We start from the raw sequence: 86,354 nt of genomic DNA, 5'->3' as shown, positions 1-86,354 counted from the left end.
TTCTCAAACTGTTTCAGCAACGCCGAAGCAGAAACAGCAAACGAGTGGCTGAGATCGTTCGCATTCGCATGGAATCAGCTTATCTGAACACTACCTGTTTAGACGGTCGAATCCGATCAATCTGAGAGCTGTGTCACTCGGATTGCCGTACTCGTATCTCCGCAGAAGTGCCACATCTTCTAGGAACTGAAGCGAGACGGATTAGGTGTGCAAACCAAGACCGCCCGCTTCGCAGAGACGGTTGTAACGCTTGCTCAAAAAGCCGTCGCTGGTGAGCCAGCTCCCGCATACCGACCCGGAAAAGAGGGGTATGCCGACTGGGTGATTCTCGCCGTTCAGGGGTTCAAAGAGTATCTTGAACACGATTACAGGAAATTAATGGATGTTCTCTGAGAGATGCCGAGAGTAGCAGACTCACTCGATTTGACGGTCGAGACGCTGCCACACTTTTCGACCGTCTGTGCGCGCAAGCAAGCGATCCCGATGAAGCGGTGGCGAGCGATTCTCAACGCGTCGGTCGAACTGTATCAACTCGGAGATGTCCAAGCAATCGACGCAACCGGCGTGGATCGTGTTCAAGCGAGCCAGCACTACGCGAAACGAACAGATTACACGTTTGAGGCGGTCAAGACCACGCTACTCATCGATTGTGAAACGAGCGCGATCATCGATATACACTGCTCGATGAAACAACCGCACGATACCCAAGTTGGTTTACAGGTGTTAGTGCGGAATCTCGACGATCTGACGGCTGTAGCGGCGGATAAGGGATACGACTGGGAAGCTCTCCGGACGAGATTGCGTGCTGAAAGTATCACACCACTGATTACGCAACGTGGCCCCGGCTTCCGAGGATGGGCGAGAAATTTACTCATTCACGATCGGGAGTATAACCAGCGTTCGAACGCCGAATCCGTGTTTTTCGGATTGCGACAGCGATACGGTGAGACGTTGTGGGCGAGAACGTGGTTCGGTCAATTCCGAGAACTTGTCATGAAATCGGCGGTGCGAAACATCGAACGCAGCTTAGAGGGTGCTTCCCGATGATTTCAGCCGTCTAAACAAGGCCAATTAATTAGATACCGTTGACGAGGTCCGAAAGTGACCTCTACTCAGAAACTGTATAATCGCTGCTGGCTTCTCCGTGGATCTGGATACTTCCGGAGAGCGAGTCGAGTGACTCAACATCTAACTCATCAGCGACTATTTTGACACCGACAGCAAGTCGTTGATCGCCAACGCTGGTGTCGAGAGCGTTTTCTTTTCCAAGTATACTCTGACTCGGATCGCTGGCATCACCGGACTTGCTACCGTAGAAGTACACTCCAGGGAGGTTAGACTTGGTCAGCCACCATTGGACGTCCTGACTGCCGCGATTCATAATTTGGAAAACGTTGTCGAACTCGTAGACCGAGCCCTTATTGATCCCGTCTCCACCGAAACCGAAGTACGTTGTATTCCCATCAGTGAAGTCCAGTTCCAGCGTATCCCGGTCCTCATAGCTTTCGCCTTCCGGAGAGAACGTATTTTCGGGTTCAGCGCCAGCGTATATCGCATTCGGACCGTATTCACCGCGTGGACTCTTTTTATACGGCATGATAGCCGTGTATGCGTCTGCATCAGAAGCGACTTCGACAGCCACTCCCCGATCTCCGCTCGACATCTGTGAGAACGCACCGGTTCCTGTTGCAGCTGCCCCGCCGGCAGCGAGCGATCCCATTCCGACCAGTAGTTTGCGTCGTTGCATGGTTGGTCTACCTCTGTTGTCCGCACGCGACCCGCTTCGGGAACACGGGACATCCCATGTCACCCCGGGTCGCTCTACTTCACCCATGGGACGTATCCCATATCGTTATGAGTCAGCAGAAGATGTTCTGGCCGGAACTGAATTGATTCTGGCGGGGTTTGTAACCAATTCTGGACTGGTCTGTAACCGTTCTGGATGGCCCTGAACACGTTCTGGTCGTGGTCACGGACGACGATCATCCCTTTACGATCAGATCCTAGGCGTCGGCATCGCCTACACTGATGACGACTCTTTGACTGTTGTATCCTCCGTGTCACGCAACGAATGTACGGGCTCCTTGCCGAGGATATGCTTTGGCTTTCCGAGATCGGAGATGTATTCCTCGCCCTCGATCTCACATGTCTCGGGCACGTCGCCGTCAACGACCTCGATCGTCACAGTCGTGTCGCGTCTGAGGACCTTCTCGCAGATCGGGTATTCGAACTCGGTGATGACGATGTCCTGATCTTAGAAGATGAAGTGTTCGATCGTCCAACTCTTCACACCTCCGAGCCCGCTCCTAATGAGATCGGTTGTCGCTACCGGATGTCCCGCGTCAGATGTACTATGTGTCGATCCGTTGTGGATCAATTGTTGACAAAACAATTGCCGAAGGCATTATCAAGGCTCGTGGTCTCCGCCGTTTCACCGCCCGAATTCCCGGGATTATCGTTACCACTGCCCGGGTTGTCGCCTCCGCCGGCACTACTGGATCCCGAGTTTCCAACGACGATCTCACATACCGAGTCATCGAACTTTGGATGGACGAACACGCCGTCTATTCCATCGATCGCGATCCCGACGATCGAATTTCCTTCGGAAACATCGAAGTCGTCGTCAAGTTCGAGTTGCGTATCGACTCGGACGTCTTTTGTGTCGGTTTCTTTCACGTCGCCACCGTCGGTGGCGTAGTACGCAGTCGCACTTACTTCTGGGTCTCTCTCACTTGCTCCGCCTCCGTCAGAATCGGTCCGAATCTGTACTTTTCCGCTATTCCCCGGAAATTTCACGGAGGAGATCAGGTCCGCCAGATCGTTCAATTTACTACTAAGCTTGAACCGGCGCGTGTCACCGAATAGCTGCGCCGTAATGCCAGTCCCTTCGATACCCTTGACGGTGATCGTCACCGCTACCTCCACTTCCTCGCCGGGCGGAACGCATGCGTCTGCGACGATTCGTATCCATTCACCCGGTCCGAACGCATCGGCGTCGTCCGCGGCTGGAAAGTCGCCGTTCGTCGACCCACGTTCGATCGCCACGTGGTCGTCGTTGACGCCGATGAAGTCCTCTTCATTGAACTCCTCATCGGGATCTGCCGGACCTTCGTATCGCTCGACGGTGATGTTTTTCAATACGTCATCTTTTACGGTCTCGTCGTCGTACTCGTACTCGATACCGACCAAGGCAAGCTCTTGATCGCCGCCGAACTGATTTCGAACTCGAACGAGCGTGACCTCCTCGCCGTATTCGGTCTCCGTGCCGTCGTTCGGTTTCTCGTACCGGATGAACGCGTCTTTGTCGTCCTCCACGCTCACCGACACCCCCCGCTCGGCCTCCGCACTGCTGAACGCCCCCGTGCCGACGCTCATCGCTCCGGAGCTCGCCCCGCCAAGCAGGAGGATGAGGTTTCGTCGTTTCATGTGAAGTGAGCCCCTCTTGAACCGATCAACGTCTTCTATCCCTATGGTTATGCGTTCCCCGAAGACCGGTACGCGGTGCCTGAAGCCCCGACGAGCCGTCCGATACCGCCCTCACTGGAGTTCCGGCGGCTTCTCCAGCTCCCCGACCTTCATCTCTCTCGTGTAGTACAGGTGCGCGATCGACGAGAACGCGAAGGCGATCACGACCGCCAGCGTCCACGCGAGGTCCGGCAGCAGGAGGAACGGCCACGCGCCCATCCAGACCGCGCCCACGAGCGCGAGCGCGACCCCGGAAAGTCCGACGTAGTAGAGGCTCCAGGGGATCTCCTTCCCCTCGACCACGTCCATGTAGAGGTCGATGTTCTCGAGTGCGACCGTGGGCTCTACCACCCCGCGGTCCTTGTTGAACTCGACGACGCCGGCACGGTCCATCTTCGGCAGGTGCGACTGCTGGAGCGCGGTGTAGACGCGCTTGCGCTCGTTGCCCGTGATCTCCACCGGCTCGACGTCGTTCTCCCAGGCCGCGATCTGCTCGGCCATCTCGCCGATCTCCATCCGTTGCTCCTCCCGTTTCAACAGGTGCACCGCGAACCGTCGTCGCTGGTTCGCGAGCACCTCGTACAGCTCGTCGTCGGTTATCTCGATACCGACGTCAGAGGGCCCCCCGTCGATCTGCTGTGCCGACGCCATTTCTGTCAGACACATATGATCCAATCTACATAAATCCTCGGATCGTGATAGAGAATTGAGAACTTCCCGTGAGTAAAATACGTCTCTTTTCCACCCGCCAAAATCTCGAATTATCGTCTGAAAACGTCTGAAAACGGTGTTCTTCGATCTGAGCCATACGATATCGTGGCTGGAAATCCCCTCTTCGTTTCCGTTCGTTTACACATATTTTGCCGGATCGGACGGTTTCAGACCGATCGTGAACGGTCGGTGAGTGGTCTTCAGACCGAGCCTGAAACGGCTCTCGCGTCGAGCGTGTCCCGGATCGAGGGCGAATTCGGAGCGATTCAGCGATCGTTCCGGTCGGACCCGATCGACCGGCCGAGATGCGAGAAACGGGTCTACCACCCTCGAAATCGCGTCATCTGCGGCGATCCGACGCCTCGATCCGCCCTCGTCTCGGAAGCGAGGACACCCTTCGGCGACTTCAGGCACCCCATTATCAAGTCCCCTGCTGTCTAACCACCATCAACGGCATGCCCACCGCCCGCCGCACCGCGATCCTCGCCGTCCTCCTCGTAGCCGCGGGCTCGCTCGCGTTCGCCACGGGCGCGGCGGTCCTCGACGGCGAGGCGGACACCCTCGCCGACGACCGGATCGCGGTCCAGCCCGCGGACGGACCCAACGGCGACTACGCGTACCTGAACGACGACGACGAGATCGCGATCGACGTCTCCGCCTCGAACCCGAACCTCCGGAACTCCAGCTTCGAGGGCGTGAACGTCGATTCTCGGGGTACCATCGACGACGTCTTCACGATCACCTACACCGCCGACCGGTCCGCCGAGGTCTGGATCGAACAGGACGACGCCGGCGAGCAGGGCGACGGGAACCTGACGTTCGTCCACGAGGACGGCTCGATCGAGAACGAGTCGAACGGCGTCACCCTCGCGCCGAACGAGTCGGTCTCGGTCGGCCTCCGGTTCGACACCCACGGCGCGGAGGCGGGGGGACGCCTCGGCGCGGACGAGTTCTCGATCCACGCGAACGTCACGGATCCGGAGTCGGAGACGATGACGACCGCGGACGACGACTCCGACTCCTCGGGCCCGACCGTCTTCGTCACGGGCTCCGGAGCCGAGCGAAGCCTCAGTGCGAGCGACGTCGACGGAGGCGACACGGTCCGGTTCGGGACCGACGGAATGCCGATCGACCGATCGAACGTCACGCTCGACGGCCTCGAGCTCGAGGGCGTCTCCGTCGAGCGCGTCGAGATGACCGCCGGCGGCAGCCCGGAGGCGTTCCCCGATGCTGGCGACCTCGAGGCTCCACGGGACCCGATCCCGCTCGGCTATCTCGCGCTCGCGTACGACTTCGACCCCGAGAGCGTCGGCTCGATGCACCTCCGGTTCAGCATCGATCGGGACGCCCTCGGCGACGCGGACCCCGAGGACGTGACCGTCTTCCGCCGGAGCGACGACGGCGAGGCCGACGGCGACTGGGAACCCCGCGAGACCGCACCCCTCGACGAGGAGGTCGTCGAGATGCGCGATCTCCCCGCGGACCGAGTCCACTTCGTCGCGACCACCGACGACTTCTCGACGTTCGCGGTGGCGGTCCACACCGACCGGATCGGCGTCGAGGAGGCCGAAATCGCCGACGAGGCCCTCGAGACCGGCGTCGGGACGACCGTGACCGCGACGGTCGAGAACGCTGGCGGCGCGGCCGGCGAGCGGACCCTGGCGTTCACCGCCGACGGCGAGACCCTCGAGTCCGAGACCGCGTCGCTCGCGCCCGGCGAGTCGACGACGGTCACGTTCCCGGTCGGCTTCGACGAGGACGGGGCGTACGACCTCGCGGTCGACGGAACGTCCGCAGGCACCCTCCTCGTCGGCGACGGTACCGACTCGAGCGACCGAGGGGCTCAGGGTGGTGCCGGCGGCGGAGACCGGAGCGACACGGGCGGTGACGGGAGCGGGAACGACGCGGGCGAATCGGACTCCGGATCCGGCGCGTCCGACGACGGCTCGGCGTCACCCGAGGCCGACGCCCCGACCGAGGAGCCGGGAGGGTTCGGGATCCCGGAACTCGCGGGCGTGACGGGAGTACTCGCCGTGCTCCTCGGGTGGTTGGCAGTGATCCGGCGAATGCCGCGTTCCTGACCGCTCGCGGCGACAGGGATTTACTGTCGGCCGCTGACGGTGTAGCCGTGACGAATCGGTCGACCGATTCGAGCGTCCGTGACGTGGATCCATCGCTTCGCGAGGTCCTTCGCTCGCGGGCCCGCCCGATCGACCTCCTCGTCCTCCTCACCGTCCCGGTCGTCCTCCTCGCGGTCTTCACGCTCCCGGAGACGACCCGCCGATCGCTCGCGTTCGCGTACCACGACCCGACCGTGCTCACGGCGTTTTCCGCCCACTACGTCCACCTCGAGGCCGACCACCTGCTCGCGAACGTCGCCGCCTACGGCCTGCTCGCCGGCGTCGGCTACCTGCTGGCGGTCACGAGCCGACGGCGTCGGTTCTTCTTCACCGCGCTCGCGACGTTCTGTCTCGCGTTCCCGTTCGCGCTCTCCGCGTTGAACCTCGCCGTTCCGCGGCGCGCGATCGGCTTCGGCTTCTCCGGGATCAACACGGCGTTCGCGGGGCTCCTCCCGCTTCTGCTCGCCGCGTTCGTCCACGAACACCTCTCGGAGCCCGGATTCGCCTCCGCGAACCCGTCGCCACGGTCCGGAGGCCCGCAGCACGTCCCGCTGTCCGACTCCGCTCCGGTCCGACTGCTCCCGGCGACCTTCCTCGTCGTCGTCGGCTGGATCGGAGTCCTCGCGCTACCGACCTCGGCCGACCTGACGGGGCTCGTCGGCCCCGCCGTCCTCCTCGGCGGATCGCTTCTCGGCGCGCACGAACTCCTGTCGACGTCGCCGGGGGGTCGACCGTCCCTCCGGGACGGCCTCCGTCGGACGGTCGATCGGCACGGGTACGGCGACCTCTTCCTCGTCGGCGCGGCCCTGGCGGTCGCGTACCCGGCCGTCGGGTTCCCCGCGGAGCCGTCGGTCGACGGCGGCGTGATAAACCTCTACGTCCACCTCCTCGGCTTCTGTCTCGCCTTCATCGGCCCGTACACGTTGATCGCGGCCGGCGCGTTCGACGAGCGGTCGTCCGGTTCCGGGACCCGCGCCGACCTCCGAATCGATTGACACGACCCGCGAGTTTATTACGCCCCGACGATTGCGTGCTATCGAACGCGACTGCTTCCTGATTGACACATGTCTCCCAGACGACTCCTCTCGATCGGTTTACAGGTCGCGGCCGTTCTCGTGGTGCTCTCGCTCGTCGTCGGGCAGTTCCTGGGGCAGCCGATCCTCCTGAGCTTCGTCGAGACGGGAAGCATGCAGCCCACCCTCGACCCCGGCGACGGCTTCGTCGCGATCCCCGCGCCGGTCGCCGGCGGGATCGGCGTCGGCGACGTGGTCACCTTCGAGGCCCAGGAGATCCAGGGCGGCGGGCTGACGACCCACCGCGTCGTCGACGAGACGGAACGTGGCTACATCACGCAGGGCGACAACAACCCCTTCACCGACCAGGACGGCGGGGAGCCGGTCGTCCAGGAGGCCGACGTCGTCGCGAAGGCGCTCACCGTCGGCGGGAACGTGGTCGTGATCCCCTACCTCGGGACGGTCGCCATGGCGTTCCAGTCGGCGCTGGAGGGGATCCAGACCTGGCTCGCGGTGACTCTCGGGTTCCGGTCGCTCCAGGGCACCCAGGGACTGGCGTACCTCCTCTTCGGGCTCTCGATCGTCGCGTACGCCGCCGACTGGCTGCTCACGGGCTCGACCCGCGACAGACCGGAGCGGGACCGATCCCGCGACGACGGCACCTCGGTGACGTTCATCCTCGTCGTGCTCGCGCTCGTGCTGATGAGCACCGCGACGGCGGCGATGGTCGTCCCGGGCGGCACCCAGGAGTACGGCGTCGTCAGCGCGGAGTTCGAGTCCGAGAACCCCACCGTGATCGAGCGGGGAACGAGCCAGGAGCTGGAGTACGTCGTCCCCAACGCGGGGCTCGTTCCCGTCCGGACCTATATCGAACCCGCCAGTCCGGGCGTGACCGTCGATCCTCAGCGGGTCGCGGTCGGTCCTCGCGGCGAAGGGTCGACCACGGTGACGCTCACGGCCCCCGACGAGACCGGTTACTACCGCATGTTCGTGGTCGAACACCGATACCTCGCGGTGTTGCCGCCGGCGGTCATCGACGGTCTCCACGAGGTCCACCCGTGGGCACCGATCGTCGCGATCGACGCCCTGCTCGGCGGCGGCATCCTCCTCACCGGGTTCGTCCTGCTCCGCGGGGAGCCGGCGCGGATCCGGGGCCGCGAATCGCGTCGGACGACCCCGCTCCACCGACGACTCCTCCGTAAACTCTACTGATACCCATGAGCACGCCCACAGCCCCCGACGAAAGCGCATCCACGGGCCCGGATGAAACCCGACTCCGGCTCCGCGCGTTCCTCGACGCACAGTTCACGGTTCTCCTGGTCGTCTGTCTCCTGATCGCCGCCGTCGGCGGCGGGATCGTCTACACCACCCACGTCGAGCCCGGCACGGAGACGCAGACGCGGACCGTCTCCTCGTGGACCGTCGAGACCGGGTACACCCACAGCGCCGAGGTGACCGAACCGAGCCCCGTCTTCTCCATCGGCGACGAGCTCACGAACCGGTCGACGTACTTCGCGACGATCGCCCCCGAACTCGACGTCGCGGCCGAGGTCGTCTATGCCGCCGACTCCGCCGAGGACGTCGACGTCGCGGTCGACTCCGAGCTGGTGGTGCGCAACGTCGGCGAGGAGGGCGTCGTCTACTGGCAACAACGCGAGGCGGTCGACTCGACGACCGCCGAGGACGTCGCTCCGGGCGAGACCGTCTCCTCCCCGTTCACGCTGAACAGCACGGCGATCGACGAGCGGGTCTTGACGATCGACGAGCGGCTCGGCGCGTCGCCCGGCGAGACGGAGACGTTCGTCGTCACCGACGTCGAGCTGACGGGCACGCTCAACGGGGAGAACGTCACGTACACGCGCTCGGTCGAGTTCGGCGTCTCCCACGAGGGCGCGACCTACACCGTCTCCGATCCGGGCGTCCAGTCGGACTCGGACGAGCAGCAGGTCACGGAGACCGTCGAGCGGACGTACGGCCCGCTCCGGGGGATCGGCGGTCCGGGGCTTCTGATCGTCGGCCTCCTCGGCGTCGTGGGACTCGGATACGGGCGGTACGAGGGAATACTCGACGTGAGCGAGGCCGAGCGAGCGTACCTCTCGTATCGGGACGACCGCTCGGAGTTCGACGAGTGGATCACGCGAGTTCGGCTTCCGCCCGAGGTATACGACCGACCGGAGGCCCACACGGAGGGACTCCGCGACCTCGTCGACTTCGCCATCGACAACGACGCCGGCGTCGTCGAGGACCCGAACACGGGCGCGTACCACGCCGTCTCCGGCGAGTTCGTCTACACCTACCGACCGCCGCTCGCCCCCGGTCGGGGAGCGGCGGACGCCGAGGACGCCGCGGGTTCGCCCCTCGACGGGGACGACGCTTCCGGGGATCGCGAGCCGGCGGAAACGGACGCGGGGCTGTTCTCCGGGTCACTCCTCGGCGGCGGCTCGGACGGCGGTGACGACGCCTCCGACGCGGCGGCGGACGCCGACGGCTCCGACACAGGAGACGGCCCGGACGAGGAGCGGTGACGCTCGACGCGGCTCAGAACGCCGTCTCGTGGCCCGCTTCCTCGATCGCGGACGTGAGGGCGGCGTCGGCGGCGTCGCCCTCGACGCTCGCGGTGCCCGCCTCGTGGTCCGCGGTCGCCGACTCGACGCCCGGCACGTCGTCGAGCGCGTCCACCACGTTGTCCTCGCACCCGCCACACGCCATGCCGTCGATCTCGATCGTTCGCATGCCCGCCCTTCGGCCGCCACGAACATCGGGTTTCCCTTGACGGCAGATGGTCCGGACGCTTTTGTCCGCCGGGAGAGAAGGACTTCCATGCGCACGCTCGACGAGACGGATCGGGAGATCCTCCGACTGCTGTTGACGGACGCCCGGCGGCCCTATAGCGACATCGCCGACCGGGTGGACCTCTCCGCGCCGGCGGTGTCGGACCGGGTCGACCGGCTCCGCGACGCCGGCGTGATCGAGGGGTTCACCCTGCGGATCGACGCCGACGAACTCTCCGAGGGGCTGGCGGCGCTCGTGACGCTCGGGGTGTCGCCCGCGGACGCCCCGGCAGTCTACGAGGCCCTCGCGGGCCGCGACCGCGTGGAGCACGCCCTCCTGACGGCCGACGGCGACGTGGTCGCGCTCGTCCGGGTCGCCGACGGCGACGTTCGCGCGTTCCTCGACCGAACCGTGGGGTTGGATCGGCTCTCGGACCTCTCGGTGCGGGTCGTCGACCGCCACGAGTGGTCGCCGGGGATCGGCGACGCCGACCTCGCCGTCGACTGCGTCGAGTGCGACAACACCGTCACCGCCGAGGGCGAGTCCGCGCGGATCGACGGGACGCTGTATCACTTCTGTTGTGGCTCCTGCCGGCGGAACTTCGAGGAGCGATACGAGCGATTGGAGGAGGGGGCGTGAGCCCGGGAAAGTAACCTACTTGAGTCCGGCCCGGTTACCGGCATTCGAAGTCCCGTGGTGTAGTGGCCAATCATAATGGCCTTTGGAGCCATTGACGGCGGTTCGAATCCGCCCGGGACTATTCTCCGAACGAAGTGAGGAGACTCGTCGCAACGCGGATCCGGACTCCGGGCGATCCGACACCGGTACGTGGTCCGGGAGCTCGCACGGGAGAGCGAGCTCGACCGGCTCCGAGAGACGAGTCCGAGCGACCTCGGTCGGTGGCGGCCCCCCGCGGGCGCGTCGGTAGCTGAAAAGGACGCCTGACCGCAGGCGATCCGTTCGTTCAGACCAGCCGCTCGGCGATGCGGGCCGCGCCCTCGGCGGCAGCGGTCGCGGGGTCGTCGGGGGCGACGACATCGACGTCGCGGTCGAGTTCGGCCGAGAGCCGCTTCTCGAACTCCTCGACCAGTCCGGGGATACACGCCATGCCGCCGGTGACGGCGATCGGGCGGCCCAGCGCGAGCTGGTAGGGTTTCATGTGGTCGTTCGCGAGCTCGGGGAGGAACTCGTTGGCGACGTCGTCGACCGCGTCGTCGATGTAGCGATCGACCGGGTCTCGGACGCCGCGGTCGACGGTGAACTCGTGGCTCCCGCCGCCGGGCTGTTGAACCACGTCGGTGAACGGCTCGAAGTCGTACACGTCGGCGTGTTCCTCCTTGTACTCCCGGGCGGTCGTCCGGTCGATGTGGACCCGGCCCTGGCTCTCCTCCTCGACGGCGGCGACGATCCAGCGGTCGACCTCGTTGCCCGTGACCGAACCGGTCGAGAAGGGCGAGAGCTGCTCGCCGCGACGATACGCACACGCCTCGAGCGTCGTCGACCCCATGTTGACCGAGACGAACACCTCGTCGATCGCGTCGAGCCCGTCGCCGTAGGCGGGGATCGCCCCACACAGCGACTCGGGGAAGCTCCGCACCGCGGCCTCGCCGATCGACGAGCCCTCGATGACGGACTCGAGGTTCTCGACGCCCGTTTCGTTGTCGATGGTCGGCACCGCGTAGACGACCGCGCTGTCGGCGGGGACGTCGTGGGCGTCCACGACGGCCTCGAAGAAGCGCTCGGCGTCGGCGACGCCGTCGTCGTCCTCGGGCAGCCCCGATCGGAGCATGAACCGGACGGCGTCCGGGTACTCGATGGCGGCGTCGCGGCCGAAGAGCACCTTCTCCGCGCCCGTGATGGCGTCCTCGTAGGTCGCCAGACAGGTGAGCGTCGAGCGTCGCTCGCGGCCGTCCCGGTCGTCGGGAAGGTCGAGCACCGTCCGGGTGCTGCCGAGTTTCACTCCGACCGGGGTCGGGGCGTTCTGGTCGTCGAGGTCCGTCGTATCGGTGGATTCTGCGTCGCTCATTGTTCACTCGCACACGAGACGATCCGGACGACCGAGACGAGGCTGATCCGATGGTCGGCGGGGGAAAAGGGCCGGTCGTGGCGCGGCGCGTCGAAGCCGGCCAGCCGGCGTTCCAACGCGTCCGCGACTCCCGGCGCGATCCACCCGAGTTCGGCGTAGTACGACAGCGCGTCGCGGCTCCGCAGGTGGCCGCCGACGTCGACGAGGTAGCCGAGCCAGTCGGCGACCTCCCGCTCCGCCTCGGGGTCGGCGGGGAGTGCCCGCAGGTAGGGGCGCTCCCCGTCGACGACCCGCCGCAGCCCGCGTTGCCGCTGGAGGACCTCCGTGAACGCGGCCGAGCGAGCCGCCCGCTCGGCGCGATTCCGGTTCGGCTGACGAAGCGGCCGCTCCCGAGGCGCTTCGTCCGCGCCCGCCCGCGTTCCCGCGAGCCAACGCAGTTCCCGTACGTCGTATCTCCGTGGATTCAGGCTCATCGTCCGTCCGTCGTTCGCGTCCGTACCGAAAGCGTCCCTCCCGGCGTATATGAGGGTTCGTGCGCAGTTATCAGCCGTGAAACTCACCGTGGCCCGTCGGATCCCCTTCGAGCCTCCGTCCGGCTACCACGCGTCTCGTCCCCCCGACCGGGTGACGATCCGGTTCGCGACCGCGACGCTGCCGATCGCGAGCGCGGCACCTGCGACGACGTCGATCGCCCAGTGGATCCCGAGGTACATCGTCGCGACGGCGATGCTTCCCGCGAGGAGCGCGGCCACGGGCGTCCACCGCGGGAACTCCTCGTGGGTCGAGACGGCGACGAGGAGGACGGTGGCCGACAGCGCGGTGTGAAGGGAGGGAAACACGTTCGTCTCGACGTTCACCCGCGCCGTGAGCTGGGTCACCTGCCGGAACGAGTCGAGGAGCGGCTCCTCCACCCGCGCCGCGTTCGGGTCCGCCCCGGGCAGCCGGTGGTAGTTTCGCGGGCCGTACGCCAACACCGCCGCGTAACAGCCGATCGCCGCGGCGTAGTTGACCGCGTACGCCGCCACGAGCGTCTTCAACGGACGAGCGTTCCCGGCGAACAGGTACGCCACGAACGGGAACGCGAGCAGGACGACGTACCCGATCACGTACACCGGCGCGAAGTAGTAGAGTCCCCAGTCGGGGATCGCCCCTTGGAGGCTCGCGACGAAGTCGCCCTCGACGGCGTAGAACCACGCGGTCGCGTCCACGCCGTACCGCCGGGAGAACGCCTCGAGGCGGTCGAGGAGCCCCTTGTTGACGAGCAGAACGATCCCCAATCCGCCGACGTAGGGGGCGACCGCTCGGAGCCGCCGCCGGAACCGGTCGCGTTCGGCGGCGACCGTCCGGACTCGATCGAGGCCGACGCAGGCCGGGAGCAGGACGGCGAAACACGCGAGGGTGACCCCCGAGACTAGGGTGGCAAGCGCCGCGAATAGCATCGGTTCACCGGGGTTACGGTCGAGCGGGTATCACTCCTCCGCTCCCGGCGAGGCGGGTCGTCGTCGTCGTCGTCCTTCGTCACTCTCCGTCGTTCCCCTCTACTCCCCGTCGTCGGCCCACGGCAGCGGCTCCGTGCACCAGTGACAGAAGTCGAGGGTCGCGTCGGTCTCCCGCCCGCACTGGGGACACTCGACGTCGGCGTGATCGCGGTCGGGCGTTTCGGCGGCCTCCGGTTCCGCCGGTTCGCGGCCGACGCCCGTACCGTCCTCCTCGGCTCCGTCCGTCGCGTGCCGCCGTATCGCCGCCGCGGTCGCGGCGGCTCGATCGGCCTCCGCGGCCTGCGAGCGCGCCACGAGGTACGCGTCCACCGCCGAGAGCCCGACCAGCACCGAGATCGGCAGGGCGATCTCGGGAGGGATCGCGGCCGCGACGTCGGCGACCGATCCGGTCGGATCGACGGGGCCCGCGTCCGAGAGGCTGTACAGCGCGACGGCCCCCCCGAGGACCGTCACGTGCCACACGATCGCCCGCCCGAATCGCCCCAGGAACGCGTGTCCCAGGCCGGGGACGAACGTCGCCAGGAGGGCGGCGACCGGCGCGCGGAGACGGCGTCGCATGCCGAGCAGTTCTCGCGGCCGCTACTTACCGGCTACGATGGCGGACGATCGCGGATAACAACCGTTAATCGGGGGCTTCGCGTGCGATGATACATGAACGGGAAGCGGGCGACCGCGTTCGTCCCCGGCCACGTCACCGCCTTCTTCAGCGCGCACCCGGCGGAGGACCCGGCCGAGGCGGGCTCCCGCGGTGCCGGGCTCACCCTCTCGGACGGCGTCGACGTGACGGTCGATCCGGTCGACGACGCTTCCGCGGCGGACGACGGCCTCGACGCGCTCACGCTCAACGGCGAGTCGGCGTCGATCGGCGCGGTCGCGGACGTGCTCTCCGCGCTCGGCGTGCGGGCGCGGGTGACGCTCGAGACGGACCTCCCGATCGGGGCCGGATTCGGCGTCTCGGGTGCGGCGGCGCTGGGGACCGCGCTCGCCGCCAACGCGGCCGCCGACCGGGGGTGCTCCGAGAACGAACTCGTCACGATCGCCCACGGGGCCGAGGTCGAACGCGGAACCGGACTCGGCGACGTGGTCGCCCAGGCCCGCGGCGGGCTCCCGGTCCGCGTGGAGCCGGGTGCCCCCGGCCACGGCGAACTCGACGGGATCCCCGCCCACGCCCGCGTGGAGTACGTCACCTTCGGGGAGCTGTCGACGGAGGACGTGCTCGCGGGCGACACCTCGACGCTCTCGGCGGCGGGCGAGCACGCCCTCTCCCGTCTCCGTGCCGACCCACGGCTCCCGACGCTGATGGACGCCTCCCGCGAGTTCGCGGAGCGGGCCGACCTGCTCGTCCCCGAGGTCGCCGAGGCGATGGACGCCGTGGCCGCCGCCGGCGATCCGGGACACGACGACTCCGTCGACCGCGCCGGCGACGGCTCCGGGACCGGGGCGTCGATGGCGATGCTCGGCCGCACCGTCTTCGCGCTCGGAACCGACCTCTCCGACGCCGGCTACGACCCCGCGGTCTGTCACACTCACCCGGCGGGTGCGCGACTGATCGGGGAGGAATAATCCCTCCGGGAGCGGCCCCTCAGTCCGTCCGGACCGCCGCCGGCTCGCCCTCCTCCAGGTGTTCGCGGGCCGCCTCGGCGATCACCTCGGCGGGGCCTCGGACGCACTCGCGGCGAAGGTCGGGATAGCGGCCGTCGACGAGCTCCTCGACGATCGTTTCCGCCTCGAGGGCACGCCCGATCGGCTCGCCGGTCAGCGCCTCCGAGACCATGCTCGCGACCGCGGTGCTCACCGCGCAGCTCTCGCTCTCGAAGCCGATCTCGGCGACGGTCCCGTCCTCGCCGAGTTCCACGTAGAACTCGCCGTCGTCGCCACAGGAGGTCTCCGCCGAGTGCTTCGTGAACGTCGGGTCGGCGATCGCCCCGGCGTTCCGCGGCGAGCGGTAGTGGTCGGCGAATCGGTCGTGGAAGCGGTCGGACGCGACCAGCTCGTCGCGGCGCTCCCGGGCGTTCTCCAGCGCGTCGATCAGGGTATCGACCTCGCGTTCCGTGTTGTAGACGTAGAAGGACGCGCGCACGGAGCCGGGGATGTCGAGCCGGTCGTGAAGCGGCTGGGTACAGTGGTCGCCGGCGCGGACGGCGATGCCGCGGTCGTTCAGTATCGATGAGAGGTCGTGGCCGTGAACGCCGTCGACGTTGAAGGAGACGAGCCCGGATCGCTCCTCGCCCCGCGGGACGCCGTAGACGGTCACGTCGTCGCGCTCGGAGAGCCGGTCCATCGCGTACTGGGCCAGGTCGTTCTCGTGGGCGGCGACCCGTTCCATCCCGATCTCGTCGAGGTAGTCGGCGGCGGCCGCGAGCGCGATCCCCTCGGCTATCGGCGGCGTCCCGGCCTCGAACTTCCAGGGCGGCCGGTTCCACGTCGACCCCTCGAAGGTGACGTGGCGGATCATCTCGCCGCCGTAGAGGAACGGCTCCATCCGCTCTAAGAGGTGGCGTTTCCCGTACAACGCGCCGATGCCGGTCGGCCCGGCCATCTTGTGGCCCGAGAAGGCGAGGAAGTCGGCGTCGAGCGCCTCCACGTCGACCGGGCGGTTCGGCACCGACTGGGCGCCGTCGAGGAAGAGCAACGCGCCGTGGTCGTGTGCGAGGTCGGCGAGGTCGCTCACCGGATTTATCGTCCCGAGGACGTTCGAGACGTGCGCAACCGACAGCATGCGGGTGTCGTCGTCGATCACCTCGGCCGCGTGCTCCATGTCGAGGTGGCCGTCCTCCTCGACGCGGACGTACCGGATCTCCGCGCCGGTCCGCCTCGCGACCTGCTGCCAGGTGACGAGCGAGGCGTGGTGTTCCATCTCGGTCACGACCACGTTGTCGCCGGGCCCGAACTCCTCGATCCCGAAGCCGTAGGCGACGAGGTTCATCGCCTCCGTCGCGTTCTTCGTGAACACGATCTCCTCCAGCCCGCCGCTCGCGCCGACGAACTCGGCGATCCGCTCGTGGGCCTCCTCGTAGGCGACGGAGGCTTCGTGGCTCAGCCCGTGGATCCCGCGGTGGACGTTCGCGTTGTACTCCTCGTAGTACTCGCGGAACACGTCGTACACCCGGGTGGGCGTCTGGGTCGTCGCGGCGTTGTCGAGGTAGACGAGCGGCTCGCCGTCGACCTCCCGGTCCAGTATCGGGAAGTCGTCTCGGATGCGTGCGGGGTCGGCCATACCGGCAACAGATACCGTCGTACAATAAGCTTCAGGGTGGGAACGTCGCCGTCCGACGGCCACGACGACGTGCCGTTCGGCGGTCGCGACGACGCGCCGATCGTTCGTGTCTCACGACGCGCCGATCACGACACCGGGTCGCGCGCCGGTGTGGTCGCCGTCGCGGACGACGAACTCGCCGTTGACCAGGACGTGTTCCACGCCGGCGGGATACACGGCGGGATCGAGGAAGTCGCCGGTCTGCTCGACCGTCTCGGGATCGAACGCCGTCACGTCGGCGCGGGCGTCCCGTTTCAACACGCCCCGGTCGTCGAGGCCCAGCCGTGACGCGGGCATTCCGGTCATCTTGTGGACGGCGCGCTCGAGCGGGATCGCTTCCTCCTCGCGGACGTATCGACCGAGCACGCGGGGGAACGTCCCGTAGCTGCGCGGGTGTGGCACGCCCTCGCCGAGCGAGCCGGACCGGCGGAGGGAGGACCCGTCGCTGCCGACCATCGTGAGGTCGTGACGCAGTACGGTCCGAACGTCCGCCTCGTCCATGCCGAAGCTGACGTGCATGGCCCGGTTCTCGTCCTCGAGAACGACGTCGAGGAGGAGCTCCGCGGGTGGTCGCTCCTCGCCGCTTCGGGCGGCGAGTTCGGCGATCGTTTTCCCCTCGATCCGCTTCAGATCGGGGTTCTGAACCCCGGTCACCAGGACGCCGTCCCAGTCGGCCGTGCGCTCCGTCTTCAGGTCCTCCCGGATCCGGGCTCGAGTTTCGGGATCGCGAAGCCGCTCTACGAGCGCGTCGTCGCCGCCGTCGTGGGCCCAGTCGGGGAGGAAGGCCCCCAGACTCGTCGAGGAGGCGACGTACGGGTACTGGTCACACTGGACGTCGATCCCCTCCCGTTCGCGAACGAGTTCCATTCGTCGGAGCGTCGCCCGCACCTTCCCCCAGTTGTCGGGGCCGATCGCCTTGTGGTGGGACACCTGTACCGGGGCGTCCGCTCGACGGCCGATCTCGATGGCCTCCTCGACGCTCTCGAGGAGGTCGTCGCTCTCGGAGCGCATGTGGGTGGCGTAGAAGCCGCCGTGGTCGGCCGCCACCTCGGCGAGCGCGACGACCTCGTCGACGTCGGCGTAACAGCCCGGCGGATAGAACAGGCCGGTGGAGAGGCCGACCGCCCCGTCCGCCATCGCCTCGGCGACCAGCTCGCGCATCTCGTCGAGCTCGTCGGTCGATGGCGCGCGGTCCTCGTGTCCCACGACGGCCGCGCGGACGTTCCCGTGGCCCACGAGCGACCCGACGTTGAGCGAGAGGCCGTCCGCCTCGAGGTACTCGAGGTAGCCGGCCATCGACTCCCACTCGTCGGCGTCGACCGCGTCCCCGAGTCCACGGCTCTCGAACCAGTCGTCGACGGAACGGGAGGCCGCTCCGTACCGCGGGGCCGCGCTCGTCCCGCAGTTCCCGACGACCTCGAGCGTCACGCCCTGTCTGACCTTGCTGTGGGCGTCCCGGTTCGCCGGGAGCGTGAAGTCGGAGTGCGTGTGGACGTCGATGAACCCCGGCGCGACGACGTCGTCGTCGAGGTCGATCTCGGCGTCCCCCTCGCCCCCGACCGTCCCGACCGCGGCGATCCGACCGTCGTCGACGGCGACGTCCCCGCGGTACCACGGTGACCCGGTTCCGTCGACGATCCGCCCGTTTCGGAGCACGCAGTCGTAGTTCATCGAGCCGATCCACGGGAAGCCACGGGTAAAGGGTGCCGTCGCCGCCCGTCGCTTTCGGCCGCCGCCACGCGCTCGGGCGACGAACAAAGCCTTTACCGCGTGGCCCGCCTACCTCCGGCAAATGGTGCTCGACGACCTCGGAACGTCCCTGCGGAGCAGCCTCGACAAGCTCCAGGGGAAGACGCGTCTCGACGAGGACGACGTCGAGGAGATCGTCAAGGAGATACAGCGATCGCTGCTCTCCGCCGACGTCGACGTCTCCCTCGTCATGGAGCTGTCGGACTCGATCGAGACGCGCGCGCTGGAGGAGGAGCCGCCCGGCGGCACGACCGCCCGCGACCACGTCCTCAAGATCGTCTACGAGGAGATGGTCGCCCTCGTCGGCGACTCCACGGCGCTGCCGCTCGAACCGCAGACGATCCTGCTGGCCGGGCTTCAGGGCTCCGGGAAGACCACCTCCGCCGCCAAGATGGCGTGGTGGTTCTCGACGAAGGGACTCCGCCCGGCGGTGATCCAGACGGACACCTTCCGCCCCGGCGCGTACGACCAGGCGAAACAGATGTGCGAGCGGGCGGAGGTCGACTTCTACGGCGACCCCGACGCCGACGACCCGGTCGAGATCGCCCGCGAGGGGATGGAGGCGACCGCCGACGCCGACGTCCGGATCGTCGACACCGCGGGTCGACACGCCCTCGAGGACGACCTCATCGCCGAGATCGAGGAGATCGAACGGGCGGTCGACCCCGACCGGTCGCTGCTCGTGCTCGACGCGGCGATCGGGCAGGGCGCTAAGGACCAGGCCCGCCAGTTCGAGGCGTCGATCGGCATCGACGGCGTGATGATCACCAAACTCGACGGGACCGCGAAGGGTGGCGGGGCGCTCACCGCCGTCAACGAGACCGGTTCGTCGATCGCCTTCCTCGGCTCCGGCGAGACGGTCCAGGACATCGAGCGGTTCGAGCCCTCCGGGTTCATCTCCCGGCTGCTCGGGATGGGCGACCTCAAGCAGCTCTCCGAGCGCGTCGAGCGCGCGATGCAGGAGGCCCAGGAGGAGGACGACGACTGGGACCCCGAGGACATGCTTCAGGGCGAGTTCACCCTGAAGGACATGAAGAAACAGATGGACGCGATGAACCGGATGGGGCCGCTCGACCAGGTGATGGACATGATCCCCGGGATGGGCGGCGGGATGATGGACCAGCTCCCGGACGACGCGATGGACGTCACCCAGGACCGGATGCGAAAGTTCGAGCGGATCATGGACTCGATGACGGAGGGGGAACTGGAGAACCCCCGCGTCGTCGGGCAGGAGCGCACCCGCCGGATCGCCCGCGGATCGGGTACGGACGAGGAGACCGTCCGCCAGCTCCTCGAACAGCACTCGATGATGGAGCGGACCATCCAGCAGTTCCAGGGAATGGGCGAGGGCGACATGCAGCGCATGATGAAGAAGATGGGCGGCGGCGGTGGCGGCCTCGGCGACATGATGGGCGGCGGGAAGGGGCCGTTCGGGTAGGCCGCTTCCTGCCGAACCGCCCGCGTTCGCGCGACCGTCAGCTCTGCCGACTTCCTCCGTTTTAAGCGTCCGACCGGACAAGGGCGGCCGATGGACCTCCGGCGGATCGCCGAGTACGACGTGCTCCTGTTGACGGCGCTTCTGTGGTTTCTCGGCAAGTTCCTTCGGTACGCGTTCCCGCCGCTGTTCGAGTCGCTTCAGGCGAGCTACGGCGTGAGCAACGCCGCGGTCGGCACGGCGTACACCGGGTTCATGCTGGTGTACGCGCTGATGCAGTTCCCGAGCGGCGCGCTCGCGGATCGCGTCGGCGCGGTGCGGGTCATCGTCGCTGGCGCGGCCGTCGCGGCGGTCGGGGCCGTCGCGCTCGTCGTCGACGCGCCCTTCCTCGTTCTCGCCGCCGTCATGCTCGTCATCGGGGGCGGGACGGGCGCACACAAGACGGTCGCCGTCCGGCTGCTCTCACGCGTCTACCCGGCGCGGACGGGGCGCGCGCTCGGCGCCCACGACACCATCGGGGCGTTGGGTGGCGTCGCCGCGCCCGCGGCGGTCGTGCTCTTCGTCTCCACGCCGGCCGCGCTCGACGCGCTCCTGGACCGGCTGCCGGGTGCGGACTGGCGCGGGCTGTTCGTCGTCTCGGGGGTCGTCGTCCTCGCGGTGGCGGTCGCGTTCGCGGTGCGCGTCCCGAGCCGGCTCCCGGAGAACGCCGACCGCGGCGAGCCGCGGGAGGGTCCCGACCCGACCGCCCGGGACTACCTCGAGTCCTTCCGCGACCGCCGAATGAGCGCGTTCGTGATCGCCACGATCGCCGCCTCGTTCGCGTACAACGGCGCGGTCGCGTTCTTCCCGCTGTACCTCTCACGCGCCGCCGGGCTGTCGACGTCGACGGCGAGCCTGTTGTACTCGGTGCTCTTCGCGGTCACGTTCGTCCAGCTCGTCTCGGGCGACCTGTCGGACCGTCTCGGCCGCTTCCCGGTGATGGCGGTCGCGCTCGGGCTGGCTGCGGCCTCGCTCGTCGGCGTCGTCCTCCTCGTCGACGCCGGACCGATCGTTCTCGGCGTGCTCGTCGCCACGCTCGGGCTCGGATCCCACGGCTACCGCCCCGTCCGGGGGGCGTACCTGGTCGAGGCGCTTCCGGAGCGACTCGCCGGCGGCGGGCTCGGCGTCGTCCGCACCCTGCTCATGGCCGCGGGCGCGCTCGCGCCGGGGATCGTCGGCACGATCGCCGACGTCGCCGGGTTCCGTCCCGCGTTCGCGCTGCTCGCCGGGTCGACCGCGCTCGCCGCGCTCGTGGTGACGGGGCTGTGGGCGACCGAGTGACCGATCACGTACTCGATCCGGTATTTGTTTCGTTTGTTACGACGTTCGATCGACTGAAGTGTCCGATCCGCCCCCCTCTCGACGGTTCACTGTGTGAAGTGACACATTCCACGTCGACATCGGTGGGTTTATGTAGATCTTGTCGCGACACTACATCGGACATGGTAGGGAGTAGCACATGTTACACGTAAACAGCCTAACTACCCGACCGGAAGCGGAGTACGGGCCGAGGGACGCCCCGATCGGTGGGGATCATCCTCTCGAAACGCGCCGCGGCGTGGAGGGTGACGGATGACGGGCGCCGAGACGTACGGGGCGATCTCGATCGTCCCGCCGCTTCTGGCGATCGTCCTCGCGATCGTCACCCGTCGGGCGATCCTCTCGCTGTTCCTCGGTATCTGGTCCGGAGGGATCATCTTCACGGGGAGCCACGGGGTCGTCCAGACGCTCAACTGGACGGTCTCGTCGCTCGGTGAGAGCCTGTTCAACGCCAAGATCCTCACGATCGTGATGTTCCTGGGTGGGGGCGTCGCGCTGATCTGGCGGCTCGGCGGGGCGAAAGCCATCGGGAACGCCGCCACCTCGCGGCTCGACTCACAACGGAAGGTCGGGCTCGCGACGTGGATCTTCGGCATGCTCTGGTTCTTCGGGGACTACTCCAACACGGCCATCGTCGGCACGACGATGCGGGACATGGCCGACGAAATGCGAGTGTCCAGGGAGAAGCTGTCGTACATCATCGACTCCACCGCCGCGCCGGTGGCGACGTTCGGCATCTCCAGTTGGGTCGTCTACCAACTGAGCATGATCGAACAGGGGTACGAGGCCGCCGGGATCTCGGGGGAGGCACCCGAGGCCTTCAGCCTCTTCCTCCAGAGCATCCCGTTCAACATGTACTGCCTCTTCGCGCTGGCGATGGTCGGGATCGTCATCATCACGCAGCGCGACTTCGGCGAGATGCTCGACGCCGAACACCGCTCGTGGAAACACGGGAAGGTGCTCCGGGACGACGCCGTCCCGATGCAGAGCGCCGAAGACAGCCTCGGTGACATGGTGACCGACTCGCCGCAGCTCCGGTACTTCCTCCTCCCCGTCGGTACGCTCATCACCGTCGTCTTCGCCGGCTCCGCGTACACCGGCATCCAGGGAGCCGGCGCGAACCCGGAACTGATCGACATCGTCGGCAACGCCGCGTTCGTCGACGCGCTGTTGTGGGGCTCCTTCTCGATGGTCGCGATGGGCCTCATCAGCGGGTTCTTCGGCGGCCTGATGGACCTCGAGGAGGCGATGGAGACGGTCATCGACGGGTTCAGCATGATGATAACCGCCGCGTCCATCCTCGTCATGGCGTGGACCATCGGCACCGTCACGACCGAACTCGGCACGGGGATCTACGTGACCAACGTCGCGGAGTCGATCATCTCCCCGATGCTGCTGCCCGTGGTCATCCTGTTCGCCTCGGCGGTGATCGCCTTCTCCACCGGGACCTCCTGGGGGACGATGGCTATCGTCACGCCGATCGCCATCCCGCTGGCGTGGAGCATCGGCGGCTCCGCCCCGACGCTCCTGCCGGTCGCGGTGGGGACGGTGTTCAGCGGCGCCATCTTCGGCGACCACTGTTCGCCCATCTCGGACACGACGATCCTGTCGTCGACGTTCACCGGGGCGGACCACATCGACCACGTGCGGACGCAGATGTACTACGCGGTGACCGTCATCATCGTCGCCTCGTCGATGCTGTTGGTCTGGGGGGCGACCCGGATCACGCCGCTGGTCCTGCTCCCGATCGGCGTCGGCCTGCTCTACGGGCTCGTCTACGGGCTCTCGGAGTTCGACGCCAACCGCAAGGACCTGACGCCGCAGGCGGCACGGACCGAACAGCAGTCCTCGCCGTCGGACGACTGACGACGTCGGGGTTCCCGATCTCCGCTTCATTTTTCGGCACGCTCCCCCGCCAGCGGCGGCTCTCGATCGTCGGGCGACAGTATAAGACCCATCCGGCCGAACGATCGCTCGAATGAGCCGGAACGACGAGGTCGCGTCGCTCCTCGAGGAGTTCGCGGACCGACTCGAGGCGACGGGCGTGGAGTACAAACCCTCGGCGTACCGCCGCGCCGCCGAGAACGTCCGCGAGCATCCGACGCCGATCGAGGACCTCGCGGTCGACGGCGAGGACGCGGTCGCGGAGATCGACCGCGTCGGCGACGCCATCGCCGCGAAGGTCGTCGAGTACGTCGAGACGGGCGAGATCGCGGAGTTGGAGGCGCTTCGAGAGGAGTTACCCGTCGACATGGCAGCGCTGACGGCGATCGAGGGGGTCGGCCCGAAGACCGTCGGCACCCTCTACGAGGCGCTCGAGATCACGACGCTCGACGAGATGGAGGCCGCCGCCGAGGCCGGCGAGATCCGCGAGGTGAAGGGGTTCGGCGCGAGGACGGAGGAGTCGATCCTCGAGAACGTCCCGTTCGCACGCGAGTCCAGGAAGCGGACTCGTCTCGGCGACGCCCGGCCGGTCGCCGACGACGCCCTCGCGTACCTCGCGGACGTCGACGGCGTCTCCCGGGTCGAGGTGTGCGGGTCGATCCGGCGGTGGAAGGACACCATCGGCGACGTCGACCTCCTCGTCGCGAGCGACGAGCGCGAGCCGATCGTCGACGCGTTCGTCGACTGGCCGGCCGCGGACGCGACGATCGAGGCCGGCACCGGAAAGGCGAGCGTCCGCGCGGACGGGACCCGCGTCGACCTGCGCATCGTCGACGACGTCGAGTTCGGCGCGGCACTCCAGTACTTCACCGGGTCGAAGGCGCACAACGTCGCGGTCCGCAACCGCGCGATCGATCGCGGGCTCAAGCTCAACGAGTACGGCCTGTTCGACGTGCGCGACGTTGCGGATCCCGACGCGGGAAGGCGCGTCGGCGACCGGGTCGCGGGCGAGACCGAGGAGGGGGTCTACGACGCGCTCGACATGGCGTTCGTCCCGCCGGAACTCCGCGAGGACGCCGGGGAGGTCGCGGCCGCGGCCGCGGACGACCTCCCCGACCTCGTCGACGGAGCGGACCTCCGGGGGGACCTCCACACCCACACCGACTGGTCCGACGGCGGGTTCGCGATCGCGGAGATGATCGCGGCCGCGGCCGAGCGGGGGTACGAGTACCACGCCGTCACCGACCATGCCGCCGGGCCGGGCGTGTTCGGGAACGTCGGCCTCGACGAGGACGAGATCGTCGAGCAGGCGGCGGCGGTCGCCGAGGCGGCCGACGCGGTCGACGCCGGGATAGAGGTGCTACACGGGATCGAGGCGAACATCGATACCGACGGGGGGATCACCACCGACGACGCGACGCTCGCCGACCTCGATATCGTGGTCGCCTCGCCGCACTCGGCGCTCGACGCGGAGGCCGACGCCGCCACCGAGCGGCTCGTACGGGCGGTCGAACACCCGGAGGTCGACGTTCTGGGCCATCCGACCGGCCGGCTCATCAACGAGCGACGGGGGCTCGATCCCGACATGGAGGCGGTCTCGGCCGCGGCCGCGCGCGAGGGCGTCGCGATCGAGGTGAACGCGAACCCAGCCCGTCTCGACGCCGACGGGAGCGCGGTCCGGGCCGCCGTCGACGCGGGTGCGACGATCGCGGTGAACACGGACGCACACACGCCTCGCGAGCTGGACAACGCCCGATACGGGGTTCACACCGCCCGCCGCGGCTGGGCCGAGGCCGCCGACGTGCTCAACACGTACTCGGCCGACGACCTCCGCGAGTTCCTCGCGTAGCTCCCTCTCGGCGTGATCGTGACGATCCCGCCCGCGCCGACGACGGCGCGACGGAGACGCCGAGCGCAACCCGTATGAGCCCGCCGCCCGTACCGCGGGACGATGGAACTGGAGCGGGCCGTCGACCGGGTGGAGGCGATCGTCGACCGCGTCGAGGACGAGCCGATGCCCGTGCCCGTCCGGGAGGTGTGGGCGTTCGGCGACGTGGCGCTCGGGCTCGACCCGATCGACCGGCTCGACGTCTACCTCACGAAGGACGTCCTCATGGACAGCGACGCGGACGCGGCGGCGGCCTTCGAGGCGGAGTACGGCGTCAAGGGGATCGGAACGACGGTCCGCGCGTCGTGGGCGGAGGCGAACCCCGACCGCGTGCGCGCCAGCGACAACGGGTACGCCGCCCCCGAGAAGTGCCTCGCCGCGGAGCTGCTCGCGGTTCCCGCCGCGTCCGATCGACCCGACACTCCCGCCGACAACGCTGCCGCCGACAACGCTGCCGCCGACAACGACACCACCGGAACCGACGCCCGTGACGCCCCGATCCACCTCGAGGTGTGTAACGCGAGCTTCGGCGACAACGTGACCCAGCGGCTGAAGGGTGCACTCGCCCGCGAGGCCTACGGGGAGGTCCTCGACCCCCGCGGCGTCTGTCTGTGGGCCGGCGGCCGCCGGGACGAGGAGGCGTTCGAGCGGCTTCGAGACGGGGCGTTCGCGATGCCGACGCTGCCCGCCGCGCTCTCGTCGCTCGGCGTCGACGACGACGTCGCCGGGGCGGTCGCGGACGCGCTCGCGACCGAACGCGCCGACCAAGACGGCTCGTCGGTCCGTGGCGACATGGTTTGAGCGTCGACCCCGCGTCTCCACACACCCCGCGATCTCCACGAGACCCGTGTATTCCGCGATTTCCGCGACCCAACTCCTTTTGGGACCGATCGCCGTGGGGACGGTATGCCCACGCCGACCGACCGCGTCCGGGACGCGGACCGATCGAGCATCCGCGTGATGTACGACCTCGCACAGGAACAGGGCGGCGACCTCGTCCGGCTCGAGGTCGGCGAGCCCGACTTCGACACGCCCGAACACGTGATCGACGCGGCCGCCGAGGCCGCCCGCGGCGGCGCGACCCACTACACCTCAAACGCCGGGATACGGGAGTGCCGCCGCGCGATCAGCGACACGCTCGCGCGCGACTACGGCGTCGAACACGACCCGGACGAGATCGTCGTCACCGTCGGCGGGATGGAGGCGCTCCACCTGGCCACGCTCGCCACCGTCTCGCCGGGCGAGGAGCTGCTCGTCCCCGGCCCGACCTGGCCCAACTACGCGACGCAGGCGCGGCTCGCGGACGGGACCTTCCGGGAGGTGTCCATGCCGGCGGAGACGGGGTTCGACCTCGACGCCGACCGCGTGGTCGACGCGATGAGCGACGACACCGCCGCGGTCGTGCTCACGACGCCCTCGAACCCGACCGGCCGCGTCTTCGACCCCGAGGAGTGCCGGGCGGTCGTCGAGGCCGCCGCCGACCACGACGCCTACGTGATCGCCGACGAGGTGTACCTCGGGCTCACCTACGACGGCCCCGCCGAGGGGATCGCCGCCTACACGGGCCACCCGGACCACGTGTTGACGGTCGGCTCCTGCTCGAAGCGGTACGCCATGACCGGCTGGCGGCTCGGCTGGCTCGCCGGCGACGACCACGTCATCGACGACGTGGTGCGGGTCCACGAGTCGACGACCGCCTGCGCGTCGAGCGTCGCCCAGCACGCGGCGATCGCCGCGCTCACCGGCCCGCAGGAACCCTACGAGGAGATGTACGACGCCTTCCGGGAGCGTCGGGACCTCGTGGTCGACCGCGTCGCGGGGATCGACGGCCTCTCGTGTCCCCGGCCGGAGGGCGCGTTCTACGCCTACCTCGACCCCGGCCTCGACGAGCCCGCGATCGACGTCGCCAAACACTTGTTAAAAGAACACGGCGTCGTGCTCGCGCCCGGCGACGGATTCGGCGACTCGACGCCCGGCCGCCTCCGGCTCTCGTTCGCCAACTCCACCGAGCGGATCGAGGAGGGGTTCGACCGGATCGAGGCGGGACTGGCCGAGTACTGAGTCGGCTCCTCAGTCGTCGGCGGGCACGGGTTCGGCCGTCAACAGGCCGTGCGCGTCGAGCGATCCGATCGTCGCCAGCCGGATCGCGTGGGGCCACCCCAGCGGCGTGGCGCTGTCGGGGGTTCCGTCGTCGAAGAACTGCTCCGGGAGGTATCCGGTCGGCTCACAAAGCGCTCCGGCCGGCGAGACGAGCCCGAGCAGCTCGCGGGCGCGCTCGGCGAACCGCTCCGCCCGCGGGTCGTCGTGGTCGGAGAGCAGGGCGGCCGTCTCCGCGCAGGCGTGCGCGCCCCACGCGGTCGAGACCGTCCACACCTTCTCGCCCGGCTGGTCGGCGCGCCGCCAGCCGTCGCCCTCGTAGCGGAACAGCCCCGCGATCGCGTCCGTCTCCCGAGCCAGCCCGTCGACGACGCACTCGACGTGTGAGACCAGGCGATCGAGCCGCTCGTCGTCGACCGCGCCGCCCGCGGTCGAGTCGGCTTCGCTCGAATCGGCTTCGGTCGAGGGAGCGTCCCCGAGCGAGTCGTACGCGCGGTGCGCGCTCGCGAGCTCGAGCGTCGCCGAGTCGAGCCGGTCGTCGACGTCGCCGTGGTCCGTCTCGCGGAGCGCGTAACAGCCCCGGTCCGGAACCCAGAGGTCGTCGAGCGCCTCGTACACCTCCCGGGCTCGGTCCCGGGCGTGGTCGGCGGGCGCGTCGTCGAACTCGTCGTCCTCGGGGCCGTCGTTTCCGTCGCCGGCGAGCCCCGCGCCGTGACGCGCGAGCGCGCTGTACGCCTCGAGGAACGTCGCGGCGGTGTGCGTGAACCGGCCGACGGAGTCCTCCCAGGCGTTCTGACAGACGACGGGGCGGCCGTCCTCGGCGAGGGTCGAATCGAGGCTCGCGAGCGCGTCGACGAGGACCGGATCGAGCCCGTCTACGTCGACGCCGCGTCCTCGCGCCCGGGCGAGGAACGCGATCACGCTGCCGGTCTGGTCGGCCTGGTAGTCCACGTCGGGGCCGTCCTCGATGCGCGCGTTCGCCCAGCCGGGCGCGAGCGCGCCGTTCCGCGGCCAGACCCGATGTGGCCAGGAGCCGTCGGGGCGCTGGGTGTCGACGTACATCCGTGCGGACCGGGCGTGCCAGTCGTCGAGTCCGAGCTCGAGCCGGTCGTCCGACTCGAGGAGGAACGTCGATATCTCGGCGTCGTCGCGGAACCAGGTGTAGCCGTAGCCGCCCGAGTGCTGGTAGTGCGGATCGAAGTCCGGCCCAGCGATCCGCAGGCCCGTCTCGGCCGACAGCAACGACAGCACCCGCAGGTCCGCGACGACCGACTCCCGCTCGGGAACCGACGCGGGAACCGTCGGGGTCGTCCCGGCGGCGGCGTCCGCCAGCGCCGACGCGGAGTCGAGTTCCGCGAACAGCTCCGAGAGACGGCTCCGGGCCGCCTCGCGGGTCGTCTCCGAGCGGTCCGAAAGCAGGGTTCCGAGCGTCGTCGCGGCGTCCTCGAAGGGAGCCTCGACGACGACCTCGCCGGAGAGCCGCTCCTCGTCGTAGCGGGCGGCGTCGCGGTCGCGCGGGAGGTCCATCGGCGCGTCGTCGAGTACCTCGGGGAACGTGGGCGGGAGCTGTCCGCGCAGGTCGCTGAGGCCGGTCGCGCTCGCGAGGTAGTCGTGTTCGTCGGCGTGGTACACCTCGACCGCGTCGTCGTAGCGGAGCTGTCCGACGCGTTCGTCGCGCCCGTCGGGCGCGAAGGCCGCGTACGCGACGAGCGCGAAGTCGTCCGCGTCGCGGTCGGCGTCCGGGTCGGGCTCGACGGTCGCGCGCGTGAGGTGGGCGTCGCCGATCGCGAGGTCGTACCGCCGCACGGTCGCCCGGTCGGTCTCGTGGACCGTCTCGACGAGCGGCGTGTCGTCGACGTAGCGCTGCCGGGAGCGGGACGGGTCGAACCAGGTCACGTCGCCGTCGACGGCCAGCCCGAACCGCGAGCGGGAGAGCCCGCTGGTGCCGGTGAGCGGGTATCCGAAGTCCCGGAGCCCGCCGTCGGGGGCGACGTGGAGGAGCCGCCCGTCGCCGCCCGTGAACCGGCCCGCCACGGTGCGTCGTTCGCCCGCGAAGAGCCGGTCGTGGCCCGCGTTTCGCTTGTAGTCGTCGAGCGCGTCGCGTAGTTGCATTGGTCGCGAGGACGTGCCCGTCAAGAATGAATCTTTGGTGAACTATTTATTCACGATTTTTCATGGTGGAAACGCTCATGCGGGTCCGGTTCCGGATGGGGGTATGCACGAGCCCGGACCGCCGCGAGCGACGAGCGTCGGGCGGTCGGTCGAGTTGGCGCCCCGCGACCCGGACCCGTCGGGGCGCTACGAGTGGACGGTGCTGGACGCGCCCGTCGACGGCGACGGCGACGTCCTCGAGCCCGGCGCGACGAGCCGGCCGGACGACCCGGTCGTTCACCTCCGTCCGGACGCGCCGGGGACCTACGTCCTCCGGCTCGACGCTCCTGACGGGTCACACCGCCAGCGCGTGCGGGCGTTTCCGGACGAGCGACGGGAGACCGAGATCCGGGTGCCCGCGAGCGACCTCCCGGTCGCGGACGACGCGGTCGAGCGCGTCTCGCTTCTGTGGCGGCACAACGACCGGCTGCTCGCGCGCGACCGGCCGACGCGCGAGGGTGACGAGTGGGTCTACCGGAGCCGCCTCCCGCCGGGTCGTCACGGCGTCGGCTTCGTCGCCAACGACGACCGGAGTACCGAACGCCACGTCGTCCACGAGGTCGAGGGACCGGGTCGTCCCCGGCTCTCGCTCGACTGGTCGGTGGAGGTCGGGAACGGTGACGCGCCGTCGATCCTCCGCGTGACCGCCGACGTCGGCGTCCCGCCGGACTCGGAGAGGGACCCCGCCGACGTCGACGTGGCGTTCCTCGTCGACGACCGGGACGCCGACCCCGAGACCGTCGATCGGATCGAGGCTCGCTCGGACGGGCACACGCTCGCCGTCCCGCTCCGGGACCTGGACGGGGTCGACGGCGGGATCCGGATCCACGCCGTTCCGCACGCGGAGCGGCGTGGGGCGATGGCGACGGTCCGGGTCGACCCGGACGGGGACGGATCGCTTGCGGCGACGGACCCGCACGCCCGGCCGACGTGGGCGGAGTCGCCGACGGTGTACGAGGTGTACGTCCGGTCGTTTGCCGGCGACACGCTCCCGACGACGTTTCGGGAGATCGAACGGCGGATCCCGTACCTCGAGAGCCTCGCCGTCGACGCGCTCTGGTTGACCCCCGTGCTCGCCTCGCCGACCGAGCACGGCTACCACGTCACCGACTACTTCGAGACGGCCGACGACCTCGGGTCGCGGTCGGCGTTCGAGTCGCTGGTCGACGCCTGCCATGACGCCGGGATCCGGGTCGTCTTCGACCTCGTGATCAACCACACCTCCCGGGACCACCCGGCGTTCCAGCTCCACTCGGCCGGCGTGCCCGAATACGCCGACCGCTACCGGCGAGCCGACGCCGCGGTCGACGTGACGGGGATCGACTGGGCCGAACTCCCCGCGGGCGCGGTCCCGGAGTACCACTTCGACTGGGGGCGGATCCCGAACCTGAACTACGACGACCCCGCCGTCCGGGCGTGGATGCTGTCGGTCGTCGACGAGTGGGCGAGCGTCGTCGACGGCTTTCGCGCGGACGTGGCCTGGGGCGTCCCGCACGGGTTCTGGAAGGAGGTCGCCGACCGCGTCCCCGACGACTTCCTGCTTCTCGACGAGACGCTTCCCCACGATCCCTTCTACGGCGAGGGGGAGTTCGACCTCCACTACGACACCTCGCTGTACGGGACGTTGAACGCGATCGGGTCCGGACGGGCGCCGGCCGACGCGGTCGCGGACGCGCTCGAGCGCACGACGTGGCTCGGGTTCGACGATCCGAGCGCCCAGTTACGCTACGTCGAGAACCACGACGAGGACCGATACCTGGCGACGCACGGCCGGGCCGCGCTGCGCGCGGCCGCCGCGGTGACGTTCACGCTCCCCGGCGCGCCGATGGTGTACGCGGGACAGGAGCGGGGCAACGAGACGACTCGCGGCCCGTTCCGCTGGCACGACGGCGACAACGCGCTCACCGAGTTCCACCGGCGTCTCTCGGCACTCCGGGACGCCGAACCGGCCCTCCGTGCCCCGAACGTCGACTTCGCGACCGGATCCGGGGCGATCGAGGTCGTCGCCGGCGACCCCGACCGCGTGACTGCGTACGAACGGACGATCGGGACCGAGAGCGCCGCCGGAACGACCACGGGACACGACCGCCTGCTCGTCGTCGTGAACTTCGCGGAGGCGCCGGCGACCGTCGAGGTACCGGACCGGATCGACCGGGACCTGTTCGCCGCCGACCCGGTCGACGGGGAGGCCGTCGTCGAGAGCGTCGCGGTCCTCGCGTGAAACGGCGGGTCGGTCGATTCGGTCGACTCGATCGTTCCCGACGACGACCGGGGCGGTCGTGACGACCCGGACGGCCGCCGCGGAGCACCACCGACCGGTATAAGTGCCGCGTCCTCCCCGTTCGAGTATGGACGACCGGACGCTGACGGACCTCCTCGGTCGGTTCGGACTCTCGGAAAAGGAGATCGACACCTACCTCACCCTCCTCGAGTACGGCGAGGCCAAGGCCAGCACCGTCGCCGACGCCGCGGGCGTCTCGAAACGCTACGTGTACAGCGCGAGCGAGTCGCTCGCGGACCGCGGGTTCGTCGAGGTCCACGACCACGCCGTGCCGACGACGGTCCGCGCGAACCCCCCAGAGGAGGTGATAGAGCGGCTCCGGTCCGACGCGGACGCGATCCGCCCCGGACTCGAGGAGCGCTACTCGCGGGCGGAACGGGAGGCGGAGCAGTTCGAGGTGGTCAAATCCCGCGTCACCGTGATCAAGCGGATCCGATCGCTTCTCGAGGGGGCCGACGCGGAGCTGACGCTCTCGATCCCCGCGAAGCACCTCGCCACGGTCCGGGACGCGCTGGCGGCCGCGCTCGATCGCGACGTCCTCGTGCTGCTCGTCGTCACGGACGTCGAGGACGTCGACGGGGTCCGCGACGCGCTCGGGGACACCGAGGGGGCCGATCGGATGGACCTCGAGACGATCGCGAGCGTCGTCCGGACCTGGGGCGAGGCGATGCCGACGATGCTCACCGTCGACTCGGCGCGGGGGCTCGTCGCGCCGCCGGAGCTGTTGCGCCGGTCGGACTCCGACCGGCAGGCGATCGTCTTCGCGCAGGCGCAGCTCGCGCCCGTCATCGTCGGCGCGTTCATGGGCAACTACTGGCCCGCCACCGACGAGGTGGCGCGTGCGGAGCCGGCTCCGCTCCCGGTCGAGTACGACGACTTCAGACAGGTCGTGTTCCAGGCCACGCTTCACCTTCGGGCCGGGCGGACGATCCGAGCGACGGTCGCCGGGAGACGGATAGACGAGGAGGCCGAACCGGTGGAGGTGACCGGTCGCGTCCGCTCGGTCAAACAGGCGATGGTCGAGCCGACGAACAACGAGTTCCCCGTCGAGAACTCGCTCACCGTCGAGACGGAGGACGGGGCGGTCTCGGTGGGCGGTCGAGGGGCGTTCGTCGAGGACGTGGAGGCGGAGTTCACCCGTTTGGAGACCGAGTGACGACCGGCCGGTGAGACCGGTCGTCCGGTTCAGATCCGCCGGTCCCGGAACGCGCGGATCACGTCCTGCCGGGCGATGAGCCCGACGAGGGTGCCGTCGTCGTGGACGACGGGTAGGCGGTTGATGTCCGGATCGTCTCCGGAGAGCAGCTCGAGCACTTTGTCGACGTCGGCGTCGGGAGCGACCGTCGCCGGGTCGGCGGTCATCACCTCGGTGATGGGTCGGTCGGCGTTGCGCACGAGGTCGATCCCCAGATCGAGGTCGCCCCAGGGCGGTTTCACCTGATACGTGAGCGTGTCGACGAACGGGGGGAGCCCGATCGGGATCCACAGCGTCTCCTCCTCCGGCTCGAACAGGTCGACGAGGTCCGACTCCGTGACCACGCCGACGACCCGATCCTCGTCGTCGACGACCGGGAACCCCGAGAAGGAGTTGCGGGCGAACTTGTGGAAGACGTCGCTCACGTCGGCGTCCGCGGGGACCGTCTTCACGTTCTCGACCATCAGGTCGCGTGCGTTCATACCGGACCCTCGCGGTCGCGGGTGGTAGGCGTTACGACGCGACCGCGTCGACGAAGTCATGCTGGAGAGTATAGGGATTGTAACATGAGGGGTATTCAACCGACATAGCCGGGTGTACAGATCGTCCCAGTATTAACAGTGCTCTGACGAACGTCTTCGCGCCGATGACCGGAGATTCCGTCTCGGAGTATAACGACGATGGAGATACTGTCGGCCAAAGAACGGTGACGAGTTCGCCGAATCGAAATATATGTAAATTTATACTTAATAAATAAAATACCAGTCATGTTCTAGTAATATTTGAATATTGTCACTTCATTCGAAGGGGAATCCGGGACGTTTGGACAGGTGATTCGAAGCGTTCGAACGGATCGGAGGATCGACATGGCTGACGGAGATCTCCCTCGACCGACGACCGTCATGCGTATATTTAATGACCAGCGTCTCCTGGGGGGAGGTATGTCGGCGGAGCAACTCTCTGAATCACGGGTGCGGATCGACGTTCGAAAGATCGGCGGGATCGACGAGGCCGAGGTGACCCTTCCGCCCGGCGTCTCGGTACTGACCGGACGAAACGCGACGAATCGGACGTCGTTTCTGGCGGCGCTCATGGCGGGACTCGGCAGCGAGAGGGCCTCGCTCAAGGGCGACGCCGAGGAAGGGTCGGTCACCCTCGAGATCGACGGGGAGACCTACACGCGGACGCTGACCCGACACGGGGACACGGTCGCGTTCGACGGCGACCCGTACCTCGATGACCCCGAACTCGCCGACCTGTTCGCCTTCCTGCTCGAGAACAACGAGGCGCGACGCACCGTCGCCCGCGGCGACGACCTCCGCGAGATCATCATGCGGCCCATCGATACGGACCGCATCGAAGCCGAGATCGAGTCGTGTAAACGGGAGCGCGAGGAGCTCGACGACGAGATCGAACGGCTCGAACGGCTCGAGGACGAACTGCCCGAACTCGAGGAGAAACGCCGTGAAAAACGTGCGGAACTCGAGGAGGCTCGCGAGGAGTTGGCGACCGTTCAGTCCGAACTCGAGGACCTCGAGACGGACGTCGAACGGAGTCGTTCGCAAAAACGGGAGCTCGAGGAGGCGTTCCAACGCGTCCGGGACGCCCGGTCGGAACTGGACGACCTCGAGTTCGACCTCGAAACCGAGCGGTCGACGCTCTCCGAACTCGAGTCGGAGTACGACGAACTCGAGGAGCGGCTCGCCGACGCGGAGCCGCCCGAGGAGGACCCGGACCGACTCGCGGGGCGAGTTCAGGAGCTTCGAGAGCGCAAGCGCGCGCTCGACGGGACGATCAACCAGCTCGCGAGCGTCGTGAGCTTCAACGAGGAGATGCTCGAGGAGGAGGAGCTTGATCTCGATCGGGACGACACCGGGGAGGAGACGGACCCGACCGACGCGCTGACCGGAAGCGACCAGACGACCTGTTGGACCTGTGGGTCGACCGTCGCGACCGAACAGATCGAGGGGACCGTCGAACAGCTGCGTGACCTCCGCGCGGAGAAACTCGAGGAGCGCAGCGGTATCGAATCCGACATCGCCGAGCTCACCGAGCGACGGTCCGAACTCCGTACCGAGCGACGGAAAGCCGAACGGGCGGAGAACCGACTCGCCGACGTCGAGGCGGAGATCGAGACGACGACCGAACGCATCTCGGATCTCGAGGGCCGGATCGAGACGAAACGTGACGAGATAGCGGACCTCGAAGCCGAGACCGAGACGATCGAGGTACAGGACCACGACGAAGTGCTCGAACTCCACCGGGAGTCCAACGAACTCGAGTTGCGGGTGGAACGGATCGAAGGGGACCTCGAGACGATCGACGAGGAGGTCGCCGAGCGCGAGGAAGCGCTCGAGGGCCGCGAAGAACTCGAGGCCGAACGCGAGGAGCTCACCGAACGGCTCGCGGACCTCCGAACCCGCGTCGAGCGCATCGAGAAGGACGCGGTGACCGCGTTCAACGAGCACATGGAGACCGTCCTGGACATCCTGGAGTACGACAACCTCGATCGGATCTGGATCGAACGCCGTCGGGAGGAGGTGCGCGAGGGACGCCGGAAGGTGACGAGGACGCGGTTCGAGTTACACATCGTCCGGTCGGCCGCGGACGGGTCCGCGTACGAGGACACCATCGACCACCTCTCGGAGAGCGAACGCGAGGTGACCGGACTCGTCTTCGCGCTCGCCGGCTACCTCGTCCACGACGTCCACGAGGTCGTTCCGTTCGTCGTTCTCGATTCGCTCGAAGCGATCGATTCGGACCGGATCGGACGCGTCGTCGACTACTTCAGAACCCACGCGGAGTACCTCGTCGCGGCCCTGCTGCCCGAGGACGCCGAGGCACTCTCGGAGGAGTACACGTACGTGAGGAGCATCGATTAGCGTCGGGCGATCGTTCGACCGTGCCATCTCTCGTCGGTCGGCATCGATGGACATCGACGTGACATCAGTAACTTTGTAACGCTTGCTCGGATAGGAGGGGTATGAGCAACGGGACGCGAAGCCGCGGAACGAAGGTCGCACGGCTCATCGACGAGTACGACCTGTCCGGGACGGGCGCGCAACTCGAGGCGGCGTGGACGGGCGAGACGGGGGAACGAACGAGCCTCCGAGATCTCGCCGACGAGTTCAACGAACGGCTCCTCGAAGTAACGCTTCGGGAGGCCGACGTCTCGCCGCACGAGGTCGATATCACGGGAACGTACGAGAGCCTTCGGGAGGGATCGAGCTCCGAGCGAACGCGCGCTCGACGTCGTCTCGAACGCGAGGGCGTGGACGTGGAGACGCTCTCGAACGATTTCGTGACACACCAGGCGGTACACACCTACCTGCGGAAGGACCGTGAAGCGAGCCTCCCCGAGCGGGACGGCGACGTGGTCGAACGAAAGACCGAAACGATCGAGAAACTCCAGGGACGGGTTGCCGTCGTTACGGAGTCGACGATCGAGTCACTGGTTTCGGCGGGCGAACACGACCACGCGGACTACGACGTTCTCGTGGACGTTCGAGCCATCTGCTCGAAGTGTGGGTCGAACCACTCGATCGGCGAGTTGCTCCGGCAGGGTGGGTGTGGATGCACGACTTCATCCGAGTACGAATAATATAATTATACTTACTATGAGTGAAATCGTATACTTCATATATTCATGAAGTATCAATTAGGGCATTATGACGAGGATCGGCGTCGGAAGACACGTCTGCGGGAGGTCACCCGAACGCTCCGCCACGATGACGGGGATCCTTCTCACCGCCGGTGTTCGCGAGTACGGGCGACTCGTCATCGTCGCGGACTCGGGATACCACTGGAGGAGGCTCCCAACCGGAGGCACTGACGGTAACACGGCCGGGAAACCCGATCTCGAGATGAGTGGCCCCATCGAATACGACGGGCAGCCCTACCGAGTCCAAGGGGTTAACGAGTCGGAGCAGTCGTCGGCTTCGGCGGCGGCGTCCTCGTGGTCCCGGTGCCGGGGCTCTCAGGAGCACTACGATACGGTAACGTTCATCGTTAGTGACGGGGACGCGGTCGCGGCGACCGGGACCGAATCGATACCCCGTTCGACGTCGAAGACGACGAGTGAGCGTCACCATTCTCGAGATCTAGGTTGCCGAGATGATTTTATATCGCGTGATTTGGTTTATTATTCGCCGAACGCCCGAACCGTCTCGAAGGAACCGTCGGCGATCGCGGCGGCGATCGCGGCGGTATCGGCCTCGCGGTCGATCTCGTGAGGGTACTTTCGGCCGAAGTATCTCAACAGGTTGGCAACGTCGCGTTCGAGGAACTCCCGGGCGTTCTCGTGGTCCGTCGGGACCGCCTGTGGCCAGTCGAACACCGTGATCCCGTCCTCGGCGACCGCGACGTTGTGTTCGGACATGTCGGCGTGGACCCAGCCGAGTTCGTGGACGGTCACCAGCTCGCGGTAGATCAGGTCGAGGACGCCGGCGGCCTGTTCGGGCTCGAGCTTGGCACGGGCGAGTTCGACGCCCGCGAACTTGTCCATCACGATGGCGTGGCGGTTGTGGTCGACCGGACGGGGAACCGACACGTCCGGATACAGCGACTCCATCGCCTCGTACTCGCGTTCGGCCGCCTTGCGCGCGGTGTACATCCAGGAGACGTGGTCGCGGTCGGCGGTGTACTCGCGCTCGCGGTTGACCGCCCGGAAGTTGGTGTACCCCTCCCGATGGTACTTCAACGCGAGCGGCTTGAACGACTGGACCTCGTAGACGTCGCCCTCCTTGCCGAGCCCGAGCGGGGAGCCGACGCCGTCTATCGTTCCGCGCTCGGAGAACGTCCGCAGCGCGAGCGCGTCGTACCCCTCGAAGGTGAGCTGGTACCCCTCGTACTGGATCGTCTTCCGTTCTATCAGTTCGCGGTCGAGACATCGGTCGATCCGGTACTCTATCTCCTCGGCCGTCAGGTCGGCGTACTCGGGCAGTTTGTCGCGGCGCACCCACTCGGAGAAGCGCATCCCCTGCTCGACGCCCGAGAGGAGGTAGAAGTCCTCGGGGTCGAGCTCCGCCATGTCGCCGGCGACGTTGCGTACCATACGGGTCCTACTCCGGGGATTCGTAAAAACGGCCCGCGTTCGTCGGATGGATGATATAAATCAAATATGGCGATATAAAACCACGATCGCTTTCTGGGTTCACGGAGTCGGCGCCTTCGAGGCCGTCTCCTCCGCAGTCTTATTCCTACGGACGACCGAACGACGTTCGATGTACCTCGTGACGTTTCGTCTCGATCCGGGCGAGTACGACGCCGAGTTCCACGAGTTGAACGACGCGATACGGGCGGCAGCCGAGGGAACGGACGGATACCTCGGCCAGCGGACGTGGAACGATCCGGAAGGCGACGAGGTTCTCGTCGTCTACTACTGGGAGACGCTGATCGCGCTCGAGTCGTTCGCTGCCGATTCGGACCACGAACGGGCGAAAGCGCGGTGGAACGAGTGGTACGACGCCTACGAGGTCACCGTCACGGAGGTGATCGAAACGTACGGGAGCGGCTTCGGCGACGACGCGGACCCGCCCGGGTAGCGGGCGTCGGTGATCCCGGACACGTCGGGGCGGACGGGCGGGGTGATCCGTCCCGATCCACGTTCGAACGCAATCGCTTTCGGATCGCCGCGCCGACGGGAGAGCATGACCGCGCCGGAGGGCGACTGGCGACTGATCCGCGAGGAGGACCGATCGGGGCCGATGCAGATGGCGCTCGACGAGGTCGCGGCCGAGACCGCGAGCGCGGAGGGACTCGCCACGGTCCGGACCTACCGCTGGGGCCCGAGCTGTCTCACGCTCGGGTACGGACAGAGGCCGGAGACGGTCGACTGGGACGCGTGCGAGCGTGCGGGCGTGGACGTCACCCGTAGACGGACCGGCGGCGGGGGGATCCTCCACGACTCGTACGGCGACGTCGCGTACTCGATCGCCGTGCCCGCCGAGGACGTCCCCGGGAAGCTCCTCGACGCGTATCACCTGCTGTGTGAGCCGATCCTCGACGCGTTCTCCCGGCTCGGGATCGACGCCGACTACGTCGAGGAGGCGGTTCCGGAGCTGTATCACCCCGCGTGTTACCTTCGCGAGCTACACCCGGCTCACGACGTGGTGGTCGCGGGACGGAAGATCGCCGGCAACGCGCAGTACCGCACCCGCGACGCGGTCGTCCAGCACGGCTCGCTCTCCTTCTCGGTCGACGCCGAGGCGCACCTCGCGGCGTTCGCCGACCCGCCGGTGGACGCGGAGACGTTCCGCGAGCGGGTGGTGGGGATGGACGAGTTGGTCGACGTGGACCGCGCGGACGCCGTCACGGCGGTCGAGGGATCGCTCGCGACGTGGGTCGAGACGGGGATCGGTTCGAACGGAGCCGGATCGTTCGATCGAGAGGGGTCGTGGACCGACGCCGAACTCGATCGCGCGCGGGAACTCGTCGAGACGAAGTACCGGGACGACGCCTGGGTTCGGTCCCGTCCGGGCGACCGCGAGTAGAGAACCGATCGGCCACCTCGTTCCGAAGCGGCTTTTCGTTCCCCCCGCGTATCGTCCGTATGAGCCTGAAGGTCGGCGCGCACGTCTCCATTTCCACCTCGAGAGCATCGAACGACCCCGAGACGCCGCCGCACGGAAACATCGCGAACGCCGTGTTCAGACAGACCCAGTTCGGCGGCAACTGCGGACAGATCTTCACCCACTCCCCGCAGGTGTGGGAGGACCCGAACCTCGACGAGGAGGAGACCGCACAGTTCCGCGAGCACACGGCGCGCGACCTCGACGGTCCGTGGGTGATCCACACCTCCTACCTCGTCAACCTCTGTACGCCCAAGGAGGGGCTCCGCCAGAAGTCCCTCGAGTCGATGCAACGGGAGGTCGACGCCGCCGACGCGCTGGGGATCCCGTACGTGAACGTCCACCTCGGGGCCCACACCGGCGCGGGGGTCGAGGACGGCCTCGACAACGCGGCGAGCGTCATCGACGACGTCGACGTCCCCGAGGGCGTGACGATCCTCGTCGAGAGCGACGCGGGCGCGGGCACGAAGCTCGGCGGCGAGTTCGAACACCTCGCGGGCGTCATCGACCGGACGGAGACGGACGTCGACGTCTGTATCGACACCGCCCACGCGTTCGCGGCGGGCTACGACCTCTCGACGGCCGAGGCGGTCGACGAGACCGTCGCGGAGTTCGACGACGTGGTGGGACTCGAGCACCTGCAGTGTATCCACCTCAACGACTCGAAACACGCCTGCGGCACCCACAAGGACGAACACGCCCACGTCGGCGAGGGGCTCATCGGCGAGGCGGGCATGGAGCGGGTGATCAACCACCCCGACCTCGCGGAGGTCCCGTTCGTGTTGGAGACGCCGACGGAGGACGGCAAGAGCTTCGCGTGGAACATCGAGCGCGTCCGGGAGCTTCGTCACGAGTGAGGACGCGAGGGACACCCGTCTGACGCGTTTTTAAGTTCGTCCGGCGTGTGAACGCGACTCATGACGACCACGGAAGCGCTGCTGTTCGGCCGTCGGCGCGAGCGAGCGATCGGGCTCGTGGTCGGATTCTCCGTCGCCGTCGGGGCGGTGGCGGCGGTGACCCTCCTCGCGAGTGCGGTCGATCTCCGGCCGGTGGCGACCCTCTCGGCCCGGACGCTTCCGGTGTTGGTGGTGTACGCGCCCGCGCCGATCGCCGCCGTCGGCGCGTACGCCCGCTGCGGCGGACCGGCCTGTCTGGCGGTCGGAGTCGTCCCGGTCGTCCTCCTCGGTGCGCTCCTCGCGGTCGCGAGCACGATCGGAGCGCCGGGCGTCGCCGGCGGCGCGTGGGTCGTCGAGCTCACGGGCTCGTTTCTGATCGGCAGCGTCGCGAGCGCGTTCGTCGGCTTCTGTGCGGGCGTCACCGCGGCGCTGGTCGTCGATCTCGTCGGGATCCGGTCGGACGGGTGAGCCGGCTCCGCCCCCGTCGCTTCGTCTCCGATCCCGCCGCTTAATCCCCGTCGCCGCGAACGGGGCGACGTGAGACGGTTCTCCGCCGACTACCTCGAGCACACCCGCGAGGGGATGTGGGCCGACGGGCGCGAGGCGCTCGCCGACTGCTCGCTACCCGACCGCGAGCGCGTCCTCGACGCCGGCTGCGGCACGGGCGAGTTCACCCGCGTGCTCGCCGAGGAGGCCGGTCGGGACGCGACCGTGATCGGCGTCGACGCGGACACGGACCTGCTCGACGTCGCCCGCGAGGAGACCGCCGCCTCCTACGCCGCCGGCGACGCGACCCGGCTTCCGTTCCGGGACGACGCCGTCGATCTCGCGGCGTGTCAGGCGCTCCTGATCAACCTGCGGGAGCCGGCGCGGGCAGTGCGGGAGCTCGCACGGGTCTCCTCGGACCTCGTCGCGGCTGTAGAGCCGAACAACGCCGACGTGGCCGTCTCCTCGACGGTCGAGCGGGAGGCCGACCTCGAGCGGGAGGCGCGTGAGGCGTACCTCGCGGGCGTGGACACCGACGTGGCCCTCGGCGACCGCGTCGAGTCGCTGTTCGCGGACGCCGGCCTCGTCGACGTCCGGACGCGGCGGTACCTCCACGAGAAGCGGACGGCCCCGCCCTACGCCGAGCCGGCCCTCGAATCGGCCGCCCGAAAGGCGTCCGGCGCGGGGCTCGCCGACCACCGCGAGGAGCTTCGGGCCGTGCTGTCGCCGGCGGCGTACGACGACCTTCGCCGACGCTGGCGCGAGATGGGCCGGGAGGCGGTCGCGGCGATGCGCGAGCGCGAGTACGAGCGCGTCGAGCTCGTCTCCTTCGAGGTGACGGTGGGTCGGGTTCCCTGATCGCTCCTCCTTCGCCGGGTCCGGAAGGACGAAGTCGGTCGGCCCGGACCGGGGAGACATGCCAGCCGCAGTCGTGACGGGGTCGTCGCGGGGGATCGGTCGAGCGATAGCGCTTCGGTTCGCCGAGGACGGATACGACGTCGCCGTCAACTACCACACGAGCGAGGACGCGGCCGAGTCGGTCGCGGCCGAGGTCCGGGATCTGGGTCGGGAGGCGGTCGTCGTCGGCGCCGACGTCTCCGACCCCGAGGACGCTACACGGCTGGTCGAGGCCGCCGCGGACGCGTTCGGCGGCGTCGACCACGTCGTCAACAACGCCGGGATCGACCAGCACGTGTACACCGAGGACCTCGCGCCCGACGACTTCGACCGGGTCATGGACGTGAACGTCAACTCGGCGTTCAACGTGACGAAGGCGGCGCTCCCGTTCCTCCGGGAGTCCGCGGACGACCCGTCGGTGACGAACGTCTCCTCCATCCTCGCACACACGGGCGCGCCGATCGAGTGTCACTACGCCGCCTCGAAGGGGGCGCTGCTCTCCCTCACCCGCAGCCACGCCGGCGACTTCGCGCCGGACGTACGGGTGAACGCGGTCGCGCCCGGCCACGTCGAGACGGACATGACCGGCGACCGGACCCCCGAGGAGGAGCGCGAACAGCTGGCGGCGATCCCGGTCGACCGCTACGGCCAGCCCGCGGACATCGCCGAGGCGGCCGCCTACCTCCGGGACGCGGGGTTCGTCACCGGCGAGACGCTGAACGTGAACGGCGGCGAGTTGATGAGCTAGGTTCCCGGCGGTCGCTACGCTCCCCGTTCTCGCTACACGAAAACCGCAAAAACCGCTTCAGAGAGACCGGTCGTCTCTAGAGAAGCCCCGTCTTCTGGAGCTTCATCAGGTCCTCGGTGTCGAGGGTCTCGCCCTCCTTGAACTTCTGGTAGATCTCCTCGGCTTCCTCCTTCTCCTCCTCGCGCTTCTCGGCGCGCTCGTCCTTGCGCTCCTCCTCCTCCTTCTTGTCGAGCTCACGCAGGCGCTTCTGGACGCGGACGAAGTCCTCGTGGTGGCGGTCGGCCGCCTCCTGGGCCTCGACGAAGAGCTCGTGCATCTCGTCGGCCTCGTCGCGGATGTCGTCGGCCTCGCGGTAGGCCTCGATCATGTCGTTGTGGTGCTCCTGGGCCTTGTCCGCGAGCTCCGTCACCTTCTGGTGGTGTTTCGACGCCTCCGAGCGGACCTCCTCGGCCTCCTCGACGAGGTCGTCGAGCTCGCTGGTGTCGTCGACCTTCTCCTTCTTCTCGGCGAGCTTCTCGCGTTTGTCGTCGATCTTCTCGATGAGCTCGCGCTCGTCCTCCGCGTCGAGCACCTCGGTCTGCTGGCGGAACTCGAGGTCCTCGATCTCCTCTTTGAGCTCCTCGATGGACTTGCCGGAGCCGAGCTCCATGTCCCCTTTGAGCTCCTCGACCTCGTCGAACAGTTCGTTGGCCTCCGCGTTGAGCTCGTTACGCTTGTCCTTGTGTTCCTGGACCTGCTCGTTGAGCTCGTCGCGCTTCTCGCGGTGTTCCTGGGCCTCGTCGACCTTCTCGCGCGTCTTGGCGTTGAGGTCGTCGCGCTTGGAGGCGCGCTCGGAGGCCATCTGGTTCAGCTCGTTACGTCGGTCCCGCAGTTGACCGGCGCGTTTGATGAGCTGTCCTTTGGACCCGTTCTCCAGGTCGTCTTCAGAAAGGTCCACGTTGTCCGCGTCGTTCATCGGCTCGATGTCGTACTGTTCGATGACTTCGTCTTTCGTTACCATTTTTTATCTCTCCATCACCGCTCCGGATGTGGCGGCCGCTCGCCGTCGTGCGTAGGGCCGTTGATAAGAACTCCCGTTCATTTCAGCGTGCGATCCTACCAGCGCCGGAGGCGTTCTGGTACCTCTACGTACCGTAGGGTGACATATAAATACTTCGGTGAATTCGTGTGAAAGTCGGTAGCACGGACCGTGTACCGGCCGATATCGCGGGATCCACGCGTTACCATGGGTGGGGTTAACGGGCATGGGTAGGGGGCGATCGTCGTCCGATGCGTCCGACTCCCCGCCGGTTGACGCTCGATTCACGCTCTCCCGTCGACGTCGTACGAGAGGACGACCCCGTCGTCGAGCCGCTCGACCTCCGTGAGATCGAGCCGGGGGAACGCCTCCACGAACCCTTCGCCGTCGGCCAGCGTCGGCGCGTCGCGTCCGCCCACGACGAGCGACCCGACGTACACCTGCAGCTCGTCGACTATCCCGGCCGCGAAACACGAGTAGATCACCTCGCCGCCGCCCTCGACCATCAGCCGGTCGATCCCCTCCCCGGCCAGCGCGCTCGTGCCGTCGACGAGGTCGACGCGCTCCTCGCCGGCGACGATCACCTCCGCGCCGGCGTCGGCCAGTTCCTTTCGGCGCTCGGGCGTCGTCGCCGCCGACACGAGCAGGTAGGTTGTCGCCGCGTCGTCGAGGATCCGCGCGTCGGTCGGCGTCCGTCCCGTGGAGTCGACGACGACCCGTGCGGGGTCGCCCGGTCGGCCGTTCCGGAGCCGTTCGACGCGGCGCGCCTCCTCGTCGAGCGTGAGGTGCGGGTCGTCGGCGAGGACGGTCCCGACGCCGACCAGCACCGCGTCGGCGGCCGCCCGGATCCGATCCACCCGGTCGAAGTCCTCCTCGCCCGAGATCCGGAGCTGCTCCCGGCGGCGCGTCGAGAGCTTCCCGTCGACGCTCTGGGCCGCGTTGACGACGACGTACATACGCGAGGGTGGCGCGGGCGTCGAATGGTCGTTTCGGTCGCCGTACGTCGGAGACGTGAGATTCATTCGGGATGGTTGGGGCGTCGCCCTCGACGATCGCACGAATACGCCCACCACCAAGGCCGCAGCCGCTCGGTCATCGGAGACTGGAAACGTACTCGCGGAGAACACTGTCAAAGCCCCAGCCGCGAGGACTCGGGGGCCTCGCTGCGGTCCTCGATCGTTCGCTTTGCTCACTTCCTGCGGTCCTTGCGTCGGCCGCCGTCGCCCTCGCGGCTGCCCCTTTGAGTCCCGCCCGCACCGCACAGCCCCGCACCTCACGCCTCCCCAGCCTCGGGCTCGACGACCCGCCGGCAGTTCCGGCGGGTCGTCTCCCCCTCCCTCGCGCGGTCCGCTCGCGCCCTTCGGGCACTCGCGGGCACGCGCCGACGCTCATAAACCGCGTCGCCACCAATCGACGCCATGGACGACGACGCACGTTCGACCGGATCGGGCCTCCTCGTGGCCGCCGCGCTGGGCGCGGCGGCGACCGTCGCCGGCGGGCGACTCCTGGGTCGGCTCACTCGCGGTCGGTTCGGAGATACCGAGGAGTACAACGTGGCGAAGGTGTCGATTTCGGGGCCCATAAAGCGGGACAAGGGCCGTCCCTCGCCCCTCTCCGGGCCGGGGGGGACGACCGCCGACGAGGTCGTCGAGCAGGTCGAGGCGGCGGACGACGACGAGGACGTCGAGGCGCTCCTCGTCGAGCTCAACACGCCCGGCGGGGAGGTCGTCCCCAGCGACGACATCCGGCGGGCGGTCGCCGACTTCGACGGGCCGACGGTCGCGTACGCGACGGACCTGTGCGCCTCCGGGGGCTACTGGATCGCCAGCGGCTGTGACGAGCTGTGGGCCCGCGACGGGAGCCTCGTGGGGTCGATCGGCGTGATCGGCTCGCGGCCGAACGCGGCCGGGCTGGCCGACAAGCTCGGGATCTCCTACGAGCAGTTCACCGCCGGCGAGTACAAGGACGCCGGCGTGCCGTTGCGGGAGATCGAAGCGGACGAGCGCGAGTACCTCCAGTCGCTCATCGACGGCTACTACGAGCAGTTCGTCGAGACCGTGAGCGAGGGTCGGGGGATGGACCCCGAGGCGATCCGCGAGACGGAAGCGCGCGTCTACCTCGGTCCCGACGCCCTGGACCTCGGGCTCGTCGACGAGCTCGGCGTCGAGGACGACGTGGAGGAACGGATCGCCGAGGAGCTCGACGACGACGTCGGCGTCAAGGAGTTCACGCCCGATCGCGGGCTCGTGGAGCGGCTCGGTATCGGCGCGGAGCGCGTCGCGTTCGCCGCCGGCAACGGCGTCGCCAGCGTCTTCGCCGGCGACGGCCGCGACCTCGAGGTCGAGTTCCGATAGGCCCCTCCCGTCCGTACCGTGGTGGACGCCCCCGGGACCCCCTGACGGCGAGACTTTTTACTCCGGCGGGGTGTGTGACCATCCGTGACGACGCTGGTCATCTGCGTGGACCGCTCGGGAACGATCGGGCGGGCCACGAACGTCCCGATGCCGGTCGCCGGCTGGGAGGCGGTCCGCTCGCTCGTCACCGACGCGGGCCTCGCCGACCCCGAGGACGCCAGCGTCAACTGCCTGCTCGAGGCGCTCCGGGTGGCCCGTGACCTCCGCGACGAGCGCGAGGACGCGATCGTGGCCGTCGTCTCGGCGGAAAGCGAGAGTCCGGTCGGCGCTGACCGGTCCATCGCGGCACAGCTCGACGATCTCGTCGACCGCTACGCCCCGAACGCCGCCATCGTCGTGGTCGACTCCGCGGAGGACGAGCGCGTCCTCCCGATCGTCGAGTCGCGGATGCCCGTCGACGGCGTCGACCGCGTCGTGGTCCGACAGGCCCGCGACATCGAGTCGACGTACTACCTGTTGAAGCAGTTCCTCGCCGACGAGCAGCTCCGCTCGACCGTGCTCGTCCCGATCGGGATCGCGCTGTTGTTGCTTCCCGTCCTGTTCGTGCGGTTCTCGGCGGGGGCCGCGGTCGCCGGCGTCGCCGGCCTGCTCGGCGCGGCGCTCCTGTACAAGGGGCTCGGGATCGACCGGCTGGTCGCGGGGATGCCCGAGCGGGTGCGGGAGGCGCTGTACGCCGGGCAGGTGTCGGTCGTGACGTACGTCGTCGCCGGCGGGCTCTCCCTGGTCGGCGGGTTCTTCGGCGTGCTGGCGGCCACGGACCTCGAGGACGCGCTGTTGACCGTGCAGGCGATGGAGTTCACCTACGCGGCCGTTCCGTGGCTCGCGATCGCGGGCGTGACCGCGGCGGTCGGCCGCCTGCTCGACGAGCTGATCCGCGACGAGGGGATCCGGACGCCGTATCTCAACCTTCCCTTCGTGATCGTCGCCGTCGGGCTCGTCGTGCGCGGGTTCGCCGGCTACTTCCTCGAACAGGAGACGCTCCTCGCTCCGACGGTCGTCGCCGGCTACGTCGTCGCGCCCGCCCAGCGACTGGCGGCGTTCATCGTCGCCGGCGTCGTCGTCTCGCTCGTCGGCGTCAAGCTCGCGAGCGACGTGGGGACCGAGACGTTGGAGGAGGTCATCGAGGCCGAGGCCGACGCCGACGTGGACGCGGACGGTGGGGCCGAGGGCGAGTGAGTCGGGTTTTTGTTCGTCCGAGTCGCCCGGACGCGTATGGACGTCTACGGACTGATCGGCAACCCGGTCGGCCACTCGCTGTCGCCGCCGATGCACGAGGCGGGCTACGAGGCGCTCGGCATCGACGCGCGCTACGTCACCTTCGAACCGGCTCCGGACGACGCCGCGCGGGCGGTCGAGGGCGCGGCCGCCCTGGGCGTGGCGGGACTCAACGTCACCATCCCGTTCAAGCGGGACGTGCTCGCGGCCGTCGACGCGGACCCGCTCGCCGAACGGATCGGCGCGGTGAACACGGTCGTCTTCCCCGACACCGGGGAGGGCGACGTGAGCGACGGCGAGGGGGATGAGCGCGACGGAAGCGGAACGCCCCGCGGCTACAACACCGACGCCGCGGGCGTGACCCGGTCGTTTGCGCGCCACGACGTGCCCCTCGACGGGCGTGACGCGGTCGTCGTCGGCGCGGGCGGCGCGGGGCGGGCCGCGGCCTTCGCGCTCGCGGACGCCGGCGCGGACGTCCACGTCGCCAACCGCACGACCGAGCGAGCGGTCGAACTCGCCGCCGACGTGCCGGACGCGACCGGCGGCGGGCTCGACGGCCTCGCCGAGGAGGTTCCCGCCGCCGACGTGCTCGTGAACGCGACGAGCGTCGGGATGGAGGAGGACGCGACGCCGGTGCCGGCGGAGCTGCTCCACGGCGACTTGGCCGTGCTCGATGCGGTCTACGCGCCCACCGAGACACGGCTGCTTCGGGACGCCGCGGCCGCCGGCGCGACGACGATCGAGGGCGCGTGGATGCTGCTCTATCAGGGCGTCGAGGCGTTCGAGCGCTGGACCGGCGCGGACGCGCCCGTCGCGGAGATGAACGCGGCGTTGCGTGCGGAGTTGGAATAGAACCGGGGGTGTGTCCGTGTGGGATCATCGACACGGAACGTCCTTTGAGTCCCGCCTCGCACCGCACAGTACCGCCTCGCACCGCACAGTACCGCCCCGCACCTCACGCCTCCCCAGCCTCGGCGGCTCCCTTCGGTCGCCGCCTCCCTCGCGGGCGGTTCGCGGGTGCTCTCGCACCCGCTCACCGGCGCGCCACCGCACGGTCCGATCGGTCGATCTTATACTCCGGCCGGGTTCGCGAGCAGGCCGGCGGTGAGGATCAGCCCGACCGAGAGCGCGGCCGCCCCGTAGAAGAAGGGCTTCGCGTCGCGGGCGGGCGCTCGTGAGAGAGGATCGATCCCGTCGAGGAGCTTCCCGCTCGCGACCTCGACGAGCCCCGTGATGACGAACCAGAGCGCGAGCATCGTGAGAACGAAGTGGCCCCGGCCGGTTCCGGTGAGCGTCTCGGCGGTGTACAGCGTCCCGGCCATGTGCCCGCCGGTGGCGAGGAACGCGAGCGCCGCGATCCGCGTGATCCACCGAAGTCGACCGACCACCGCGGCGAGCGCGTCGCCCCCGATGTCGCCGCGGATCGCCGGCGGAACCACCGCGAGCGCGACGAACAGCACGCTTCCCGTCCAGAGCACCGCGAACCCGACGTGTACGGACCACATCACCGCATCGAGGATCGACATGACCGATCGTGTGCCCGCGACGACTTAATCGCGGCGAGACCGGCACCCGGGCCCGCGTTCGGGCCCGTCGCGGGCCTTTAAATATCGGGCGCGTGTACCGGACCCCAATGGCCCTGCTGAAGAAGATCAAGGAGAAGCTCGGGTTCGGGAGCGACTCGTCCGACGGCGAGAGCGGGGAGACGACGGTGACCGTCGAACGGGACACGGACGGAAGCGAGCCGAACGACCGAGGCGAGCCGGAAGCCGGGAACGGAACGGAGAGCGGGACCGAGGACGACGGTACGGGAACCGCGGCCGCCGGCGTGAACGAGGCGAACGCCGCCGATGACCGCGAGGCGAACGCCGAAGGGGAGACCATCGGAGACGAGGCGGCGGCCACCGACGGAGACGAGGAACCGACCGAGGACGACGCTGACGTCGCCGAGGTGGACGACGCCGACGATTCCGACGACGCCGACGACGCCGTGGAGGACGAAGCCGGCGCGGGTGGCGAACCCGACGAGTCCGGCGACGAAGTCGACGGCGCGCCCGTCGACCGGATCAAGGGCATCGGCCCGGCGTACGGCGAGCGGCTCTCGAAGATCGGGATCGAGACCGTCGAGGACCTCGCGGCCGCGGACCCCGCGGAGGTGGCCGAGGGCGCGAGCATCGGCGAGAAGCGTGCCGTCAAGTGGGTCGACCGCGCGAAGGAGTTCTGAGGTGGCTCCCGGCGACCGCCCGGTTCGGCAACGCCGATGAACGACGGTTCGGATGGGTCGGGCGATCCGGACGGTCCCGACGGCTCGGACGATCCGAACCGCCGATACCACGTCGACGGCGAGGTCGTGGCCGCGGATTCCGCGACGGTCCACGTCGAGGACCGCGGGTTCCGATACGGCGACGCGGCCCGCGAGACCGTACGAGTCTACGGCGGAAACGCGTTCCGCTGGGACCGGCACGCCGACCGGCTGGCCCGAAGCCGTGAGGCGCTCTCGATCGACCGCGCGATCCCGGACGCGGAGCTGAGAGACCGCGTCCATGAGACGCTCACGGCGAACGACCTGACGGACGCACGCTGTGAGGTCTCGATCACGCGCGGCCGCGGAGCGAACGCCGCCGACCGGTTCGATCCCCGGATCGAGAGCGATCCGACCGTCGTCGTGACGGCTCGTCCGCTCCCGAGGGGCGGAGTCGGGTCGGATCCGGTCTACGACGCGCCGGCGACGCTCCAGACCGTCAAGACCCGGAGAACGTCGAACCGGGCGGTGCCGGCCGACGCGACGACCCACGCCCGGGTGAACGAGACCCTCGCGCGACTCGAACTCCGCGTGACGGGCGCGGACGAGGCGCTGCTCATCGATGCGGACGGCCACGTCGCCGGCGGTGCGGACTCGACCCTCTTTTTCGCCGACGGGGAGGGGCTCAAGACGCCCTCGCTCGACGGTCCGATCGTCCCTCGCGTCACTCGATCCGAGATCGTCGACGTCGCCGAGGAGGAGGGGATCCCGGTCGAGGAGGGGAGCTACACCCCCAGCGAGGTGCGCGAGGCCGACGAGGTCTTCCTCGCGAACGCGACGTGGGAGGTCCGTCCGGTTCGGACGGTCGACGGGATCGCCGTCGACGGCGACGGTGGGGGCGTCTCCGGGGCGCTCACGACCCTTCTCTCGCGGCTGTTCGACCGCCGGGTGGAGGGGGCGTGTTACGGTGGCGGCCGGGAGTCGTAGGAACCGCTCGGGATCCGACGGCGATGGCGAGAAGTGTTCGTTGAACCACAGGACTATCCGACTAGAGGACCTAATTAGGGGATGGCAGACGACAAGAGCGGTCGCGACAAACAGGCTCACGACGAGGAGAGACGCCAGCGCGAGCGCGAGATCGCTGCGGAGTTGGAACGCGGAGACGAGGCCGAACCGCCGGTCGACGCCTCCGAGCTCGCCTACTTCGAGACGGAACTCGAACCGCTGGCGTTCCCGGCGACGGGGGTGGAGATCGTCTCGGCGGTCGGCGACCGCGAGATCGAGTCGACCGTGGGGACCTACGCGATCGCGGACCTCGTCCCGGACGCGGACGGGGAGACGTTCGACTCGCCCGACGAGATCGGGGTGCGGATCCGACGACCCACCGTCGCCATGGCGATGAAACGGGTCGTGGAGGCGGGCGACGGGCTCCCGAACGCGGAGATGAGCCGGTCACAGCGCGACGCCTACGAGCGGACGTTCCGGGAACTCGCGGCGATCGACGCGGACGACGACGACGAGGGCATCCGGGTCATGGCCGACTGGATCGTCGAACGGATCGATGACAGGGAGACGATCCCGGGGTCGCGGGACGTCCGACGGCGGGCGGCGAAGTTCTGCCGGGCGAACGGGTACGAGGTCCGAAACGACGAGTGGCTGGGGATCTGAACGGGGCACACCGCGCGCGACGGCACAAACGGCCTCCGGCCGACGCGCAACGTTCAAACCCGACGCGGGCCACCGGTTCGTATGGACGCGGACCGGCGGATCGCCGCCCTCGACGAGGTGCCGGAGGACAGCACGCTTCTCGTGACGCTCCGTCCGGTCGATCCCGACTCGGTCGCGGAAGGCGAGGGTGACGTGGGCGCGGACGACGACGGCGGCGTGGAAGCCGAGGCGATCCTCCTGCGTCTCGACGACGGCGTCTCGGCGTTCCGCAACTACTGTCAACACTGGACCGACGTGCGTCTCGACAAGGACGAGGGCGCGTTCGTCCGGAACGGCGAGGTGTTCTGTCAGAAACACGGCGCGACCTTCGAAGGTGAGAGCGGCTACTGTAACTTCGGACCCTGTGAGGGCGCGGTCCTCGAGGACGTCGACGTGACGGTCGCCGACGGCGCGGTGTACCTCGCGGACGACGCCTACGAGTTCGTCCGGCGGGGCCCGAGCCGCCGCGACGCCGACGCCGGCGACTCGCGGATCGACTTCACCGGGAACTGATCGGGACGGGATCCGGACGGCGGCGTCCGAGCCGACGCCGGCCACGTCGGACCCGGAGGCGACAGCGGCTCTTTGTGCAACGCCGGCGTATTTATGACGCCCGGACGTACGACGGGTATGCGCACTCCGAAGCCCTCCAGACGCCGGCTGCTCGCCGGCGGCCTCGCCGCGACGGCGGGCGCGATCGCCGGCTGTCTCGACGGATCGGTGACCGGCAGCCCGGCGAACGACGGCGACGCCGATCGGGTTCTGTCGCTCACCCTCAGCGACGTCGGAGAGACGCTCCGGGACGCCGCCGTCGTCGATCCCGCCGAGACCGATCCGAGGTGGAACGAGGCGGCGTTCACGGCCGCCCGGAACGGGGGGACGCACACCACGCAGTACCGGACGCCGTTCTTCTCGACGGCGGACGACCCGACCTACGCCGTCCACGAGGGGACGTACTACCGGTTGAGTTCCGTCGTCGTCGACGAGGCGGCGGCGACCCGTCCGGTGCTCCGGCTGTTCGGGATCGACGAGGGCGGGGTCGACGGAGCCGAAGCTGACGAACCCGAGAGCGTCGACGCGGAGACGCTTCCGGAGGGCGACCGACGCGCAGTCGAGATCGCGCACTTCGCGGCGCGGGCGCGAGGCAACGTCGGCGGGATGCCGGTCGGGTTGGTCGAGCGCGGCGGCTACGTCTACCGAGACGAGGACGCGGTCGAGGCGAGCGTGCTGCTCGCCGACGACGGACCGAACCGCGTCACGTACCGCGACCCCGTCTATCGGGTCGAAGTCACCCGCGAGCGGTTCCACGAGCCCGTCTACCGCGCCGTCGCGGAGCCGGTCGCGGAGTCGCCCGAGGGGATGGAGGCGGTCCTCCGAGCGCGTACCGTCGGCGCGCGGCTCGACGGGGAGGACCTCTCGGCCGACGCGCTCGACGTGATCGAAGCGGCCAGACACGACGGGTACGAGGAGTCGCACCCGTACTCGGACGGGTACGCCGAAGTGATCCGGGCGTTCCACGAGCGCCCGTACCTCGACGGCGACGTTCGGAAAGACGGAGGGGGGAGCGAATCAGGCTCGGGGCGGGTCCGCTACGAGGACCGGTACTACGACTACCGACTACGGTTTCTGCCGGGTGAATCCGGCCCGTGATCACCCGATTCAGAACCGCGCCCGACCGCCCGCGCCGCCGGCGTCCTCTCGCCCGAGCGCCTTCTTCAGGAAGTTCATCCAGCGTTTCCGGTCCGCGGCCTCCTGGCGTTCCGCCTCCGTCTCCGGATCCGACGCGTTCAGCCCCTCCAACGCCTCGAGCGCACGATCGATCCCGATGATCGACGCCGCCAGCTCCTCGCCGCGCTCGTAGCTCACCTCGTCCTCCTCGATGCGCTCGAGTCGCTCCAAGCGCTCGCGGCGGAGGTTCCGTTTCGCGCGCTCGACGCGGTCGCGCTCCCCTGGAGGGACCGTCTCCCGGCGCTTGATCTCGAAGACGAACGACCGGAGGTCGATCGGCTCGTCCTGAACCTCGATCTCCTCGGGGATCTCCGCGCCGACCGTGGCCGCCTCGCGCTCGACGCGTTCGAGGAGCCCCTTCCGTTCGTACTCTCTCACGACCGAGCCGTAGGAGGCGATCGCACTTCGCTCCTTCGCCGTCGACGGGCGCGTCCTGGGGAACGTCGAACGCGATGGTGAGAGGGGAGTCGTTAACCCGATCGGCGCGCAAACGGAGCCATGGAACCGCTCGAAACCGAACTCGACCGCGCCCGCGAGCTCGACGTCGACGACCTGGCCGGGGCGATCGAGTCGATCGGGTTCGAGTGTACGCGCTGTGGCGGCTGCTGTACGGGGTACGCCCCGGACGAGCCGGGCGGCGCGCCGGCCGGGGAGGGGACCGGTGAAGGGGTCGGTGAGGAAGTCGGCGAGAGGAACGGGAACACGGACGGCGAACCCGACCGCGAGCCGCACACCGCGACCGTCTTCCCCGACGAGGTCAGAGCGGTCGCCAACGCCGCCGAGGACGCCGCCGAGGACGCCTTCGGCGAGGAGTACGACTGGCGCGACGTGGCCCGTCCCATGCCGTACGGGCTCGTCGCGGGCGAGGACGGCGAGCCGGCCGGCGAGACGTTCGAGTGGGCGCTCGCGACCGACGACTGCGGCGACTGCACCTTCTACGAGGAGACGGACGGGCGGGGCGCGTGTACGGTCCACGACTCGCGGCCGCTGATCTGTCGGACCTATCCGTTCAGCGTCGCGCTCGGCGGGACGAGCCAGCCGATGGGCGAGGCGGTCGACGGCGAGGGAATGGTCCGGGCCCACGAGTGCGAGGGGCTCGGCCGGGATATCTCGCGATCCGACGCCGAGGAGCTGGCGGCCGCGCTCAAGGAGCGGGCGGTCCGCGAACTGGAGGAGGCGATCGCCGTGCGGAACGGCTACGACCCGACCGCCGCCGAACGGGCCGACGGCGACGTCGTCGTCTTCGACTCCGAGGGCCCGAAGAACGCGGACGGGACGCCCGTCGACGGGGAGTGAACTCGGGCCGAGCCGAACCGAGCCGCTTTAGACGGCGTCGAGCGCCGCGTCGACGTCGGTCGCGATCGCCTCGCGTGCCGCCTCGTCGGGGAGCGTCAGCGGCGGACGGACGGCCGGGTCGGGGATGAACCCGCGGTGGGCGGCCGCGACCTTCGTCGCGGGCGCGAAACCGTGGTCCGCACACCGGTCGAAGAGCGGGACGATCCCCCGGCGGTGGAGCATCAGTGCGCGGTCGTCGTCGCCCCCGCGGATCGCCTCGCCGAGCGCGACGAACACCTCGGGGATGACCTGCGAGAGGGCGTGTATCCCGCCGTCGACGCCGAGGGACGTGCTCGGATACAGGTGGGAGTCGAACCCCTGAAGCACGGTGAACGAATCCGGCGTCGCGCGGATCTTCGCGTCGAGCGACGAGAGGTCGCCGCTCGTGTCCTTCATGCCGACGACGGAGTCGTGTTCGGTCGCGAGCTCGCCGACCACGACGGGGTCGATCGACTCGCCGACCGTCGACGGGATGTCGTACAGGAAGAGGGGGAGCGGCGATCCGTCCGCGACGGCCCCGAGGAACGCCAGCTGGCCCTCGGGGGCGGTCGAGGTGTGGTAGTACGGCAGCGTGACGAGCCCCGCGTCGGCCCCGACGTCGCGGGCGACCGAGAGGCGTTCGCGCACGCCCGGAACGGTCGTGTCCGCCACGCCCGCGATCACGGGAACGCGGCCGTCAACGGCCTCGGTCGCCGTCTCGACGACGGTTCGGTACTCCGCGTCGGAGAGGCTGGCGAACTCGCCGGTCGTCCCGCAGGGGACCATTCCGTCGAGCCCGGCGTCGACGAGCGTCTCGGCGTGGTTCGCGAGCGCGTCGGCGTCGACGTCGCCGTCGGCGTCGAACGGCGTCACGATCGGGGGTGAAACGGCTCCGTGGCGGAACTCCGGTTCGGTCATGGAGAGCAGTTCGACGGGGCGTCACAAAGGCGTTCGTCCCCTGGCCGCGGTTGCCGGGACCGGGGCGGACGGAGGACCGACCGGAACGTATCGGACGGGTCGCGCCACGGCTCGGCAGCGGTACAACTATGGTAACCGCTCTCGACGTACCGGTCGGAGTATATCATGGAAATCTCCGAGAAGCTCCTTTGTCTGTTCAGCGCCGAAGTCCGGGAGGAGGACGGCGAGTACGTCGTGGAAGTACCGCGCCGCGAGGTCGAGACCGGGTCCGTGGAGCCGGGAGAGACCTACCGCGTCGCGCTCATCGAGCGGGGCGAGACCGACGGCGGAGCCGCCGAACGCGACGACGCGGCCACGTCGACCGGCGACGGCCCGCAGCCGCCGGTCGAGCCCGGCGAGATGCGGTACGTCGAGATCGAGGACCTCGGCAAGCAGGGTGACGGGATCGCCCGCGTCGAGCGGGGCTACGTGATCATCGTCCCCGACACGGAGGTCGGCGAGCGCGTGAAGATCGAGGTGACGGAAGTGAAATCGAACTTCGCGGTCGGCGAAGTGATAGACGAGGACGTTTAGGCGGGCCGACCGCGGTCCGAGGGATCCGGTCGTCCACGGTCCGCGGGACTACGCGCCCGCGATCCCTGGGGCCTACTCGCCCGCGACCCGGGCGTCCCAGTAGGAGACCGAGGCGACGTAGTCCCCGGGTATCGTGTTCCCGATCAGCTCGTCGACGACGCGGAACGGTTTGGCGACGACGCTCGGGAGCCCGCGGTAGAACCCGTAGGGCAACACGAAGTCGTGTTCCTCGCCCGCGAGGGTCATCCCGACCTCCCCGAGCAGGTCCGCGACCTGTCGCTCCGAGTAGAGCCGCGAGCCCATCGGGAGCAGCCACGTGTACAACACCCGGAGGCTGCGGGCGTTGAACGTGTCGAAGAACACCTGATCGCTGCTCACTCGACGGAGCTCCCGCATGAACTCGAGCGGCTCGTCCATCAGGTGGAAGAAGCGCATCGCGACCACCGAATCGAAGTGGTCGTCGGGAAACGGCAGTCTCGAGGCGTCACCCCGCAGGAACTCGACGGTGTCGGAGAGCCCCGCGTCGGTCGCGTTCTCCCGACCCTGCTCGAGCATCTCCCTGGAGATGTCGAGTCCGACGATCTCCGCTCCCTGATCCGCGAGCATGGTCGTGAACCGACCGGTGCCGCAGGCGACCTCCAACACCCGGTGGCCGTCGTCGATCGGTCCGAGCGCGGAGAGCACCGCCTCCTTCTCGCGCCGGTCGATGAAGGCCCCGCCGCCGGAAAAGCGGAGGTCCTCGTACTCCTCGGCGACCTCGTCGGCCTGATACCAGTCCTGACCCTTCACGTTGTCTCCGGTGGACGCCGGACGACCAAAACCGTACTGGATACGCGTCGCCCGGCAAAACGAGCGGCATCGTCGTGATATTAATACCTTATATAATAACGATCGTATACTCCTGTATGTAGCCAACCTTTACCACCGATCGGGCAGTTCTCCGGACGTATGAGTACCAGTCCCGTGGGGTCAGCCGACCAGGACCGTCTCACCGAGACCGAATACCGCGACCGTCTGCGCGAGCTTCCGCCGAGCGCCAAGCTCGTCGCGAAGGTCCTGGAGGGCGACGCGCCCCTCTCACAGGGCGGACTCGCCGAGGAGTCGCTGCTCCCCGACCGTACGGTCCGCTACGCGCTCAATCGTCTCGAGGAGGAGGAGCTGGTCGATTCCCGCTACAGCTTCAAGGACGCCCGCAAGCAGGTCTACTTCCTGACGGTCTAGCTCGGGTTCACCGCTCGATCCCGCCGTCCAACCACGGAGCTCTTTTTAACCCTCGACCCGATGGTCACGCGTATGGACCTGTCGGTCGTCGTCCCGACGCTCAACGGCCGGGACCGGTTAGCCGCCTGTCTCGACGCGTTGGCGGCGCACGCCCCGGACGCGGAGGTGATCGTCGTCAACGGTCCGTCCGCGGACGGCACTACCGGCATGGTGCGGGATCGCGAGGACGTCGACGTGCTCGTGGAGATCTCCGATCGAACCGTCAACGTCGCCCGCAACGCCGGCATCGAGGTGGCGGGCGGCGACGCGATCGCACTGGTCGACTACGACAAGCGGATCGGCGAGTCGTGGCTCGAGGCCGTCCGCGAGGGGCTCGCCGACGCCGACGTGGTGACCGGTCCGGTACGACCGACGGAAACGGAGTCGGGCGGAGAAGACGGCTCGACCGGAGAAGACGGCTCGGACGGGCCGGAGCGCCGTCGGATCGCGGGTCGGTCGGTGACGTACTTCGTCGGCGGAAACGTCGCGTTCCGACGGGAGACGCTTCGGGACCTCGACGGGTTCGACGAGTACCTCCGGGTCGGCGGCGCGCGGGACGCCTCCCACCGGCTCGCACGGATGGACCGCGAGGTCGCCTGGCGCGCGGAGGCCGCGGTCCGCGAGGAACCGCCGAGCCCGACCGCGGCCGACGGCGGCCGGACCGCCCGCGACTGGGGATGGAAGTACCGGGCGCTCGCCTATCGCCTCGTCAAGAACTACGGGATCCGTCCCACCGCGCTCGTTCGAACCGGCAAGCACGCGGTCACGGACGCGGCGTCCGTCGCCCGCGACGTGGTCCGCGGCGAGGCCACGCCCTCGGGATGGGTCGCGAACGGCCGCGACGTGATGGCCGGGATCCTCTCCGGCGGCTCCGACGGACTGGTGGCTCGTGCGCGCGACCGAAGCCCCGCACGCAACCCGAACGGCGTCTCGACGCGCGCGGACCGCGCGGTGTCCCGATACGACGCGCGGGAGTGAACGGAGCCGTCGTGAGCGGAGGCGTTGCCGGCGAGCGGTCGATCGCCATCCCCGCGCCTTTTACTTCCCGCGTCGCCAACGGTCGGTAACGAATGGGACTCACGAAGCGGATCATCCCCTGTATCGACGTCGACCTCGACGACGACGGCGACGCCGCCGTCTACACCGGAGTCAACTTCGAGAACCTGGAGTACACCGGCGACCCCGTCGAGCTGGCGAAGAAGTACAACGCCGCGGGCGCCGACGAGTTCGTCTTCCTCGACATCACCGCCAGCGCCGAGGGACGCGAGACGATGCTCGACGTGGTGAACGCGGTCGCGGACGAGTGTTTCATCCCGCTCACGGTCGGCGGCGGCATCCGGACGAAGGCCGACATCAAGGAGACGCTCCGTGCGGGCGCGGACAAGGTGTCGATCACGACCGGCGCGTTGGAGCGACCCGAACTGATCGAGGAGGGTGCGGCCGCCTTCGGCAGCCAGTGTATCGTCATCTCGATCGACGCCCGGCGACGCCACGACGACGCGGGCGAGCACTTCTACGAGGACGCCGACGGCGAGGCGGTGTGGTTCGAGTGTACGAAGAAGGGCGGCCGCGAGGGAACCGGGATCGACGCGGTCTCGTGGGCGAAGGAGGCCGAACGGCGGGGCGCGGGCGAGCTGTTCGTCAACTCCATCGACATGGACGGCACGAAGGACGGCTACGACGTCCCGCTGATGAAGGCCGTCTGTGACGCCGTCTCGACGCCCGTCATCGCCTCCTCCGGCTGTGGCGGCCCCGAGGACATGTACGAGGTGTTCACCGAGGCGAACGCGGACGCCGGGCTCGCCGCCTCCATCTTCCACTTCGGCGACTACTCCATCGAGGAGACGAAGGAGTACCTCGACGAACGCGGCGTTCCGGTTCGCCTATAGGGAGACGGATCGAACGTCCGATCACTTCTCGAGCAAATCGGCGACTTTCGACGAACTTCTCGACCGATCGACGCCGATGGAGACGAACCAACAGGTATTATCCGATGGACCATGAACGATCATGTATGTCCACGTCACCGATGCGTGTTCGCGGCGAGCGGCCGGAGATCGTCTGCCGATCGGCGGGTGAGGAGTCCCCGGACGCCGAGGTGACGTTCTTCGAGGCCGACCGCGACCCCGACGAGCGGACGACGCGGTGGATCACGGTGCGAGCGGCGGACTGCGTGCCGCGCGAGGAGTGGCGGTAGGTCCTTCGGACACGTGGGTCGCCGGCGCGTTCCGGGCCGACACCGTTTTCTCGCCGGTCGCCGACGCTCCGGGCGTGTCCGATCCAACCGCACACCACGTCGGGATCACCGTCTCGGACCTCGACCGCGCCGTCGCCTTCTACACCGAGGTCTTCGACCTCGACGTCGTCGCCGAGTTCTCCGTCGGCGGGGAGGCGTTCGCCGACGCGGTCGACGTCGCCGGCGCGTCCGCCGCGTTCGCCCATCTCGACGCCGACGGTGTCCGCGTGGAGCTCGTCGAGTACGACCCCGCGGGCGAACCGATGCCGGAGCGGTCGCTCGACCGGGCGGGCGCGACCCACCTCGGACTCTCCGTCGGCGACGTCGAGGCGTTCCACGACGACCTCGATCCGGCGGTCGAGACGCTGAGCGAGCCGAGGACGACCGAGAGTGGGACGACGATCCTGTTCGTCAGGGACCCCGACGGCAACCTGGTCGAGGTCCTCGACGCCTGAAGTCGGCGAGACGGTCGCGCGGCCGTCGGCCCGCCGTCGCGGATCACGTGCTCGTCCGCGAGTCACGCGCTCGCCTCGCGCATCACGAGCAGCGACAGCGGGAGGCTCGCGGCGACGAGTCCGTAGACGCCGCCGAGGATCGGTTCGACGCCGAACTCGGGGGCGAGCAGGTAGCCGGCCGCGAAGCCGATCGGGTCGAAGACGAGCGCGAAGAGGACGACCTGTCGTTCGAAGGGCTGTGCGTCGAACCAGCGGGGAAGCAGGGACATGGGACGGGAGCCGGTTCTCCCGCCTCGAGGATAAACGTTCGAGGAACGGCTCGGTCGGCGGGGGACTCCGCGCTCCCTACCTGAATCAAGGAGAGAGTCCCGCCCTTCAGGGCGGACGTGAATCCGACACTCCACGTTACAACCCACGTTCGACGCTTACTCCGGGGTATCCTCTCTGACTTTCTTCTCCCCTTCGAGGAGTAAGCCCTTCCACGTCAATCCACGGTGCTTCTTCAGTTCCTTCAGCCGTTCGTACTGTTCGTCGTCGTCAAACTCTATGCGAATTGCGACCATACAGTATCACATGAACGGAATAATTATGTGCGTTACGGTACAAACAGCAGTTGATGAAGCGAGCCAACACGTTCGAGGTAGTTCCTCAGTTCGATGATGACGAGGAGTTGCTTCGACGCCTGTTGGACGCTTCCGCCGCTCTCTGGAACGAAATCAACTACGAGCGCCGCGAGAACTATGCTGACCCAAACCGAGACGTATGGGAGATCAGCGAGTATCGTGGTCGCTATGGCGGTGTTCTCGGCGCGTCCACGGTTCAGCAAATCGAACGCAAGAACCGCGAAGCGTGGAAGTCGTTCTTCAGCCTCAAAAAGAAAGGCGAAGCCAACGGAAAACCCGGCTTCTGGGGCAACTCGGAAGACGGGAGAGAACTCCGCACGTACATCCGCAACACGTCGTACTCCGTTGAGTGGGGTGAATACTCCCGCCTCGAAATTCTGGTCGGCAAAGACTTGAAAGACGAGTACGGATTGGGACACCGCGAACGCCTCCGGCTCGAAGTTCGAGGCGACCCCAACTGGAACGAGTACGACAAGCAGGGCCGATTAGAGTTGTTCTACGACGAGCAAGCACAGAAATTCAGGGCTTTTCAGCCAGTTACTATCAACACTTCTCGACTGGCACACCCACTGGCTTCGGAAGAAGCCGCTCTGGATATTGGTGCGAACAATCTCGTTGCCTGCACAACAACGACCGGCCAGCAATACCTGTACGAAGGACGCGACCTGTTCGACAGATTCCGCGAAACCACGCGAGAAATCGCCCGACTCCAATCGCTCTTGGAGGAAGGTCGATACAGTAGTCACCGTATCCGACGCCTGTACGACCGACGCACGAAGCGACGTGACCACGCCCAAGATGCACTCGCCCGTGACCTCATCGAACGCTTGTATGCTGAGGGCGTTTCGACGGTGTACATCGGGGCGTTAACTGACGTACTCGATACACACTGGTCGGTGGAGACGAACGCGAAGACGCACAATTTTTGGGCGTTTAGAGCGTTCGTGAATCGACTGGCATGTACTGCTGAGGAATACGGTATGTCGGTCGAGGTTCGATCCGAGGCGTGGACGAGTCAAGAGTGTCCGAACTGCGGTTCGACGGAGGACACGACACGCCACCGTGACACACTGACGTGTCCGTGTGGATTCGAGGGACACGCTGATCTTACAGCGTCGGAGACGTTCTTGAGACGTCATCAGAACTCTCCGAGTTCTGATCGGCGAACGAGACACGGAGTGTCTCGTCAACGGCAGACGACGGTAACACGGTCGATGGCACGGCCTGTATGCCTCAAGTGGGACGACCACGAATGGTCAGAGTCACCACGCTCAGTTCCCAACGAGGAGCATACGAACCCGCAAGTTGCCTCCGTGGGTCGGTAAGCGATACCCCCAGCGCGAGGAAACTTCGCCGTCGTCGGGCTATGCCCGACTGCAAGAGGCGCGAAGCGCCTCCCTGTTCACGGCGAGGAGGATGTCATAGGACCTTCGTGCCGGGCTCGGCGTTCTCGTGGGTGGTGAGGAGGTCGGCCTCCTCGCCCGCGGCGAGCACCATGCCGTTCGACTCCACGCCGAACAGCTCCGCCTTCTTCATGTTGGCGAGCACGACGACCTTCGTTCCGGGGAGTTCCTCGACCGCGTGAAGGCCCTTGAGCCCCGCCACGATGGTGCGGGTCTCCGCGCCGAGGTCGACGCGGAGCTTCAGGAGGTCGTCCGCGCCCTCGATCTCCTCGGCCTCCTCGATCCGTCCGACGCGGACGTCCAGTTCCTGGAACTCCTCGAAGCTGATGCGGTCGTCGCTGATGGGGTCGATGTCGGTCATGGGTTCCTCGGTCGCGGTGTCGTCCGTTTCGTGGTCCTCGTCGTCTCCTTCGTCCGCCGTCTCGTCGCCCTCGTCGTCCTCCGCCTCGGCGACGCGCGACTCGAGCTTCGCGTTCAGCTCCTCGACGCGGTCGTCCTCGACCTTCTCGAACAGCTCCTCCGGCTCGGAGAGGTCGCCCTCGGGAGCCTCGCGGGCCGCGTCGACGGTCACGTCGTGGACGGAACCTCCCTCGCCGAGCTGGTCCCAGAGCCGCTCGCACTTCTCGGGGGCGATCGGCTCGAAGAGGACCGCGATCGCCCTGGCGATCGCGACGCAGTCGTGGATGACCCGTGCGGCCTCCTCGGGCTCGTCGTCGACGAGCTTCCACGGCTCGTTGTGCTGGATGTACTCGTTGCCGAAGCGCGCGAGGTCGGTCACGGCGTCGCCGAGCGCGCGCACGGAGTAGTCGTTGACGGCGGCCTCGACGTCGGCGATCGCCTCGTCGATCCGGTCGGCCACCTCGTCGCTCGTCGCGTCCGCGATCGGCGCGTCCTCGTAGTTGCGGTGCGCGAAGAGCAGCGAGCGGTAGAGGAAGTTGCCGACGGTCCCCACGAGCTCGGTGTTCACGCGGTCGCGGAACTTCTCCCACGAGAAGTCGACGTCCTGTTGGAACCCGCCGTTGGTCGCGAGGTAGTAGCGCAGCGGGTCGGGGTGGAACCCCTCCTCTAAGTACTCGTCGGCCCAGACCGCGCGGTCGCGGCTCGTCGAGAAGCCCTTGCCGCCGAGGGTGACGAACCCGCTCGCCATCACCGCGCGCGGCTCGGCGTGACCCGTCGCCTCCAGCATCGCGGGCCAGAAGATCGTGTGGTGCTGGATGATGTCGCGGCCGATCACGTGGACGATCTCGCCGCCCTCGGGGTGGTCGTCGTCCGCGCCCTCCTTCCAGGCGGCCTCCCAGTCGAAGACGTCCGAACCGACGCGTTCGGAGTACTGTTTCGTCGAGGAGACGTACTCGATCGGCGCGTCGACCCAGACGTACAGGACGAGGTCCTGCGGGTTCTCGCCCGGCAGGTCGATCCCCCAGTCCATGTCGCGGGTGATACACCAGTCCTGAAGCCCCTGTTCGATCCACTCGCGGGGCTGGTTCCGGGCGTTCGAGGTCCCCTCCAGTCGGTCGAGGAAGCCGGAGAGGTACTCCGAGAACGCCGAGACCTCGAAGAACTCGTGGGTGCGCTCGCGGTACTCCGCGGGGTTGCCCGTGATCGTCGAGACCGGGTCCTCGACCTCGCCGGGCTCGAGATGGCGCTGGCACCCCTCGTCGCACTCGTCGCCGCGGGCGTGCGCGCCGCAGTACGGGCAGGTGCCCTCGACGTAGCGGTCGGGGAGGTACTGGTCGTCGACGGGGTCGTACGCGACCATGATCTCCTTCTCGTAGACGTGACCCGCCTCCTCGAGGTCGCGGACGAGCTGCTGGGTGATCTCCGTGTTCGTCTCGTCGTGGGTGTGGCCGTAGTTGTCGAACGCGACGTTGAACTTCGGGAACGTCTCGGCGTACCGTTCGTGCCAGTCGAGCGCGAACGCCTCGGGCGAGACGCCCTCCTGCTCGGCGTTGACCGCGACGGGCGTCCCGTGCATGTCGGAGCCCGAGACGAACGCGGTCTCCTGACCGAGCCGTTCGAGCGCGCGGGCGTAGACGTCGCCGCCGACGTAGGTGCGGAGGTGCCCGATGTGGAGGTCGCCGTTGGCGTACGGCAGTCCACAGGTCACCACCGCCGGGTGGTCCGTGGGGAAGTCGTCGTGGCTCATGTGGCTGTGTACCTGACGTGTCGTGGATACGCGTCAAAAGCCCGCTGGTTTCCGGGTGCGGGACCGCGCTTACAACAGCTTCCGGACGACCCGCGCCGCCTCGGGCGCGGTCGGCGCGAGGACGTACACGATCGGCTCGACGCCGACCGCCCCGGTCTGATAGCACACGAGGGTGTCGGTTCCGTCCGGGAGGTCCGCGGCCGCGACCGCGTCGACGACCGCCTCCCGCGTCGGGCGCTCGGGGTCGAACTCGACGGTCGGGTGTGACTCGGCGAGTTCCGCGACGAGATCGGGGTCGTATCGGAGGTTCACCGCCCCGCGGGCCGACGAGCCGGCCTCGCGGGCGGCGAGCAGCACGGTCGCGACGTGCTCGCTCACGCCGAACTCCGGCTCGCCGGGGACCATCGCGCGACCCTTCACGTCGACGAGCCGCCCGGGGACGGCGGCCACGTCGTCGACGGAACCCGCGTCCGCCAGACGCTCGACGACGTTCGCGCCGACGTTCGGGATGAGCCCGGCGAACCCGGAGGCGTTCGTCAGGGTCCGGAGTCCCCGCCGGACCGACGCGAGGACCGCCTCGCGCTCGCGGAGCCCGCTGTCGGGGTCGTGGACCGAGAACTCCACGTCGGCGGCGGCGAGTTCCGGCATCGCCTCCTCGTGGAGCTCCGCGAGGAGGTCGCCCTCCTCGAGTTGCCGGATCAGCACCTCTATCTCGACGAGCGACGCGACCGGGCTCATGTCGCCGCTCGCGAGCCCCTCGCCGACCCGATCCACGAGGTCGCGCACGCGCTCGTCGGCGACGATCCGCTCGTGGCGGGCCACGTCGCCGTGGGCGTACTTCGAGACGGCCGACTGCGAGATGCCGAGCGCGTCGGCGACCTCACGCTGGGTGAACCCGCGCTCGCGGAGGTCCTCGGCCAGCATCGAGCGCACCGTCGGGAGGAACTCGTCGACGACGACCTCCTCGATGAACTTCATTGGCCTTCACCATCCGATTCCGCCCCGTCATCGTCGTCGAACTCCGGGTCCGAGCCGATCCGCGACGCCTGCGGGCCGTCCTGGTCCTGGTACTTCGAGCCGCGCTCGTTCCCGTACGGCCGTTCGGCCGGCGACTTGAGCTCCGTGAAAGTGAGTTGTGAGACGCGCATCCCGGGCGAGAGCGCGACCGGCGCGGTCCCGAGGTTCGACAGCTCGAGCGTGATCTGGCCCTTGTATCCGGGGTCGCACAGCCCGGCGGTCGCATGGACCACGATGGCGAGCCGGCCGAGCGACGACCGCCCCTCGACGTGTGCGACGAGGTCGTCCGGGATCTCGACGCGCTCGGTCGTCGTCCCGAGCACGAAGTCGCCGGGATGGAGGATGAACTCCTCGCCCTCCGGGACCGTGGTCTCCGTGACGTACTCGCCGACTTCGTCGGCCTCGGTCGGGTGGATACAGGGGATGTTGGTGCGCTGGAACTCCAGGAACCGCTCGCCGAGCCGGAGGTCGACGCTCGCGGGCTGGACCTGCTGGTCGACGTCCGCGAGCGGCTCGATGGCGAGGTCCCCGGCCGCGAGGCGGTCGAGGATGTCCGCGTCCGACAGGATCATGCCGGGAGAGGGGACGGGTACGACCTAAAGGCTCCCGGAAGCCGTCGGGGACCGCTGCCGATCGCTCACTCCTCGTGGGGCTGAACCACCACGAACCCCTCGGCGCCGGTGAACTCCATCTGGATCGACTCGCCGGAGGTCTGGCCGAACTCGAACGTCTTGTTGATCGACACCGACGGCGAGAGCCCGCTGCTCCACGCCACGGTCGCGTCCGGGTCGGTGAAGACGGGCGGCTCCAACACGACGGGGTCGCCGTGCGTGGAGATCGCCACCTGTCCCGGTCCGGTGAGGTAGACGTTCGTCAGCCCGCCCGCAGCCGCCTCCGAGACGCTGCTTATCGTGTTGATCTCGTAGTCGACGGAGGACTCGAACGCGAGCACGTCGGTGCCGCTGACGGAGATCGACTCGCCGGGATCGAGATCGAGTATCCGCACCTTCTTGCTCTGCTCTGCGACGTAGAGGTAGCCGCTCCCCTCCGCCTCCATCACGGGCGTGCCCTCGCCGCTCACCGCCTCCTTGAGGAATCCCTTCACGCCGCCCTCGGCGGAGGACCTGCCGGTGAACGTCACGTCGCCCGTGTACGCCACCATCGAGCCGGCCTTCACCGTCACGGTCCCGTCGAGCGGGACCCCGAGCAGCCGGTTGTTCTCCTTTCGAAACTCGTCGCCGTCGCGGTCTGGCGCGCTCGTGCGCGCGAACTCGTCCAGATCCATGGGGGAAACCAAGCGCCGCGGGGACGACGCGGTCTGGATCCGCGAGGGCGGCAAAATAAAACCCGGCGATCCGAACGTCCGAGAGAACAGAGCTATACCCACGGCCGGGCTCCTTCCGGTATGAAACAGGCGATCGTCGCCCGCCGGGACCTCGGGATGGGCGAGGGAAAACTCGCCGCGCAGGTCGCACACGCGTCGCTTTCGGCCTACGAGGACACGGGCCGTCGAAGCCGAAAGAAGTGGAAGGGCTCGGGACAGAAGAAGGTCGTTCTCGGCGCCGACTCCGAGAGCCAGCTGTTCGAGCTCGCCGACAAGGCCGACACGGAGGGGATCCCGTACGCGGTCATCCGCGACGCCGGACACACCGAACTGGAGCCGGGAACGGTCACCGCGCTCGCGGTCGGTCCCGCGAGCGACGACCTCGTCGACCGCGTCACGGGCGACCTCCCCCTCTACTGAATGGTCGACCCTTCTCCTGACGATCCCTCCCTCGACGACTCCTCCCCCGACGACCCCTCTCCTCGACCCCTTCGCGAGGCCCACCCCGTCGAGCGCGCTGTCGGCATCGACGGCTATCTCAGCGACGCCGACGGGATCGGCGGCCGGCTCCGCGAGCGACCGGAGGACTTCCGCGTGACCGAACTGGAGGCGTTCGAGCCGGACCCGCTCGATTCGGACCGCGGCGGCTACCCCGAGCTCGTCGTCCGCGTCACGCTCCGGAACTGGGACACGAACGACTTCGCGCGTCGGGTCTCGGACGCGCTCTCGATCAGCCGCGAGCGCGTCTCGTGGGCGGGAACGAAGGACAAACGCGCCGTGACGACCCAACTGTTCACGCTTCGCGGCGTCGACCCCGGAGACCTGCCCGAGATCCGCGGCGTCGAGATCGAGCCGATCGGTCGGGCCGGCCGCGGGCTTTCGTTCGGCGACCTCGCCGGTAACGCCTTCGAGATCCGCGTCGCCGACACGGTCGCGGAAAGCGAGGAGCGCGTTGCGACCATCGCCCGCGACCTCCGCGCGTTCGCGGGCGGAGACCCGGACGACCCGGAGGCTCCCGTCGCGGTCCCCAACTACTTCGGCCAACAGCGGTTCGGCAGCGTCCGCCCCGTCACGCACCTGGTCGGGCTCGCGGTCGTCCGCGGCGACTTCCGGGAGGCGGTCCGGCTGTACGCCGGCAACCCCTCCCCGGCCGAGCCGGACGACACGCGCGCCGGCCGGCGGCGCGTCGACGACGCGTTCGGGGTCGAGGCGGTCGAGCCGCCGACGGACGACCGCGATACGGGCGACGACGTGGACGACGACACCGCCGAGGACGACGCGGACCTCCCCGATCACGGCCACGCTCCCGGCGTCGTCGCCGCCGGTACCGGCGACGGCGACTGGCGGGCGTGTCTCGAGGCGATGCCCCGGAAGCTCCGGTTCGAGCGCGGGATGCTCTCGCGGCTCGCCGAGGAGGAGGTCGACCCGGCCGCGCCGCCCGAGCACGACGACTGGCGGCACGCCCTCGAGGCGGTTCCCTCGAACCTCCAGCGGCTCTTCGTCAACGCGGCCCAGTCCGTCCTCTTCAACCGCATCCTGAGCGAGCGGCTGCGGCGCGGGCTCCCCTTCGACCGCCCGGTCGCGGGCGACGTGGCGTGTTTCGCCGACCGCGACGCACCCGACGGGCTGTACGCGCCCGACCCCGACCGCGAACAGCGGGTGACCGACGAACGGGTGTCGGTGATGGAACGCCACTGCGCGCGCGGTCGGGCGTTCGTCACCGCGCCGCTCGTCGGCACCGACGCCGAACTCGCCGACGGCGAGCCCGGCGAGATCGAGCGGGCGGTCCTCGACGACGCCGGGATCGAGCCCGCCGACTTCGCGCTTCCGGGCGAGTTCGACTCGACCGGAACCCGCCGGGCGATACAGGTCCGGACCGACCTCGAGGTGACGTTCGAGGCGGGCGACCCCACCTTCGCGTTCGCGCTCCCGAGCGGGTCGTACGCGACGGTCCTCCTCCGGGAGTTCACGAAGGTCGACCCGCTGGAGCGATAGCGGGTCGACTCCCGACCTACCGACGTGTTGATCCACGAAAATGGATCGTTCCGGCGGATCGTAGCCGAGAACCGACACGACCCTGCGACGGTTCCGAGCCGTTTTTGTGCCGCCCCCGCGGATCGACTCCATGACACGGATCGTCGTTCTCGACCTCCACGGCCAGTTCACCCACCTGGAGCGGCGCGCGCTCCGGGACATGGGCGTCGACACCGCTATCCTCGACGCCGACACGCCGCCCGCCGAGGTCGACGCGGACGGGGTCGTCCTCTCCGGCGGCCCCGACATGGACCGTATCGGGCGGGCGCGCGAGTACCTCGACCTCGAGGTCCCCGTCTTCGGGATCTGCCTGGGGATGCAGGTGATCGCCGACGAGCGCGGCGGGCGCGTCGGCGGCGGCGACTACGGCGGCTACGCCGACGTCGACGTGGAGATCGTCGACGACGAGGACCCGCTCGTCGGGTCGCTCGCGCCCGACACCCGCGTGTGGGCCTCCCACGCCGACGAGGTGAAGGAGTTGCCGGACGGGTTCACCCACACCGCGACCTCCGACGTCTGCGGGATCGAGGCGATGTCGAACGTCGAGGAGGGGCTGTACGGCGTCCAGTGGCACCCCGAGGTCGCCCACACCGAGGAGGGCGAGGAAGTGTTCGAGAACTTCGTCGCGATCTGCGAGTCGGGGTAGCGTCATCCACGGGCCGGCGGAGTGGACGGCGGCTGACCCGACTCCCCGGTCGCCCGCGAGCCGGAGAGATTTTCATCCGCGGGCGAGAACCGCACAGCCGTGACCGCGACACAGGGGCGGCTCGCCGGGCTCTCCAAGTTCATCTTCCGCGCGCCACGTTGGCCCAGGACGCTCGCGTTCGCCGTGCTCCTCGGCGGGCTCACGGGGATCGCCGTCTTCGACTCCGCTTCGACGATGGGGTCGAGGTATCCCGTGTTGCTCGTCGGCCAGGACGCCTGGCAGGGGATCGTCTTCCTCGGGGCGCCGACGGTCGTCGCCGCGCTCACGACGACGACGATCGACCGCGCGCTCGGCGGCGGGCTCACCAACGACCGGTCGGCGCTTCTGGCGCTTCTGTGCGAGCTGTTCGTCGTCGTCGTGCTCGTCGTCGCCGGCGTCTTCGCCGCCGTCCTCGGGCTCTCCCAGCGGTTCGTCTTCGACGCGCTCGTCGTCGCGCTCGCGTCGATCTTCGCCCTCCGGCTTCTCGCCGTCCTCGCGGTCTCTCGGGTCTCGCTGCCCGTCGCCAGCGTCCCCGCGTCGGTCCAGACGGTCGTCGCCGCCGTCCTGCTGTTCGTGTACGGCGGGACCGCGCGCCTCCTCATCGACGGGGGATCCGCCTACGAGGCGTACGTCGTGTTCCTCTCGCGAACCGACCACGGCCCGCCGATATTCGACGCGGTGACGCTCGACCACTTCCTGTTGTTGGCGGCGCTCTGTCTGCTCTACGCGGTCGCCGTCTGGGCGTTCCTCGTCGCGGTCGAGCGCCCCTGGCGGCGCGCGCTCGATGTCTCGGTGCTGGACTTCATCCGCGGGTTCATCGGCTACGCCGCCGAGGAGTCCCGCGATCTGGAGCGGTTCTTCGAGCGGCTCGGACAGGAGGCGGTCGTCCCCGTCTCGGTGCTGTCGTTCCGGACCCTCGCGGACGACGAGGATCCGAACGATCGCGATGGCGACCCGAACGACCGCGACGGCGCTGACCGGGAATCGGCGACCACCGACGGCGGGGCGGTCGATCCCGACCGGCTCGGCGAGGAGAAGGCCCGGTTCGTGTTGCCGATGATCCATCCCGGTCCGTTAGGCGAGATCGGCGGCGGTGACCTCCCACGTCGGGTCGCGCTCTCGGCAGAGGGGATCGGGTTCCCGCCGCACGCGACCGCCGGCCACGACTTCAACCTCGTCTCCGAGACGGAGGTCGACTGCGTCATCGACGCCGCCGACCGCGCGCTCGACGGCGCGACGTTCCGGCGGGAGGGGACGGTCCCGCTCTCGGTCGAGTCCGGCGAGTCGTCGATGCTCGCCCAGCGGTTCGGCGACGCCGCGCTCGCGGTCTCCACGTTCGCGCCGGGTTCGGCCGACGACGTCGACTTCGCGGTCGGCCAATCCGCGCGCGCGGAGTTCCGAAGCGACGGGGTGGCGGACGTGCTCCTCGTCGACGGCCACAACTGCCACACCGGGCTGTCGGGGGCCGGTCCCGACCTCGGACACGTCACGCCGGGGTCGAAACGCTCCTACGACCTGTACGACGCCGCCGGGCTCGCCGGGGAGGAAACGGCCGAGGCCGACCGCGGCCGGACGGAACTCGGCGTGGCGTGGGACCCGACCGGGTGGACGCCCGAGGAGGGGATCGGCCCGCTCGGCGTCCGCGTCGCGGTCACGCGCGTCGCCGGCGTCGAGGCCGCCTACGTCCTCATCGACGGCAACAACATGGTTCCCGGGCTCCGCGAGGACGTGCTCTCGGCCGTCCGCGAGGCGACCGGCGTCGACCACGTCGAGGTGATGACCACCGACAACCACGTCGTCAACCGCACCCGCGCGGACAACCGGGTCGGCGGGGAGGTCGACGCGGACGCGCTGTGCGAGACGGTCCGGTCGCTCGCGGTCGACGCGCGCGAGGACCTCGAGCCCGTCGCCGTCGGCGGGGGGACGGAACGCACGACGGTGACGGTGTTCGGCAACGACCGAACCGAGACGCTGGCGACGCAGGCCAACGCCGCGCTCTCGCTCGGGGCGGCGTTGGCGGCGGCGGTGACGCTCTTCGCCATGTCGGTGAGCGTACTGTTGTTCTTCCTGACGTGAGCGGTCCCGAGCGCCCTCGAGCGACCTGAACGGCGCGTCCGCTCGGAACGAAACGAACCGTAGGCGGAGAGGATCGGTCCGCCGCCTACTCCTCGAACAGTTCGTCGACGGCGTCGCCCGCGGCCTCCGTGGCCGCCTCGGCGACCGCCTCGGGGTCGGGATGGTCGGGGCCGTCCGGGGCGTTCAGGTAGACGTCCACGTCGAGGACGCCGTCCTCGAAGGTGATCGTGACGTCGAGGTCGGTCACGGCCGACTGGTCGTATCGTTTGAAAACGACACCCTCGGCCGCCTCGGCGGCGGTCCGGACGACTTCCTCGTCGGTGGGGTCGGCGTCGGCTTTCCCGTCGCTCGACGCGTCCTCGTTCATCGGTCGTTACGCGCCGCCCGCGCCCGGGCCGCCGGGACCCATCGGGCCGCCGCCGGCGCCGCCCTGGAGCATCTGCTGGAGCTCGCCCTGGAGGTCGTCGAACTGCTCCTGGACGCGCTCCTCCTGCTTCTCGAGCTGCTCGACGCGGACCTCGAGGGAGTCGACCTTGTTCTCGAGGTCGTCGTAGGCGGACTCGTAGTCGGTCTCGACGAGAACCTCGCCGATCTCGCGGTACATGCCGGCGTCCTCGTCGACGTCCTCTAAGGCGTCGAGCGCCGTCTTCGACTCGTTGAGCGCCGTCTTCGCCTGCTCCTTCTGCTCCGCGACCTGCTGTGCGGTCTCCTGCAGCTCCTGAAGCTCCTCTATCTTCTCCTGTGCCTCGGGCGGCATGTTCCCTTGCATGGGTGGACCGAGACGGTCCGGACGGAAAAACCCCCGACTTCTCCGATGAGGACGAAAACCGCCGAAAATGGACGGAAGACGGTCCGAAACGGATGAAGTCGATCGATCGACGGGTTCCCGATCGGCGCGCTACCGGTCGTCGTCCTCTCGATCGACGTATCGTCCCCGGCTCACCCGTTCGGCGACCGCGACCAGTCGCGACCAACTGGTGATACCCGCCCGCAACGCGACGAGGTCCGTGGCGGTCACGCGGACGCGAACGGCGGACCCGTCCCGGGAGACGGTCGCCCGCGACCGCGACTCGTCGAGCTCGCCGACCTCGGGCGCGAGCGCGTCGGCGACGGTCCTCGCGCGGGGCTCGTCGGGGTACTCGAAGGAGAGAAGCGTCCCGTGGTCGCGGTCGACGTCGGCCGCCGGCGCGGCGTCGGCGGGTTCGGTCGTCGACGCGTCGCGGTCGGTCACGGCGGGGGTCCGGCTACTCGACGTCGACTTCCTTGATGTCGCCGCCGCGCTCCTTCAGGAGGACGCGGTGGCCACAGTAGGGACAGCGGACGCCGCCGTACTCGTCGAGCGTGACGTCGCGCTTACAGCGGGAACACTTGTAACTCATTATTCCTCGTCGGCGAGCGCGGCGCGGATGGAGCGGCGGACGGTCCGACCGCCGGGAGTCTCGGGGCGGTAGGCCCCGCCGGTGAACGTCTCGCCGGTCTCCTCGTTCACCCAGATGCCGGTGCCGACGCGCTTGACGTCGTCGCCGTCGACGGTCGCGTTGCGCATCTCCGCTTCGATGTCCTTGACCCGCTTTCTGGCGACGCGGCCGTACCGGGCCCCGAATCGGCCCGCGCTGCCGGTGCTTCGTGCCTTGTCCTCAGCCATAGTGTGCCCGAATACCCCGAGCGTGCGTAAAAAGGCTACGAGTCGGCCACGCCCGTGCGTCTCCGTGGCGCGTTCCGTTCGTTCCCCTCTCGATGGCCGCTCCCGTTCGTTCCCCTCCCGATGGCCGCTCCCGTTCGTTCCCCTCCCGATGGCCGCTCCCGTTCGCCCTCCTCACGATAACCCGAGCGGTTCCGACCACAACGACTAATACAACTTAGTAGTATTACTCGGTCGTACCATGGAGTTCGACGGCTTCAGCGACGTGAGCGAGACGGACGTAACGCGCGCCATCGGTCGGGACTGGTCCGAGGAGTTCCTCGAGTTCTCCGAAAGCGATGCCATCGTGATCGGGGGCGGCCCGTCCGGACTGATGGCGGCGAAGGAACTCGCCGACCGCGGCGTGAAGGTGATGGTCGTCGAGAAGAACAACTACCTCGGCGGCGGCTTCTGGCTCGGCGGCTTCCTCATGAACAAGGTGACCGTCCGCGACCCCGCCCAGGAGGTGCTCTCCGACCTCGACGTCGACTTCGAGCCCGCCGACGGCGTCGAGGACCTCTACGTCGCCAACGGACCGACGGCGTGTTCGGGGTTGATCAAGGCGGCCTGCGACGCGGGGGCCAAGATCCAGAACATGACCGAGTTCACCGACCTCGTCGTCCGCGAGGACCACCGCGTCGGCGGGATCGTGATGAACTGGACGCCCGTCCACGCGCTCCCGCGCGAGATCACCTGCGTCGACCCGATCGCGGTGGAGGCCGAGGTCGTGATCGACGCCACCGGCCACGACGCGGTCGCGATCTCCAAGCTCGACGAGCGCGGCGTGTTCTCCGCGCCCGGGATCGAACACGCCAGGGCACACGACGGGGGGATGGACGCGACGGGCGACGACGAGTACGGCGCGCCAGGCCACGACTCGCCCGGCCACGACTCGATGTGGGTCGGCGAGAGCGAGGACGCGGTCGTCGAACACACCGGCGTCGTCCACGACGGACTCGTCGCGAGCGGCATGGCGGTCGCGACGGCCTACGGGCTCCCGCGGATGGGGCCGACCTTCGGCGCGATGCTCGTCTCCGGCAAGCGCGCGGCACAGGCCGCACTCGACGAGCTCGGCGTCGACGCCGGCGACGTCGAACTCTCCTCGCGACCCGCCCCTGCCGACGACTGACCGACGACCGGCTTCGACCCCCGTTTCGGTCGATCTAGCTCGGATCGACCGTGCCCGCGGTGACCCGCGCGAACCCCGCGATCTCGCGCGTCGTGGTCGCGTCCGAACACCGCTCGTGGATCCGACGGTGTGCGGCCAGCGCCCGCTCGTCGAGGACCTCGACCGCCCGCCGCTTCCGTTTCTCCCGGTCGCCCCGCCCCTCCTGGTCGTTCCCGTCGCGGAGCCCGTCGTCCCATCCCGACGGAGCCGCGGCACGGACGATCCCGGCGAATCCCGGATTGAGGAGGCGGCCGAGCGGCCGGGTGCTCCGTGCGAGCCCCGCGATACAGACGCGACCCGACCGGCGGCGGGATCGGTCCGGTCCTCCTCGCGTGTCGGCGACGAGCCCGCACCACCCGTCGACCGCGCCCGCGGGGTCCTCGAGCATGCCGGTGAGGAACGTCGCGAGCACGGCGTCGACCTCGATCGACCGGAATCGCTCGTTCCCGTCGTCGACGTCGGCCCCTGTCGGTATCGGCGATCGCCTCGCGTCCGCGCGGGCGACGTGGACGTTCCGCCAGCCCGCCCGTTCGATCCGGCCACGAGCGCGGTCGAGCATCCCGGCCGAGACGTCGAGTCCGATCACGGTTCCGCCCGGACCGACTCGATCGCGGAGGGGCGACAGGTTCGCGCCGGTTCCACACCCCATCTCGACGACGACGTCGCCGCGCCCCGGATCGAGCACGTCGACGACCCGCCGGCGGAGCCCGGCGACGATCGGCGCGTCGGCCGCGATCCGGTCGTAGAATCCGGCGTGGCGCGTGTACGGCGTCGTGGCGTCGCCCCCGGTCATGGATGGCCTTCGGCGGCGATCGGCAAAAGTCGTCGGGGCGGTCCCCTTGGCTGCCCGAGGTTTCGAGTCGATCGTGCCCGTTGGGCGGCGTTCTGGATCGACTACTCCCGCCGGACCTCGAGTTCGTCGTCGACCCGGAAGCGGATCCCGTCCGGGGTCTCGAAGACGAGCTCCGCGTCCCCGACGGTGACCGGCCACGACATCACCGTGGCGAGGCGGTCCCACCCGGGAGCGATCCCGTTCGTCGCGAAGAAGTCCGCCATCGGCTCGCGGTCGTCGGTGGCGTAGAGCGGGTGTGACAGGTGTCGGTGCCCGCAGTGGGTACACGCGAACCGGACCATCCCGTCGTGGTTCACGTGGCTGAACCCGTATCCGTCGTCTCCCGGTTTCTCGCCGTCGCCGGGGGGAAGCGTGACCCTCACGCCGTGTCCACAGTTCGGACAGAACCCGTCGGCCATCGCTCGAAAGGTGTGTACCGACCTGAGATGCGAGCGTTCGAAGGCGGTCTCGATGTCGATCCCCGACACGCCCGACGGCGGGTACGAGAGCGACGCGAGCGTGCCGTCGGCGACGAGCTCGTGATCGATCAGTCCGATACACTCCCGACACTGCGTCACGAGATACCCTCTGCGGTAGAATGCCTGAATGCCTCCTCCACAGCGGTAACACTCCCCGTCGACCTGCGTCGCCTCGACGTTTGGGTCGGCCGTGAACGCGCCGGTCCGCCGGAGCCGGATCACCTCCCGGCCGGACTCGGCGAGCCGATACCCGGTCTCGGTCTTCGTGACGAACCGGTCGGTGAGCTTGTCGAGGTGGTAGCTGAACCGGCCGCTGTCCTCGACGCCGACGTCGGCTTTGATCGTCGAGTACGTGGCGTTGCCCGCGAGCGGTCCGGATGCGACCGTCCGATCGTACAACGAATCGAGGATGGCGAGCCTGACCTCGCTGTCGAGAACGGAGAACGCGAGCGCGTCGCGGGATCGAGCCGAGGCGAGGCTTTCCATTCGTCGATCCACAGTGTTAGTAAGTTCATATGTATTTCGTTCCAAATGACACTTCGTGTCGCACGACCGTCCGAACGGCGCCCGACTCGGTCGTCGTCTCTCGTCCTCCCTTCGCCCGGCAGTCCCGTCGGGGCTCGCGTCGGACCCGTCGTGCGGCCTCGAATCCGTCGTGATCGACCCGGATCGTTTCTCGTCGTTCGGCCGTATCGTGGCTTCTGGACGGCTCTATCTCTCGTATCTGGTCTCGCACGGATCGCGGCTCGACCGTGTGGCTTTTTCCGAGGCTGTGCCGAACGGAGGGTATGCGAAACGCCAAGATCGTCTGTACGCTGGGGCCGGCGTCGGACGACCGGAACACGATCCGCGGTCTCGCGACCGCGGGGATGTCGGTCGCCCGACTCAACGCCAGCCACGGGACGACGGCCCACCGCGAGGACGTCATCGAGCGCGTCCGCGACGTCGACGACGAGATCGACGACCCGCTCGCGGTGATGGTCGACCTGAAGGGTCCCGAGGTTCGAACCGCCGAGATCGACGACCCGATCCGGATCGAGACCGACTCCGAGGTGGCGTTCCACGAGGGGACGGACGCCACGCCGGAGCGGATCGGGCTTACCCACTCGATCGCCGCGGCGGCTTCCGGCGACACGGTCCTCCTGGACGACGGCCGGATCGAGTGCCGCGTCGAGCGGGTCGACGAGGACGGTTCGGTCGTCGCGCGGGTGGTCTCCGGGGGCGAACTCGGCTCCCGGAAGGGGGTCAACCTCCCGGGGGTCGCGATCGACGTCGACCTCATCACGCCGGAGGACGAGGGGGAGCTCCGGCTCGCCGCACGCGCGGACGCCGACTTCGTCGCCGCCTCGTTCGTCCGCGACGCCGACGACGTCTACCGGATCGCCGACCGTCTCGAGGAGTACGGCGGCGACGACGTCCCGGTGATCGCGAAGATCGAGCGCGCCGGAGCGGTCGAGAACCTGTCGGGCATCGTCGACGCCGCCGACGGCGTGATGGTCGCCCGCGGCGATCTCGGCGTCGAGTGTCCGCTCGAGGACGTACCCATGATCCAGAAACGGATCATCCGTACCTGCGTCGACCGAGGCGTTCCGGTGATCACGGCGACCGAGATGCTGGACTCGATGATCCGCTCCCGACGGCCCACCCGCGCGGAGGCCTCCGACGTCGCCAACGCGGTCCTCGACGGGACCGACGCGGTGATGCTCTCGGGCGAGACCGCCATCGGCGACCACCCGATCCGGGTCGTCGAGACGATGGACCGGATCGTCCGCGAGGTCGAGACCAGCGAGGAGTACGCCGAGACGCGCGAACAGCGGGTGCCGGCCGCCGCCGACGGCTCCCGGACCGAGGCGCTGGCGCGCTCGGCACGGTACCTCGCCCGCGACATCGGCGCGTCGACCGTGGTCGCGGTCTCGGAGTCCGGATACACCGCCCGGAAGACCGCCATGTTTCGCCCCGGGGTTCCGGTGGTCGCGACCACGCCGGACGACCGCGTGCGACGCCAGCTCGCGCTGTCGTGGGGCGTCCAGCCGGTCACCACCGAATACGCCCACGACATGGAGACCGTCCTCGACAACGCCGTCGACGCCGCGATCGACACCGGTGCGGCCGCCTCCGGCGACACCCTCGTGGTCCTCTCGGGGATGTTGACGGAACTGGAGGGGACGAACACCACGAACACGCTGAAGGTCCACATCGCGGCCGAGACGGTCGCCACCGGGAAGGCGGTCGTCGCCGGCCGCGTGGCCGCCCCGGTCCATCGGAGCGCCGACGGCGACCTCTCCGTGGTTCCGGAGGGATCGATCGTCGCGCTCGAGTCCGACTTCGATGGCGAGTTCACCGGCGACCTCGACCGGATCGCCGGGATCGTCGACGCCCGTCCCGGGATGACCGGCTACCCCGCGGTCGTCGCCCGTGAACTGGGCGTGCCGATGGTCTCCGGCGTGACGCTGCCCGACTCCGTGGCGGACGGGACCACGCTGACGCTCGACGGCGAGCGCGGCGTCGTGTACGACGGCGACGTGATCGCACCGGCCCGACGACGGTAGCGTCCGATCGGTCTTCGCCCGGCGAACCGCGTCCGACGAGCCGCACCCGCCAGCCATTTATCGGGCACGCGTCTACCACGGGTATGAGCGGCGACGACACCCGAAGCCGGGCGAACGAGGTCCGTGACGACGGCGGCGATGACGGTCGCGAGTGGCGTTTCGGCATCGACGACGTGGGTCCCGACGGGGTGACCGAGGACACGTCGACCCCCGAGAGCGAGCCGATCGAGCCCGGATCCATCGACGCCGAACACGCCGCGTTCGTCGTCCTCGGGGTCGCGCTCGTCGTCGGCGTGTTCGTCTTCGGTTTCTGAACGTCGTCTTCGGTTTCTGAACGTCGTCTTCGGTTTCTGAACGTCGTCTCCGGTTCTCTCGTCCGCTCTCCTGATGGGCCGTCGGGGACGTTTCGTGGTCCTCCGCCGTGTCCCACGGGACTTCGTCGTACCACCACTTATCCGCCTCCCAGCCGTATAGCGGCGCATGGACGTGCTCTTCCAGGCGGGCCTGATCGGTCCGGACACGCTTCCGCTGCTGTTGTTGACGGCGGGGCTTCTGTTGGCGATGGCGGAGGCGCTCGCGCCGGGCGCGAACTTCATCGTCGTCGGCATCGCGCTCATCGGTGCGGGACTTGGCGGACTACTGCTCGCGACCCTCGGCGTCGCCTTCGGCGGCCTGGTGTTCGTGATGGCGATCCTCACCCTCGTGTTCGGCGTGGCCGCGTTCTACGGCTACCACGAGTTCGACCTCTACGGCGGGAAGGGACAGGCCCAGACCAGCGACAGCGACAGCCTGAAGGGGAAACTCGGAACCGTCTCGGAGACCGTGACCCCGCGGGGCGGGCAGGTGAAACTCGAGGGCGGCGGCTTCAACCCGCACTACTCGGCGCGCTCCATCGAGGGAACCATCGAGGAGGGCGAGGAGGTCATGGTCGTCGATCCCGGCGGCGGCAACGTCGTCACCGTCCAATCGATGACGTACGTCGAGGACGACATCGACCGCGAACTCGCCGCCGACCGAGCCCGAAAGGAGGCGGACGCCGACGACGGCACCGCGGAAGCTGCCGGCGAGCCGAGCGAGGACGCCGACTCGGACGAGACCGCGACTGCCGAGGTCGACGCGGAGCGCGACCGCTCACGGTAGTTCTCCCGTGGAATCGAACCGCCGGTCGGGTGTGCATCCGACGGGGGCATGACGCTCGTCTGACTGACATTTATCGGCGTCGATGCGGTATATGATATCTCGACACATGATCCCCGACCCCTCCGTCGTGAGCGCCCACGGTCGAAGCGAACCGGACGGTAGCGAGCGGTACGCGTCGGGAAACCCTGTCGGTCCGATCTCGGCGGCTCGAAGCGATCCGCCCGATCGGAAACCTTCCGCGAACCGACGAAGTGGCCCGTCGAATCGGGGAGGAAGCCTCCCGGATCGAGATTCCGACCGGTCCGACGGCGAGGACGAGTCTCCGGATGAAGGCCGCTTCCTGGACGCGGATCGCTCCCCGGACGAGACGGAGTCGATCGACGACGAGATCGCGCGTCTGGAAGCCGAGATCGAGCGCAGGGATCGACACCTCCGGTACGTCATCGAGCGATACGAACGACTTCTCGAGGAGAAGGACCGTCGGCTCTCCGAGGAACGAACGGAGGCGTCGGACGACGTCTGGTCGGCGGTCCGCTCGACGGTCGCGCGTCTCCTTCCGGGCGACCGATAGCGGTTCCCGGTTCGTCGGTCCGATCCGTTTGACGCGTTTCGACGGCTCGCTTCGCTCGCCTTCATTCGCCCCCCGAACGGTCGATTCCCGTCCACTCGGTCCCGCTCACTCGTCGCCGTTTCGTCCGCGCTCCGCGAGTCGCCGTGCCGCCTCGCTCAGCTCCGACTCGTCCGATCGATCCGTGCCCGTCCCGTCGTCCAACGGTACTCCCTCGATCCCGGCCGCGTGGTCGTCGGTCTCCGCGGGTCGGGTAGCTCCGCTCTGCGGATCGGCCCCCACGGATTCACCGATCTCCCCTGACGAGGCGTCCCGATCACCGACCTCCCCCGGAGCCGCGTCCGGCGGATACGCCCGCTCTCCGGGCGGGACGAACGCGGTTTCGACCGCGCGGACGACCTCCCGAACCGACTCCTCGTCGAGACGGTCGGCGTACGCCTCGCGGATCAGGTCCGGGACGGCGTACGCGTAGTGGCCGCGCCCGGCGTGACGAATGAGTCCGGACTTCCGGATCGGACGGTGCCGGCTGTAGGCGTGGCCCGCGTCGCCGTCGCCGCCGGCGTCGATGTGGGCGGCCACGGGATCGCTCACCCCCTCGCGTCGGTAGTGTCGCAACATCCCGCGTGACAGCTCCGGGAGGGACTCGATCCGCCCGCGGAGCTCGTCGATGACCGCCTCGCGGGTGCCGAGCTCGATCGCGTCGTCGAACCGGAGCGCGCCCTCGGCCACGTCCGCGCGCGTCACGGGATCCACGTCGGCCGCCGGCTCGTTCCCGGCGAGGTCGTCCCGGCTCCGTCCTCGCCCGTCCGCGCCGACCCCACCGGCCGTACCGGCGCCGCCGTCGTCGTCCGATCGATCGGAGGGATCGCCGGAGCCGTCGGGGCCACCGTCCGCGTCCGCCGTCGGGAGTTCCGTTCCTCCCGCGTCTTCCGTTCCTCCCGTGTCAGTGCTTACGGTTCCGCTCCCGTCGTCCCCTCCGGTCTCGACCGCGTCGTCCGCCCCGACCCTGCTCGAGTCGTCCGTCCCGATCTCGACCCCCCCGTTCGCCTCGTCCGGATCCCCGTCGTACGCGCCGAGCGCGGACTGCGCCCGCTTCTCCGCGGCGACGGACCGTCCGGATCCCCCGCGGTAGGGTGCCTCCGCCTTGCCCAGGAGCGCCTGGGCGAACTGGTCGGCCATGTCGCTCAGGTCTCGGGCCTCCTCCAGCTCGCGTTCGAGCTGACGGATCCGCTGGTCCTTCTTCTCGAGCTCCTGGCGGAGATCGGCGAGCTCGGACTCGTGGCGCGCCTTCTCGTCGGAGATCGACTGGAGCTCCCCGACGAGGTCGCTCGAGACCGACTTGAGCTCCGGCCGCTCGAAGTCGTCGAGTCCGGGGGTCGCACCGGCGTCGAAGGTCCGCTTGCGATGGAACTGGATCCGGCGGATCGACTCGTCCCAGTCGGTCATCAGGAACGCCTCGCCGTCGCCGAGGTCCTCGACGGCGCTCGCGTACTTCGATCCGAGGATCCGGCCGACCACCTTCGTGTCGTTGTCCCAGGTGAGCCGGTGCCAGCAGAGCCAGTCGCACTGGGTGATGAAGTCCTTCTTGACGTCGGCGGGGCGCTGGCTGATCCCGACGATCCCGAGGCCGTGTTTCCGCCCGCGTTTGCCCACCTTGATCAGCATCTTGCCCGTCTCGTCCATCCCGCCGCCCTCCGGGATGTACTCGTGACACTCCTCGACGACGAGCAGGAAGGGCTTCTTCAGGCGCTTCTCCTTGGCGAACAGCTGCTTGACGACCTCCAGGAGCAGCTCGTTGGCCACGTCCTCCTCGAGGTAGCCGGAGACGTCGAGGATGATCGGGACGTTCTGTTCCAACGCGAGGTTCGCAAGCTTCTCGGCGTGTTCCGGGGAGACGACGATGTCGCACTCGTCGTCGGCGCCGGCGTGGAGGATCTCGTACTCCTCCTTCAGGCCGTAATATTCACCGTCCGTGTCGACGATCATGACCGGGAAACCGTTGGATAACAGGTTCTCGATCACGACGCTCGCGGTGTTGCTCTTCCCGGACCCGCTCTTGCCGGTGATAAACGAGCGGCCGGTGAGCACGTCGACCACCGGAAGCTCCACCGGCGACCCCGGTTCCGCCGTCGCGTCGCCGCCGATCCCCTCGCTGACGTCCGCGACGTGGATCGTCTCCTGCTCGGTCATACCCGTGACAGGTAGCGCCCGGGTCATAAACCATCGCCTCGGGACGTGGCCGTCGGTCGCCGCTGGTCACGGTCCTCCGGGCCGCGGCAGTCGGTGGCCTCGGGTCGTGGTGACCGGAGACGTCTCGACCGTTCGCGGGACGAAGCCGCAACGACTTACAGCCCGCCGGTCGATCCCGGATCCATGCCCACGGTCCAGGACCTCATCGACCGGCTCGAGACGGAAGCGGCGGCCGACGCCGACCCGGAGACGACCCCCGACGTGGGGATAATCATGGGTTCTGACTCGGACCTCCCGACGATGGAGGGCGCCTACGACGCGCTCTCGGAGCTCGGATTCGCCGAGCAGACCGACTTCGCGGAGCCGCCGGAGGCGCGGTTCACCTTCGAGAGCTACGTCGTCTCCGCACACCGCACCCCCGAACTCATGTACGCGTACGGCGAGACCGCGGCGGACCGCGGGCTGGACGTCATCGTCGCCGGCGCGGGCGGGAAGTCGGCGGACCTCCCGAACATGACCGCGTCGCTCGCGTATCCGATCCCCGTGATCGGGGTTCCGGTCCAGGAGAAATCCGTGGACTCCGTGATCGGGATGCCGACCGGCGCGCCGATCGTCGCCGTCGACGCCGGCAAGTCGTTCAACGCCGGACTGTCGGCCGCACAGGTGCTGGCGCGCGAACACGACGAGATCGAGGAGCGGCTGGTGGCGTACCACGAGGACCTCAAGGGCGGCGTCGCCGACGTCTCCGCCGACCTCCACGACCTGGGGATCGCGGGGTTCCGCGAGAAACACGGGGAGTGACGACCGGATCCGGCCGGGATTTTCGGGATCCGGCCGGCTTCCACAGGACTCGATCAACTTCCCCGGGATCCGGCCGGCTTCCCCGGGATCCGACGTGGTTTATGACCGCCACGACAACCACGCCCGAGTGACAGTGAGACCGATCGTTCGGCGGGTCGTGACGGGCGTCGACGGGCTCCGTGGCGACCCGCGGACGCCGGTCCTGATCGCCGTCGCGGGCGGGTGGTTCCTCTCGCTCGGCGTTCGGCTCGTCTATCCGGCGGTGATCCCGCACCTCCGGACCGCGTACGGGATCTCTCTCTCGACGGCCGGGCTCCTGCTCACCGTGTTGTGGCTGGCGTACGCGGTCGGACAGCTTCCGGGCGGGGTCCTCTCCGACCGGTTCGGCGAGCGGGCGGTGCTCGTGGCGAGCACGCTCGTCTCCGGGGCCGTACTGGGGTTGGTCGTCGTCGCCGGCGTCGTCGAGCTGTTGTTCGCCGCGACGGCGCTTTTCGGCCTGAGCACGGCGCTGTACGGGGTGTCCCGGTTCACCATTCTGTCGGCGGTCTATCCCGACAACGACGGAACCGCGATCGGGATCACGATGGCCGCCGGCGACCTCGGGAACACCGTGCTCCCGCCGTTCGCCGGCTTCCTCGCCGTCACGTTCGCCTGGCAGTTCGGGTTCGCGTTCGCGATCCCGGGGTTCCTGATCGCGGCGGTCGCCCTGTTCGTGACCCTCCCGAAGCCGAACGGCGGATCCGGAACCGCCGATCCGGACGGAACTGCACCCCTGCGGCGCGCGGTCGAGACGGGTCGAACCGTCGCCGGCGCGCTCCGAAGCCGGCCCGTGATCGTCGTGACGGCGATCCAGACGCTCGCCTACTGTGCCTGGCAGGCGTTCACCGGCTTCTATCCCACGTACCTGATCGACGTGAAGGGGCTCGCGCCGACGACGGCGACGCTGCTGTTCGGGGGCTTCTTCGCCATGGGCGTCGCGGTCAAGCCCGTGACCGGCCGCGCGTACGACCTGTACGGCGCGCGGCGGACGCTGCCCGTCGTGTTGGCGGTCGCGACCGTCTCGCTCGCGGTTCTCCCCTCCGTGGCATCGCTCCCCGGACTGGCAGTTCTGACGCTCGGACTCAGCGGCCTGCTCGGCTACTCGACGGCGACGCTCTCATATCTCACGTCCGCACTCCCGCCGGCCGTCCGTGGGTCCGGACTCGGCGTGCTCCGGACCGGATACATGGGTATCGGCGCGGGGAGCCCGGTCGTCGCCGGCGCCCTCGCGGACGCCGGCTTCTTCGACGAGGTGTTCCTCCTGTCGTCGGGGCTCGCCCTCGTCGCCGCCGGCTGTTGTCTGTTCCTGCCCCGACGGACGACGTCGACGTAGCTCGGACCGCGCCCGCGGTCGGGAATCCGACGAGGGCCCTCGTCCGGATGGCGGTCGGAGGTAGGCACCTTGATACCGGCTTCGGAGCGCCCGCGCGCACGAGTCTCAACGCTTATGAGGGGGCGGTTCAAACCCCAGGACGTTACGGAGACCTATATGAGTGATTGGATAGCGATCGGCGCCTTGGCGGCCGTCGGCCTCCTCATCCCGATCGGGATGATGACGGTTTCGGCGTTACTTCGCCCGAGCGTGCCTGAGACCGGTAAAAGTACTACCTACGAGTCCGGCGAGACCCCGACGGGCGGGACGCGGATCCGGTTCAACATCCAGTATTACATGGTCGCGCTGTTGTTCGTCGTCTTCGACATCGAGACCGTGTTGCTGTTCCCGTGGGCCGTCATCTACCGTCCGGCGATCGAGGCGGGTGTCCCCATGATCGACCTGCTGTGGCCGATGTTGGCCTTCGTCGGGATCCTCGCGATCGGACTCGGCTGGGCGTGGCGGACCGGGGCGGTCGAGTGGGCCCGGAGTTCCCGTGCGGCCAGCAGGAAGACGGAGCGTGACCTCAACACATGAGCAGCGACCAACCGTTCATTACCGACGAATCGCGCGTGGTAACCGAGACCCGCGACAGCCGCATGGAGGGCCAGGGAGACCGGTTCAACTCCCGGCTCCGGGAGGCGTTCGGTTCCTCCCCGTTCATCCTCACCAAGTTCGACAAGTTCCTGAACTGGTGTCGCGGCTCCTCGATGTTCATGCTGCAGTTCGGGATCGCCTGCTGTAGCATCGAGATGATGCACACGTACGCGGTGAAACACGACCTCGACCGCTTCGGCAGCGGGGTCCCCCGTGCGTCGCCGCGGCAGGCGGACGTGATGATCGTCCCCGGGACCATCGTCTCGAAGTTCGCCCCGCGGATGAAACGCGTCTACGACCAGATGCCGGAGCCGAAGTTCGTCGTCGGGATGGGATCGTGTACCATCTCCGGCGGGCCGTTCCAGGAGGGGTACAACGTGATCAAGGGCGCGGAGGAGGTCATTCCCATCGACATCCACGTCCCCGGCTGCCCGCCGCGTCCGGAGGCCCTCGTCTACGGGGTCGTCAAGCTCCAGGAGCGAATCGCGAACGGCGAGGCCGCCCCCGTGACGGTGAAGCCGTACGAGCTCGAGGAGTTCTCCGACCTCGAGAAGGACGAGCTCGTCGAAAAACTCGCCGACCAGATCGACGAGGACGAACTCGTCATGCGGTACAACTTCGCCGATTCACCATGAGCCTCGAAGCACCAGACACCACAGAGACGGACGGCGTCCCCGAGCGCACCCCCGACGAGTTGGAGGCGCTGCTCGGCGACCTCGTCATCGACCGCGACGACCACCTGAACGCGCCCGGGTTCGTGATCCGGCCGGACGCGGTCCAGGAGACGCTCTCGACCCTGAAATCCGAGGCGGGCTACGACCACCTCTCGCTCGTCACCGCTCAGGAGTACGAGAACCGATACGAGTCGATCTACCACCTGAAGAAGTTCGACGACCCGACCCGGGAGGTCAGCGTCGTCGTCCCCGCGGACAAGGACCGTCCGGTCTCGGAGTCGGGCGAGGCCGTCTTTCGGACGGCGGACTGGCACGAGCGGGAGGCGTACGACCTGATCGGGATCGAGTACGACGACCACCCCGACCTCCGGCGGATCCTCCTACCCGAAACGTGGCAGGGCCACCCGCTGTCGATGGACTACGACAGGGACCGCCCGCAGATCGCCACGCTGCCGGAGCACGCGAACCCGCTCGAGGACCACCATCGTGACGCCGAGTCGGACACGATGTTCCTCAACATCGGACCGCACCACCCGGCGACCCACGGCGTCCTCCACCTGAAGACGATCCTCGACGGCGAACAGGTGATCGACGTGGAGCCGGACATCGGTTACCTCCACCGCTGTGAGGAGCAGATGGCCCAGTCGGGCACCTACCGCCACCAGATCATGCCCTACCCCGACCGCTGGGACTACATCTCGGCGGGCCTGCTCAACGAGTGGGCGTACGCGCGTGCGGCGGAGGACCTCGCCGACATCGAGGTCCCCGAGTACGCGCAGGTCATCCGAACGATGGGCGCGGAGATGTGTCGCATCGCGGCGCACATGCTCGCGCTGGCGACGTTCGCGCTCGACGTGAACGGCGACTTCACCGCGACGTTCATGTACGCGATCAACGACCGCGAGCGCGTTCAGGACCTGCTGGAGGACCTGACGGGCCAGCGGCTGATGTTCAACTACTTCCGGCTCGGCGGCGTCGTCTGGGACCTGCCTAAGCCCCGTCAGGAGTTCTTCTCGAAGACGCGTGACTTCCTCGACCAGCTGCCCGGCTCCGTCGAGGAGTACCACGACCTGGTCACCGAAAACGAGATCTTCCAGATGCGGACCATCGACACGGGTATCCTGCCGCCGGAGGTCGCCAAGGAGTACGGCGCGACCGGCCCCGTACTTCGCGGGTCGGGCGTGGACTACGACCTGCGTCGGGACGACCCGTACGGCTACTACGACGAGCTGGACTGGGACGTCGTGACCGAGGACGGCTGTGACAACTACTCCCGGCTGCTCGTCCGGATGCGCGAGGTCGAGGAGTCCGCGAAGATCATCGAGCAGTGTGTCGACCTGCTCGAGGACTGGCCCGAGGAGGAGCGGAACATCCAGGCG

86 protein-coding genes, 1 tRNA gene and 2 pseudogenes are annotated in these 86,354 nt (G+C 68.6%); 55 read left to right on the top strand and 34 right to left on the bottom strand.

The genetic code is table 11. The annotated features are described in order from the left end of the window. A pseudogene (locus EAO78_RS08155) lies at window positions 1-87 on the top strand (IS6 family transposase); the annotation flags it as partial. Between the two features lie 99 nt (window positions 88-186). Next, window positions 187-1,047: pseudogene (locus tag EAO78_RS08150) on the top strand (IS5 family transposase). Window positions 1,048-1,108: 61 nt separating this feature from the next. On the opposite strand, the gene EAO78_RS08145 reads toward EAO78_RS08150, so the two are convergent. From EAO78_RS08145 to EAO78_RS08135, 4 genes are all read right to left on the bottom strand, one after another. After that, the gene (locus EAO78_RS08145; RefSeq protein ID WP_162498055.1) at window positions 1,109-1,747 is read right to left on the bottom strand and encodes a DUF1102 domain-containing protein; all 639 of its coding nucleotides are present in this window, start codon (window positions 1,745-1,747) and stop codon (window positions 1,109-1,111) included. Between the two features lie 273 nt (window positions 1,748-2,020). Then, entirely contained in the window at window positions 2,021-2,185 is a 165-nt protein-coding gene (locus EAO78_RS17870; RefSeq protein ID WP_162498054.1) for a hypothetical protein, read from the bottom strand. Between the two features lie 188 nt (window positions 2,186-2,373). Then, the gene (locus EAO78_RS18140) at window positions 2,374-3,426 is read right to left on the bottom strand and encodes a hypothetical protein (protein ID WP_203227850.1); all 1,053 of its coding nucleotides are present in this window, start codon (window positions 3,424-3,426) and stop codon (window positions 2,374-2,376) included. A gap of 111 nt (window positions 3,427-3,537) precedes the next feature. After that, window positions 3,538-4,116: a DUF7344 domain-containing protein gene (locus EAO78_RS08135; RefSeq protein ID WP_122105344.1), complete on the bottom strand. Its 579-nt coding sequence runs from the start codon at window positions 4,114-4,116 to the stop codon at window positions 3,538-3,540. 515 nt (window positions 4,117-4,631) lie between these two features. Here EAO78_RS08135 and EAO78_RS08130 point away from each other — a divergent pair. The 4 genes from EAO78_RS08130 (at window position 4,632) to EAO78_RS08115 (ending at window position 9,834) form a co-directional block, all read left to right on the top strand. Continuing rightward, window positions 4,632-6,257 (top strand): CARDB domain-containing protein, encoded by a 1,626-nt coding sequence (locus tag EAO78_RS08130; protein WP_122105343.1) that lies wholly within the window; start codon window positions 4,632-4,634, stop codon window positions 6,255-6,257. A gap of 47 nt (window positions 6,258-6,304) precedes the next feature. Further along, the gene (locus tag EAO78_RS08125; RefSeq protein ID WP_238987646.1) at window positions 6,305-7,291 is read left to right on the top strand and encodes a hypothetical protein; all 987 of its coding nucleotides are present in this window, start codon (window positions 6,305-6,307) and stop codon (window positions 7,289-7,291) included. Between the two features lie 69 nt (window positions 7,292-7,360). Then, complete coding sequence (locus tag EAO78_RS08120) at window positions 7,361-8,521, top strand: signal peptidase I (protein ID WP_122105342.1); 1,161 nt, start codon at window positions 7,361-7,363, stop codon at window positions 8,519-8,521. A gap of 5 nt (window positions 8,522-8,526) precedes the next feature. Then, the gene (locus tag EAO78_RS08115) at window positions 8,527-9,834 is read left to right on the top strand and encodes a DUF5305 domain-containing protein (protein WP_162498053.1); all 1,308 of its coding nucleotides are present in this window, start codon (window positions 8,527-8,529) and stop codon (window positions 9,832-9,834) included. Between the two features lie 13 nt (window positions 9,835-9,847). Here the strand turns inward: EAO78_RS08115 and EAO78_RS08110 are convergent, their stop codons facing one another. Next, on the bottom strand, window positions 9,848-10,042 hold the full coding sequence (locus EAO78_RS08110) for a heavy-metal-associated domain-containing protein (RefSeq protein WP_122105341.1): 195 nt from the start codon (window positions 10,040-10,042) through the stop codon (window positions 9,848-9,850). An 87-nt stretch (window positions 10,043-10,129) separates the two neighbouring features. Between EAO78_RS08110 and EAO78_RS08105 the strand changes: the two genes are divergently transcribed. Together EAO78_RS08105 and EAO78_RS08100 are read left to right on the top strand one after the other, a co-directional pair. Continuing rightward, a complete protein-coding gene (locus tag EAO78_RS08105) occupies window positions 10,130-10,720 on the top strand; it encodes a winged helix-turn-helix transcriptional regulator (RefSeq protein WP_122105340.1) in 591 nt (196 codons plus the stop codon). Between the two features lie 48 nt (window positions 10,721-10,768). Continuing rightward, a tRNA-Gln gene (locus EAO78_RS08100) sits at window positions 10,769-10,841 on the top strand. A 204-nt stretch (window positions 10,842-11,045) separates the two neighbouring features. On the opposite strand, the gene EAO78_RS08095 is transcribed toward EAO78_RS08100, so the two are convergent. The 4 genes from EAO78_RS08095 to EAO78_RS08080 all read right to left on the bottom strand — a co-directional run bounded on the left by EAO78_RS08095 (window position 11,046) and on the right by EAO78_RS08080 (window position 14,164). Then, window positions 11,046-12,107 carry a hypothetical protein gene (locus tag EAO78_RS08095; RefSeq protein WP_122105339.1) on the bottom strand — a complete coding sequence of 354 codons (1,062 nt, stop codon included), beginning with the start codon at window positions 12,105-12,107 and terminating at the stop codon, window positions 11,046-11,048. Continuing rightward, window positions 12,104-12,580 (bottom strand): FlaD/FlaE family flagellar protein, encoded by a 477-nt coding sequence (locus EAO78_RS08090; RefSeq protein ID WP_122105338.1) that lies wholly within the window; start codon window positions 12,578-12,580, stop codon window positions 12,104-12,106. Before EAO78_RS08090 ends, EAO78_RS08095 begins: the two co-directional genes overlap by 4 nt. Before the next feature lie 123 nt (window positions 12,581-12,703). Further along, on the bottom strand, window positions 12,704-13,546 hold the full coding sequence (locus tag EAO78_RS08085) for a phosphatase PAP2 family protein (RefSeq protein WP_122105337.1): 843 nt from the start codon (window positions 13,544-13,546) through the stop codon (window positions 12,704-12,706). Window positions 13,547-13,645: 99 nt separating this feature from the next. Continuing rightward, window positions 13,646-14,164 carry a zinc ribbon domain-containing protein gene (locus EAO78_RS08080; RefSeq protein WP_122105336.1) on the bottom strand — a complete coding sequence of 173 codons (519 nt, stop codon included), beginning with the start codon at window positions 14,162-14,164 and terminating at the stop codon, window positions 13,646-13,648. A 93-nt stretch (window positions 14,165-14,257) separates the two neighbouring features. Here EAO78_RS08080 and EAO78_RS08075 point away from each other — a divergent pair, with 93 nt between their 5' ends. Beyond that, window positions 14,258-15,169: a pantoate kinase gene (locus EAO78_RS08075; RefSeq protein WP_122105335.1), complete on the top strand. Its 912-nt coding sequence runs from the start codon at window positions 14,258-14,260 to the stop codon at window positions 15,167-15,169. Window positions 15,170-15,188: 19 nt separating this feature from the next. Here the strand turns inward: EAO78_RS08075 and EAO78_RS08070 are convergent, their stop codons facing one another. Together EAO78_RS08070 and EAO78_RS08065 are read right to left on the bottom strand one after the other, a co-directional pair. Next, window positions 15,189-16,823, bottom strand: a complete 1,635-nt coding sequence (locus EAO78_RS08070; protein WP_122105334.1) for a SufS family cysteine desulfurase — start codon at window positions 16,821-16,823, stop codon at window positions 15,189-15,191. A gap of 111 nt (window positions 16,824-16,934) precedes the next feature. Then, the gene (locus EAO78_RS08065) at window positions 16,935-18,533 is read right to left on the bottom strand and encodes an N-acyl-D-amino-acid deacylase family protein (protein WP_203227849.1); all 1,599 of its coding nucleotides are present in this window, start codon (window positions 18,531-18,533) and stop codon (window positions 16,935-16,937) included. Between the two features lie 121 nt (window positions 18,534-18,654). Here EAO78_RS08065 and EAO78_RS08060 point away from each other — a divergent pair, with 121 nt between their 5' ends. From EAO78_RS08060 to EAO78_RS08035, 6 genes are all read left to right on the top strand, one after another. Then, a complete protein-coding gene (locus EAO78_RS08060) occupies window positions 18,655-20,049 on the top strand; it encodes a signal recognition particle protein Srp54 (protein WP_122105333.1) in 1,395 nt (464 codons plus the stop codon). A gap of 90 nt (window positions 20,050-20,139) precedes the next feature. Then, window positions 20,140-21,366, top strand: coding sequence for an MFS transporter (locus EAO78_RS08055; RefSeq protein ID WP_122105332.1), 1,227 nt, complete (start codon window positions 20,140-20,142; stop codon window positions 21,364-21,366). Between the two features lie 291 nt (window positions 21,367-21,657). Then, on the top strand, window positions 21,658-23,271 hold the full coding sequence (locus EAO78_RS08050; RefSeq protein WP_122105331.1) for a Na+/H+ antiporter NhaC family protein: 1,614 nt from the start codon (window positions 21,658-21,660) through the stop codon (window positions 23,269-23,271). 112 nt (window positions 23,272-23,383) lie between these two features. After that, window positions 23,384-25,138: a DNA polymerase/3'-5' exonuclease PolX gene (polX, locus tag EAO78_RS08045; RefSeq protein ID WP_122105330.1), complete on the top strand. Its 1,755-nt coding sequence runs from the start codon at window positions 23,384-23,386 to the stop codon at window positions 25,136-25,138. A 102-nt stretch (window positions 25,139-25,240) separates the two neighbouring features. Next, window positions 25,241-25,978, top strand: coding sequence for a DUF7095 family protein (locus EAO78_RS08040; protein WP_122105329.1), 738 nt, complete (start codon window positions 25,241-25,243; stop codon window positions 25,976-25,978). 105 nt (window positions 25,979-26,083) lie between these two features. Continuing rightward, entirely contained in the window at window positions 26,084-27,238 is a 1,155-nt protein-coding gene (locus tag EAO78_RS08035; protein WP_122105328.1) for a pyridoxal phosphate-dependent aminotransferase, read from the top strand. 9 nt (window positions 27,239-27,247) lie between these two features. On the opposite strand, the gene EAO78_RS08030 is transcribed toward EAO78_RS08035, so the two are convergent. Continuing rightward, complete coding sequence (locus EAO78_RS08030) at window positions 27,248-29,386, bottom strand: glycoside hydrolase family 15 protein (RefSeq protein WP_122105327.1); 2,139 nt, start codon at window positions 29,384-29,386, stop codon at window positions 27,248-27,250. 103 nt (window positions 29,387-29,489) lie between these two features. On the opposite strand from EAO78_RS08030, the gene EAO78_RS08025 reads away from it, so the two are divergent. Further along, window positions 29,490-31,646, top strand: coding sequence for an alpha-amylase family glycosyl hydrolase (locus EAO78_RS08025; protein ID WP_122105326.1), 2,157 nt, complete (start codon window positions 29,490-29,492; stop codon window positions 31,644-31,646). Between the two features lie 127 nt (window positions 31,647-31,773). Further along, window positions 31,774-32,862: a TrmB family transcriptional regulator gene (locus tag EAO78_RS08020; protein ID WP_122105325.1), complete on the top strand. Its 1,089-nt coding sequence runs from the start codon at window positions 31,774-31,776 to the stop codon at window positions 32,860-32,862. 29 nt (window positions 32,863-32,891) lie between these two features. Here the strand turns inward: EAO78_RS08020 and EAO78_RS08015 are convergent, their stop codons facing one another. Beyond that, complete coding sequence (locus tag EAO78_RS08015; protein WP_122105324.1) at window positions 32,892-33,383, bottom strand: CBS domain-containing protein; 492 nt, start codon at window positions 33,381-33,383, stop codon at window positions 32,892-32,894. A 459-nt stretch (window positions 33,384-33,842) separates the two neighbouring features. On the opposite strand from EAO78_RS08015, the gene EAO78_RS08010 reads away from it, so the two are divergent. Next, window positions 33,843-35,783, top strand: a complete 1,941-nt coding sequence (locus EAO78_RS08010) for an archaea-specific SMC-related protein (protein ID WP_122105323.1) — start codon at window positions 33,843-33,845, stop codon at window positions 35,781-35,783. A 101-nt stretch (window positions 35,784-35,884) separates the two neighbouring features. Then, window positions 35,885-36,502, top strand: coding sequence for a rod-determining factor RdfA (gene rdfA / locus EAO78_RS08005; protein WP_122105322.1), 618 nt, complete (start codon window positions 35,885-35,887; stop codon window positions 36,500-36,502). A 540-nt stretch (window positions 36,503-37,042) separates the two neighbouring features. Here rdfA and EAO78_RS08000 read toward each other — a convergent pair. Then, the gene (locus tag EAO78_RS08000; protein WP_122105321.1) at window positions 37,043-37,954 is read right to left on the bottom strand and encodes a serine/threonine-protein kinase RIO2; all 912 of its coding nucleotides are present in this window, start codon (window positions 37,952-37,954) and stop codon (window positions 37,043-37,045) included. Window positions 37,955-38,123: 169 nt separating this feature from the next. Between EAO78_RS08000 and EAO78_RS07995 the strand changes: the two genes are divergently transcribed. The 6 genes from EAO78_RS07995 (at window position 38,124) to EAO78_RS07970 (ending at window position 42,497) form a co-directional block, all read left to right on the top strand. Beyond that, on the top strand, window positions 38,124-38,444 hold the full coding sequence (locus EAO78_RS07995; protein WP_122105320.1) for an antibiotic biosynthesis monooxygenase family protein: 321 nt from the start codon (window positions 38,124-38,126) through the stop codon (window positions 38,442-38,444). A gap of 105 nt (window positions 38,445-38,549) precedes the next feature. Then, window positions 38,550-39,392 carry a lipoate--protein ligase family protein gene (locus EAO78_RS07990; protein ID WP_122105319.1) on the top strand — a complete coding sequence of 281 codons (843 nt, stop codon included), beginning with the start codon at window positions 38,550-38,552 and terminating at the stop codon, window positions 39,390-39,392. Window positions 39,393-39,451: 59 nt separating this feature from the next. Then, a complete protein-coding gene (locus EAO78_RS07985; RefSeq protein WP_122105318.1) occupies window positions 39,452-40,327 on the top strand; it encodes a deoxyribonuclease IV in 876 nt (291 codons plus the stop codon). A gap of 60 nt (window positions 40,328-40,387) precedes the next feature. After that, entirely contained in the window at window positions 40,388-40,834 is a 447-nt protein-coding gene (locus EAO78_RS07980; RefSeq protein ID WP_122105317.1) for a hypothetical protein, read from the top strand. A gap of 69 nt (window positions 40,835-40,903) precedes the next feature. After that, window positions 40,904-41,710 carry a class I SAM-dependent methyltransferase gene (locus EAO78_RS07975; RefSeq protein ID WP_122105316.1) on the top strand — a complete coding sequence of 269 codons (807 nt, stop codon included), beginning with the start codon at window positions 40,904-40,906 and terminating at the stop codon, window positions 41,708-41,710. A 58-nt stretch (window positions 41,711-41,768) separates the two neighbouring features. Continuing rightward, a complete protein-coding gene (locus tag EAO78_RS07970; protein WP_122105315.1) occupies window positions 41,769-42,497 on the top strand; it encodes a 3-oxoacyl-ACP reductase family protein in 729 nt (242 codons plus the stop codon). Between the two features lie 76 nt (window positions 42,498-42,573). Here the strand turns inward: EAO78_RS07970 and EAO78_RS07965 are convergent, their stop codons facing one another. Together EAO78_RS07965 and EAO78_RS07960 are read right to left on the bottom strand one after the other, a co-directional pair. After that, on the bottom strand, window positions 42,574-43,497 hold the full coding sequence (locus tag EAO78_RS07965; protein ID WP_122105314.1) for a coiled-coil protein: 924 nt from the start codon (window positions 43,495-43,497) through the stop codon (window positions 42,574-42,576). A 302-nt stretch (window positions 43,498-43,799) separates the two neighbouring features. Beyond that, window positions 43,800-44,471, bottom strand: coding sequence for a 2,5-diamino-6-(ribosylamino)-4(3H)-pyrimidinone 5'-phosphate reductase (locus EAO78_RS07960; protein ID WP_122105360.1), 672 nt, complete (start codon window positions 44,469-44,471; stop codon window positions 43,800-43,802). Window positions 44,472-44,933: 462 nt separating this feature from the next. On the opposite strand from EAO78_RS07960, the gene sppA reads away from it, so the two are divergent. From sppA to EAO78_RS07945, 3 genes are all read left to right on the top strand, one after another. Next, on the top strand, window positions 44,934-45,869 hold the full coding sequence (gene sppA / locus EAO78_RS07955) for a signal peptide peptidase SppA (protein ID WP_122105313.1): 936 nt from the start codon (window positions 44,934-44,936) through the stop codon (window positions 45,867-45,869). An 84-nt stretch (window positions 45,870-45,953) separates the two neighbouring features. Next, window positions 45,954-47,105 carry a DUF373 family protein gene (locus EAO78_RS07950; RefSeq protein WP_122105312.1) on the top strand — a complete coding sequence of 384 codons (1,152 nt, stop codon included), beginning with the start codon at window positions 45,954-45,956 and terminating at the stop codon, window positions 47,103-47,105. 36 nt (window positions 47,106-47,141) lie between these two features. Then, window positions 47,142-47,996: a shikimate dehydrogenase gene (locus EAO78_RS07945; RefSeq protein ID WP_122105311.1), complete on the top strand. Its 855-nt coding sequence runs from the start codon at window positions 47,142-47,144 to the stop codon at window positions 47,994-47,996. Window positions 47,997-48,214: 218 nt separating this feature from the next. Here the strand turns inward: EAO78_RS07945 and EAO78_RS07940 are convergent, their stop codons facing one another. Beyond that, window positions 48,215-48,670, bottom strand: coding sequence for a transporter (locus EAO78_RS07940; protein ID WP_122105310.1), 456 nt, complete (start codon window positions 48,668-48,670; stop codon window positions 48,215-48,217). A 107-nt stretch (window positions 48,671-48,777) separates the two neighbouring features. Between EAO78_RS07940 and EAO78_RS07935 the strand changes: the two genes are divergently transcribed. The 5 genes from EAO78_RS07935 (at window position 48,778) to EAO78_RS07915 (ending at window position 52,743) form a co-directional block, all read left to right on the top strand. Beyond that, complete coding sequence (locus EAO78_RS07935) at window positions 48,778-49,368, top strand: helix-hairpin-helix domain-containing protein (RefSeq protein WP_122105309.1); 591 nt, start codon at window positions 48,778-48,780, stop codon at window positions 49,366-49,368. 36 nt (window positions 49,369-49,404) lie between these two features. Continuing rightward, window positions 49,405-50,373, top strand: a complete 969-nt coding sequence (locus tag EAO78_RS07930; RefSeq protein ID WP_122105308.1) for an aminotransferase class IV — start codon at window positions 49,405-49,407, stop codon at window positions 50,371-50,373. An 81-nt stretch (window positions 50,374-50,454) separates the two neighbouring features. Next, window positions 50,455-51,054, top strand: coding sequence for a DUF5789 family protein (locus EAO78_RS07925; RefSeq protein WP_122105307.1), 600 nt, complete (start codon window positions 50,455-50,457; stop codon window positions 51,052-51,054). Window positions 51,055-51,135: 81 nt separating this feature from the next. Next, window positions 51,136-51,606, top strand: a complete 471-nt coding sequence (locus EAO78_RS07920) for a Rieske (2Fe-2S) protein (protein WP_122105306.1) — start codon at window positions 51,136-51,138, stop codon at window positions 51,604-51,606. Between the two features lie 117 nt (window positions 51,607-51,723). Beyond that, window positions 51,724-52,743, top strand: coding sequence for a hypothetical protein (locus EAO78_RS07915; RefSeq protein WP_122105305.1), 1,020 nt, complete (start codon window positions 51,724-51,726; stop codon window positions 52,741-52,743). Window positions 52,744-52,752: 9 nt separating this feature from the next. Here EAO78_RS07915 and EAO78_RS07910 read toward each other — a convergent pair whose 3' ends face one another. Further along, window positions 52,753-53,199 carry a DUF5788 family protein gene (locus tag EAO78_RS07910; RefSeq protein WP_122105304.1) on the bottom strand — a complete coding sequence of 149 codons (447 nt, stop codon included), beginning with the start codon at window positions 53,197-53,199 and terminating at the stop codon, window positions 52,753-52,755. Between the two features lie 120 nt (window positions 53,200-53,319). Here EAO78_RS07910 and EAO78_RS07905 point away from each other — a divergent pair, with 120 nt between their 5' ends. Further along, entirely contained in the window at window positions 53,320-54,117 is a 798-nt protein-coding gene (locus tag EAO78_RS07905; RefSeq protein WP_122105303.1) for a YkgJ family cysteine cluster protein, read from the top strand. Between the two features lie 27 nt (window positions 54,118-54,144). Here EAO78_RS07905 and EAO78_RS07900 read toward each other — a convergent pair whose 3' ends face one another. Then, window positions 54,145-55,053: a dihydrodipicolinate synthase family protein gene (locus EAO78_RS07900; protein ID WP_122105302.1), complete on the bottom strand. Its 909-nt coding sequence runs from the start codon at window positions 55,051-55,053 to the stop codon at window positions 54,145-54,147. 165 nt (window positions 55,054-55,218) lie between these two features. Here EAO78_RS07900 and EAO78_RS07895 point away from each other — a divergent pair, with 165 nt between their 5' ends. Continuing rightward, the gene (locus EAO78_RS07895) at window positions 55,219-55,626 is read left to right on the top strand and encodes a TRAM domain-containing protein (protein ID WP_122105301.1); all 408 of its coding nucleotides are present in this window, start codon (window positions 55,219-55,221) and stop codon (window positions 55,624-55,626) included. Between the two features lie 72 nt (window positions 55,627-55,698). Here the strand turns inward: EAO78_RS07895 and EAO78_RS07890 are convergent, their stop codons facing one another. Then, window positions 55,699-56,415: a class I SAM-dependent methyltransferase gene (locus EAO78_RS07890; protein ID WP_122105300.1), complete on the bottom strand. Its 717-nt coding sequence runs from the start codon at window positions 56,413-56,415 to the stop codon at window positions 55,699-55,701. Between the two features lie 159 nt (window positions 56,416-56,574). On the opposite strand from EAO78_RS07890, the gene EAO78_RS07885 reads away from it, so the two are divergent. The 5 genes from EAO78_RS07885 to EAO78_RS07865 all read left to right on the top strand — a co-directional run bounded on the left by EAO78_RS07885 (window position 56,575) and on the right by EAO78_RS07865 (window position 59,577). After that, entirely contained in the window at window positions 56,575-56,847 is a 273-nt protein-coding gene (locus tag EAO78_RS07885; protein ID WP_122105299.1) for a MarR family transcriptional regulator, read from the top strand. Between the two features lie 72 nt (window positions 56,848-56,919). Then, window positions 56,920-57,864: a glycosyltransferase family 2 protein gene (locus tag EAO78_RS07880; RefSeq protein WP_122105298.1), complete on the top strand. Its 945-nt coding sequence runs from the start codon at window positions 56,920-56,922 to the stop codon at window positions 57,862-57,864. 92 nt (window positions 57,865-57,956) lie between these two features. Further along, the gene (hisF, locus tag EAO78_RS07875) at window positions 57,957-58,775 is read left to right on the top strand and encodes an imidazole glycerol phosphate synthase subunit HisF (RefSeq protein WP_122105297.1); all 819 of its coding nucleotides are present in this window, start codon (window positions 57,957-57,959) and stop codon (window positions 58,773-58,775) included. A gap of 125 nt (window positions 58,776-58,900) precedes the next feature. Continuing rightward, the gene (locus EAO78_RS07870) at window positions 58,901-59,083 is read left to right on the top strand and encodes a DUF7511 domain-containing protein (protein ID WP_122105296.1); all 183 of its coding nucleotides are present in this window, start codon (window positions 58,901-58,903) and stop codon (window positions 59,081-59,083) included. A 74-nt stretch (window positions 59,084-59,157) separates the two neighbouring features. Beyond that, the gene (locus EAO78_RS07865) at window positions 59,158-59,577 is read left to right on the top strand and encodes a VOC family protein (protein WP_122105295.1); all 420 of its coding nucleotides are present in this window, start codon (window positions 59,158-59,160) and stop codon (window positions 59,575-59,577) included. 62 nt (window positions 59,578-59,639) lie between these two features. Here EAO78_RS07865 and EAO78_RS07860 read toward each other — a convergent pair whose 3' ends face one another. Together EAO78_RS07860 and EAO78_RS18135 are read right to left on the bottom strand one after the other, a co-directional pair. Beyond that, window positions 59,640-59,846 carry a hypothetical protein gene (locus EAO78_RS07860; RefSeq protein ID WP_122105294.1) on the bottom strand — a complete coding sequence of 69 codons (207 nt, stop codon included), beginning with the start codon at window positions 59,844-59,846 and terminating at the stop codon, window positions 59,640-59,642. Between the two features lie 156 nt (window positions 59,847-60,002). Next, window positions 60,003-60,140: a hypothetical protein gene (locus EAO78_RS18135; RefSeq protein WP_009762047.1), complete on the bottom strand. Its 138-nt coding sequence runs from the start codon at window positions 60,138-60,140 to the stop codon at window positions 60,003-60,005. A gap of 53 nt (window positions 60,141-60,193) precedes the next feature. Here EAO78_RS18135 and EAO78_RS07850 point away from each other — a divergent pair, with 53 nt between their 5' ends. Continuing rightward, on the top strand, window positions 60,194-61,525 hold the full coding sequence (locus EAO78_RS07850) for an RNA-guided endonuclease InsQ/TnpB family protein (protein WP_122105293.1): 1,332 nt from the start codon (window positions 60,194-60,196) through the stop codon (window positions 61,523-61,525). Window positions 61,526-61,619: 94 nt separating this feature from the next. On the opposite strand, the gene metG is transcribed toward EAO78_RS07850, so the two are convergent. The 4 genes from metG to EAO78_RS07830 all read right to left on the bottom strand — a co-directional run bounded on the left by metG (window position 61,620) and on the right by EAO78_RS07830 (window position 66,051). Next, a complete protein-coding gene (metG, locus tag EAO78_RS07845; RefSeq protein WP_122105292.1) occupies window positions 61,620-63,749 on the bottom strand; it encodes a methionine--tRNA ligase in 2,130 nt (709 codons plus the stop codon). A 69-nt stretch (window positions 63,750-63,818) separates the two neighbouring features. After that, window positions 63,819-64,727: a thiamine-phosphate synthase family protein gene (locus EAO78_RS07840; RefSeq protein ID WP_122105291.1), complete on the bottom strand. Its 909-nt coding sequence runs from the start codon at window positions 64,725-64,727 to the stop codon at window positions 63,819-63,821. After that, on the bottom strand, window positions 64,724-65,338 hold the full coding sequence (gene dcd / locus EAO78_RS07835) for a dCTP deaminase (RefSeq protein ID WP_122105290.1): 615 nt from the start codon (window positions 65,336-65,338) through the stop codon (window positions 64,724-64,726). Before dcd ends, EAO78_RS07840 begins: the two co-directional genes overlap by 4 nt. A 65-nt stretch (window positions 65,339-65,403) precedes the next feature. After that, window positions 65,404-66,051, bottom strand: a complete 648-nt coding sequence (locus tag EAO78_RS07830; protein ID WP_122105289.1) for an AIM24 family protein — start codon at window positions 66,049-66,051, stop codon at window positions 65,404-65,406. Window positions 66,052-66,171: 120 nt separating this feature from the next. Here EAO78_RS07830 and pth2 point away from each other — a divergent pair, with 120 nt between their 5' ends. The 4 genes from pth2 (at window position 66,172) to EAO78_RS07810 (ending at window position 70,885) form a co-directional block, all read left to right on the top strand. Beyond that, entirely contained in the window at window positions 66,172-66,510 is a 339-nt protein-coding gene (gene pth2, locus EAO78_RS07825; protein WP_122105288.1) for a peptidyl-tRNA hydrolase Pth2, read from the top strand. Beyond that, window positions 66,511-68,085, top strand: a complete 1,575-nt coding sequence (gene truD / locus EAO78_RS07820; protein WP_122105287.1) for a tRNA pseudouridine(13) synthase TruD — start codon at window positions 66,511-66,513, stop codon at window positions 68,083-68,085. Between the two features lie 130 nt (window positions 68,086-68,215). Next, complete coding sequence (locus EAO78_RS07815; RefSeq protein WP_122105286.1) at window positions 68,216-68,770, top strand: GMP synthase subunit A; 555 nt, start codon at window positions 68,216-68,218, stop codon at window positions 68,768-68,770. A 99-nt stretch (window positions 68,771-68,869) separates the two neighbouring features. After that, window positions 68,870-70,885 carry a DUF2070 family protein gene (locus EAO78_RS07810; RefSeq protein ID WP_122105285.1) on the top strand — a complete coding sequence of 672 codons (2,016 nt, stop codon included), beginning with the start codon at window positions 68,870-68,872 and terminating at the stop codon, window positions 70,883-70,885. Window positions 70,886-70,970: 85 nt separating this feature from the next. On the opposite strand, the gene EAO78_RS07805 is transcribed toward EAO78_RS07810, so the two are convergent. From EAO78_RS07805 to EAO78_RS07785, 5 genes are all read right to left on the bottom strand, one after another. Continuing rightward, window positions 70,971-71,252, bottom strand: a complete 282-nt coding sequence (locus EAO78_RS07805; RefSeq protein WP_122105284.1) for a DUF3194 domain-containing protein — start codon at window positions 71,250-71,252, stop codon at window positions 70,971-70,973. Window positions 71,253-71,258: 6 nt separating this feature from the next. Next, window positions 71,259-71,642, bottom strand: a complete 384-nt coding sequence (locus EAO78_RS07800; protein ID WP_122105359.1) for a prefoldin subunit beta — start codon at window positions 71,640-71,642, stop codon at window positions 71,259-71,261. Window positions 71,643-71,783: 141 nt separating this feature from the next. Beyond that, window positions 71,784-72,116 carry a KEOPS complex subunit Pcc1 gene (locus EAO78_RS07795; RefSeq protein WP_122105283.1) on the bottom strand — a complete coding sequence of 111 codons (333 nt, stop codon included), beginning with the start codon at window positions 72,114-72,116 and terminating at the stop codon, window positions 71,784-71,786. Between the two features lie 13 nt (window positions 72,117-72,129). Further along, window positions 72,130-72,264, bottom strand: a complete 135-nt coding sequence (locus EAO78_RS07790; RefSeq protein WP_007994536.1) for a DNA-directed RNA polymerase subunit P — start codon at window positions 72,262-72,264, stop codon at window positions 72,130-72,132. Then, window positions 72,264-72,530, bottom strand: a complete 267-nt coding sequence (locus tag EAO78_RS07785) for an eL43 family ribosomal protein (RefSeq protein WP_122105282.1) — start codon at window positions 72,528-72,530, stop codon at window positions 72,264-72,266. The genes EAO78_RS07790 and EAO78_RS07785 overlap by 1 nt, the downstream gene beginning before the upstream one ends. A 238-nt stretch (window positions 72,531-72,768) precedes the next feature. Between EAO78_RS07785 and EAO78_RS07780 the strand changes: the two genes are divergently transcribed. Continuing rightward, window positions 72,769-73,695 (top strand): sulfide-dependent adenosine diphosphate thiazole synthase, encoded by a 927-nt coding sequence (locus EAO78_RS07780; RefSeq protein ID WP_122105281.1) that lies wholly within the window; start codon window positions 72,769-72,771, stop codon window positions 73,693-73,695. 34 nt (window positions 73,696-73,729) lie between these two features. Here EAO78_RS07780 and EAO78_RS07775 read toward each other — a convergent pair whose 3' ends face one another. Together EAO78_RS07775 and EAO78_RS07770 are read right to left on the bottom strand one after the other, a co-directional pair. Beyond that, a complete protein-coding gene (locus EAO78_RS07775) occupies window positions 73,730-74,527 on the bottom strand; it encodes a class I SAM-dependent methyltransferase (protein ID WP_122105280.1) in 798 nt (265 codons plus the stop codon). A 101-nt stretch (window positions 74,528-74,628) separates the two neighbouring features. After that, window positions 74,629-75,531, bottom strand: a complete 903-nt coding sequence (locus EAO78_RS07770; protein ID WP_122105279.1) for a DUF7351 domain-containing protein — start codon at window positions 75,529-75,531, stop codon at window positions 74,629-74,631. A gap of 302 nt (window positions 75,532-75,833) precedes the next feature. On the opposite strand from EAO78_RS07770, the gene pyk reads away from it, so the two are divergent. The 4 genes from pyk to EAO78_RS07750 all read left to right on the top strand — a co-directional run bounded on the left by pyk (window position 75,834) and on the right by EAO78_RS07750 (window position 79,305). Further along, complete coding sequence (gene pyk / locus EAO78_RS07765; protein ID WP_122105278.1) at window positions 75,834-77,594, top strand: pyruvate kinase; 1,761 nt, start codon at window positions 75,834-75,836, stop codon at window positions 77,592-77,594. Window positions 77,595-77,677: 83 nt separating this feature from the next. Then, complete coding sequence (locus EAO78_RS07760) at window positions 77,678-77,908, top strand: DUF7312 domain-containing protein (protein WP_122105277.1); 231 nt, start codon at window positions 77,678-77,680, stop codon at window positions 77,906-77,908. Between the two features lie 166 nt (window positions 77,909-78,074). Continuing rightward, window positions 78,075-78,734 carry an NfeD family protein gene (locus tag EAO78_RS07755; protein ID WP_122105276.1) on the top strand — a complete coding sequence of 220 codons (660 nt, stop codon included), beginning with the start codon at window positions 78,075-78,077 and terminating at the stop codon, window positions 78,732-78,734. 91 nt (window positions 78,735-78,825) lie between these two features. Further along, window positions 78,826-79,305 carry a hypothetical protein gene (locus tag EAO78_RS07750; RefSeq protein WP_136516492.1) on the top strand — a complete coding sequence of 160 codons (480 nt, stop codon included), beginning with the start codon at window positions 78,826-78,828 and terminating at the stop codon, window positions 79,303-79,305. 105 nt (window positions 79,306-79,410) lie between these two features. Here EAO78_RS07750 and EAO78_RS07745 read toward each other — a convergent pair whose 3' ends face one another. Continuing rightward, entirely contained in the window at window positions 79,411-81,492 is a 2,082-nt protein-coding gene (locus EAO78_RS07745; protein WP_122105274.1) for a helicase HerA domain-containing protein, read from the bottom strand. A gap of 183 nt (window positions 81,493-81,675) precedes the next feature. On the opposite strand from EAO78_RS07745, the gene purE reads away from it, so the two are divergent. The 5 genes from purE to EAO78_RS07720 form a co-directional block, all read left to right on the top strand. Next, complete coding sequence (gene purE, locus EAO78_RS07740; protein ID WP_122105273.1) at window positions 81,676-82,293, top strand: 5-(carboxyamino)imidazole ribonucleotide mutase; 618 nt, start codon at window positions 81,676-81,678, stop codon at window positions 82,291-82,293. 133 nt (window positions 82,294-82,426) lie between these two features. Then, window positions 82,427-83,665: an MFS transporter gene (locus tag EAO78_RS07735; protein WP_379749067.1), complete on the top strand. Its 1,239-nt coding sequence runs from the start codon at window positions 82,427-82,429 to the stop codon at window positions 83,663-83,665. A gap of 156 nt (window positions 83,666-83,821) precedes the next feature. After that, the gene (locus tag EAO78_RS07730) at window positions 83,822-84,241 is read left to right on the top strand and encodes an NADH-quinone oxidoreductase subunit A (RefSeq protein WP_122105358.1); all 420 of its coding nucleotides are present in this window, start codon (window positions 83,822-83,824) and stop codon (window positions 84,239-84,241) included. Beyond that, window positions 84,238-84,936: an NADH-quinone oxidoreductase subunit B gene (locus tag EAO78_RS07725; protein WP_122105271.1), complete on the top strand. Its 699-nt coding sequence runs from the start codon at window positions 84,238-84,240 to the stop codon at window positions 84,934-84,936. The genes EAO78_RS07730 and EAO78_RS07725 overlap by 4 nt, the downstream gene beginning before the upstream one ends. Next, window positions 84,933-86,354 (top strand): NADH-quinone oxidoreductase subunit D-related protein (locus EAO78_RS07720; RefSeq protein WP_238987645.1); only part of this gene is annotated, 1,422 nt, incomplete at its 3' end. The genes EAO78_RS07725 and EAO78_RS07720, both read left to right, overlap by 4 nt.

The organism is Halobellus captivus (assembly GCF_003697845.1).
Taxonomy (GTDB): domain Archaea; phylum Halobacteriota; class Halobacteria; order Halobacteriales; family Haloferacaceae; genus Halorubrum; species Halorubrum glutamatedens.
Note: the sequence above shows the minus strand (reverse complement) of the source record. Positions and strands in the feature narration are given on the sequence as shown.

Bases quoted from the DNA above. Each gene is read 5' to 3' on its own strand.
- EAO78_RS08060 (WP_122105333.1), top strand. From the start codon at position 18,655: ATGGTGCTCGACGACCTCGGAACGTCCCTGCGGAGCAGCCTCGACAAG.
- EAO78_RS08040 (WP_122105329.1), top strand. From the start codon at position 25,241: ATGGAACTGGAGCGGGCCGTCGACCGGGTGGAGGCGATCGTCGACCGC.
- EAO78_RS07895 (WP_122105301.1), top strand. From the start codon at position 55,219: ATGGAAATCTCCGAGAAGCTCCTTTGTCTGTTCAGCGCCGAAGTCCGG.
- EAO78_RS07745 (WP_122105274.1), bottom strand. From the start codon at position 81,492: ATGACCGAGCAGGAGACGATCCACGTCGCGGACGTCAGCGAGGGGATC.
- EAO78_RS08145 (WP_162498055.1), bottom strand. From the start codon at position 1,747: ATGCAACGACGCAAACTACTGGTCGGAATGGGATCGCTCGCTGCCGGC.
- EAO78_RS07900 (WP_122105302.1), bottom strand. From the start codon at position 55,053: ATGACCGAACCGGAGTTCCGCCACGGAGCCGTTTCACCCCCGATCGTG.
- EAO78_RS08015 (WP_122105324.1), bottom strand. From the start codon at position 33,383: ATGAACGCACGCGACCTGATGGTCGAGAACGTGAAGACGGTCCCCGCG.
- EAO78_RS08065 (WP_203227849.1), bottom strand. From the start codon at position 18,533: ATGAACTACGACTGCGTGCTCCGAAACGGGCGGATCGTCGACGGAACC.
- EAO78_RS08115 (WP_162498053.1), top strand. From the start codon at position 8,527: ATGAGCACGCCCACAGCCCCCGACGAAAGCGCATCCACGGGCCCGGAT.
- EAO78_RS08025 (WP_122105326.1), top strand. From the start codon at position 29,490: ATGCACGAGCCCGGACCGCCGCGAGCGACGAGCGTCGGGCGGTCGGTC.
- EAO78_RS08035 (WP_122105328.1), top strand. From the start codon at position 26,084: ATGCCCACGCCGACCGACCGCGTCCGGGACGCGGACCGATCGAGCATC.
- EAO78_RS07755 (WP_122105276.1), top strand. From the start codon at position 78,075: ATGGACGTGCTCTTCCAGGCGGGCCTGATCGGTCCGGACACGCTTCCG.
- EAO78_RS08055 (WP_122105332.1), top strand. From the start codon at position 20,140: ATGGACCTCCGGCGGATCGCCGAGTACGACGTGCTCCTGTTGACGGCG.
- EAO78_RS18140 (WP_203227850.1), bottom strand. From the start codon at position 3,426: ATGAAACGACGAAACCTCATCCTCCTGCTTGGCGGGGCGAGCTCCGGA.
- EAO78_RS08010 (WP_122105323.1), top strand. From the start codon at position 33,843: ATGTCGGCGGAGCAACTCTCTGAATCACGGGTGCGGATCGACGTTCGA.
- EAO78_RS07780 (WP_122105281.1), top strand. From the start codon at position 72,769: ATGGAGTTCGACGGCTTCAGCGACGTGAGCGAGACGGACGTAACGCGC.
- pyk (WP_122105278.1), top strand. From the start codon at position 75,834: ATGCGAAACGCCAAGATCGTCTGTACGCTGGGGCCGGCGTCGGACGAC.
- EAO78_RS18135 (WP_009762047.1), bottom strand. From the start codon at position 60,140: ATGGTCGCAATTCGCATAGAGTTTGACGACGACGAACAGTACGAACGG.
- EAO78_RS07775 (WP_122105280.1), bottom strand. From the start codon at position 74,527: ATGACCGGGGGCGACGCCACGACGCCGTACACGCGCCACGCCGGATTC.
- EAO78_RS07870 (WP_122105296.1), top strand. From the start codon at position 58,901: ATGTCCACGTCACCGATGCGTGTTCGCGGCGAGCGGCCGGAGATCGTC.
- EAO78_RS07960 (WP_122105360.1), bottom strand. From the start codon at position 44,471: ATGTACGTCGTCGTCAACGCGGCCCAGAGCGTCGACGGGAAGCTCTCG.
- EAO78_RS07885 (WP_122105299.1), top strand. From the start codon at position 56,575: ATGAGTACCAGTCCCGTGGGGTCAGCCGACCAGGACCGTCTCACCGAG.
- EAO78_RS07815 (WP_122105286.1), top strand. From the start codon at position 68,216: ATGACACGGATCGTCGTTCTCGACCTCCACGGCCAGTTCACCCACCTG.
- EAO78_RS07790 (WP_007994536.1), bottom strand. From the start codon at position 72,264: ATGAGTTACAAGTGTTCCCGCTGTAAGCGCGACGTCACGCTCGACGAG.
- EAO78_RS08090 (WP_122105338.1), bottom strand. From the start codon at position 12,580: ATGAGCCTGAATCCACGGAGATACGACGTACGGGAACTGCGTTGGCTC.
- EAO78_RS07840 (WP_122105291.1), bottom strand. From the start codon at position 64,727: ATGAAGTTCATCGAGGAGGTCGTCGTCGACGAGTTCCTCCCGACGGTG.
- EAO78_RS07730 (WP_122105358.1), top strand. From the start codon at position 83,822: ATGAGTGATTGGATAGCGATCGGCGCCTTGGCGGCCGTCGGCCTCCTC.
- EAO78_RS08030 (WP_122105327.1), bottom strand. From the start codon at position 29,386: ATGCAACTACGCGACGCGCTCGACGACTACAAGCGAAACGCGGGCCAC.
- EAO78_RS08000 (WP_122105321.1), bottom strand. From the start codon at position 37,954: ATGGTACGCAACGTCGCCGGCGACATGGCGGAGCTCGACCCCGAGGAC.
- EAO78_RS07985 (WP_122105318.1), top strand. From the start codon at position 39,452: ATGAGCCTGAAGGTCGGCGCGCACGTCTCCATTTCCACCTCGAGAGCA.
- EAO78_RS07970 (WP_122105315.1), top strand. From the start codon at position 41,769: ATGCCAGCCGCAGTCGTGACGGGGTCGTCGCGGGGGATCGGTCGAGCG.
- EAO78_RS08050 (WP_122105331.1), top strand. From the start codon at position 21,658: ATGACGGGCGCCGAGACGTACGGGGCGATCTCGATCGTCCCGCCGCTT.
- EAO78_RS07830 (WP_122105289.1), bottom strand. From the start codon at position 66,051: ATGGATCTGGACGAGTTCGCGCGCACGAGCGCGCCAGACCGCGACGGC.
- polX (WP_122105330.1), top strand. From the start codon at position 23,384: ATGAGCCGGAACGACGAGGTCGCGTCGCTCCTCGAGGAGTTCGCGGAC.
- EAO78_RS07850 (WP_122105293.1), top strand. From the start codon at position 60,194: ATGAAGCGAGCCAACACGTTCGAGGTAGTTCCTCAGTTCGATGATGAC.
- truD (WP_122105287.1), top strand. From the start codon at position 66,511: ATGGTCGACCCTTCTCCTGACGATCCCTCCCTCGACGACTCCTCCCCC.
- EAO78_RS07760 (WP_122105277.1), top strand. From the start codon at position 77,678: ATGAGCGGCGACGACACCCGAAGCCGGGCGAACGAGGTCCGTGACGAC.
- EAO78_RS07945 (WP_122105311.1), top strand. From the start codon at position 47,142: ATGGACGTCTACGGACTGATCGGCAACCCGGTCGGCCACTCGCTGTCG.
- EAO78_RS07750 (WP_136516492.1), top strand. From the start codon at position 78,826: ATGATATCTCGACACATGATCCCCGACCCCTCCGTCGTGAGCGCCCAC.
- hisF (WP_122105297.1), top strand. From the start codon at position 57,957: ATGGGACTCACGAAGCGGATCATCCCCTGTATCGACGTCGACCTCGAC.
- rdfA (WP_122105322.1), top strand. From the start codon at position 35,885: ATGAGCAACGGGACGCGAAGCCGCGGAACGAAGGTCGCACGGCTCATC.
- EAO78_RS07770 (WP_122105279.1), bottom strand. From the start codon at position 75,531: ATGGAAAGCCTCGCCTCGGCTCGATCCCGCGACGCGCTCGCGTTCTCC.
- purE (WP_122105273.1), top strand. From the start codon at position 81,676: ATGCCCACGGTCCAGGACCTCATCGACCGGCTCGAGACGGAAGCGGCG.
- EAO78_RS07915 (WP_122105305.1), top strand. From the start codon at position 51,724: ATGCGCACTCCGAAGCCCTCCAGACGCCGGCTGCTCGCCGGCGGCCTC.
- EAO78_RS07905 (WP_122105303.1), top strand. From the start codon at position 53,320: ATGGAACCGCTCGAAACCGAACTCGACCGCGCCCGCGAGCTCGACGTC.
- EAO78_RS08105 (WP_122105340.1), top strand. From the start codon at position 10,130: ATGCGCACGCTCGACGAGACGGATCGGGAGATCCTCCGACTGCTGTTG.
- EAO78_RS07990 (WP_122105319.1), top strand. From the start codon at position 38,550: ATGACCGCGCCGGAGGGCGACTGGCGACTGATCCGCGAGGAGGACCGA.
- EAO78_RS07935 (WP_122105309.1), top strand. From the start codon at position 48,778: ATGGCCCTGCTGAAGAAGATCAAGGAGAAGCTCGGGTTCGGGAGCGAC.
- EAO78_RS08095 (WP_122105339.1), bottom strand. From the start codon at position 12,107: ATGAGCGACGCAGAATCCACCGATACGACGGACCTCGACGACCAGAAC.
- EAO78_RS07880 (WP_122105298.1), top strand. From the start codon at position 56,920: ATGGACCTGTCGGTCGTCGTCCCGACGCTCAACGGCCGGGACCGGTTA.
- EAO78_RS08075 (WP_122105335.1), top strand. From the start codon at position 14,258: ATGAACGGGAAGCGGGCGACCGCGTTCGTCCCCGGCCACGTCACCGCC.
- EAO78_RS08130 (WP_122105343.1), top strand. From the start codon at position 4,632: ATGCCCACCGCCCGCCGCACCGCGATCCTCGCCGTCCTCCTCGTAGCC.
- EAO78_RS08120 (WP_122105342.1), top strand. From the start codon at position 7,361: ATGTCTCCCAGACGACTCCTCTCGATCGGTTTACAGGTCGCGGCCGTT.
- EAO78_RS08110 (WP_122105341.1), bottom strand. From the start codon at position 10,042: ATGCGAACGATCGAGATCGACGGCATGGCGTGTGGCGGGTGCGAGGAC.
- EAO78_RS07920 (WP_122105306.1), top strand. From the start codon at position 51,136: ATGGACGCGGACCGGCGGATCGCCGCCCTCGACGAGGTGCCGGAGGAC.
- EAO78_RS08085 (WP_122105337.1), bottom strand. From the start codon at position 13,546: ATGCTATTCGCGGCGCTTGCCACCCTAGTCTCGGGGGTCACCCTCGCG.
- sppA (WP_122105313.1), top strand. From the start codon at position 44,934: ATGGACGACGACGCACGTTCGACCGGATCGGGCCTCCTCGTGGCCGCC.
- EAO78_RS07980 (WP_122105317.1), top strand. From the start codon at position 40,388: ATGACGACCACGGAAGCGCTGCTGTTCGGCCGTCGGCGCGAGCGAGCG.
- EAO78_RS07860 (WP_122105294.1), bottom strand. From the start codon at position 59,846: ATGTCCCTGCTTCCCCGCTGGTTCGACGCACAGCCCTTCGAACGACAG.
- dcd (WP_122105290.1), bottom strand. From the start codon at position 65,338: ATGATCCTGTCGGACGCGGACATCCTCGACCGCCTCGCGGCCGGGGAC.
- EAO78_RS07925 (WP_122105307.1), top strand. From the start codon at position 50,455: ATGGCAGACGACAAGAGCGGTCGCGACAAACAGGCTCACGACGAGGAG.
- EAO78_RS08080 (WP_122105336.1), bottom strand. From the start codon at position 14,164: ATGCGACGCCGTCTCCGCGCGCCGGTCGCCGCCCTCCTGGCGACGTTC.
- EAO78_RS07995 (WP_122105320.1), top strand. From the start codon at position 38,124: ATGTACCTCGTGACGTTTCGTCTCGATCCGGGCGAGTACGACGCCGAG.
- metG (WP_122105292.1), bottom strand. From the start codon at position 63,749: ATGAGCCACGACGACTTCCCCACGGACCACCCGGCGGTGGTGACCTGT.
- EAO78_RS08070 (WP_122105334.1), bottom strand. From the start codon at position 16,823: ATGGCCGACCCCGCACGCATCCGAGACGACTTCCCGATACTGGACCGG.
- pth2 (WP_122105288.1), top strand. From the start codon at position 66,172: ATGAAACAGGCGATCGTCGCCCGCCGGGACCTCGGGATGGGCGAGGGA.
- EAO78_RS08020 (WP_122105325.1), top strand. From the start codon at position 31,774: ATGGACGACCGGACGCTGACGGACCTCCTCGGTCGGTTCGGACTCTCG.
- EAO78_RS07785 (WP_122105282.1), bottom strand. From the start codon at position 72,530: ATGGCTGAGGACAAGGCACGAAGCACCGGCAGCGCGGGCCGATTCGGG.
- EAO78_RS07930 (WP_122105308.1), top strand. From the start codon at position 49,405: ATGAACGACGGTTCGGATGGGTCGGGCGATCCGGACGGTCCCGACGGC.
- EAO78_RS07800 (WP_122105359.1), bottom strand. From the start codon at position 71,642: ATGCCGCCCGAGGCACAGGAGAAGATAGAGGAGCTTCAGGAGCTGCAG.
- EAO78_RS07940 (WP_122105310.1), bottom strand. From the start codon at position 48,670: ATGTCGATCCTCGATGCGGTGATGTGGTCCGTACACGTCGGGTTCGCG.
- EAO78_RS07725 (WP_122105271.1), top strand. From the start codon at position 84,238: ATGAGCAGCGACCAACCGTTCATTACCGACGAATCGCGCGTGGTAACC.
- EAO78_RS07805 (WP_122105284.1), bottom strand. From the start codon at position 71,252: ATGAACGAGGACGCGTCGAGCGACGGGAAAGCCGACGCCGACCCCACC.
- EAO78_RS08135 (WP_122105344.1), bottom strand. From the start codon at position 4,116: ATGGCGTCGGCACAGCAGATCGACGGGGGGCCCTCTGACGTCGGTATC.
- EAO78_RS07965 (WP_122105314.1), bottom strand. From the start codon at position 43,497: ATGGTAACGAAAGACGAAGTCATCGAACAGTACGACATCGAGCCGATG.